Raw genomic sequence first — 109,489 nt, 5'->3', positions numbered from 1 at the left:
ATCTCCTCGGGCCGCTCCAAGCTGGATGGCCGCAGTTTCCTCTATGTCGGCGGTCGTGATTGCCAGGTGGCGCATCTTCGCCAGATCGCCAGCAATTTCGGCGCCGAGCTCATCCACCATGATGGCGGCCTTCGCGAAGCCGTTTCCCGCATCGATACGTTGCTTCCCTCGGTCGACTGCGTCTTCTGCCCCATCGACTGTATCAGCCACGATGCCTGCCTGCGTGTGAAGACCGGCTGCAAGAAGTTCAGCAAGGCCTTCATCCCGCTACGCAATGGCAGCAAGTCCAGCCTGGAGCGTGCGCTGCAGACGATGAACGAACGAGACAATTCCCGATGAATGATGGGCGCCCTGACGGGTTTACAATGATCGGCCTGCATAAGCTCGCCGCTCACGGTGGCGACGGCCTGGTGCCGGAGCTTTACGAGGTTTTCCTGGAAAATGCTGCGCGCCAGCGCAGCTATCCCAATGTGGTACTGTTTCCCGCCTGGGAGGCGCGCATGCCCGGCGAAGCTGCTACAAAACCCATTGGCGCGGACGCTGTTGATGGCAATAATATCGTCGCCTTTCCGCGTTATGCGGAGCGGGCGGACAAGAAAAAGGCGTGAGGAGTTTTCCATGTATATCGCGATGAACCGCTTCAAGGTTGCAGCCGGCGCCGAGGGTGATTTCGAGACTGTCTGGCGCAATCGCGATTCCAGCCTTTCCGAAGTTCCTGGCTTCGTCGAGTTTCGGCTGCTGCGCGGCAAGGCCAATGCGGAGGAGGGCTATACGCTGTTTTCTTCCCACACGCTCTGGCGTAGCGAAGAGGATTTTCTGAACTGGACGAAGTCCGAGAATTTCCGCGCCGCGCATCGCAATGCAGGCGACAACAAGGGCCTGTATAAGGGGCCACCGGTGTTCGAGGGCTTCAACGTCGTTGACGGCATATGAGCGGTAATCCCGATCGTATCGAGGTTCTGCCGGTCCTGCCGTCGCTCGATATCGCAGAGACGCTCGCCTTCTATCGCGATCAGCTCGGCTTTGCCAAAATCGTGCACCAGACGCCGGATTATCTGATCCTCAGGCGCGGCGAGATGGAGCTGCATTTCTGGCTGACGGATGATCGAAGCCTGCCGGAAAAGACATCCGTCTACCTGCGCGGCGGCGGCATTGCCGCCCTTCATGCGGAATACCGTACGAAGGGCGTTTCACGCCTGTCGGATATGGAGGTGCGGCCGTGGAACATGGAGGAATTCTATATCCATGATCCGCACGGCAATCTCCTGCGCTTTGGCCGCATACCGCAGCCGTAGAGTTTAACTCTTGACGCGGAAGAAGGCGCTCGCCGAAACTGCCAGCCAGCCCAGCATCATGGCCCAGCCGCCCGTCGGCGCGGCATAGGGAAAGAGGCTGGAGCCGGTAAAGCGCAGGGTGACGAGATCGCCCGCAAAGAGCAACGTCCCCACAATCATCAGCAAACCGGCCAGCCAGGCGCTTTTGATTTTGCCGGCACCCAGCGCCAGTGCCAGCAGGGCAGGGGCGTGAGCGAGACACATGGCAGAGGCCGAGGCGGCGAGATTGGCCTCACCGCCGCCGTGAGCAGCAAGGGCGGCAAGGGCCACGCCCGCAAGGCCGAACAGGCCGGCAAAGAGATAGAGCACCGGTTCCAGACGCGCGTTCAGGCTCATGACTATTCCTTGTTCTGCATGTGATGGGCGAGGCGCTCGACCGGCGCCCAGATGAGGTCGCGCAATGCCTGGCTGGCGATGGTCTCGTCCATCGCCTGGCGGAAGCAGATCAGCCATTCGTCGCGTTCGACGGGCCCGATCTCGGCGACGAAATGACGGCTGCGCAGACGGGGATGGCCGCGCTTGTCGGTATAGAGCGGCGGACCGCCCAGATAGCCGGTCATATATTCGTAGAATTTCTCTTCGCTGCCTTCGAGGCTTGGTGGATGCACGGCGCGTACGTTTTTCGCCTCCGGCCACGTATCCATCAACTCGTAAAAACGATGCGTCAAAGCCCGAACGACCGGATCGCCGCCGATCGCCTCATACAAAGTCGTCACCTGTGAAGTTGCCTGCTCCGGCACGAAACCATCCCTTTAATACCCACCCCAGAGCGCCGGCGTTCCCTCCGCCACTCTGGATTTTTGTTCCAGCATCGGATTGTCCGAAAACCGTTTCACACCTTTCGGTCCGATGCTCTAGATGCACCCGATCAAAAAGGATCGCAACTGTCATCAAAACAGCGCGGCATTTCGTGCATAATCCCTGTGGGGCAGGGTTCCCAGCCGATTCTTCTTGACAAAACCGTCCGGACGGTATCTTTGTAAATCCATGTCAAACGCTCATCATCGCAAGAAACAACCCGTGCTCGTGCGCCAGCAGTTGCTGGAGGTCGCCGCGCGTCTTGCTGGTGAGAGTGGCATGAGCGCTGTCACGCTCGATGCGGTCTCGGCTGCATCAGGCGTCAGCAAGGGCGGACTGCTGCATCACTTCCCCACGAAGAATGCGCTCCTGGACGCCCTGTTCGAGAGCCTGCTGGAGAAGTTCGACGCCGATATAGACGAGCTGATGCGCGCCGATCCGCTGCCGCAGGGCCGTTTCTCGCGCGCCTATCTGCAGGCGGTGTCCGGGCTGAAGGATCGCCCCGACGATTCCAGAAGCTGGACGCAGGTGACGATCGCGCTTCTCGCCGAACCCCGGCTGCGCCTCCGATGGCGCCAATGGGTGGCGGCAAGAGCCGAGGAATATATCGGCACCGACTCGGCGCTCGACACTCTGATCGTGCGTTTTGCCGCCGACGGTCTGTGGTTCGCAGATACGTTGGAAAGCCATGATATCAGTGGCGCTCTGAGGCGAGAGCTGATCGCCCGCCTCATCGAGCTGACCCACAAGTAGATCAAGAAGGAATACCGCCATGAACCCGGCTGCCGTCTATGGGCTGCTCGTTGCAGCCATCGTGCTTGAAGTTATCGGCACGACAGCACTTCAGCTCTCCCAGCAGTTTACCCGCCTCGGGCCGACGGTGCTTGTCGTCGCCTGCTATGGGGCTGCCTTCTACTGCCTGTCGCTGACGCTGAAGCATATTCCTGTTGGAATCGCCTATGCGATTTGGAGCGCTTTGGGAATCGTGCTGATTTCCTCCGTCGGCCTCATCTTTTTCAAGCAGCGGCTGGATACGCCCGCCATCATCGGCCTCGGCCTGATCATCTCTGGCGTCGTCGTCGTCAACCTGTTTTCCAAGTCCATTTCCCATTGATGTGACAAGGGATTTTTCCCGGTCGTGAAACCGGGAAAAATCCTCTTTGTCAAAATACCGACAAAGGTCTATGTCTTCCTCTGACGCGGAGGAGGGACTGCTTTGGCTGGCCATCTTTCCAAAGCGCTTTGAATCCCACCTTCCTGCTTGCCAAAAATCCAAAGGTTCTAGAGGAGCATAGCCATGGCCATTCGCACCGTCGTATGGGGAGAGAACATCCATGAGACAACCAATGAGATCGTCCGGGGCATTTACCCCGAGGGCATGCACACCACGATCGCCAAGGCGCTGAACACCGATCCGGCTATTTCCGCGACCACGGCAACGCTGCAGGAGCCGGAACATGGCCTCAGCGAAGCCCGGCTTGCCGAGACCGACGTTCTGACCTGGTGGGGCCACAAGGACCATGGTGCCGTCTCCGATGCCGTCGTCGAGCGCGTCGCCAAGCGGGTTTGGGAAGGCATGGGCCTGCTCGTGCTGCATTCCGGCCATTTCTCGAAGATCTTCAAGCGCCTGATGGGCACGCCCTGTGCGCTGAAATGGCGCGAGGCGGGCGAGCGCGAGCGTCTGTGGACGATCAATCAGCGCCATCCGATCGCTGCTGGTCTCGGCGAGCATTTCGAGCTGGAAAACGAAGAAATGTACGGCGAGCAGTTCTCCGTGCCGGAGCCACTGGAAACGGTGTTCATCTCCTGGTTCCAGGGCGGAGAAGTCTTCCGGTCTGGCCTGACCTGGCGCCGCGGCGCCGGCAACATCTTCTATTTCCGCCCCGGCCACGAAACCTACCCGACCTATCACGATACGAACGTGCAGAAGGTGCTGATCAACGGCGTGAAATGGGCCTATAACCCCGAGGGTGCGTTGACTGGTATCACCGACGCCCCAAATGTGCCGGTAGAGAAGGCACTGGAGCCGATCGTCGAACGCGGCCCGAGACTGCACCAGGCCGGCGAAGCCGGTTACCGCTGAGGAGCATTCATGCGACTACTCGTTCTTGGTACGGGCGTGATGGCGAAAAACCAGCTCGCCCATTTCGCGAATATGGACGGCGTGACCGTGGTCGGCGCCGTTGATACGGATTCCGACCGCCTTGCCGCATTCGCCGATAAGTTCAATATCGAGAAGCGGTTTCTGACGCTGGAGGAGGCGATCGCCTGGGGCGAGTTCGATGCGGCGACGAATATCACGCCTGACCGAATCCATTACCCGACCACCATGGCGCTGATCGCGGCCGGCAAGCATGTGCTGTGTGAGAAGCCGCTGGCGGAAAACTATCCCAAGGCGCTGGAGATGACGGAAGCGGCTGAGACCGCCGGCGTCATCAACATGGTCAATCTCACCTATCGCAACGTCGCACCGCTGCAGCGCGCCCGCGAGATGGTGCTGTCAGGCGAGCTCGGAACAATCAAGCATGTGGAGGCCTCCTATCTGCAGAGCTGGCTGGTGTCGCGGGCCTGGGGCGATTGGCGTACGGAATCGACCTGGCTGTGGAGGCTTTCCACCGGCCACGGTTCGAACGGCGTGCTCGGCGATGTCGGCATTCATATCCTCGACTTCGCGGCCTATGGCGCTGCGACCGATATCGATCATGTCTTCGCCCGGCTGAAGACCTTCAACAAAGTGCCGGGCGGCCAGATCGGCGAATATATGCTCGATGCCAATGACAGCTTCACCATGTCGGTTGATTTCGCCAATGGTGCCCTCGGCGTCATCCATGCCAGCCGCTGGGCGACCGGTCATCTGAACGAGCTGAAGCTGCGCATCTATGGCGAGAAGGGCAGCCTCGAGGTCATCCACCGTCCAAGCGGCTCCGAGCTGCATGGCTGCCTCGGCGAGGATGTGGAAACGGCGACCTGGAAGCCGGTCGACGTGCCGCCGGTTCCAACCAACTACCAGCGCTTTGCCGAGGCCGTGGCAACGGGCGTCCAGCACGACCCGAACTTCCGTCATGCGGCCAACCTGCAGAAGGTGCTCGACCTTGCCATGGTCACCGAGCGCGAACGCCGCGAGCTGAAAGTCTGATATTTATCAAACGGAACCGCCGTCACAATGTGCGGCGGTTCCTGCGGCATTTGATCGCAAAACCTGTACTTGAGCGGCGCGCGTGACTATCCATATCTAGGAAATGGTCAACGCGGTGATGTCGTGTCGGCTCCTGCGCGGAAGGCCATGCAATCTCCCAAGGCCCGCAATGGAACGCCCATGACAGACGGTATCGCCAACACCTCCCTTCCCGAACAATCAGTATCCACTCCCGAAACGCAGGGCTTCGCCACTGCCGGGATCGCTCCCATGGATCGCCCCAGCGCCATCACGCGCTTCTTCATGGGCATCGTCGCCTGGGCCGAAGGCCTGAATTTCAAACATGCCAAGCTCGGCAATCCGCCTGTTTATGACAACGCGGTGTTCCCGTGGGCGAAGGAGGTCGAGAAGGCCTGGCCTGAGATCCGCGCCGAGCTCGACCGCGTGCTGGTGCGCCAGAGCGAGCTGCCGAGCTTCCAGGAAATCTCCACTGATGTGCAGACCATTTCCAAGGACAATCGCTGGAAGACCTTCTTCCTCGTCGGTTTCGGCGTGAAGTCGGAGCAGAATATCCAAGCCTGCCCGGAAACCTGGAAGGCGGTGCAGAATATCCCGGGTCTGAAGACGGCGATGTTTTCGATCTTCGAGCCCGGCAAACATCTGCCGGCCCATCGCGGCCCCTATAATGGCGTGCTGCGCCTGCATCTCGGTATGATCGTGCCTGATGCGACCGATAAGCTCGCCATCCGCGTCAAGGACCAGATCTGCCACTGGCAGGAAGGCAAGGCGCTGATCTTCGACGACGCCTATGAGCATGAAGCCTGGAACCACACGGACAAGACGCGTGTCGTCCTGTTCATCGATTTCGTGAAGCCGCTGAAATTCCCGGCGCGGCTGATCAACTGGGCTCTGCTCAATCTTGCGATTTTCACGCCGTTCATCCGCGAAGGGCTCGATAATCACAAGGAGTGGGAAAAGAAGTTCTATGCGCAGGCGGAAGCCCTGCGGAACCGTACATAGAAAAAGGCCCCGCTGAAGCAAGCGGGGCCAGTTCCCTGTTATTCGATCACCTGAACCACACGATGGGTCTGCGGCTCGACAATCACATGGCGGTCGTTGATGACGGTATAGGCGTAACGCGGATTATCCGGCACCGGGATCACCTGAACATCTGCGGGCAGCGGCTTGCCGACCACGATCGGCTGCTGCACGACCACTGCTGACGGCGGTGCCGGCTGCTGCTGGACGTAGGTTACGACCTCGCGCGGCGGCGGATCGACGACAGCACCGGCTACACCGCCTGCCACGCCGCCAATTGCAGCGCCCACGGGACCGCCGACAATGGCGCCGGTGATTGCGCCGCCGGCGGCACCCGTCACGGCTCCATCGGCCATCGCATTCGTGGCCAGAGACGAGAGCGCAAGCGCGCTCGAGACAAGAATGATCTTGTACATTTTGCTTCTCCTTAGCTCTATGTCTTTGTTTTCACGCAATTCCGGACGCAAAAACGCTTCGCACTTTTGCTGGAATTGCTCGGTGTTTTCACGCAACACCGGACGCAAACCGGTTCACATTTCTGCTGGAATTGCTTTGGTCTGCACTGGGGTAACGAGCCCATCAATGTCGATGTTCCGGCCGGAGAAGCGTTTCGGAGTCACGGTTTGGAAGCGCAGGTCACATAGTGTGAGGCAGCGCTATTCCAGCCTGCGGCGGAATAGCCAGGCGGCAGCACCAAGTGTCGCGCAGGCGATCAGCGCCAGCGGAATGGTCTGGTTCAGCACCTCGGCGGCCGGAATATCCTTCAGGAAGACGCCTTTGACGATGATGAGGAAATAGCGCAGCGGATTGACAATCGTCACGGGCTGCAGCCAGTCCGGCATGTTCTCGATCGGGGTTGCGAAACCCGAAAGCAGCATGGCCGGCACCATGAACAGGAAGGCTCCGAGGATCGCCTGCTGCTGTGTCATCGAGAGCGCCGAGATGAAGAGGCCGAGGCCTGCCACCGAACCCAGATAGAAGATCGAGCTGCCATAGAGCAGGAAGAGCGAGCCGCGTAAGGGAACGCCGAAGATGAAGATCGCCGCCAGCACATAAAGCGTCATGTGGAAGAGGCCGATCATCATCGGCGGAATGAGCTTGCCGATCAGGATTTCATGGACGCGCAGCGGCGAGACCATCAACTGGTCGAAAGTGCCGAGTTCCCGTTCGCGGGCAATGGAGAGCGCTGTGACGATGAGGCCGATGAGTAAGGCGATGCTGGCGATCAGGTTCGGCACCATGAACCATTGATAGGTGAGGTTGGCGTTGAACCAGTTGCGCGGCACGGTCGCGACCGTCTTCGCCATGGCGCGCCGGCCTGCCGGCGTCTCAGTCGAAAGCGTCATGCCGATTTGGGTGAGATAGCCGGAGACGATCTGGGAAGCGTTGGAGCGGCGCCCGTCGAGGATGATCTGCAGATCAGCGGGGATACCGGCCTCGATGTTGCGGGAGAAATCCGGGCCGATCTCGATTGCGGCAATGACGGACTGGCCGTCGATCGCCTCGCGGATATCGGTCTGGTTATCGGGAGTCTCGATGCGCCGGAATGTCGGCGAGCCCTGGATGCGCTGGATCAGTTCCTGCCCCCAATGACCGCTGTCGCGGTTCAGCACCATGACATCGACATTGCGCACTTCAAGCGTCGCCGCATAGGAAAAGACGAGGAGCTGCATGAGGGGCGGCACGATCAGCACGAAGCGACCCTTGGGGTCGCGCATCACGGCGAGCAGTTCCTTGACGATGAGGGCCTTCAGCCGGGTCCACCACATCTCAGCCGATCCTCTTTCTGGTGCTGCGGGCAGCCAGCACAAACATGATGCCGCCGATCGTGAGCATGACGGCGATGGAGCGGGCAAACATCGGCCAGATATCGCCTGCCAGGAACACCGTCTGCAGGCTGGGGATCAGATAGCGGGCCGGCACGATGATGGTGATCCACTGGATGATTGCCGGCATCGAGTTGATCTCGAAGAGAAAGCCCGACAGCAGGAAGGCCGGCAGAAAGGCTGTAATCAGCGCGATCTGCGAGGCGAGGAACTGGTTCTTGGTTGCCGTCGAGATCAGCAGGCCCTGGCCGAGCGCAGGGATCAGGAAGGCGGCTGACAGGGCATAGAGCGCTGCGACCGAGCCGCGGAACGGCACGCCGAAGAGGAAGACGGCCAGCAGTACGCAGAGCGTCATCGAGGCGAGGCCAAGCAGGAAATAGGGAAGGATCTTGCCGGCAAGCAGTTCGGCTGATGTCACCGGCGTCGCCATCATCGCCTCCATCGTGCCGCGCTCCCATTCGCGGGCGACGACGAGAGAGGTGAGCAGCGTGCCGACCAGCGTCATGACGATGGCGATGGAGCCGGGGACGAGGAAGTTGCGGCTCGTGAGCTCCGGATTGAACCAGAAGCGCTGCTCGATGGAGATCGGCGGACCGGCGGCCACCGTCTCGGATTGCCGCTGCCGCTCCCAATTGGCGACGGTCCCTTGCGCATAGTTCTGCACGAAATTGGCGGTATTCGGGTCCGAGCCGTCGACGAGAACCTGGATCTGCGGGCGGTTGCCGGCGGCATAGTCTGTCGTGAAATCGGCGGGGATGACGACGATGCCGCGCACATTGCCGAGAACGAGATCCTCTTCGAACATGCGCCGGTCGCGGCCGACAGTGACGGAGAAATAGCGGGAGGCCTGGAAGCTTGCCGCGAGGTCCTGCGTCAAGGGTGTGGCCTGTTCCAGCACGAGGCCGATGCGGGTGCGCGTCGTATCCAGCGATACGCCATAGCCGAAGAGGAAGAGCAGGATTAGCGGCAGCACGAAGGCGATGAGAATGGTGCTGGGATCACGGATCGCCTGATAGCTTTCCTTGCGTACGAGGGCGATGAAACGGCGGCTGCGGGAGGAGGCGCTCATGCGGCTTCCTCCGTTTCGGATTCCTGCACAAGGGCGATGAAGGCGTCCTCCATCGTCGGGTCCGGCTGCTCCTTGGTTGTGACACGCGCCTTCAGCTCATCAGGCGAACCGAGCGCGATCGAGCGGCCGCGATAGATCAGCGAGATGCGGTCGCAATATTCGGCCTCGTCCATGAAATGCGTCGTCACGAGCACCGTGACGCCCTTTTCGACGAGTGCATTGATATGGGTCCAGAATTCGCGCCGGGTAATCGGATCGACGCCTGAAGTGGGTTCGTCGAGGAAGAGGGCGCGCGGCTCATGCATGACGGCGCAGGCAAGCGCCAGGCGCTGTTTCAGGCCGAGCGGCAGGTCCTTGGCCGAATGGCGCGCGTGGCGGCCGAAATCGAAGATATCGGTCATCAACTCGATGCGCTCGCGCCGGCGATTGCCGGAGAGGCCATAGACGCCGGCGAAGAATTCGAGATTCTGCATGACGGTGAGATCGCCATAGAGCGAGAATTTTTGCGCCATGTAGCCGAGCTGGTTGCGGGCTTCGGCGGCATCCTTGCGCAGGTCGAAGCCGGCAACACGGCCTTCGCCCTCCGTCGGCTTCAACAGGCCGCAGAGCATCTTGAAAGTCGTGGACTTGCCCGCGCCATTCGGGCCGAGCAGGCCGAAGATCTCGCCGCGGCTTATATCGAAGGTGATCTTGTCGGCAGCGGTGAAATCCCCGAAGCGCTTGGTCAGGCCATGCGCCTCGATGACGGGACGATCACCCATCTCGCTCGGCGCCGCTTGCGCTTCCGCGAGTTTCGAGCGTCCGCCGGGGCCGCCGCCGAGCATATCGATGAAGGCATCCTCGAAGCGGGCAGGGGTGGGCGTCAGTTTTGCCTCGCCGCCGGCGTTGCCGATGTCAGGGCTCTCGTCCTTGCCGGTGACGAGGCGGATGGCATCGCCCTGGATGACGCCGTCGATGACACCCTTTGTCTGCAGCAGTTCGGCCAGCACCTGCCGCCTGCGGCCGGTGACACCAGACACCTTGAAGACGCGGTCTTCCACGCGACCGGTCAGGTCATGCGGCTTGCCGGAAAAGAGCAGCTTGCCCTGATTGAGCAGCAGAACGTGATCACAGGCCTCTGCCTCATCCAGATAGGCGGTCGACCAGAGCACGCCGATGCCTTCCTGTGTCAGGTTCTCGACCATTTTCCAGAGATCGCGCCGCGAGATGGGATCGACGCCGACGCCCGGTTCATCGAGCAGCAGCAGGCGCGGCTTCTTCAGCAGTGCGCAGGCAAGGCCGAGCTTCTGTTTCATGCCGCCCGAGAGCTTACCGGCAAGCCGCGTCGTGAAGCGCTTGAGATCGGTGAAGGTCAGCAGTTCCTCGAAGGAGGCTGCGCGTTCGGCCTTTGGGAGGCCGCGCAGATCGGCGTAGAGATCGAGATTTTCCTGAACCGATAGGTCCTCATAGAGGCCGAAGCGCTGCGGCATGTAGCCGATCGAGGCCTGGATGGCGGCCGGGTTCTTGTGCGTATCGAAGCCCAGCACCTCCACCGTGCCGCTATCGGGTAGCATCAGGCCGGTCATCAGCCGGATCAGCGTCGTCTTGCCGGCGCCGTCGGGGCCGACGAGGCCGGTGATCGCGCCGCCCTTCACCTCGCCGGAGACGGCATCGAGTGCCGGCGGGCCATCGCTGAAGCGCTTGGTTACATCGGCAAGCCGCACCAGCGCTTCATCCTTTGGGGCGGGAGACGCGCTCATTGTGCGGCCAGCGAGGGAAAGTGCACGGTGACCGGCATGCCCTGGCGCAGGTCCGGGCCGGGCTTGTCGATGACGATGCGCAGGCGATAGACGAGATCGGTGCGAAGCTCCGGCGTCTCGACCGATTTCGGCGTGAATTCCGCGACCGGCGAAATGAAGCCGATCGTGCCTTCATAGGGCTTGTCCGGCTGCGTATCCGAGGTGACCTGAACCTTCATGCCGGGATGCAAGCGGCCAAGATCGCCTTCCGCGACATAGCTGCGCACCCAGACCGGCTGCGTGAGGGAGAGGACATAGACCGTATCAGCCGGCGAAACGATGGCGCCGGGTTCCCGCACGCGCGACAGGATGACACCGTCATTCGGCGCGCGCAGTTCGGTATCGGCAAGCGAGATGCGGGCAGAGACCAATGCAGATTGCGCGGCCTTCAATTGCGCCTCGGCATTGGCAATGTCTTCCACGCGGCTACCCTCCTGCAGGAGTTTCAGCGCTTCATTGGCGGAATCCGCACGTGCTGCCGCCATCGAACGATTGGCGGTCGCCTGATCGAGGTTCGCCTCTGAGATCGTGCCCTGAGGGCGGAGCTGTCGGGCGCGGTCATAGGCGATATTAGCATTGCGCAGCGCAGCAAGGCTTTCATCGTAGGAGGCTTGCGCCTGGGCGATCTCCGTCGGGCGCGGACCGGCCTTCAGCTTGTCGAGCGTCGCCTGCAGGGCGGCGACATTGGCTTGCGCGGAGGCGACAGCCGCTTCGAAAGGTGCGACGTCGAGCTTGCCGAGCACATCGCCGCTCTTGATCATGTCGCCCTCATCGACGGCGAGCGAGGCAAGCCGGCCATCGACGCGGAAACCGAGAGAGACCTGGCGGATATCGACATTGCCATAGAGCGCGAATTCCTTGGTGCGTTCCGGCAGCCAGCCGAGCTTCTGAGGCAGGCCATACCACCAGGCGGCGGCACCCGCAGCGAGGAGAATGACGATGGCAAGGGGGAGGATCCGTCTCATCAGGTATTTCCTTTCGCCTGACGCAGCTGGCCGACAAGCTCCGCAACGAGGTTACGCAGGGTCTGGAGTTGTTCTGACCCGACCGACTGCCACTCCATCTGGGCGAGAACGGCCGCATGGGCGACGCGGAAGACCATGATGTTGCCGACGAAGGCGAGGGTGCGCAGCCGCACATGCTCGCTGGCCGGGTCTTCCTGCAGGATGGTGCCGATCATGCGGCGCGCCATTTCGATCATCGGGCGCATGAGGCCCTGATAGACACGGGCGAAGGCCTCGGTCGGCTCCATCTGCTCGCGGATGATGAAGCGCGCCCAGGGCTCGGACTCCTTGCTGACGAAAAGGCTGACCATGGTCGCGCCCATCTCCGTCAGCAGGCGTCGCGCATCCTCTTCGCTCAGTGTCCGACCCGCAGCCTCGAGCGCCATGAAATGGGCGCCGATCTGCTGGCGCAGGGAGCCGACACGGCGGTCGATGCGCGAGACCAGATATTCTGCCGTCGCGACATAGAGGCCTTCCTTGCCGCCGAAATAATAGGGAATGGCCTGAAGGTTGACGCCGGCGGCTTCGCTGAGCTGGCGCGTCGAGGTGCCGTCGAAGCCATAGCGGCCGAAGACATCGAGCGCCGCGGACAGGAGCTTTTCCCGGGTGATTTCGGCGCGGTTCGGTTGGCTTTGTTCATCAGTCATGTCTCATGTATAGCCCCAACGAAAGTTTCAGTCAATCGAATGAATGTTTATCTTGCCAGGCCCGTCCTGATATGTATGAGGGTTGCGGGCGCGAACCGTCAGTATATTTACGTTTACTGCCGGGCATTTACCGTTTCGTACTTCCGTAAAGGCTAATATTCTGGCTGAATGGGCTGATGAGAAACCGGCCCGTCATGCCAAGCGCTGCAAGACATGCCTGGAGAGCGCTCCTCGCGAGCGCGGCTCTTGCTCTTCCTGTGACCATGGCTTGCGCTGACGATATTGCACCCGGAAAAGGCGATCGCATTCAGAACGAGGTCGTGAAACCATCGCCGCATGACGGACGACTGACGGCGCCGCATATGAGCGCGGTCTGGTGGCTGCGGATCAGCCGAGAGCCACCGCAGGCCGATCAGCCTGATCATTCAAAGCAGGTTTTCGTGCGCAGCGACGACCAGCCCTAATCCCGGCCACCGCAGCCTCAGCTGAAGCGCTGCGCGTCCATTCTCAGGCACGAAGGACGCCTTCTGAGCCTAGACATCGGGCTTTCCGAAAGCTGATTCCGGCTTGCGGGCCGGTGCCGTAGTGCTCGTCTCCGGCCGATGGGGGCTCGGGTCTCTTTTCCGGCGCTGAGCCCGGCCGATCAGGCGGAGCGCCACCGCTGAGGGCAAGATCCTCGCAATGAAGGCGGCGAGCTTCGAGGAGATGCCGGGAATGACGAGGCGGCGGCCGGACTTGAAACCCTGCCATGCCTGCTCGGCCACATAGTCAGCATCGAGCTTGGGTAGGACCTTGAAGAGGGCGGCCCGGTCGGCGCCGGATTTTTCCAGAAAGTCGGTCGAGACAGGGCCGGGGGCGACGCAGGTTATCGTCACACCGAAGCGGCGGACTTCCTCATGCAGGGCGGTCGAGAAGGCGCGCACGAAATTCTTGCTGGCGTAATAGAAGGCCATGTAGGGGCCTGGCGTGAAACCGGCGACGGAGCCGAGATTGATGACGCCGCCGCTGCGGCGCGCCACCATGCCCGGCAGGAAGCGAAGGGTCATGTCGGCGAGCGCGCGGATGTTGACGTCGATGATCCCAAGCTGATCCTCGGCGGGCAGGGAGGTTGCCGCGCCGCGCAGCCCATAACCGGCGCTGTTAACCAGAACGCTGCAGGTCAATCCGTTTTCGGCGAGATAGGATTCCAGCCGGGCGGATGCATCCTTAGAGGCGAGGTCGAGTTCGATCGTGAAGGCTTCTCCGCCGGCCTGCGCAATCTCTGCTGCCGCCGCCGCAAGGCCTTCGGCGGAGCGGGCCACGAGCACGGTGATATTGCCCTCGCGCGCGGCGACCCTGGCAATGGCCCGCCCGATACCGCGGGATGCACCGAGAACGACGACAGCCAAGCGCTGCTCGGCGCTTTCGCTCATGGGGCAATTCCTGCAATCGATATGCCGGCGGGCTTTTCCGCCTGCGGCAACCCCCTGACCTCGTCGGTGACCTCGCCGTTCAGGATCTTTTCGAACCGCTCCAATGCCCGGGCAATGCTGGCGCCATCCATGACGCGGTGGTCGTAGTGGATGCGCACGGTGACAGAGCCGTCCGCATCGATCGGGCCGTAGTTCAGTAGCGTGGTGAGCGGCGTGAGCGGATTGAGGGATTCGGCGCCGAGGCCGGAATAGACAGAGAACTGGAACGTGCCGAAATAATGCCCGCGCCGTTTTGCCAGGTTGAGCCCGAGCCACATCATGGACCAGCGGAGCAGGGCAGGCGCCCGGGCAAGTTTGAGCGAACGCCGGAAGTCCTTGATCTCGCCAATCGGCAGCGAGCGGGCTTCGCGGATCAGCTTTTCCAACTCGGGAATGGGGCGCTGTTCCGGCCCCTTTATCTTGCTCAGGAGAACGATCCGCTCGCCCTCATGCTCGCGCTCATGAGCGATGGAGGCCACGCTTTCGGGATATTCGTAGAGCTGATGAATCGGGAATTTGATATAGGCGCGCCGGAGATCCGGGGTCTCCTTCGAGAGCAGCGCATAGCCTTTCAGGAACAGCACGGTCCATGACGGGCGCGGATCGCAGGCGCTTCGGGCATCCAGCAGCGGGCGGATATTCATCTGCCGCTGCACGGTGACGCGCGGGATGCCGATCGAAAATCGCATGAGATCTCCGACAAGCCGCCTTGCGGGCGAAAGCCTGATTGTCCGTCCCCTCATCGTGCCCTCCTCCTAGAGCCTTTCCGTTTTTCCTCGAAACACGGAAATGCTCTATCTCCTTGTTTTCACGCAATTGCGGACGCAAAACCGCTGCACATTTTGCTGGAATTGCTCTAATAGAGATAAGGGATGATCCGCTTCGTCCTGTCCATATAGGCGCGGTACTCGGGACCAAAAACCTCCATCATCATACGCTCTTCCTTGTCCACCCGCAGGAAGAACAGCACGGCAAAGCCGATAAGGCCTGCGAGACCCGCCACCCAGTTCGACAGGAGGAAAGCCTGGGCAAGGCCCATCAGCATGAAGGAAGTGTACATGGGGTGGCGCACCAGCGCGTAGGGACCTGATGATATCAGCTCGTGCTTCTGGCGGATTTCCAGCGTGATGGACCAGTTTCGTCCGAGCTGCTTGTGGGTTCTGCGAAAGACCCACATGGCGAGCGCGAAGATGGCGGCCCCAAGCACGACCGCCCACAGGTGGGCAGGGTAGTCGGCAGCTTTCGGGATGCCTGTCGCTACGTAAAATCCCGGCACGATCGCAAGCCCCGCGAGAGCCGCCGCAAGGGCTATCTTCTCCGAGACGCTCCGCTGGCTGCTGACGACGGGCACGCGTTTGCCGCGGCGCTCAAATGGATATCGAATGACGTACCATGCGATAATTCCGAGGACCCAGACGATCTCGCCAATGGTGTGAACTGACAAGTTCAAATCGGCACCAGAACCTTTCCACGATCCGTTTTCCGGGATCGCCCTGCTTTTCTATCAACCCGTATTCATCTCCCGCAGATTTGTAATGAATTGCTGCGGGCGAAGCCAGATGCCGGGCGTCTTATACCCCATATGCTTGGCGATATCGGCCACGAAGGCATTGCAATTGTAGACGGTCGCTTCCCAGAGACGGCTGCGTGCCTGGAGCTTGCGAATATAGGCGACCGTGTCGTCATATTCGGCATCCGTCAGCATCACGCGCCAGCTTGCCGAGCGGTACTGCTCTTCGAGGTCGCCATCCGTTGGGCCTGTCGTGGCGGGGACGGGAATGAAGTGACCGATGACATAGGGCGCGGCATCTTCCGAAGCCGGGGCAAGTCCCGCAACATCGGGATTGATCATTCTTCCGTTCTTGTCGGCGCTGCCGAAAACGACATAGGTGTGACCGTAGGTCAGCGCATAACGCGAGCGGAATTCAATGAAACGCCGTCCTGCCTGGTCTTGAGTCGTGGCCGGTTTCTTCAGGTCACGGGCATCGGATGTAAAACGTGGCTGGGGGGCTTTGTCTTCTGACTGACACGATGATACCACAACCGCCAAAATGGCGATCAAGCACAAGCGGCTTTTTCCAAGCGCCATCAACACGCTCCATGTGCAGGCTCCTGCGAATGCAGGCCTGATGATGCCAGCTGATGCGCCGTTCCTGCGTCCTGAATGGCAGGCGGGATCAATCCTGGCCGTTTTAGGATGTTAGAGAGAGGAAGGGCCTATCGAGCCCTTCCTAAGTTCATGCGAATTTTACTTGTAGACGGCCGTTGCCGCAGGCGGTGGAGCTTTCCCCTTGCCTTTACCAATCGACCCGCAGGCACTCAGATTGGCCACCGCAAGCGTTGCTAGGATCACGAATAAAATTCTGCTCATTAAGTCCTCTCCTCATCCTGGTGCAGGCCTGAAAGAGCTGCACCTCAAAGTTTGACGATAATCGGCACCTTGGACAGTGCGGGAGTGATGCAATGTGCAACGAATCTACATTAGCAGATACTTACCGGTGTGGCCAACCCCGTAATTTCACATGGTAAACGGCACTGAAGCGCGCCGCGATCTTTCAGATCCGTTTGCCACGTTTCAGGCTTTTGTTTTCGCATGTCGTTATCGCAAAACCGCGGCACACTTTTGCGCGACATGCTTTAAATGACGACCACACGCGTTCCCACCCGGGTGCGGGAATAGAGGTCGACGATGTTTGCATTGGTCAGGCGAATGCAGCCGTTCGACACTGCATGACCGATCGACCAGGGCGCATTGGTTCCGTGCAGCCGGAAGAGCGTGTCCTGGCCGCCCTGGTAGAGGTAAAGGGCGGCAGCCCCCAGCGGGTTGTCCGGTCCTCCCGGCACGCCATCGGCATACTGGGCGAGCCGCGGCTTGCGCGCGATCATGTCGTCGGTGGGCTTCCACGAGGGCCACTCCGCCTTGCGGCCGATCGTGGCTTCGCCCTTGAAGCTTAAGCCTTCCTCGCCAACGGCGACGCCATAGCGCGTGGCAACGCCGCCGTCCTCGACGAAAAAGAGATAGCGTGCGCCCGTGTCGACGACGATGGTGCCGGGCGGCTCGCCTCCGTCATAGGCCACTTCCTGCCGGCGATAGCGGGGATCGGCATCCGGATCCCTTCCCAAAACCCGGTAGCCCAGCGGCGGGCCATCCGATGTCGTACTGCATCCATGAAGCATCAGTGCCAGGCTGCCCAATACGAGGCCCCGGCGCGTGACTGCTGCCCTTTCGTTCATTTCCACCTACCCTCGTCAGCTTCGATGTTTTCCGGTCAGCAGCGGGCTCATTTCCGGCCCATTCGCTTCTGTGGAATTGCGTATCTGGTAGGCGGACAAGCTTCGCAACTTGTAATAGTATGCATTTCGATCATTCACGAATCTCCTTGCCTCGGCCACTCGTTTTGCAAGAGTATTAGAATACGGGAATGGAAGGAAGCGATGAAACTTTGCCTGGAAGGAAAAGTCGCGATCGTGACGGGTGGGGGCTCCGGTATCGGGGCTGCCGTGTCCCGGCAGCTCGCCAACGAGGGTGCCGAGGTCGTCGTTGCCGATCTCAATGAGGATGCTGCACACAAGACTGCCGCGGAAATTACCTCGGACGGCGGGCGCGCCCGCGCCTTTGTCGTCGATGTGACCGATTTCGAGGCCGTGCAGAGGCTTGTCCATTTTGCCGTCGAGGAATGTGGCGGTCTCAATCTCGCCGTCAATAATGCCGGGGTCGATGGCGTGCGGGCAGCGGTCGCAGACTATCCGCTCGACGATTGGCACAGATTGATGAACGTCAATCTGAACAGCGTTTTCTACTGCATGAAATGCGAGATCGGCGCGATGCTGAAATCGGGCGGGGGGTCAATCGTGAACATGTCGTCGGCCCTTGGGGCCGTCGGCTTGCCGACCGCGGCCGCCTATACCACAGCCAAGCACGGCGTTGTCGGACTGACGAAGGTCGCCGCAATAGAATATGCACGATATGGAATCCGGGTAAACGCTGTCGGTCCCGGCTGGATCGACACGCCACTCCTGTCGGAGCATCTGGAAGCAGCGAGCACAAGGCGGATGGCGGCGCTGCAGCCAATGTGCCGGCGAGGGACACCGGACGAGGTCGCCAATCTCGTCAGCTTCCTGCTGTCGGAACAGGCGAGCTTCATTACAGGCGCTCATTACCTGGTGGATGGGGCCTATACTGCACATTAGAGTAACCAGGAAAGGCTCTAGATGTGAGCTTTCGGGAGGTTGTCCGTTCATAGCCCGGCAAAGGTTTGCGGGAATTACCCAAGCTTGCCAGTTCGGCAGCTTACCCTAGATTGAAGTTGCGCGGGCTTCTCGCGACCGATGTACATGCCGTTGTTCTCAACACAAAGGGCTTCCATCATGTCGGACAAATCGAAGAAGGGCATCGATCGCCGCGATCTCCTGATCGCATCCATTGCCACGGTCGGCGCGTCGGCTGCGCTCGCCGTCAGCACCGGTGCTGCGAATGGCCAGGACGCAGCGAAACCCGCTGCCAATCCAGCCTCGGGAACGGTCTATACCGGCGATGTCATTCAGGGGAAAAAGGTCGTCAGCGCGCTCGACGTCGACGACCTGGAGCCCGGGCAGAAGCACCTCCTGTATTTTCAGGGTGCGCAGATGCCCACGGGGCAGCACTGGTACGTGTCGGTGACGGTCGCCAAGGGGGCAAAGCCGGGCAAGCGCGGCATCCTGACCAGCGGTGTGCATGGCGATGAAATGAGCAATATTCACACGGTCCAGACCGTGATGAACCAGCTCGATCCGGCGCAGATGTCGGGCACGGTCATGGCGGTCACCGACGTGGCACGCCCGGCCCTTGAAAGCATGCAGCGCAGGTGGCCCAATCAGGGCAGGGGCGTAGATCTGATCGATATGAACAGGGAATGGCCGGGGAACGAGAACGGTGCCTCCGCGCCCAGCCGGCATGCCGGGCTGCTGTTCAACCGGCTGCTGCGGCCGAACGCCGACTTCGCGATCGACTTCCACACCGGAACAACCGGGTTCGAAGTCACCGCATTCAATATTGGCGGCATGGATGTGCCCGAGGTCAAGGCCATGGTGGAGCTCTATCCCGTCGGCCAGATCTTCGACAACCATGTCTATCCCGGTGTCCTGCACAACGCGTTCATGGATGAGGGCATCCCCTCCTTTACGCCGGAGATCGGCGCAGCCCGCGTTCTGGACCTCGAGATGATCTCGCTGTTCGTGGAAGGCACGATGAACGTCCTCAAGCATCACGGCATCGTTGCCGGGCCGATGGGCCGGACAGGCAAGGACGTGAATGTCTTCGTCGGCAACAGTGCATTCCCGATCCTGGCAACCCAGGGCGGAATCGTCGAGCATCTGGTCAAGCTCAACGACAAGGTCGAACCCGGACAGAAAGTGGCCATCCAGCGCAACAGCTTCGGCGAAGTGGTCGCGGAATATACGAGCGCCGTGGCCGGAGAGATAACGGGCCAGCGCAGCGACGCAATGTCCGAGCCCGGCAACCCCCTGGTCTTCATCCTCTTCCACAAGGCGGCGCTGGAGGGCGCGGAGGCCTATCCCGAGTAATCGGTCACGCGGCGATCCGGCACCATTCCAGCATTGCGCTACGGCCTGTCTTTGCTGATCCGTTCGCCGCTTGCGCTTTTTTTCTCGCGGTATGCATGGCGTAACCGCGGTCGGCGGGCGATGGCGTTATCGCTAGCGGCGCTTCCGCTTTATGCGGGGCGACATAGGAGAAGTGATATCAGGAGCCTGATTGAGGACGCACGATTCTCGCCGGTTCCTAGCTGAAAAGACCTTGCCAATCCTGCCGACCGTGCAGGACGCGAACAATCAGAATGCCGTGCTCCCGGATTGTGTAGGCAATCATGTGTGCCTGATAGGGATGAAGCCGCATGGGCGGGTTCAGTTCCCGGCGCTCCCGGGCCATTTGCGGATTATCGGCAAGCAATTCGAACGTGCCGAACAACTCGTCCACATATCGCTCGGACTGCGCGACGCCGAACTGTTCGGCGCCGAGAACGTAGATATCGATTATATCCCGATCCGCTTCAAAGGTTGTGCGGTATTTCATGTCCGGCTGGCGGCCAATCGTTCACGCGCAGCCTGGAGGATATCTTCCTTCGTGCGGTCGCTGACGCCACTCTCCAGACCTTCGTTAACAAGCCGTTGCAGCTCTGCCAGCTTGTCCGATCGCTCCTGATCGCGCCGGATCAGATCACGGATATAATCGCTTGCGTTGCTGTAGCGCCCTGTCCTGGTCTGGGCTTCCACCCACTCCTTCATCGGGTCGGGCAGGGAAACATTCATGGTTGCCATATCAATCACCTCGTTTTGAGATAATGGCATAGTTTGGCAAGAATTGCCAATATTTGGAAGATGGCAACCGGCGATGCGCGCAGCCCTCCAGCATCGGCCCCCAAAATCGTCCTTTGTGCATCCGAATGGACGAGCGGCGCTCACCCAATGGTCAGGTCGAGCGCAGAAACCGCACGATCAAAGAGATGCCTGCCAATCAAAATCGGTTATCGGCTGCTTCTAAAGCAAACAAATTCGCCGGGATGATCAACTTATCCGTTTACTTGGGTCGGAATTGCGCAGAATATTAGCAAATGGGAGGATAAGCCTTCGGCCCCACTCTCGATACATTGCGCCCGACGGCTTTCCTCCCTTGGTTTCAAGGGAGGACCAATCATGAGGCGGGTATTGTTCTACGCGGCATCAGCCGCGATACTATCGCTCGGTGTCTCGCATGCATTTGCGCAGTCGGGCGGCGTCGAGAAAGCGGTTGGCGGCTACAACTTCGAGGAAGCCGCAAAAGAGGCCCCCGGCACGAAGGATTTCCATTCGGCTGACGGTCATCTGACCTTCGCGATCGTAACGCACACGGCAGGCAACGGCTTCTTTGACCCTGTCTATGTCGGCGCGACCGTCGCCGGCAATATGATCGGTGCCAAGATATTGCTGCTCGGTTCGGAATCGCCGGTGGACGACCCCGCCCGCGAGCTTGAGATCCTGAACCAGATTATTCAGGACCCGACGATCGACGGCATCATCATGACGACGCCGCAGGTCGGCGCCTATAACGACATCGTCAAGGCTGCCGAGGCGGCCGGCATCCCGATCGCGACGACCAACTCGTTCGACGGCAACATTCTGCACCGGAGCGCGATCAGCCACACCGGCCAGGATGCGTCGGCGGCGGCAATCGGCGGCGAGGCGCTTGCAAATTGCGTGCTTGCCAGTGGCGCGACCAGTGGCTCGATCGTGCTGCCGTCCTCCACGGCGATGGGCAATATCGAGGTGAACAATCGTGTCACCGCCGCCTTCAATGCCATCGTCAAGACGTTGAAGGATGCCGGCAAGCTCGATGCCTTCAAGGTTGACGCCGGTCCGGAGAATGTCGGCATCGACACGAACCCGAACGACCCCGTCAATGCACTTGTTTCGCTCTTCGAGTCCCGCGGCGACGTGGTCGGCGCCTTCACAGCCAACAACGTCTTTACGCCGCCGCTCGTCAAGGCGGTTGCCCAGATGGGGAAGACCGGCAAGTTGTGCGCTTATGGTTTCGATCTCGGCCCGGCACAGCAGGAAGGCATCGCAGCGGGGAACCTGACCGGCTCGCTCGGCCAGCAGCCCTTCCTGCAGGGCTTCTGGCCTGTCATGCAGCTCTATCTCCAGATCGATCGCGGTATCGCAGCTGCCAATCTCGACACGCGTGCCCAGCTCGTGACGAAGGAAACGGTCGCCAACGTCGGCAAGCGCTTCGAGAACTGACTGCCGTTCGAAACGTCTGAAATCAAGGCGGGAGGGTGCGAGCCGTCCCGCCACGTCAAAGCAAGGATCGGTCGGTAGAAACTCATGGAGCCCGCCACGACGACATCGCTCGGCCGTGCGCCGCCCCAGCTCGTCGGCGGCTGGGAGGCGGGGCTCCTCATGTTTCTTGCGCTGCTCTACTTCGGCGGGGCCATCGTCAATCCGGCCTTCTTCGGATCGACAGAGGCCCTTCACGCGCTTCTGCGCGATACGTCCCGTGTGGGGATCATCGCGGTCGGGATGACTTTCGTCATCGTCAACAGGGATCTCGATCTTTCGGTCGGTTCGACCTACGGTCTGATCGCAGTCGTCTTCGCCAGGCTTTTTTCCCCGAGCTTTCTCGATTTCGGCGTGATCCAGTCGGTGATCCTCTGCGTGCTCTTGGGCACAGCGATCGGCCTGATCAACGGCGTGCTCGTCACGGTCCTGAAAGTGCCGGCCTTCATCGCGACGCTGACGATCCTCTTCATCGGTCGCGGCTTCGTGCTGGCGCTGACGCACGGTCAGGCAATCTATTATTCCGACAAGGCGAAAGACCATCCGCTGTTCTTCCACCTCGGAGAGACGAATATCCTCGGCTTCAACAACCAGATCGCGATCTTCTTCCTCATCGCCATGGTGGGGGCCCTTGTGCTTGCCAAGACCCGCTGGGGCTATGAGACTTTCGCCACCGGCGGAAACGAGCAGGCGGCGGTCTATGCCGGCATTCGCACACGCTGGGTGCGCATTCGCGCCTATCTGCTCTCCTCGCTTTGCGCGACCCTTGCAGCTCTCCTGTCGGCCGCGCAGGACAAGGGTGTCACCCCTCTCTATGGTGTCAGCTGGGAACTCACCGTTATTGCATCCGTCGTCATCGGCGGCGCATCGATCCTGGGCGGGCGCGGGCGCGTCATCGGGTCTTGCCTGGGTGCTGCGGTCGTCGTGCTGATCGACAAGGTGCTGCGCGAGGGATGGCCGATCACGCGCATCGTCGTGATCGACGGCGAAAGCATCGCAGTCGGCGCCAAGTTCACCCTGCCGGCCGGCGCCGTGCTGGTTTTCCTGGGTCTGCTTCTCGTCATCGCCGTGCTGATCGAGCCCTTCCTTATCCGGCGCCAGGTTGCGGCCCGGCTATGGGCATGGCTGCGCCGCCGGCCGCCTCCGCCGGCCTACGAAATGGGCGGCGTGGCGATTGAAGGTGTCCAGACTAAGGGGGCGATGGCGGCCGACATGGCGCTGTCTGCCACCGGGCTCGGCAAGTTTCTCGCCCGCCGCGACGCATTGGCCATCATCCTGACCGTCGTGTTGTGGCTGACGGGCCTCGCGCTCAGGCCGGATTACTGGTGGAACCTGCCCAATACCTTTGCCATCCTGCTCAATTACACGGAACTGGCCCTCATCACGGTCGGGCTCACCTATGTCATCGCAGCCGGCGATATCGATCTCTCCGTCGGCGCGGTGCTTGCCCTTGCTGGCAGCACTGCGGCCTATTTCCTGAAGGTGCTCGGCGCCGACCCGCTCACCGCCGTGGCGATGGGCCTGTTTGCAGGGACGTGCGCCGGCGCCGTCAACGCCATGGTCGTCGTCGGCTTCAAACTGCCTGCCTTCATCGCCACGCTCGGAATGTTCTACATTGCCCGGGGACTCGCCGCCTGGTTCGTCGCGGGACAACAGCTGACCGGCTGGCCGGAGGGCTATAACCTGCTCGGGCGCAAGGTGAATGACGTTCTCCTGCATTTCGGCCTTGCATTGCCGCCGGGGATCATTCGCTCGGTCGCCGAGGTCGTCAGCGTCCAGACGATCTGGATGTTTTTCATCGCCGTGATCGCCGGTATCGTGCTTGCCTATACGCCGTTCGGCCTGAAGGTCTGTGCGGCCGGCGGCAACGTGCGCGCCGCAGCCTATGCCGGTATCAACACCAACCGCGTGCGCTTCATCTCGCTCATGCTGTCGGCGCTCTGCGCAACCATGGCCGGGATCATCAATGTCGCCTACTTCCGCAGCTTCAACCCGGTCGCCGGCCAGTTTCGCGAGCTCGATGCGATCGCTTCCGTCATCATCGGCGGCGGATCGATCTTCGGCGGTTACGGCACGATGATCGGTTCGCTTGCGGGTGCCGCCGTCATCACGCTTGTGCGGGCGCTGCTGCAACTCAACGTCCAGGGGTTCAGCATGCCGCAGCACTGGATCAACGTCTTTATCGGCGTCATCCTGATCGTCGCTGTGCTGATCGATATATGGGTGCGACAGGCCAATATTTTCGGACGCCTGCGAGCCCGGCTGAGAAGAGGGGCGTCAACAGGGGACAGCAATCATGGCTGAGGCGACACCATCCGCGCCGATCGTGGAAATGCGGGGCATCGAAAAAGCCTTCGGGGCCGTGCAGGCGCTTCGCAAGGTTGATCTGACGCTTTATCCCGGTGAGATTCTCGGCCTGGTCGGCGACAATTCCGCCGGCAAATCGACGCTCATGAAGATCCTGACCGGTGCTTACCAGCGCGATGCGGGTGATATCCTCGTTGCCGGGCAACCGGTGCGGTTCAAGAGCCCGCACGAGAGCCGCGGCGTCGGCATCGAGATGATCTACCAGGATTTCGCGCTCTGCGGCAACATGGATGTCGGCCAGAACATCTTCCTTGGCCGCTGGCCGCTCAAAGGCCCTTTCGTTAACAGGCGGAAGATGTATGCGGAAGCCGACAGCGTGCTGAAGCGGCTCAAGGTCGACGTGAACTCCGTCTATCAGAAGGTCGAAAGTCTGTCGGGCGGCCGACAGCAATCCGTCGCGATCGCCCGCGCAATCTCGTTCGAGCCGCGCGTCGTGATCCTCGACGAGCCGACCGCCAACCTTTCCGTGATGGCGACGGAACGGCTGCTCGAAACCATGCTGGAACTGAAGAGACAGGGCGTCGCCCAGATAATCATCTCACACCGCCTGGTCGATATTTTTGCCGTGGGTGATCGCGTCATGGTCCTCAAGCGCGGCGAATATGTCGGCGATCGTTACATCAGGAATACCGACGAGCATGAGGTGCTGGAGATTATCGTTTCCGGCACGCGAGAGAGCGCGCGGACAGCCGACGAGGCAAGAAAGATCTGATCGATCGACCGCTCCGCTTCGCGCCGGCACGGATATTGCGGCCCTCAGCTGATCTCAGCGCATTTCGACAGGATATCGTCGACGACGGAGGCGAGCGGCCGGGTGGCGTCGATGGTCGTCGCATTCCCGGGAATGTCTTCCTTCGTCGCATGCAGGCGCAGGACCAGGTCCCGTTCGGCCGGTTTTCCGCCAAATTCGTCTTCGGCCCTGCCGGCGAGCCGCCTCTTCAGCGTGTCCGGATCGACATCGAGAACGAAGACCCCGTCAAACAGATCGATGAAGCGATGGAAATTCCGCGAGCCGCCGCAGAAGAAGGAGATCGGGTGGCTTTTATCGGCCGCGAGCGACCTGACTTTGTCGACATGCCAGAGATGGTGCCTCTGCACAAAGGCCACATCGTTCTGCTCATGCCGAGAACCATCCAGCGGTTCACCTGTATGGGGATCGCCTCGATAGGCAAGCTCGCGGTCACCATGAATGACGTGATAACCGCGCCGCTGCAATTCGGTGGCGACCGAGGTCTTGCCGGTCCCGGACACGCCTTCGATCAGATAATTCCTGACGCCCATTCCGCTCTCGTTCGATGCAGCACTCTTCGGCGATAGCCAAAGTACACCTCCGCCTTATGGCGCAGAAGTGCAACGGATTTCCGACGCTTCAATCGCTTGCACGGATCGTTCAGTGCAGGATCGATGCCTTCGCCTTGCGGTCGACCAATGCTTCCACCGTGCCGATGAGGCGTGCTGCGCGCCTCAGCACTTCGACGCCCGCATCGTGGATCGCGATGTCGTAGCTCATCCGGTCCAGACACCCGGCGATCTCCTTCAGCTTCTCGCCGAGATCGCCGTGGCGCAGCCGGTCGGCCGAGCGTGAGAGCCGGCGCAGGCATTCCGAATATCTCGATGCGAGAACGAGCCTGTCGGTGATCGGGTTGCCTTCCGGAGCGGATGGAGACTGTGACGCCTTCTGTCGCATTCCGGCCTCCCTTATTCCAGCATGGTGCAGACCGGCTTGCGGGTCTGCCTTCTCATGGCAAAATCCCGCCGGCTGCCATCCAGGGCCTTCAAGGCAGAAAGGATGTCCTGGTAGCGGATGGAGCAGGCGACACCCGGAGGATGGCGCAACTCGGGACAGGATTCGACCGCGTGAAGGTCGGATGCCCAGGAGGCGAGGATCGCGCGCTTCTCTTCGGTCGTCATCGTGTCCGAAACAACCACTTCGTCCGGATGGGAAAAGTGCCGATGGGGATGCAGGATATGCGACGCCGAAATGGCGTCGAGGACATTGGCCGGGCCGGCTGTCGTCTTGCCTTCGATTGTCATGTTGGATCTCCTAAAAACTTTCGACGGTTGAGGAAAATCTCCAGGCGGATAAGAGATTGTTTCGCTGTTTTCGGCGTTCAAGTGGGCCGCTGCCGAACGTTCAAAAAATTTTTTCGAAGCCTCTTGAAAGGCAAAAAAAGCCAAACCAAATCGATATTCGCCGGCAGCCCAAAGGGGGCCGGAAGCCGGGGACGCAGTTTCCGACGCGTCTCCTTTCCAACTCGCTTTACGGAGGATTTGGTCATGAGAAACGAATTCGACTTCGCACCCTTCTACCGCTCGAGCATCGGCTTCGACCGTGTGTTCAACCTTCTGAACAATCCGCAGCGTCTGCAGACCATCGACACATGGCCGCCCTACGATATCGTCAAGTCCGGCGAGGACGACTACCGCATCCAGATGGCGGTCGCAGGTTTCGCCGACAGCGACCTCGACATCACCCAGGAACGCAACGTGCTGATCGTGAAGGGTCAGAAGGGCGAGGAGAAGCAGGGCGACTACCTGCATCGCGGCATTGCCGGCCGCTCCTTCGAGCGGCGCTTTGAACTTGCCGATCATGTTCGGGTCGAGAATGCGTCGCTGACGAACGGCCTTCTGACGATCGAGCTGAAGCGCGAGATCCCTGAAGCGATGAAGCCGCGCAAGATCGCGATCGGCAGCGCCGAGGGTTCCCAGGCGCCGATGCAGATGATCGAAGGCGAAAAGAACGTCGCTTGATCGGAGGAGGGGGAGGAGCCGGCGCCATCTGATGGCGCCGGCTTTTGAACGACATGAAGACCATCGATGTCCGAAAACCGCAGCCATTCGACGCCCGCGATCTTTCCGCGTGCCAGCCCGTTTTCGACACGCTTCTGAAAGAGGCGGGCGTCGATAAGGCTTCCGAAGAAGCCGCGCGCATTGCCGCAATCACCGTCGAGCTTTACCGGCAGGGGGTGCGCGATCCCGATTATCTGCGCATCATGGTGGAAGGCGCGCGCGGGCTCTTCGATCGCGCCCTATAGCGGTCGCCGGTTTCCGGGATCGCGCCGGCGAAGATTTTTCCGTTTCCGACAAGGTTCGGCATCATTTTACTTTCGGATTGGCCTTCGCCTCGGCGAGGTCATTAGAGCTTCCCAGAAGTTCGCGATCTCTCCCATCGCCATACCGCGGCTGGAGCGGATCTCAGTGCCCGGTTTCGCTCCTGAGTGGAGGAAATGGCACACCGCGCCGGGCGGCGCGATCAAGCGCCTTCGGTGTGCAGCTTCCCGAAAATCCTGACGAGCGCCTCCAGATCGTCTGCCGACAGGCTTGCCAGTTCCGGCGGCGGCCGATGATAGGCCGCCAGCAATTCGTTCCTCGTAACGGTGCCCTTTTCGGTTGCCCGCACGAGCTTCACACGTCGATCGCTGGGTGAGGGAATGCGATCGGCGAGGCCGGATCGCTCCAGCCGGTCTACCAGCCATGTTGCGGTCGAGGGATCGCAGCCCCATTCGCGCGCCAATGCCCCGATCGGCTTGCCGTCCGCGCCGAGCGAGAAAAGGGCGCGGGAATCGTTCGGCGTCAGCCCATATTTCTGCTGCGCAGCCAGACGCTGCGGCGCCGAACTCATCAGAAAGTTGAACATCAAGCGCCAGGCCTCATCGGCAAGGTTGGACGCATCGCGAGGGGGTGTCATGTCTCGGCTCCGGTGCTGCTATCTTGACATATTTTGAGTCATCAAATATTTTTGTCAATCAAAGTAATAAACCTCCATTTGCAACCTGGTTTTGCCGGGAACGGACCTGTCGTGTCCCAAACATAGGAGAAACGCATGAGCACGCATATCCCGGTTCTGATTATCGGCGGCGGCCTGAACGGACTCACGGCCGCTGCACTCCTTGCCCATCAGGGGGTCGGCTGCATGGTGGTGGAGCGCCATGCCGGCACCTCGATCCAGTACAAGTTCACCGGCATCTCGCCGCGCAGCATGGAGATATTCCGCAGTCTTGGGCTGGAGACGGAAATCCGCGCCAAACGCACCGGCGACCAGCAGGGCGGCGGTATTGCACGGGCAAGAAACCTTGCCGATCCGGATATTCGATGGAGCGATTCTGCATGGCCTGACGCCAGGCCCTACAGTCCCACACAGCCCGCGACCTGCGACCAGCATGTGCTGGAACCGATCCTGCGCAATTGCGCGGAGAGGGCAGGCGCGGACATTCGCTTCAATACCGAGTTCTTATCCCTGGAGCAGGACCCCGCCGCGGTTCGTGCTGTCATCCGCAATCGCGAAACCGGAGAGGAGGAAACTGTTGTCGCCGACTATCTGATCGCCGCTGACGGCGCCAATGGCACGCTGCGCGAAAAGCTCGGTATCGACCGGAAGGGGCCAGGCGTGTTGCAGCACTGGATGAGCATCATCTTCGACACGGACCTGTCTGCCGAGATCGATGGCAGGCCGCTCACCTCCTGCTTCGTCAGCGATCTCAACGCCACCATCACGCCGCGTCCAGGCGGGCGTTGGCTGCTGGCGTTGCAATATTTTCCGGAAAGGGGCGAGCGACCGGAGGACTTCGACCGCGACCGTTGCCGGGAACTCGTCGAAAAAGCGGCCGGCCGATCCGGCGTCAAGGCGGAGTTGGTCGATGCGCGGTCCTGGGAGATGGCGGCGTTCGTTGCAGACCGTTTCTGTGCGGGCCGCTGCTTCCTGATCGGCGACGCTGCGCACCTCATGCCACCGACCGGCGCATTCGGGGGAAATTCCGGCATCCACGATGCGCACAACCTGGCCTGGAAGCTCGCGATGGTCGTTCGCGGCGAGGCGGATGCCAGCCTGCTCGACAGCTACGACGCGGAGCGCCGGCCGGTGATCGCCGCAACGCTGGCGCAGGCGCTCGCCCGTCTGCAGCAATGGTTCAAGGACCCTGCGGGGCGGTTGCCGCCTGCCGTCGCCATCGTGGATGACTACGATGTCGTGTTCGGACAGCGCTACGACGCCGGCGCATTGGTGTTCGAGGCTGTCGCTCGCGACCGGTCATTCGAACCGGTCGCGGAACTCGCCGGCGTTCCCGGCACCCGCGCGCCGCATCTCGTCATCGAGCGTGAAGGCGAAAGGCTCTCGACGCTGGATCTGTTCGGACGCGGTTTCGTGTTGCTGGCAAACGATGCGAACTGGCGCGCCGCGACGGATCGCTTGCGCAAGGACGGCGGCATCCCGCTCGCTTGCCATGTCTTCGGCGCGCACGGCGATCTCGGCGACCCGGAAGGACGCTGGCCTCATGCTTATGGCGTGGGCGATGGCGGCGCCGTGCTGGTTCGCCCCGACGGCTTCGTTGCGTGGCGTGCGCCAAGCGCGGAGATCGACATCGAAGGCCGGCTTGTCCAAGTTCTGGATGGGATCGGTATGCGTGTCGACCACCTCGAGGGCGTGCGTCGATGACCTGCTGAACTCAATTGCTCAACGTCCGTCGTCGCCCAGCATGTGATCCGCCAGCCTGTAACAGTGGCTCGCCTGATAGGCGTTCCGGCCACGGTTCATGTGCGTCAGGTTGAATGCCCGGATAGCCTGCAACGCAAGGGGTGTGGCGAGAAATTTGCCGATTGAGGAGAAGCCGCGGACCTTGACGCCGAAAATGTCCTCGCCCCTGGGAAAGAAATAGCTGACGTCATCAGGCATCATGACACAGGACCCGAGGAAATCCTCGTCCACCTGGCCGTGATCGAGCGAGTGGTCGGTGGTGAAATCGGAAAGATGCACCAGGAAGAGCGCGCGGATGTCCTCATCATCAGCATAGAGCGAGAAGAGCTCCATCCAGCTCGCATTGACGCGAACGAGGGCTTTGCCCGGTGTCGACGGCAGACAGGAAACCGACCAGTAGTGCCGCTCCGTCCGGCGCGGGATCGGAATGCAGTCGCTCCCGTAGCGCCTGACAATGTCCAGAACCGCTTGTGCCTGTGGCCGGCGCAGCAGCTTCTCAAACCTGGGGACGTACTTGAGACGCAATTCCAGGGACTCCGAGCGCTCGTCGGCATCGTGCAGGATCGTCTCACCCTGCATCCAATCGCGCTGCTGCTCAAGATCGAGGAACCGGCGCAGACCGGCGGTGTTTTGGCGGCGCCCCGCGCTCACGTCATGTACCATTGAAGCAATCCCAGGCTCCGCTTCTGGACAGCTCTTCACCTTGTCGCGGCGACAGAGCTTTACGAATGTTTCCCTCTAGCAGCATATATCCATCATTTGCTGCGGGAGAACTACGGCCCCTATGCCGAGACACATGTCGGACCTGCCGCTCAAGCGAAGCCGCAGACAGCCAGAAGCGGGTGTGGAACCACTCTATCTCTTTGTTTTACGCAATTCCGGACGCCAAACCGCTATGCACTTTTGCTGGAATTGCTCTAACCAGACAGGGTTCGAAAACTGTGATCGACAGGCCGGTTTCCCGAACCCATCGGTGGATCAGCTCTCAATGGAAATCAGCAGCTACTAATAGCCACCGATATTGCCGCGAACGGGACCAATCCCCAGTGGAGTTGCGTAGGTCGTGTTGTCACCGCCGGTGCCGGTGGTCGCGCACCCTGAAAGGCTCAGAAGCGCGATCGTTACCGCGGCCAAAAGGTATTTTACAGGCATGACATTGTCCCCCTTATCAGTCACCGCGCAGGCCTTCAGGGCCAGAGCACGAGTATTCCCCAAACCATCGGCATCGGCAACTGCGGCGAGTACCTATTCGACGCAATTGCCTCAAGATATCGGGGCTGGGAATAAGCCCGTTCACTCTCGGCCCGATGGGCCTCTTCGGAAGGCGTGGAACGAATTCATTTCCAAGCTGGGGCCTGCCCGGTGGCGGTATTGAAGCCGTGGACGACGGCGTTTAGCGCCTGACAATCGTTTTTGATCGTGCACCCGGGACGGTCGAGCTATACCGGCGGATCGCGGCGCTTTCAGGAGCGTGCCCTAATTTTCAGCAGCGTACCCTGGGTTGAAGCCGTGCGGGACTTCGCGACCGCTGTGCATGCCATTGTTCGATATCCTCGTTTCCGGCACGCGAGAGCGCGCTGACCGCTGATGAGGCGAGAAGGGGCCTGACTGGCCGGCTATTCCGCCATCCACTTCGCCTTGGAGGCGTCGAACCCTGTCTCGCAGCGCGATTCTATCTGCCAACCGTTTTCCGAATAGGTCTGGCGACGTTCGAAACAGTCCACGTCGCCTTCTCTCCAGCGGGGGTCGAGCCACGGGTCGCGACCCGTCCTTCGGACCCCCGCCGGGGAGAAGGGAACGCCACTTCACCCTACGCGGAAAATCTCATGCCACATATGACCGCACACGAGCCGCCGCGCGACTGGCTCGCCGTGCTCAAGACGAATGACAAAGGCAATCCCCATCCGGGACTCACGCTCAATTGGACCGTGATGCTGGAACACCATCCCGACGCGCGCGGAATGCTCGCCCTTGATGAATTCAGCGGCCAGACGATGTTGCTTGCCCGCCCGCCGTGGGATTTGCGCCAGGGCGACTGGAAGCCTCGTCCCGTCGGCAACAATGACCTTGCCGAAGCGGTGGAATGGCTGGAAGGCTTTGGCCTGACGCCGAAGGTTTTCAACATCAATCCAGTTATCGACAAGGTCGCCAGCCGGCATCCCTATCACCCCGTGAAAGGGTGGCTGTCATCGCTGCCGGCGTGGGATGGAATGCGGCGCGTCGATACTTTCCTGACCTGTTATCTCGGCGCCGAGGACACGCGCCTGAACCGCGCCTTCGCGCGCAAATGGCTCTCAGCGCTGGCCAGACGCGTGTTTCAGCCAGGGTGCCAGTTCGACCACGTGCTGACCCTGCAGGGCAGGCAAGGCCTCGGAAAATCATCCTTCGGCCGGGCTCTCGTTCCGATCGAGGAATGGGTGACCGACGGCGTCACGGTGGGCGATGGCGCGCGCGAAGTGATAGAGAACACGCGTGGGCGATGGCTTGTCGAGCTTGCGGAGCTTGCCGGCAGGTCGAACCGGGAGATCGAGGCGATCAGGAAGTTCATCACGGTTCGCACGGATACCGCGCGCGGGGCGTATAAGCAGAGGGTCGACGACGTGCCGCGCCAGTTCGTGTTCTACGCCACGACGAACGCCGACGAGTTTCTGACGGATACGACGGGCAATCGCCGCTGGTGGCCGGTCAAGCCGACGGCGATCGATATTGCGGCAATCCGGGCTGATCGCGCGCAGGTCTGGGCCGAAGTCATGACGATCTACGAGCGCGAGCCGCTGTGGCTGGATGACCCGGCATTGCGGGCCGATCTTGAAGCCCTGCACCAGGGCCTGATGGATTTTGGCCCCACCTACGAGATCATCCGCGACCTGATCCCCGATGGCGACATGATGGTGCCGTGCGCGGACGTGCGCAAGCTGCTGACGGGCGGAAGCGAGGATGCCAGCCGGTTGCCGGCAGGCTGGCGCGCCAATCTGCAGAGGGCGCTTGTCGGGCTGGGGTTCGAACCTCAGGCGGTGGTTTCCAATCGCGGGCGGGAAGCTGTGCGTGTCTATGTTCGCGGCGATGTGAGCAGCAGGCACTGGTCGAGATGGGTGGATGGACGGATTGAATTCGAGCACGGCCGGCGAGGGCGGGAACGGGTCTTCTGAAGTGTGCGAGCGTAACGCCTCGCAGACGCTGGCCTTCCGGCGGCTCTGTCGTGCCGGCCGACCTACAGATTTGCTTACGGCGCTTACGATTGCACACATAAACTTCGTAAGCGCGTTTCTCCAATGGTTTCAATGATTTATTGCTTCGCTTACGGACTTACGGAGATAATTGCGAAACACAGGTGCGGAGACAGACCGGTATTCCAGGACTGTCGGCTGTCCGCATGAGAGTTGGAGACATGCCGAAATATCGTAAGTTCGTAAGCGTAATTGTTAAGATACTGATTTTGCTTTTGGATCTTGCTTACGAAATTTGCGGATGAATGGCAGCGCTTACGAAATTCAGGCGTCAAGCCGTCGTTGTCGCGAAAGCGAAGGTTCAGTGAAGTACGGCGATAGCGGTAATCCCGGCCTCGTCTGCAGCGCGAATAATCGCCGCTCTCAATTCCCAAGGGACAGCGTTGCCGTGCACGACATCAAGACAGGTCTTGATCGCCGCAAGAAATTCCTCCTCGCAGTGGCGGTGCCGCCTGCGCCTGGGCCGGAAAGCACGCTGGCCTGTCGATGGCGACAGGTGTCACCCGGTACTGCCGGGTGACAGATCGTCCTGATGACGTTGGGTGACGGCCGCGGTCCGGTCGATGTCGTCAAGACCTGATGAACGAGAGCAGGTCGGGGTTGAGGACATCCGCATGTGTGGTCAGCATGCCATGGGGGTAGCCCGGATAGGTCTTCAGCGACCCGTTCTTGAGCAGGTCGACCGCACGCGGTACGGAACTTGCGAAGGGGACGACTTGATCGGCCTCGCCATGCATCACCAGCACCGGCACGGTGATCTTCTTGAGGTCTTCGGTATAATCTTCCAGCCAAGAGTCGACAGTCGCGTAGTGAGCCAGGGCACCACCGGCCATGCCCTGGCGCCACCAGTTCGCAATGATCGCCTCCGAAGGCTCGGCCCCGTCGAGGTTGTAACCGTAGAACGGGTTCTCAGGGACGAACCGGAAGAACTGCGACCGGTTGCCCAGCACACCCGCGCGGATCGCTTCGAACCACTCCGGCGGCTGACCGGACGGGTTGTCTTCGCTCCGGTACATGTTCGGCGTCAGGGAAGCGACCAGTACCGCCTTTGCGACCCGCTCCGGGTGGCGGGCGACATAGCGAGCTACCTCACCGCCACCCGTGGAGTGGCCGATGTGGATCGCGTCGCGCAGGTTGAGGTGCTCGGTCAGGGCCGCGAGGTCAGCAACCCAGTGGTCCATGTCGTTGCCGGTGCCGGGCTGGTCGGACCGGCCGTGGCCGCGCCGGTCGTGGGCGATCACCCGGTAGCCGTGGTGAAGGAAGAAGGTCATCTGGGCGTCCCAGTCGTCCGCCGACAGCGGCCAGCCGTGGCTGAAAACGATCGGCTGGCCTGAGCCCCAGTCCTTGTAGAAGATGTTTATGCCGTCAGTGGTAGTGATTGTAGGCATCGAGTCTCTCCATCTGCGCTGTTAAACATTCCTTTGAAGGTCAAAATAATCAATTAGAGCCATTCATCCACGCGCTACTGCAATAATCAACGCAAGATTGCCACGCATGCCTCATCTTTCTTTTCGACGTGCAGGCGAAATACTCCGGTGAGGCGCGTTCGATTATATCCCGAAATTGCGACGTTAATTAAATCCCCCTTCTATCGAAGACAAATACCTTGTACGTTCGAGCTATGCCTTAAAGGTATAGCGAGGACCCGATGGAACTGAGGCATTTGCGCTATTTTGTTGCTGTTGCGGAGGAGGGAAGCTTACTGACCGCAGCAGAGCGGCGGCTTCACACGTCCCAGCCCTCACTCAGCAGGCAAATTCGCGATCTGGAAACCGAAGTCGGTGTAAAGCTGCTGGAACGGCAGTCGCGCGGCGTGACGCTCACCGCCGCCGGTAAAGTGTTTCTTGATCACGCGCGGCTGGCCTTATTGCAAGTCGAGGCGGCTGCGGAAGGGGCCCGGCGGGCAGAACGGCCGGAAAAGCAGTCGTTCACTATCGGTTTTCTCGCAGGGCAAGAGATTGTGTGGCTACCCCATGCATTGCGTATTATTCGTGAGGAAGCGCCGGAGGTTGAAATCATATTGTCCAGTCAGTCTTCCCCGGACCTTGCTCTGGCACTGATGCGAGGCAAGCTGGACGTCGCTTTCCTTCGCCCCGAGACGCTGAGTGTTGGTGTGTCCTTCAAGTTTTTAGCCAAGGAGCCACTGATCGCCGTGCTGCCGGCGGACCATCGCTTGACGTCGCGCAAAAAGATCCAGCCGCAGGACCTTGCCCGCGAAACTTACGTCAGTGCGGCTAAAATTTCTCCCGTATTGCAATCCGTGATCCAGGATTACGCGTCGAACGTTGGGATCACGCTGAAGGCAGAGTACGAAGGTGACGGTCTACCATCAGCAATGTCGCTCGTCGTGTCTACAGGTGGAATAACGCTTATTCCGCTTTATGCGCAAAATATGCTGACGCCAAATGTCGTTGCTAGAGCACTTGAGGGTGTGCCTCCGACAATTGATCTCACCTTAGGATATAACGATTCAAATTCCTCACCCTTGCTCCGCCGATTTTTGTCTCGTTCTGATGAACTGGTCGCCAACGTCCAAAATCAGAGCATCATCCGCTATGCTGAAGTTCCATAATAGGGACCCCTTTACAAAGAAAAGCAGGCCCCCCCTTGCGGCAGCCGTGAAGAGTAGCGTCGCGGCGTTCACATCCTCGCCCCCGTGTAACCATAATCCATGTGTGGCGAACGCCCCTGTGATGTTGGGTGCTGCAGAATGCTTTCCCTGTTTTGCGACAAATCACTTTAAGCGGGCCGTCTGTGCGACATGCGCCCTGAAAGGCAAGGAGGCCTGTAAGGGGCGCTCGATCCCGATGGACAGGCTCGACAGGCTGGTGACGGAGCGCATCGTCGATCAGCTTCTCACAGCCGAACGGATCGGTCGCCTCCTGGGCGGTCTGATGGATCGGCAGGCAAAGGGGCGGTTTCCCGCTCCGTGGCTTCCGCACGCGCCGCATTCTATCTGGTCAAGAAACGGCCGGCTCAGTGCAATATGGCGATGGCGGTAATCCCGGCCTCGCCTGCGGCGCGAATAATCGCCGCTCGTAGCTCCTCGGGCTCAGCGTTGCCCTTCACGACATCGATACAGATCTTGATCGCCGCAAGAAATTCCTCCCCGTCATCGCAGGGGAATTCCTTCATGAGCGCATTGGCTGCTCCAATAGCCGTGCGGACGGACAGGAGCCTATCCGGATCGTGAAACATCAGGATCACGGGATCGAATTCGATTGGGGTGTCCCATTCCACTACACAATACTCCCGATGGGATGGCGTAGTGTTAACGAAGCAAGAGGCGTGCCAGGGGCGGTCGGGGGATGGCAACGCACTCGGCAAGACCGAAGGCGATAGAAGCCACGGTTCGCCGGCTTACGCCCTTTGCAAGCCTGCCTTATGGGCGCCTGCTGATGAATTGGACGCTTTTGCCGGAAGTGAAAGAGTCGGCGGGCGATTGAATCCGGCGCTCACAACTGCGACTAGCAGACGCTCGCCAACAGCTTTTGCAAAAGCCATTCCATGAAGTCACCCGCTTTCGTCAGACGGGTCGGTCGGGCTACGCACCCACACTGTCCAGCGTTTGCCGAAAGCGTCAGATATGTTGTTCGGAATGATCTGTTTGGGGAGTCTCTCATTAGGCGTCGTATGTGTTGGAGATCCCAACCCGGAATCTGGAAGTGACAGGTCATCTGTGGGTCGATCCAGGTAAGTTACTGCCTTTAAGCTCACTTCAAATCATGTAAAGCAGAAACGCTGAGCCCAAAAAAGCTATTAGCACGCCGAAAGTCGCGCGAACGTACCTATTGCCGATGGTTTTGAATAAATCGGTTACGATCCAGCGCCATACATACCAAACGATGACTAGCGCGATCGGGGCGGCAAGCACGACAATTGCGAACTTGTTGTAGCCAGAGAAGGCAAAGCGTATTGCCGCGCATGCCGTCGCAGCCCACACCAACATGAACGCATCTAGCGCCATATTAAACACCGTTTCGAACGCACGGACAGACCAGTCGACATTGAAGGCGAAATTGATACCCGTGGCGAAGCATACCGCCGCTGCGAGTATGATTAATAGGCTCGGGTCCGAAAGAGCCGTCAGCTTTTCGGTAAGGGGAGCGCCAGTCACGCGCTCGCAAGCCAATGCAACTACCCAAAGCACGACGCACACAAGAAGCGGTGGCCAGAGGCGTCCAAGCGGGGATGCTGCTGGAGACTTCGAAGATTCATTCATGATCAACAATCCTTTTAGTGAATGTCGTTGCTATTAAATCTTGCAAGTAAAAAGGTCGTATCGATATTCGGTCAAACACTACCGGACGCTTCCAGTATCTGCGGCCTCGCTCATGCGCGAAAGCTATAAACGGCCTTCTCGATATGAGCCTTGGGATCAGCAGGTTCGGAGCCGTTGACAGACTGTGGCATGGTAGTAACACGCATCCGGCCGACAATATCGCCTCCGATTCGACGAGCCGCTCGAGACATTGTTTGGCGGTCACGCTGCCGTACTTTCTTCGCTTGCATCGTTTGAATTTCCCCTTATAGTTGCAGTTCAATGAAGATATTCTGGCTCGTTATCGTATCCATTGTGATCATCATCGTGCCGGTGCTGGCGGTGTTCCAACCCGTCGGCATTGACTGGCCCGGTCGCTGGTGTGCAGCAGGTGAAATTCCGGGTCGCTGCTTGAGGGACTGGCTCGCAAGCTATTCTGGGTGGGCCGCAGCGGTTGGCGCCCTGGCCGCCGCCCTTATGACGCTCGATCCGCTCAGGGAGCAAGTTCGCGAGGCGAGACGCCAATCGGATTTCTTGGTCGGCGACGCGCAGCCCGAGTTCGTGCTTTTGCGAAATCGCAAAACAAAACGGGTAACACTTCAGGCTAACAACTGGAACCGAAGAACAGTGATGATCGAGGAAGTCACTTGTTTACATCCACAAGATGCAAAGGTGTTCAAGTTTGCCGAACGTATCAAAAGGCAATCTTGGGAAGAAGTCGCTGCCCCAAAACCTTGGGAGAACTATCGTATGAAAGGGTGGATCGATCGGACAGAACCCGCTCCAAGCCGCACTTTCAACGTGGTTCTTGAGCGGGGCGGTAAGGTTGACCAGTCAATTGCTGCAAATGGTGACAAGATCACTGTTCGCGTCAGATATCGTGTCGTCGGCCAAATTCATGAACGAACCTCCGCTGTAGCTACGGCTCTGGAAATCACCGACGAATCCGATGAGGAACCGTGATCGCGGGTCTACGACGGCCGGGCAAGCGATCGTTGCCTGCATAGCACGGCAGTCCTAGCCGCCCTGACCAAACTGGGGCGACCAGTTGCAAAGGAAGCCGTGGCCGACAGTGTCGACCACGTTCCAGAGCGGCTCGATGCTATGGAGCAAGCACGAAGTTCACCAGCCGTCCAGGGACAACGATTTCCTTCAGCACCGTCTTCCCCGTCAACCTCGAGCGAACGTCAGGATCTTCCGCAGCCAGTCTGACGAGTTCATCAGCGGCGAGCGTCGAGGGAGCCTGAATCCTGCCACGCAGCTTGCCGTTCACCTGAACGACAAATTCGCGGATATCATCGTCGGCGAGGGTGGGGTCGTATGTCGGCCAGGGTTCATGCGACAGACTTTCCGGATGCCCCAGCATTCTCCAGAGTTCCTCGGCAATGTGCGGCGCGAACGGTGCCAGCAGCAGAACGAAGGATTCGACCGCCGACCGTGGCTTGATGTCCAGCCCCGTCAATGCGTTTGACAGCTCCATCAGCTTTGAGATCGCCGTGTTGAAACGCAGGGCCTCGATGTCATCGCCGACAGCCTTGATCGTCTTGTGAAGAACGCGCGCGATCTCCGGGGACGGCTTCGCATCGATAATTTTGCTCGACAACATGCCATCCTCTCCAATTGCGATCCGCCATACGCGATGGAGGAAGCGGCTGACCCCGGCCACGCCGGACATTTGCCACGGCTTGGCAACGTCCAATGGCCCCATGAAGAGTTCATACAGACGCATGGCGTCTGCGCCGTATCGTTCGACCACCTCGTCAGGATTGACGACATTGAACTTCGACTTCGACATCTTCTCGACCTGGCGCTCGACCTCGATTTCTCCGACATGCCAGCGACCGTCGCGCTCGGCCGCGTCCTCGGGTCGATAGTACCTCCCAGTCGCATCCTTGTAGCTGAAAGCCAGGATCATTCCCTGGTTGAACAGCTTGCGGAACGGCTCTTTGGACGTCACGACGCCGATGTCGAACAGGACTTTGTGCCAGAAGCGCGCGTACAGCAGATGCAGCACCGCATGCTCGGCTCCTCCCACGTACAGATCCACGGGCAGCCAGTATTTCTCCTTCTCGGGATCGATCGGCGCGGTCACGTTCCAGGGATCGGCAAAACGCAGGTAATACCAGCACGATCCCGCCCATTGCGGCATCGTGTTGGTTTCCCGCAGAGCTTCCATGCCGGACTTCGGATCGGTCGTCCGAACCCAATCGTCCGCCCGTGCCAGCGGCGGCTCCCCGTCCGGCGTTGGCCTGTACTCGTCCAGTTCAGGAGGCAGCAGTGGCAGGGCGTCCTCTGGCAGGGGCACGACACTGCCGTCGGCGGCATGCAGGATAGGAAAGGGTTCTCCCCAGTATCTTTGCCGCGAGAACAGCCAGTCGCGCAGCTTGTATTCGACGCGCCCCACACCAACGCCCTGCTCGGTCATCCATGAGATCGCTGCCGTTCTCGCCGCTTTCGTCTCCATGCCATCCATGAACCCGGAGTTGACCATCAAGCCTTCCCCAGTCTGCGCAGCGGGCGGCACATCGCCGGAGGGGGAGCCAAATGCCGACACGACTTCGACGATCGGCAGCCCGAACTCCTGCGCGAAATCGCGGTCGCGGTCGTCATGAGCGGGAACGGCCATGATTGCTCCGGTGCCGTAGCTCATCAGTGCGTAGTCAGCGGCCCATACCGGAATCCGCGATCCATTCGCCGGATTGATCGCATAGGCTCCGGTGAATACTCCGCTTTTCGACTGGGATTGCGACTTCTCTATCGCGCTCATTGCCGCCGCGCGGGCGCGGTAGGCGTCGACTTCTCCGCGTTGGCCGACGGTGGCAATGGCATCGATAGCAGGGTGCTCAGGGGACAGGACCAAGAAGGTAGCGCCGAAGATCGTTTCCGGACGCGTGGTGTAAACCGTCAGGGAGCTCTCTCTATCCTCGACGTCGAAAGTCAGTTCAGCGCCTTCCGATCTGCCAATCCAGTTGCGCTGCATCGCCTTGATGCCTTCCGGCCAGTCCAGCTCGTCCAGATCCGCGAGCAGGCGGTCGGCATAGGCGGTGATTTTCAGCATCCACTGACGCATCGTGCGACGTTCCACCGGGTCTCCGGTTTCCACGTAGCGGCCGTCCTTCACTTCCTCGTTGGCGAGGACCGTACCTTGTGCCGGGCACCAGTTGACGGCAACTTCTGCCTGGTAGGCCAAGCCAGCCTTGTACATTTGCAGGAAGATCCATTGCGTCCATCGTACGAACTCGGGATCGGTGGTCGAAATCTCCCGACTCCAATCGTAGGAAAAGCCCAGACGCTGGACCTGCTTCCTGAAATTCGAGATGTTGCTCCGCGTGGTGATCGCTGGATGGACGCCTGTCCGCACTGCGTATCGCTCGGCGGGCAGCCCGTAGGCATCCCAGCCCATGGGATGCAGGACATTGAAGCCCATCATGCGCTTGTACCGAGCCACGACGTCGGTCGCGGTATAGCCTTCCGGATGACCTACATGCAGGCCGTCGCCGGACGGATAGGGAAACATGTCCAGGACATAATATTTCGGACGGCTTTGGTCGTCCTCGGTCCTGAACGTCTGGTTTTCCTCCCAGTATCGTTGCCATCGCGGCTCGATCGTCTTGGGGTCATATGGCATTGCGACTTCCCTTCTGTCTCGAAATCCGACCGAAGAGGAATGGCAACAAAAAACCCGCCTCTTCGGCGGGTTGCTGCATCTTTGAAACGCAAGCGCGTGCTAACCCACCATCGGAATGATGGCGAGTAGGAGCTTTGAATTGGTGCGCGCGGGGTTCATGCCTTTTTTGATGACACGGAACCGCTTTCCTGTCCAGACGCCGGCAGCGCGGTCAGTTTGACAATGTGCCAATGGACTATGCCGAGCGTGTTCCTCACGAGCTCTGTGTCTTCGGTATGGACATTTGAAAAATGGCGCACCCGACAGGATTCGAACCTGTGACCTTTGGAATCGGAATCCAACACTCTATCCAGCTGAGCTACGGGTGCATCCCTGACGATGTGACTCGTCGTCCGATGACGTGGTTCTTAGCCTAGCTTTGGCTCTGCTTCAATCGCGAAGTTCACGGAAATTCTGGGACTTGGCTTTTAAAGCGATTTCCGGCCAAGCTGTTGCCGAAATGAAAACTCCGCCGGTCCTTTCGGGCGGCGGAGTTTCCTTGTCGAGCTATCGGTCGATCGGACCTGCATGGCGCCGGGGCCGACCTTCGCCGTTTCCTGCGGACCCAGCGCTGCTGTCGGCTCGTCCATGATCAGGATGCGGGCGTTGAACAGGATGGCGCGGGCAATGGCGACGGACTGGCGCTGGCCGCCTGACAGTGCCTTGACCGGCTCCTTGAAGCGCTTAAAGTTCAGGTTTAGGCGGCCCATCACTTCGTCCCCGACGGTGCAACGGCCCGCAACGCGGTCCTGACGATCGCATCGCCGAACTCCGGCGAGACCGGGCGATGGCCGACCAGCAGCCGGAAGAAGACCGGTCCGTAGATCATGTCGAGCAGCGCCTCCATATCAAGCGGCGGAACGATCTCTCCCCGAGCCAGCGCCCCCTCCAGGATGACGCGACCCGCGTTGCGGCTCGACAGGATCACCTGATTGCGGAAGGCCTTGGTGAATTCGCTTTCCGGGTCGGCGGCAGCGAGTGCCATGGTGATCTGCCGCCCGCGCGTGCTCGCAAAGGCAGTCACCAGTCCGCTCATCTGCGCGCCGAGAGCCGCCTGCGCCGTGCCCCCTCCGACCTCCGCTTCCGGTAGCCGGTTGACCAGAAGGGCGGCCATCGCCAGTTCCTGCGCGTTGGCCCAGGAACGGTAGATCGTCGGCTTGCCGACACCGGACCGCGCCGCCACGGCTTCGATCGTCATGCGGCCAAAACCTTCGGCCATCAGGATTTCATGGGCGGCCTCCAAGGCACGCCTCTGCGCAGCAGCGCTTGGCGGCCGCCCTCGTTTCTTCGGTGTTGCGTTATTCTCTTGACTCATATCTTTACGATACGTAACGTTAATATAAGAACCAGTCAAGGAGGGTCATCCATGCCGAGTTTTGCCCGAAAAGTGAGCTCCTACTTCATCGTCAAGGATGCGGCGCGGGCCATCGACTTCTACAAGGAGGCTTTCGGCGCCACGGAAGTCTTCCGCATGACCGATCCTTCGGACGGGCGGATCGGCCATGCCGAGCTGCGTTTCGGAGAGACGCTGATGATGTTGGCAGACGAGTATCCGGACTTCGGCGCCCTGTCTCCCGATACCGTCGGAGGCTCTCCGGTGACCTTCCACATGGACACGGTGTCGACCGACGCAGCACTGGCGCAGGCGCTGTCGGCCGGGGCGACGATGTTGCGCCCGGCTACCGACCAGAGTTTTGGCGAGCGGGTGGCGCAGGTGCTTGATCCCTTCGGTTATCGCTGGATGCTGTCGCAAACCATCGAGCAGGTCACGCCTGAGGAGATGCAGCGCCGCTGGAACGAGGACATGTCGGCGTGAGTGCCGCAGCCCTTGAAGCGCTAGAGGAGGCTGAGCGCGCCTTCAACGCGGCGATGGTTTCCAACGATCCCGTCAAGATCGCCGCCTGCATCACGAAGGACTGGGTGCTGGTGACGCCTGAGCGTGGCCCAATCCCTGCACAGGCTATTCTTTCGGCGATCGGATCCGGTGTCCTGAGCCATGACACGATGACCAAGACGACGCATCACGTCCATCTGCTCGGCAATGTCGCCACGGTTACCGGTCGCGGGCAGAACACGGGAATGTTCCGTGGCGAACCGATATCAGCCGACGAATGGATCACCGACGTCTATCACCGGGAGGGCAACAGGTGGCGGTGCGTACTGACCCACCTCTCCCCGGCCAGGAGCGGTGCCTAGCGTCCCTTGCGGCGGATGCCGCCTGTCTCACTGATCCACGAAGAGGTCATGCGCGACGCCCGCAGCCCTTTCTTAGAGCCACGTAATCCATAAAAACTCCGCCGGCCTTGCGGGCGGCGGAGTGTGATTGTCGCAGCGCTGGTCGCCTTGCGGCGGTCAGACCTGCATGGCGCCAGGGCCGGGGATGGCCTTGGGGGGCACCTTGCCGAGGATGATCATGCCGAGGACTTCGTCCTTGGTGACATCTTCGGTGCGGGCGTGGCCGACGACCTGGCCGTTTTTCATCACCGAGACACGGTCCGCGAGGTCGAAGACGTCGTGGATGTCGTGGCTGATCAGGAAGATGCCGATGCCTTCCTTCTTCAGCTGCTTGATGAGCTCGCCCACCTGCGCCGTTTCCTGCGGACCAAGGGCTGCCGTCGGCTCGTCCATGATCAGGATGCGGGCGTTGAACAGGATGGCGCGGGCAATGGCGACGGACTGGCGCTGGCCGCCGGAGAGTGCCTTGACCGGCTCCTTGAAGCGCTTGAAGTTGGGGTTCAGGCGGCCCATCACCTCGCGGGCGGAATGTTCCATCGCGACGTCGTCGAGCGTGCCCCAGCGGGTCTTCAGCTCGCGGCCGAGATAGAGGTTGGCGGCGGCGTCGACATTATCGGCGACGGCCAGCGTCTGGTAGATCGTCTCGATGCCGAACTTCTTGGCATCGCGCGGATTGCGGATGTCGGCCGGTTCGCCATTGATCAGGATCTCGCCCGAGTCACGCTTGTAGGCGCCGGAGAGGATCTTGATCAGCGTCGACTTGCCGGCGCCGTTATGGCCGAGAAGGGCCACGACTTCGCCGGGATAGAGGTCGACCGAGGCATTGTCGACCGCGTGGATACCGCCGAAGGAGATCGAGATATTCTTCAGTTCGACAAGGGGAGTGCGTTGTTCAGCCATGGTTCGTACTCCTCTTACTTCGCACGGGAGCGATAGACAGTGTCGAGCCAGACGGCAATGACGAGCACCGCGCCGACGACGACGTTCTGGATGGGCGTATCGACATTTGCGAGACCCATGCCTGACTGGAGCGACTGCATGACGAGCGCGCCGAGCATGGCGCCGGCAATCGTGCCGGTACCGCCTGCCAGAGACGTGCCGCCGATGACGGCTGCTGCGATCGTATAGAGTTCGTAGGTCGTGCCCTGCGAATTGGCGGCGGCGTTGAGGCGTGCCGTGGAGATCGCGGCGGCCACCGCTGCGAGGAAGCCCATCAGCGCGAAGATGCGCACCGTGACCCAGCGGGTCTTGATGCCGGCGAGTTCTGCCGCTTCCGGGTTGCCGCCGATCGCGAAGACGTAGCGGCCGAAGCGCAGGCGCGTGGCGATGAAGGTCATCACGATGCCGACGAGGATGGCGATCAGCACCGGCACGGCGATGCCGTAGGGGATCATCAGGCCGGTTTCCGGCATGGTGATGTTATTGGCTTCGGCATAGCGCTTGGCGATGGCCGGCGGCCAGTAATAGATCGTGGAGACCCAGATGGCGCCGAGCACCATGGCACAGCCGAGCACGCCGAGGACATATTCGGCCCAGAGCGGACGGCGCGGGAAGTTGAAGCGCCGGCGCTGGTGACGCGAGCCGATGATGGAAATGACGATCAGCACGCAGGCAGCCGCACCGATGATCCAGCTCCAGGTGGCGCCGATTGCGCCTTCGGCGCCGCCGCCCATGATGCGGAAGGTGGTGTCGAGGGGGGCGACCGTCTGGCCGCTCGTGACATACCAGGCAAGGCCGCGCCAGGCGAGGAAGCCGCCGAGGGTGACGATGAAGGAGGGAACGCCCATGAAGGCGATGATGACGCCCTGGAACAGGCCGATCGCCGAGCCGACGATGAGGCCGCAGATCAGCGTGATGACCCAGGTGAAGGAATTGTCGAAGCCCAGATATTGCGGCAGGAACTTCGCCTGGACCACACCCATGATCATGGCGACGAAGCCAAGGATCGAGCCGATCGACAGGTCGATGTTTCTGGTGACGATGACCAGCACCATGCCGGTCGCCAGAACCGCGATTTCGGTCGTCTGGACGGAGAGGTTCCAGAGGTTTCTGGGCGTGAGGAACAGGCCGCCGGTATAGAAGTGGAAGCCGACCCAGATGACCAGCAATGCGCCGATCATGCCGAGAAGGCGGGTGTCTATTTCCGTTGCCCTGAGGAAGCGCGTGAAGGGGCCTTCAACTGCCGTGCGCGGGCCGGAGGAGGTCGATTGGGTGATGTCTGCCATGGGTTTGCCGTTTCCCCCATTTGTTTGGGCGCAGGCCTGCTCCTGATAGGAATAGCTGGCCGATGACCGCCTGTTCTTGTTGTGACCACCGGGACGCTTCCGAAAATAGCCGATCACAACGGCACTATTCTGGCAGGGAATCAAAGCATCCGCGATGTGCGCGAGAACGGAGAAGCACCACTGAGCGGGCTTCATCCGCATCCGGCGCCGCAGCGGATGGCCGCTGCGGCGCCGGTATTTCAGATCGTCAGGCGAGGATTAGTCGCAAGCCTTGACGGAGCCGGCCTTGACGCCCTGGCAAGCTTCAGCCTTGGAGATCCAGCCGGCGTCGATGACGACGTTCAGGTTGTCCTTGGTGATGGCGAGCGGGGTCAGGAAGATGGACTGCATCTTCACCTTCTTCGGGCCGCCTTCGAAGGTCTGCACACCTGCAACCTTGTCGAGGGCCGTGCCGCCGGCGAGATCGAGAGCGACTTCGGCAGCGCGCTTGCCGAGTTCGCGGCTGTCCTTCCAGACGGAAACCGTCTGCGTGCCGAGAGCGATGCGGTTGAGTGCTGCCTTGTCGGCGTCCTGGCCGGAAACCGGAACGGTGCCGGCGAGGCCCTGTGCGTCGAGAGCGGCGACGGCGCCACCGGCCGTACCGTCGTTGGAAGCAACGACAGCGTCAACCTTGTTGTTGTTGGCGGTCAGGAACTGCTCCATGTTGCGCTGAGCGTTCTGCGGCAGCCAGCCGTCGGTATAGGCTTCGCCGACATTCTTGATCTTGCCGGCGTCGATTGCAGCCTTCAGGACTTCCTGCTGACCTGCGAAGAGGAAGTCAGCGTTCGGGTCGGAAGACGAGCCCTTGATGAAGACGTAGTTGCCTTCCGGCTTTGCCTTGAAGACGCCCTGAGCCTGCAGGCGGCCGACTTCCTTGTTGTCGAAGGTGATGTAGAAGGCAGACGGGTTTTCGATCAGGCGGTCGTAACCGACGACCGGGATACCTTCGCTGGCGGCCTTTTCAACCGCCGGACCGATGGCGTCGGAGTCCTGAGCGAGAATGATGAGGGCGTTTGCGCCCTGGGAGATCAGCGACTCAACGTCGGTGAGCTGCTTTGCAGCCGAAGACTGTGCGTCAGCGGAAATGTACTTTGCGCCCTTGGCTTCCAGAGCCTTCTTGATGGCGGCTTCGTCCGTCTTCCAGCGTTCTTCCTGGAAGTTGGACCAGGAAACGCCAACGACGAGGTCGGCAGCCATGGCAGCCGACTGCAGCGAAACGAGAATGGCAGCACCTGCCATCAGCTTATAAATAGACTTCATAATGTCCTCCCGAGTGAATTGCAGCCGGCCCAGCCTCTGCTCCTCCGGCCACCGCGAAAGCCTGTCCAGAAAGGTTCGGATTTTTTTCTCGACAGTCGAGAAATTTAGTGTCAGAGATTTTTTCAACTGTCAACACCGCACTACCGGCTTAATTTCCTTTGACTGGAGGGGCTGGAGATGCTGTGGCAAACCAAGGGCGGAACGAACGGGGAAGAGGCGGCGATAGATGCTGACCAAGTCGAGCACGGAGCTCGTACGGCAGAGAAACAGCGTGCTTGTGCTCGCCACTCTTCGCCGCCACGGGCCACTTGCTCACACTGAAATATCCGATTTCACGCGGCTTTCGTCCGCGACCGTTTCTGCGATCACGGCCGATCTCGAAAAGGCGCAGGTGATCGAAAAATCCGAGCACCAGGCAGCGAGCGGGCGAGGGCGCCCGCGCGTGCTTCTGCGCCAGCGCCGCGACTGCGGCTATCTCATCGTCGTCATCATCTCCTCGGACGCCGTGCAATATTCGCTCGTCGATTACTCGGGCAAGCTGATCGACCGTTTCAGCGAGGAAAGGTCGCATGATCCCGATGGGGCTGGCCGCTTCGTGAACGGGGTGCGGGCGGGGCTTGAGCGTATCCTGTCGCGCTCGCGGATCGAACGGGAGAAGGTGCTGCTCATTTCGATCAGCAGCAAGGGGCTGGTCAACTCATCCGAACCGGTTCTCGTCTGGTCGCCGATCTTCGGCAGCGACCAGATCGATTTCGAACTGGCGCTCAAGCCGGAATGGAAGGCGAAGGTCATTCTCGACAACGAGACGCTGCTGGTCGCTGCCGCCCTCGGCGCGCGTGAGGAGAATGTCAAAGGCGCGGATTTCCGCTCGCTGGCCGCCCTTTCGCTCGGCCACAGCATCGGGCTTGGGATCGTGCGGCGGACGACCCATGGCGGGCATGAAGTCTCCGCGCCCAATTTCGGGCATATGCTGCATATGGCCAATGGCGGGCTTTGCCGGTGCGGCACGCGCGGCTGCATCGAAGCCTATGCCGGTTTCTACGCGATCCTGCGCACCGCCTTCGAAGTGCCGCTCGATACGATCCCGGCAAAGTTCGTGCCAGTGGCCGAGCTCGACAAGATCGCGGCGCGGGCCCGGCAGGGCCATCGTATCTCGGGCTTTGCCTTCCGGCAGGCGGGGCTGGCACTCGGCAACGGGCTGTCGCGCATGCTGAGCCTGACGGAGCGCATGCCGATCGCGATCACCGGACCCGGCACGCGCTATTACGATCTGCTGCGGCAGGGGATCGAGGAGGGGCTCGGCCAATCTCATATGGTGCGCATGGAGGGCATGCCGGAACTCAGGGTCGTCGCGGACGAACAGATTCTCGTCTTCGAAGGACATCTGAACCGGGCGCTGGCCGTCATCGATGAGGATATCGTCGTGGCCGGTCTCCAGGGAACGGATTGAAACGCAGGATACTGCTTAAACGAGAAATGGCCGGGCAAGAGCCCGGCCATCTCATTATGGCGACCGTCGGGAGAGGGCGGTCAGCCGATCTTGATGAGCTTGCCTTCCTTGACCGACTGGACGGCGGCATCTGCGAGAGCGAGAGCAGCCAGGCCATCGGCGCCGGAGGGGGAAATCTTCGAGCCCTTTTCGATCGCGGCGATGAAGCTTGCGATCTCGTTGGCATAGGCTTCGGTGTAGCGGGTCATGAAGAAGTCATGCAGCGGCGGGCGGGTATAGCCTTCGCCATTGGCGACTTCGATCGAGACCGGGCGCTGGTTTTCGGCCGAGACGACGCCCTTGGAGCCATGCGCCTCGATACGCTGATCGTAGCCATAGGTGGCGCGGCGCGAGTTGGAGATGATGGCCTGCCTGCCGGAGGCGGTCTGCAGGATGACGGAGACGCTGTCGTAATCGCCGGCTTCGCCGATCGCCTTATCGACGAGGACTGCGGCGGTTGCAACGACGGAGACCGGCTCTTCGCCGAGCAGGAAGCGGGCCATGTCGAAATCGTGGATCGTCATGTCGCGGAAGATGCCGCCCGAACGCTTGATGTAATCGACCGGCGGGGCGCCGGGATCGCGCGAGGTGATCGTCACCATCTCGACATCGCCGATCTTGCCTTCGTCGATGACCTTGCGGACCGCCATGAAATGCGGGTCGAAGCGGCGGTTGAAGCCGACCATCAGCTTGGCGCCGGTTTCTTCCACGACCTTGATGCAGGCTTTTACGCGCGCAACGTCGAGATCAATCGGCTTTTCGCAGAAGATCGCCTTGCCTGCGCGGGCAAAGCGCTCGATCAGGTCGGCATGGGTGTCGGTCGGCGTGCAGATGACGACGGCGTCGATATCCTTGGCGGCCTCGATCGCTTCAATGGTGCGCACTTCGCAGCCATAGGCGGAAGCGATCGCTTCGGCAGCCTGCGGGAAGGCGTCGGCGACGGCCACGAGCTTTGCATTGGCATCGCCGCTGACGGCCTTTGCGTGGACCTTGCCGATACGGCCGGCGCCGAGAAGACCAAATCTCACTGTCATTACTGCCTCCCTAGATTCGGAACAAATAAACCGAATTGATATAAGTTTAGAATTTTCATTCCATTTTCCAGTCGCCGCGTCAAGTCCGCGGGCCTTTCACATTTGTGAAATCCATCCTAAAGACAAGTGACGTCATCACAACAGTGAGACGTGCGTCATCACAAGAGTGAGACGGCGTTATCACGACAATGGGACAGAGATGCAGCTGATCGATCCTAACCACCCGACCTATCGACACCTCTGGGTTCGTGTCCTCATCGTCGTGGTCTGTTTCGGATGGGCGATCTTCGAATTCATCGGCGGCGACCCCTTCTGGGGCGTGCTTGCGGGCGGCGCCGGCGCCTATTCCTTCTATATGCTGATCTGGACCTTCAATCCGAAGCCGCCGGAAACGGCAACAGTTGTCACACCCGATGATGAGGACGGGGACAAGCCGGCAATAGAAGAAGAGAAGAAGGCCGAATAGTTAAAGCGTGCCGCGATCTTTCGGATGCGCGCCACGCTTCAGGTGCTTGTTTTCACGCATGTCGTCGTTGCAAAACCGCTGCACAGTTTGCGCGGCACGCGTTCTCCGGCCCTCCGATTCGGCGCGGAAGGCCCGCAGCTGGTCAGAGCGACAGCTCTTTGGCTTGTGCGTCGATCTTTTTGCAGGCATCCCCGAACGGATCGCGCATCGGCACCAATGGCGAAGCACCAAGGAGGAGAAGCGCTTTCAAGTGTTTCCAGCCGCCTTCCTCGCCCAGCACCGGCGCATAGGACGTCATCGTGGTGCGTTCCTCACCGTAGAGGCGCTTATATTCCGCAAAATTGGAGAAGTCCTCGTGATTGCTTCCCAGGAGATGGAAGGTCTCCGCCGCGGCACCTTCGGCAAGGATGACTTCATGCGTGTCGAGCAGAACGGCATAGTACTCGATCGACATGTCGTCGGCCGGGGTGACCGGTGCAATGGTCGTGCCGTTCACGAGATCCTTCACACGGATCAGAACGCCGTTCAGATACAGCGCATGGCCTGGCGATAGGTAGAGATCGGAATGTGGTGTGCGGCTATCCAGCGCGTGGCGGGAAACCCGGATCGGCACGACGCCTTCATGCCAGCGTGCGCCGCTCTTCTTGAAGACCTGGCGGCCGACCCATTTGATGGGACGGGTGCTCCCGTCCGGAAGGGCAACGCGATCGCCGATGCGCAGATCCTCGACGGGCTTTTCACCGCAATCCGTAAGGATCGCCGTCCCGCGCAGGAAACACTGCGGGCCGCCGCCACCGCCACCGTTTCCGCCAGAGCCTCCGTGTCCACCGGAGCCGCCGTGTCCGCCAGAGCCTCCATGTCCACCGGAGCCGCCCCGCCCCCAAAGCCGCCCTAATGCATTCGCGGGAGAGGTGGAAATTGCCGTCGCCAATGCCGCAACGCCGGCAAGCCGGGCACCGGCGGCAGCGGCAACACCTAGAAAATGTCTGCGCGCGGTATTGCGTGGCAGCTTAGGATCTTGCGTGGATGACATGCTGGTGTCCTTCGATAACATTAACACCGGCCTATGTTACAAAAGGTTGTATCGCATTCAATTTCGCTAAATAGCGTTGAGGCCTAATGAAAAGGGAGTAGGCACGGTATGTTGGCCTGCCGAAATATGCTGTCGCCTGTACCAAAAAGCTGAGGAATTATCTGCTACTAAAACGCGAAATATTCAATCGAGGTACTGTCAGCACCAGTTGAACCGTCAGAAGAAAGCGGCGTAAACAACCCGCAAACCGAGCCGGAAACGCCGGCCTTCCAAAGCCTGGAACGTCTCAAATCATTCGGTGACGGACGGAAAAGCTTCAGCTGTGCGGCAGGCGTCGCATCGCCTCGTCGATCAGCAGGTTGGCGATCATCATGCGTCTGTTGGCATTGGCGCGGAAAGGCTCAGCGACACCGTCAGGATGATTGGCCTTGGCGAAAGCGCGCCGTTTCTCGTTCAGCGTCTGTTGCGTATCGGCAGATGAAATCGACAGGTCGGCGGCAATCTCTTCCGGCGCGATGCGGGCGAGATGATCGGGCATGACCGGTTCTGGCTCAGGTGGGGGAGGCGCCGCAATCGCGGGCTCGGGGCCGAGATTGTCGAAATAGGCTTGCCCGACCCGCTGCGAAGCAGCCGAAACACCCTCCATCACATCGAAGGCGAGGCCTGTCGGAAAGCCGGGAACGCGATGGGCGGCCGGCTCTTCCGCTTCCCCGGCGTCTTCCTCTTTCAACCGTTCGAGAACGGATTGGAATATCGATTGTCCGAACAGCATGCGCCTTCCTTTTCGAGCGGCGCATTAGACGGCGCCAAGTTGGCGCCGGGCTGGATTTCGATACACGATCCTGAGCCTGTCCCCGTCAGATTGAAGCATTCTGGTGGCCACAGTAAATCTTGGCGTGGTGCCAGCCTGGTGGAATCCTATGCCTGGTGAACTGTCCGCAATGTATCGTGCCCAGAGCCGGTCGCCGCGACAGGGGCAGCATTTGTGGACACGGAAATGGGGGCGCGCATGATAGCGTGGAAGCGGACAATACAATGGACCGATTGGAACGGAGACGGACTTGAGCGTCTTTCCATCCTCCACAATGATGAGGGTGTGCTTGCGGAAGGTGTGGTGACCGGACAGTTCGAAGCCGGCAAATATGATCTGACCTACCGGTTGGTGATCGACCCGCATTGGCGGGTGCGCGAAGTCGGGGTTCAGATCGCCAAGGGTCCAAGACTGCACATTCTGTCTGACAGCCGCGGTCGTTGGGTCAACGGGAATGGCTCGGAGATTTCCGATTTGGCCGGGTGCATCGATGTCGATATTGCAGCGACACCCTTCACCAACACCCTGCCAATCCGGCGGCTTGAACAAAAGACAGGTGTCGCCGAGGACATCAATGCTGCCTATGTTTCCTTGCCAGACCTGATCGTCGAACCCGTCAAACAGCGCTATACCAAACTTGCCGAGAACCGTTTTCTCTATGAGGGCATATCAACCGGATTTTCCGCCGAACTCGAGGTTGACGGCGACGGCATCGTACTGGACTACCCAGGCGTTTTCAGAAGATTGTCGTAGCATGCGTGTCGTTCAGTCCGGGTACCTTGAAGGCCCTAGCCCTCAGCCTGCCGGATGCTCTCTTCCAGAATGAGATCGTAGAGCAGCCGGGCGCTCGGCGGCAGGGCGCGCTCGCGGACGGTGATCAGGCTGTAGGGCTTGACGTTGATCTCGAAATCGATCGGCAGGATGCGCACGTCGGAGGCGTTCGAGCTCTGAGAGGCGAGAAACTGGGCGACATCGACGGCGACGGGGGCAATGGCATCCGTCTCGCAGATGATCGCGCAGGTCAGCAGCAGCGAGGAGGTGTTGACGATGTTTTCCGGAAGCCGAACGGCGCGCGACAGGAAGATATCCTCTATCGTGCGGCGCAGCAGCGTGCCCGGCGGTTGGAACACCCAGTCGTAATCCTTGATCTCCGACAGGCTGCTTGGGCTCTTCTTCTTCAAGAGGGGATGGCGGCTGCGGACGATGAGGCAGGCTTTCTCGACGCCGATCTCGCGGACCTCGAAAAGGCGCGGGTTGAGGTCATCGGGGATGCGGCTGATGATGAAGTCGTGGCGGGCGGCGAGAAGTTCGCGCGCCAGCACATTGCTGGTCTCGACCTGGATATTGACCTCGATGCCTGGAAAGGTCTTGCGCACCGTGTTGATGGCGGGAACGACGAGGCTCATGGCGGGCGCGGTGACGGCGCCGATGAAGACCGAGCCGCCCTTGCCGCTCTTCAATTCGCCGATCTCGCGGCTTGCCTCACGCAGCTCCAGAAGGATCTTGCGCGCACGCCTGGCGAGAGCTTCGCCGAAGGTGGTCAGCACCACGCCGCGGGCAACCCGCTCATAGAGCGGAGTCTTCACAATCGACTCCATTTCGGACAGCATTCGGGAGGCCGCCGGCTGCGATATGTTCAGCACCTCTGCGGCAGCCGAAATCTGCCCGCTATCTTCGATTGCGACAATCATACGCAGGTGATTCAGCTTAAGTCCTGCACGTAGAAGGCCGTCATCGCCAAAATTGTCGCTGTTAATGTCGACATGTTCCAAAGAAAATGGCTCGGAGATAATCGTCATGGTTGCAGCCTCCCCACTGCGCTCCATCAAAAGTAATACTTTTTAACGATATACCAAATTTGTTATGCACATTACCAGTTATTCTATTTGACAGTTATAGGAATCCATACCAGTTTGCCGCCGTGTGCTGGTTGGCACTCAACACGTGTGAGATCGTGGAGGAGACCTACTTCGTTTCTCACCATCTGAAGTAACTATCCAATACGGAACCTGCCACAGTTTCGGGGCGGGCGATTTTTCGTCCGCTAATCTTTAACAAGGGAGAGAGAAATGAAATCCATTATCTCATTGATGGCTGCGGCTGCTTTCGGCGTCGCATCGTTCGTTATGCCGGCTATGGCGGCCGACAAGGGCCTGGTTGGCATCGCAATGCCGACGAAGGCTTCGGCTCGCTGGATCGACGACGGCAACAACATCGTCAAGCAGCTCCAGGCTGCCGGCTACCAGACCGACCTGCAGTATGCTGACGACGATATTCCGAACCAGCTTTCGCAGATCGAAAACATGGTCACGAAGGGCGCCAAGGTTCTCGTCGTCGCTTCGATCGACGGCACGACCCTTTCCGACGTTCTCCAGAAGGCTCATGACGCCGGCATCAAGGTCATCGCTTATGACCGCCTGATCCGCGACTCTGCCAACGTCGACTACTACGCCACGTTCGACAACTTCCAGGTTGGCGTTCTGCAGGCTGGCACGATCGTCGACAAGCTCGGCCTCAAGGACGGCAAGGGCCCGTTCAACATCGAACTCTTCGGCGGTTCGCCGGACGACAACAACGCCTTCTTCTTCTATGACGGCGCAATGTCTGTCCTGCAGCCTTACATCGACAGCGGCAAGCTCGTCGTGAAGTCCGGCCAGACCGGCATGGACAAGGTCGGCACGCTGCGTTGGGATCCGGCAACGGCCCAGGCCCGCATGGACAACCTGCTCTCGGCTAACTACACCGACGCCAAGGTTGACGCTGTCCTGTCTCCGTACGACGGTCTGTCGATCGGTATCCTCTCGTCGCTGAAGGGCGTCGGCTACGGTTCGGCTGGGCAGCCGCTGCCTGTCGTCACCGGCCAGGACTCGGAAATCCCGTCGATCAAGTCGATCATCGCTGGCGAACAGTATTCGTCGATCTTCAAGGATACCCGCGATCTGGCGAAGGTCACCGTTTCGATGGTTGATGCCGTCATGTCCGGCAAGGAGCCTGAAGTCAACGACACGAAGACCTACGACAACGGTGTCAAGGTCGTTCCGTCCTACCTGCTGAAGCCGGTCGCCGTGACCAAGGAGAACTACAAGGCAGTTCTCGTTGATGGCGGTTACTACAAGGAAGACCAGCTGAAGTAACATGAATGGCCGGAACCCGCACGATTGCGGGTTCCGGTCTTCGATTCTATGATCGCCGGGTCATTTCTGATCGCGGCGTTGGGTTTTTAGTCATGGAAAATACAATCCTCGAAATGCGGAACATCACCAAGACGTTCCCGGGCGTCAAGGCGCTCGAGAATGTGAACCTCAAGGTTCGTCAGGGTGAGATCCACGCATTGGTGGGCGAAAACGGGGCCGGCAAGTCGACCCTGATGAAGGTGCTCTCCGGCGTCTATCCGGCAGGAAGCTATGATGGCGACATCGTCTATGAAGGCGATGTGCGCAACTTCAGGGTCCTGAAGGATTCCGAAGAAATCGGTATCGTCATCATCCACCAGGAACTGGCGCTGGTACCCCAGCTTTCAATCGGCGAAAACATCTTCCTCGGTAATGAAAACGCCAAGAACGGCGTCATCAGCTGGGGCGATACATTCAATCGCACGAAGCAATTGCTCGCCAAGGTGGGCCTGGCGGAATCTCCGAACACGCTCGTCACCGACATCGGCGTCGGCAAGCAGCAGCTCGTCGAGATCGCCAAGGCACTGTCGAAGAGCGTCAAGCTGCTCATTCTCGACGAGCCTACCGCATCGCTGAACGAAAGCGATTCCGATGCGCTGCTCACCCTGCTGATGGAATTCCGCAAGCAGGGCATCACCTCGATCATCATTTCCCACAAGCTGAACGAGATCCGCAAGGTCGCCGACCAGATCACGGTCCTGCGCGACGGCATGACCGTCAAGACGCTCGACTGTCACAAGGACGAGATCAGCGAAGACATCATCATCAAGAACATGGTGGGCCGAGACCTCGCGGACCGTTATCCGCCGCGCTCCGTGCCGATCGGCGAGACGATCTTCGAAGTCAGGAACTGGAATGCCTTCCACCAGCAGCATCGCGACCGCCAGGTCCTGCACGACATCAACGTGAATGTCCGCAAGGGCGAGGTCGTCGGCATCGCGGGCCTGATGGGCGCCGGCCGCACCGAATTCGCCATGAGTGTCTTCGGCAAGTCCTATGGGCACAAGATCACCGGCGACGTCTTCGTCGACGGCAAGAAGGTCGATACGACGACGGTGCGCAAGGCGATCGACGCCGGTCTCGCCTATGTGACCGAAGACCGCAAACACCTTGGCCTCGTGCTGGGCGAAACAATCGTTCACAACACGACGCTTGCCAATCTGGAAGCGGTGTCGAATGCCACCGTTATCGACAGTGTAAGGGAATCGCGCGTCGCCTCCGACTATCGGTCGAAGCTGCGCATTCGTTCCTCCAGCATCTTCCAGGAAGCGGTCAACCTGTCGGGCGGCAACCAGCAAAAGGTCGTTCTGTCGAAATGGTTGTTCTCGGATCCCGAAGTGTTGATCCTGGACGAACCGACGCGCGGCATTGATGTTGGCGCCAAATATGAAATCTATACTATCATCAACCAGCTCGCGGCTGACGGTAAAGGCGTTCTGATGATTTCATCGGAAATGCCTGAGCTTCTTGGTACGTGCGACCGCATCTACGTCATGAACGAAGGACGTATCGTTGCGGAACTGCCGAAGGGAGAAGCGAGCCAGGAAACCATCATGCGCGCCATCATGCGCTCAGGAGAGAAGAAACAATGACGCCGATCAATCAACCCATCACCGAGCAAGGGCGTGTCGTCTCCATCGGCGAATTTGTTCGAGGCAACATCCGTGAATACGGCATGTTCATCGCGCTCATCGCGATCATGGTGTTCTTCCAGATCTCGACCGGCGGCGTTCTCTTCAGGCCGCTCAACCTGACGAACATCATCCTGCAGAACTCGTTCATCGTCGTCATGGCGCTGGGCATGCTGCTGGTGATCGTTGCCGGCCATATCGATCTTTCGGTCGGCTCCGTCGTCGGTTTCATCGGCGCCATCGCCGCCGTCATGACGGTGCAGTGGCATATGAACTATGTGCTCGCGACCGTTATTTGTCTGGCCGTGGGTGCGCTGGTCGGCGGCGTTCAGGGTTATTTCGTCGCCTATCACAAGATCCCGTCCTTCATCGTTACGCTCGCCGGCATGCTGGTCTTCCGCGGCCTGACACTGACCGTGATGACGGGAGCCGGAACGGGCACCAGCATCGGTCCGTTCCCTCCGGCCTTTCAGCTGATCAGCATCGGCTTCCTGCCCAACCTTTTCGATATGGGCGGCATCAACTCGACCTCGATCATCCTGACCGTCATCGGCGCCGTGACCCTCGTCTATCTGGCATGGCGCGCGCGCAAGTCGAACGAAAAGCACGGCAACGACGTCGAGCCTCTGGGCTTCTTCATTGCGCAGAACGGCATCGTCGCTCTCGCCATCCTGGCGCTCGGCTATCAGCTGTCGATCTACAAGGGCTTCCCGAACGTGCTCGTCATCATGCTGGTGCTGATCACGGCTTACGCTTTCATCACGCGTCGCACGACGATCGGCCGCCGTATCTACGCGATGGGCGGTAACGAGAAGGCAACGAAGCTCTCCGGTATCAACACCGAGCGGCTGACCTTCCTCACTTTCGCAAATATGGGTCTGCTTGCCGGTCTGGCTGGTCTGATCGTTGCGCTGCGTCTCAACTCGGCAACGGCGAAGGGCGGCTTCGGCCTCGAGCTCGACGTGATCGCGGCCTGCTTCATCGGCGGCGCATCGGCACAGGGCGGCGTGGGCAAGGTGACCGGCGCTGTCATCGGCGCTCTGATCATGGGTATCATGAACAACGGCATGTCGATCCACGGCCTTGGCACTGACTCCCAGCAGATGGTCAAGGGTGCAGTGCTTCTCGCTGCCGTCTTCTTCGACGTCTATAATAAGAACAAGGGCTGAGTTTAGGCTCAGCCCCCGCATCGCAGTCATATGAAAATTGAATTCCGGCTCCGGATGGAGCCGGAGCGGCGAAGCTTTGTCATCGCCAAACGAAAAGGATGAAGACCGTGCTTATTTCGCAGATCAAGGGCGCAAACGGAGAGATCATCGTCGCCGTGCGCGAACCGGGTGCCGCCGCCAAGGCCGTCAGGGGTGCTGTGAGCGTCTACGCTCTGGCGATGGAAGCCGCAGATAGTGGCAAGTCGCTCGTTTCCGTTATCGAGGCTCGCGGATATGGCGAACCCGTCGATCTTGAAAAGGCCTATGCCGAGGGACGCTTCCTGCCGCCGATCACCCATCCGGATGCCGCGCATCTGCACCTGACCGGTACGGGCCTGACGCATCTGGGCTCCGCCGCGACGCGCGATTCCATGCACAAGAAGACCTCCGAGGCGGCAGAGGAAACGCTGACCGACTCCATGAAGATGTTCAAGATGGGTCTTGAAGGCGGCAAGCCGGCTGCCGGCCAGAAGGGCGTGCAGCCCGAATGGTTCTACAAGGGCAATGGCTATGGCGCTGCTGCTCCGGGCGCTCCGCTCGTTTCGCCGTCCTTCGCGCTCGACGGCGGCGAAGAGCCTGAGATGGCCGGCATCTATGTCATCGCCAAGGACGGCACTCCGTTCCGTATCGGCTTTGCACTGTCGAACGAGTTTTCCGACCACGTCACCGAGCGGATCAACTATCTCTTCCTCGCCCATTCCAAGCTGCGTCCGGCAAGCTTCGGTCCTGAAATCCGCATCGGTGTGGCTCCTGAGGATATCCGTGGCACCTCGCGCATCAAGCGCGGCAACCAGGTGATCTTCGAGAAGCCGTTCCTGTCGGGCGAAGCGAACATGTCGCACACTTTCGCCAATCTGGAATATCACCATTTCAAATATGGCCTCTTCCGCGTGCCGGGTGATGTGCATGTACATATGTTCGGTACGGCGACGCTTTCCTTTGCCGATGGCATCAAGGCGGAAGAGGGCGATGTCTTTGAAATCGAGGTGGCCGATTTCGGTCTGCCGCTGCGCAACCCGCTGAAGGTTGCTGCCGAAGAAGAGATCGCCGTCAAGCAGCTCTGATTTCCAAGACCGGCCGCCACGCAAGCGGCCGGTCATTTGTCATAGAGGAGGCTCCAAGGCCCATGACTATCCATCAGAATCTCATCGCCGGTGAATGGACCGGCACCAATGCCGCCGAGAATATCAACCCGTCCGACACGAACGAGGTCGTCGGCCTCTACGCTCAGGCGAGCGCCGAGGACGCCAAGGCTGCGATCGCCGCTGCCAAGGCTGCCTTTCCTGCCTGGTCGCGCTCCGGCATCTGGGAGCGCCACGTCATTCTGAAGAAGGCCGGCGACGAGATCATGGCGCGCAAGGACGAGCTTGGTGCTCTGCTTGCCCGCGAGGAAGGCAAGACGCTTCCCGAAGCGATCGGCGAAACGATCCGCGCATCGCAGATCTTCGAATTCTTCGCAGGCGAAGCACTGCGCCTTGCCGGCGAGGTTGTTCCCTCGGTGCGTCCCAACATTGGCGTCGAGATCACTCGCGAGCCGCTCGGTGTCATCGGCATCATCACGCCCTGGAACTTCCCGATCGCCATTCCGGCCTGGAAGATCGCTCCGGCGCTCTGCTACGGCAACACCGTCGTCTTCAAGCCGGCGGATCTGGTTCCTGGCTGTTCCTGGGCGATTGCGGATATCCTGCACCGCGCGGGCCTGCCGAAGGGCGTCCTGAACCTCGTCATGGGCAAGGGCTCGGTCGTGGGGCAGGCCATGCTCGACAGTCCCGACATTGCCGGCATCACCTTTACCGGTTCGACAGGCACGGGCAGGCGCGTCGCCACCTCCTCCATCGAGCATAACCGCAAGTTCCAGCTGGAAATGGGCGGCAAGAACCCGATGGTCGTGCTCGACGACGCCGACCTGACCGTGGCCGTCGAGGCCGCTGCCAATTCCGGCTTCTTCTCCACCGGCCAGCGCTGCACGGCGTCGTCGCGGCTGATCGTCACCGAGGGCATCCACGACAAGTTCGTTGCAGCACTCACCGAAAAGCTGAAGACCGTCGTCGTCGACAATGCCATGAAGCCCGGCACCCACATCGGCCCTGTCGTCGATGCCCGCCAGCTTCAGACCGATACCGATTATATCAAGATCGGCAAGGAAGAGGGCGCCAAGCTTGCCTTCGGTGGCGAGCTCATCTCGCGCGAAACACCCGGCTTCTACCTGCAGCCGACGCTCTTTACCGAAGCGACCAACCAGATGCGCATCTCGCGCGAAGAGATCTTCGGACCCGTCGTTTCCGTGATCCGCGTGAAGGATTACGAAGAGGCGCTGGCAACTGCCAACGACACGCCGTTCGGCCTGTCTGCCGGTATTGCCACGACCAGCCTCAAGCATGCGACGCATTTCAAGCGCAATTCCGAGGCCGGCATGGTGATGGTGAACCTGCCGACTGCCGGCGTCGATTTCCACGTTCCCTTCGGCGGCCGCAAGGGCTCGTCCTACGGCCCGCGCGAGCAGGGCAAGTACGCCGCCGAATTCTACACAACCGTCAAGACCGCCTACACGCTGGCTTGAGACGAAGTGCGATAACCCTGATCGTACGAGGCGATCAGGGGATATCCTGAAGGACAGAAATTATGAAGAAGAAAGCAGAATGGCCGCGCAAGCTGAGGTCGCAGGAATGGTACGGCGGCACGAGCCGCGACGTGATCTACCACCGCGGCTGGCTTAAGAACCAGGGATATCCGCACGACCTGTTCGACGGCCGCCCGGTCATCGGCATCCTCAACACCTGGTCGGATATGACGCCGTGCAACGGTCACCTGCGCGAGCTTGCCGAAAAGGTGAAGGCTGGTGTCTGGGAAGCCGGCGGCTTCCCGCTCGAGGTGCCGGTCTTCTCGGCATCCGAAAATACTTTCCGCCCGACCGCGATGATGTATCGCAACCTTGCCGCACTCGCCGTCGAAGAAGCGATCCGCGGCCAGCCGATGGATGGCTGCGTGCTGCTCGTCGGCTGCGACAAGACCACGCCGTCGCTGCTGATGGGTGCTGCCTCCGTCGACCTGCCATCGATCGTCGTCACCGGCGGTCCGATGCTGAACGGCTATTTCCGCGGCGAACGCGTCGGTTCGGGCACGCATCTCTGGAAGTTCTCCGAAATGGTGAAGGCCGGCGAGATGACGCAGGCCGAATTCCTCGAGGCCGAAGCGTCGATGAGCCGTTCGTCGGGCACCTGCAACACGATGGGCACGGCTTCCACCATGGCATCCATGGCTGAAGCGCTCGGCATGGCACTCTCCGGCAACGCCGCGATCCCGGGTGTCGATTCCCGCCGCAAGGTGATGGCGCAGCTGACCGGCCGCCGCATCGTGCAGATGGTCAAGGACGACCTGAAGCCTTCCGATATCATGACCAAGCAGGCCTTCGAAAACGCCATCCGCACCAATGCGGCCATCGGCGGTTCGACCAATGCCGTCATCCACCTGCTGGCCATGGCCGGCCGTGTCGGCGTCGACCTGACGCTCGACGACTGGGACCGCTGCGGCCGCGACGTGCCGACCATCGTCAACCTGATGCCGTCGGGCAAGTACCTGATGGAAGAGTTCTTCTATGCCGGCGGCCTGCCTGTCGTGCTGAAGCGCCTCGGCGAAGCCGGCCTGCTGCACAAGGATGCGGTGACGGTTTCGGGCGAGACTGTCTGGGACGAAGTCAAGGACGTCGTCAACTGGAACGAAGACGTCATCCTGCCGGCTGAAAAGGCGCTGACCTCTTCCGGCGGTATCGTCGTGGTGCGCGGCAACCTCGCGCCGAAGGGTGCGGTGCTGAAGCCTTCGGCCGCCTCGCCGCACCTGATGGTGCACAAGGGCAGGGCGGTCGTCTTCGAGGATATCGACGACTACAAGGCCAAGATCAACGATGACAATCTCGACATCGACGAGACCTGCATCATGGTCATGAAGAACTGTGGTCCGAAGGGCTACCCGGGCATGGCCGAAGTCGGCAATATGGGGCTGCCGCCGAAGGTGCTCAAGAAGGGCATTACCGACATGGTGCGCATTTCCGACGCCCGCATGTCCGGCACCGCCTACGGTACCGTCGTCCTGCATACCTCGCCGGAAGCCGCTGTCGGCGGCCCGCTTGCTGTCGTCAGAAACGGCGACATGATCGAGCTTGATGTGCCGAACCGCCGCCTGCATCTCGACATTTCCGAAGAGGAACTGGCAAAGCGTCTCGCCGAGTGGCAGCCGAACCATGATCTGCCGAAGTCCGGCTACGCCTTCCTGCATCAGCAGCATGTCGAAGGTGCCGATACCGGCGCCGACCTCGACTTCCTCAAGGGATGTCGCGGAAGTGCTGTCGGCAGGGACAGCCACTAAGCGGGGACGCATCCGAGATTGGGATCGTTGAAGAGGCGGGGTGAAAGCCCCGCCTTTTCTTTGCACTTGCTCGACAACGAAATGACGCTATATTCTGTACAAATGTACAGGGGATGTGGTCATGTCAAAAATGGTCGGCGCGGCGGAGTTCAAGGCGAAATGCTTGAACCTTATCGATCAGATGCGGAACGACGATGAATCTATCGTCATCACCAAGCGCGGCAAGCCGGTTGCCGTGCTTTCGCCGGCACGTGAGCCAAGCGGGCGCAAGAGCATCATCGGTGCGATGAAGGGCAGCGTATCGCGCTATGACGATCCGCTGTCTCCGGTCGCTGAACCAGAGGATTGGGACGCGGTTCGTTGATCGTCATCGACACGCATATCCTCGTCTGGGCAATGCAGGACGATGCACGCCTCGGCTCACAAGCCCGGCGCATCATCGACGAGATGACGGAGAAAAGCCGAATTCTGATTTCGGCAATTACACCTTGGGAAATCGCGATGCTTGTGCAGAAGGGACGCCTGGCGCTTGGTGATGATGTCGGGCGATGGATCGATAGCGCGCTGTCTCTGCCCGGACTCCAACTCGCGCCGATTGAGCCTTCCATCGCGATAGACAGCGTTCGGCTCCCTGGTGAGTTTCATGCCGACCCTGCCGATCGCATCATCGCAGCCACCGCCCGTTTTCATCGTGTACCGTTACTTACGGCCGATCAGGCGATCCTCAACTACGGCGCACGCGGCCATCTCCAGGTTCTTGCGGCTGGCTAGCACTGGAGCCTCAAGTTGCTGCCTTGGGGAAAGCCGATGTCGATCCACCGAAAATTCTCTGGATCTAGCCGTTGGAGACTGCCATGCGGCGCTCGTCGTCGGCGCCATGTTCGAGGAGCATACGGATCGCCGGCCATTTGCGGTGGAAGGCGGCGACGCAAGCCGGATCGAAATGGGTGCCGCTGCAGGCGATGATTTCCCGGTAGGCCTTGTCGATCGGCCATGCCTGCTTGTAGGGCCGCTCGGAGCAGAGCGCATCGAAGACGTCGGCAACGGCGACGATGCGGGCCTCGATCGGTATCTGTTCGCCGGCAAGGCCCTGCGGGTAGCCCGTGCCGTCCCATTTTTCGTGGTGGCCGCCGATGATGGCGGTGGCGACGCGCGAAAGCTCGGCGGAACTGTTGCGCAGGATCGAAACGCCGATCGGTACATGCTCGCGCATCTTCTCGATCTCATGCGGCTCCAGCTTGCCGGGCTTCTGCAGGATGGCGTCGGGAATGCCGATCTTGCCGATATCGTGCAGGGGCGCGGCGAGATAGATGTTGCGGCGCTGGATGCGGTCCATGCCGAGGCCTTCGGCAATCAGTTCGGCGATGTTGGCGACACGTTCGATGTGATCGCCGGTATTGCCGTCACGCGAGGCCATGGCCTGCGCCAGACACCAGACGATCTCCTGCTCGCGGATATCGGCTCGTTCGGTGGCACGGCGGAAAGCCTGATCGAGCGAGCGGGCACGGTCGACGAGGGCAAGCTGGGCGCTGCGCAGGGCGAGAAGATTGAGGATGCGGGCCTCGAGCTCCAGCGGATCGAAGGGTTTCGCCAGGAAGTCAGTGGCGCCGGCCTCCAGCGCTTCCAGGCGCACCGAGCGTTCCGTCTGGGAGGTCACCATCACGATGGGTACGGTTTCATAGCCGCGCTGGCTGCGCAGGCGGTGGATCACGGTGATGCCGTTGAGCTCGGGCATCATGTAATCGACCAGCACGAGATCGAATTCGACTGTTCTCGCGCGCTCGAGGGCTTCCAGCGGATTGGTGAAGCTTTCGATCTCGCAGCTGGCGAAGCGGCGGACGGCGGTTTCAAGGGCAAGCAGGCTGGATTTGCTGTCATCGATAATAAGAAGAGACATAAAAAGACCTACTGAAATCTCAAAACAGGCCGGCGCGCTGTGCGCCGGTGCCCACAAATGCGGGCCTTATGAGCGCACAGCTTCCGCCAGCCGGTTTAAGATCGGGTTAGCTCGAAGTAGAGAATTGGTTGCAACAGCAATTATTGCGTGTTTCGGCACGCAGAGAAGCCGCGGCAAATTGGCTGCTTTTGTCAGCTCTGGCTTTGGCTCTGCATCTGGTCGCTGTCCTCGACCTTTACGGTGACCGACAGTTTTTCACCTGGAGTGCCGATGCGCATGCCCGACACGGGAGCCGCATCGCGATAGCAGAGGCCGGAGGCCATGCGGACATAGCGGTCATCCGGGCAGATCTCGTTGGCAGGATCGAAGCCGACCCAGCCGAGGCCTGGAATATGCGCCTCGCCCCAGGCATGGGTGGCAGCCTGATCGACCTTTTCTTCCATCATCAGATAGCCGGAGACGTAGCGCGCCGGAATATCCAGGGCGCGCGCCGCGGTGACGAAGATATGGGCATGGTCCTGGCAGACGCCGGTCTTCCTCTCCAGCGCCTGTTCGGCAGTGGTTTCGGTGCTGCTGGTGCCGGGCTTGTATTCCACTGCCTCGTGGATCGCCGCCATCAACGCATGCATGCGGGCAAGATCGTTCTCACCGCTCACGCCCTTGGTCAGTTCCTTTACCAGTTTGCCTGCCTTGGTGAGCGGCGTATCGCGCAGGAAGAGCCAGAGCGGGCAGAAGCCGGTATGGGGGCCGGTCACGCCGTTGCGGTCTTCGGTCTCGATCTCGCCTTCGGCGACAATGCGCGTCACCTGCTGTTCGCCTTCCAGCGAGACGAGGTTCACATGGTTGCCGAACTGGTCGTCATATTCGACTTCCGGCTTGGCGCCTTCGACATGGAGGGACCAGTTGAGCACGGTCTGGCCGATCGCGGTCGGTGGTGTCAGGCGCAGCCGCTGCAGGGAAAACTGCGCCGGTTCGTCGTAGCGGTATTCGGTGAGGTGGCTGATCTTCAGTTTCATGATCTGACCCGCTTAAGCATAGAACCGGTAGCCATCGGAGATTTCGCTGCCGAGCTTGTTGTTTTGAGCGACGAAATCCTCGAGAAACTCATGCAGACCTTGATCCATGACATCCTTTATCTTCAATGTCTGCAGCGTGGCGCGAATGGCATCCGCCGTATCATGTGCGGCCAGCCGCTCGCCGTAATCCTTGGCGATGTAACCGAGGTTGCTGACGATCTTCTCGTAGCTATAGGCGAGCGAACGCGGCATCTGACCGTTCAGGATCAGGAAGTCGGCAATGTTCATGGCGCGGTATTCGCCGTCATAGGCCCAGCTATAGGAACGGTGGGCGGAGACCGAACGCAGGATCGATTCCCACTGAACGTTGTCGACCGAAGAGCCTACCTGCGAGATCGAGGGCAGCAGCACGTAATATTTCACGTCGAGGATGCGGCTCGTATTGTCCGCACGTTCGATGAAGGTGCCGATGCGGGCGAAATTATAGAGCTCGTTGCGCAGCATCGAACCATGGAAGGCGCCGCGGATGAGGCCGGCGCGATGCTTGATGACATCGATGACCTCGGGCAGCTCTGCCGCCTTCAGTTTTTTCGACAGCAGTTCCTTGAGATCGATCCAGCATTCGTTGGTCGCTTCCCAGGTCTCGCGTGTCAGCGCGGTGCGCACCATGCGGGCGTTGTTGCGGCCGAAATCAATGCAGGACATGACGCTCGACGCGTTCTGGCGGTCGCGCAACATGTAGTCGATGACATCAGGACCGGTCAGCTTCGAATGGCTCTCGTCGTAGAGTTCGCGCACGCCGGCGCTTTGCAGCACGCCGTCCCAATTGTCATCACCGGCGTCGCTGCGCGTCAGCGACATGCGCAGGCCGGCATCCACGAGACGTGCAATATTCTCGGCGCGCTCGATATACCGGAACATCCAGTAGAGCCCGTTTGCAGTTCTTCCGAGCATCAGTCCTCCAATACCCAGGTGTCTTTGGTGCCGCCGCCCTGGCTGGAATTGACCACCAGCGAGCCCTGCTTCAGCGCCACGCGGGTGAGCCCGCCCGGAATGATCTGCACCTTGTCGGAGACCAGCACGTAAGGGCGCAGGTCGACATGGCGGGGTGCGATACCCTTGTTGACGAGGATCGGAACGGTGGACAGCGAAAGTGTCGGCTGGGCAATGTAGTTGCTGGGTTTTGCCTTCAGCTTCTCGGCGAAATCGGCGCGTTCCTTCTTGGAAGCGGTTGGGCCGACGAGCATGCCGTAGCCACCGGAGCCGTGCACTTCCTTGACGACCAGTTCTTCCAGGTGCTCCAGCACATATTTCAGGCTTGATGCTTCCGAACAGCGCCAGGTCGGCACGTTCTCGAGGATCGGCTTGCGGCCCGTATAGAACTCGACGATCTCGGGCATGTAGGAATAGATCGCCTTGTCGTCGGAAATACCGGTGCCGGGTGCATTGGCGATGGTGATATTGCCGGAGCGGTAGACATCCATGATGCCGGGAATGCCGAGGGCCGATTCCGGGCGGAAGGTGAGGGGATCGAGGAAGTCGTCGTCGACGCGGCGATAGAGCACGTCGATCGCCTCATAGCCGCGTGTCGTACGCATCTTCACCTTGCCGTCGATGACACGCAGGTCCGAGCCTTCGACCAGTTCAACACCCATCATGTCGGCGAGGAACGAATGTTCATAATAGGCGGAATTATAGATACCGGGCGTCAGAACGGCGACGCGCGGCTTGCCCTTGCAGCCGGGAGGTGCCAGCGAAGCCAGGCTCTGGCGCAGGAGATAGGGATAGTCCTCGACGCGCTGCACCTTGTTCTCATGGAAGAGCTCCGGGAACATCTGCATCATGGTTTCCCGGTTTTCCAGCATGTAGCTGACGCCCGAGGGCGTGCGGGCATTATCCTCCAGCACATAGAACTGGTCCTCGCCGGTGCGCACGATATCCGTGCCGACGATATGAGTGTAGACGCCGCCGGGCGGCCGGAAGCCGATCATCTCGGGCAGGAATGCAACGTTCTTTTCGATCAGCTCGCGCGGGATGCGGCCTGCGCGAATGATTTCCTGCTTGTGGTAGATATCATCGAGGAAAGCGTTGAGCGCGATCACCCGCTGCTCGATACCCTGAGCGAGCTTTCGCCATTCGCGGGCGGAGATGATGCGCGGGATGATGTCGAAGGGGATGAGCTTTTCGGAACTGTCGGCGTGGCCGTAAACCGCGAAGGTGATGCCGGTTTTGCGGAAGATGTTTTCAGCGTCGCGGGACTTTGAAATCAGATGTGCCCGGTCTTGGCTGTTGTACCACTCAAAGTATTTTTCATATGGCGTACGGGGACTTTCGTCTCCGGTGATCATTTCATCAAATGCCAAAGGTGTGGCTCCCCTTTTTTCTTCATTTGAATACAACGCAAAAGGCAATGCAAGAACCATGCACAGTTCGCATGGAAGATTCATAAAATCTTCTGCAGTGCGAAAAACCGGTGAAAAACTGGGCATTTATCAAGATCTGGCGCGAGGCGGATTCCTGTCAATCCTGACATCGCGCACAAAAGATGAGCAGGTGATTATTTCCTGCCCGGGCGACGGATCAAACTCTGCCCGTGCCGGTGACCGAAGGACGGCCAAAAGAAAAGGGCCGGATCGCTCCGGCCCTCACTGATATCACTAGCTTAAGCGCGTTCGCGACGCGGGCCGCCGCCATTGCGGCCCTTGCGGCGCAGACCGCCATTGCCTTCGCGGCGCTGTTCGCCCTGCGGCTGCTGGTCGCCGTGATTGCGCGGCGGGCGGCCATGGACGTGCTGCTTGTTACCGCGATGATGACCGGTTGCCTCAGCCGGCTGAGCCGGGCGCTGCTGCTGATTGCGGGCAGGGCGGAAATCCGAGGTCGAAACCAGATCATTGTCCGGGCCGTGATCCGGAGCCTGCTCATTGCGGCGCTGGCCACGGAAATCCTGATTGCGGTTGTTGTGCTGAGGGCGGGCGCGGCGCTCTTCGCCGGCGCGGACTTCAGTGACGTCGCCATCGTTACGCGGACGGCGGTCACCATGGCCGGCGGGCCGGCCGCTGCCATTGCGGGTTTCGCTGCGTCCGCCTTCACGACGGCCACCTTCGCGACGCTCACCACCTTCACCACGGCCACCTTCACCACGACCACCTGGGCCGCGCTGCTGGTTCTGGCCGCGGCCGCGATTGTTGGCACGGGGAGCGGCACGCATGTCAGCCGGCGGTTCGCCGCTGGCAACGGCAATGTCAATGCCCATCAGCTTTTCGATGTCGCGAAGCAGGCGGGCTTCGTCGGGTGCGCAGAAGGCAATTGCGATACCATCGCGGCCGGCACGGGCCGTGCGGCCGATGCGGTGGACATAGGCTTCCGCCACTTCCGGCAGGTCGTAGTTGAAGACGTGGCTGACGGCAGGGATATCGATGCCGCGAGCGGCGACGTCGGTTGCGATCAGCGTCTTGATGGCGCCGTCGCGGAAGCCCTTCAGCGCACGTTCGCGCTGGCCCTGGCTCTTGTTGCCATGGATGGAGGCGACGGAATAGCCGACCTGCTCCAGATGCTTGGCGAGCTTTTCAGCGCCGTGCTTGGTGCGCAGGAAGACGATGGCGCGGCCATCAGGGTTTTCGGTCAGCGACTTCTTCAAGAGAACCGTCTTGTCGTTCTTGCCGGGAACGAAGTGCACATACTGCTCGACCTTGTCGGCAGCCTTGCCCGGAGGCGTCACTTGGACCGTAACCGGATCGGTCAGGTAGTCGCCGGCGAGATCGGCAATCGCCTTCGGCATGGTTGCCGAGAAGAGCATGGTCTGACGGCGCTTCGGCACCATCTTGGCGATCTTGCGCAGGTCATGCACGAAGCCGAGATCGAGCATCTGGTCGGCTTCATCGAGCACGAGGTAGCGCACAGCCGTCAGTGTAATGGCATTGCGGTTGCAGAGATCAAGCAGGCGGCCGGGAGTGGCAACGAGGATGTCGGAGCCGCGCTCGAGTTGAAGCTGCTGCTTGTTGATGGAGACGCCGCCGACGACGACGTTGATGCGCAGCGGCGACTTGCGGATGAATTTTCTGAGACTGTCGGCGATCTGGTTCACCAGTTCGCGTGTCGGAGCCAGGATCAGCGTGCGGACCGAGCGGTTGTCGGGACGCTTTTCTTCCTTGAGCAGGCGCTCGATGAGCGGCAGGCCGAAGGCGGCCGTCTTGCCGGTGCCGGTCTGGGCAAGGCCGATCAGGTCACGGCCCTGAATGAGGAGTGGGATAGCCTGTTCCTGGATGGGCGTCGGCGTTTCGATGCCGAGCTGGAACAGAGTGGCGACGACCGGCTTGGAGACACCGAGCGATTCAAAATTGGTCAAGTCATAACCTTTTAGGGCGCGCCAAACGAAAACGCCGGATCGCCGAATGCGGTCCGGTGTTAATCTGGCGTCAAGAACCCCGCGTGAAATGGGAACTTGTAAGTTGGAAAAAGCTTCCAGCGCGTCTTGCCGCTCTTGGGTGCGGCATTATCAGAATGCGCTCTGTCCTTCTTCAGCGTCTATCGCAGTGGCACGCTCACGCGGCGGCCGGAAGGTGAAAGCTGAGCGCCATGTGGTCTATTTCCCACTGAAAGTCAAGGGGATCGGCCGACAATGACCTCAGAGGGCATGGAAAGGACGAAATTTCCCGAGGCCGTCTCGGTGCCGTTGACGAGAATGACGATGCGATGCTCGCCGGGATAGTAGCGCCGCGTCGTGATCGGCCGCATGGCGTGGCGGCGCTGCACGATATGGTCTTCGCCCGCTTCCAGCGTGACGGTCTTCCATTTGAAGACCTTGGGAGAGAGCGAGCCGTCGGCCTTCACATGGTGGATCGCGTAGTCGATCATCAGGGATTGCGCGATATCGCCGGCATTGCGCAGGCGGATCTCGAAATCCAGCCCTTCGCCGAAAAGCACTGCCGGGTTCGCGAGCAGCAAATTGCACTCCAGCGAAGCGGCCGCGCCGAAGCCGAAGTTGGCGAGCGCCCGGGCATGGCCCTTTTTCAGAAGGGTGCGGGAAGCATGTTTCAGCAGCCAGCGGCGCTCGGCAGAAGCGCCTTCGATATGCTCGGCGATGAAGGACGCGACGAGATCCGGATGATTCTTGGCGATATCGTTCAGGCTGTTTGCCACTGAACGGCGAACATAGTCTTCGGGATCGTCCATCAGCGCAGTCAGAATCGGCAGGATGGGAGAAGGGTCCTTGATCAACTGCGGCAGGCGCATCGCCCAGGGCAGGCGCGGGCGGGTGCCTTCGCTCGCCAGCCGGCGGACATGGTGGTTGGCGTCATCGACCCAGCGAGCGATCGTCGCCAGCGCTCGCTGTTGATCCTGATGGATGAACTGGCGGATGCCGAACTCCGCCGTGAAATGCGGCGTCAGCGCTTTCAGAAGGTCAAGACCGATATCGAAATCTCTGATGCCGCGCGCCGCGATGAACTGATTGATGGGCAGCAGCATCCAGCCCGTCAGCCCAATCTTGCCGGTGGTCGGCAGGCTTGCAGCGAGAATGGCTGCCGCCTCGGGGAAGTTTTCGGGCAGGGTCGCAAAGAGCGCGTCGCGGATCAGTGCTGCGCGCTCCATGAGCTCCAGCGATTCGATGCCATCAGTTGCAAGTGCGGTGAAGCGGTCGCGGTCGAAGGAGGGCGCGTTGGCGGCGATGATCTCAGCCATCGCGCGTACGAGCGCCGGGTGGAGAAGGTTCTTGAGTGGTTCCGGCATCACATTCCTCCCTCGGGTCATGCGATGCATGGCCCGATGCTGGTGGGAGGTCAAGCGGAGCCGGGAAAGCCCTCAGCGCCTGCAGACTTCAATGCGATAGGGCTGGCCCCAGCGATCGTAACGCCATTCGGGATGGCAGTAGCGCGGACCGTAATAGGCGGGATAGGCCGGATAGTAGGCATAAGGTCGTGGATAATAAGCATAGGGTCCAGGGTAAGCGGGACGCGAGGCGATCGCTCCACCCACAACGCCGCCGACGACACCACCGGCAAGGCCGCCCCAGAAGGCATTGCCGGAATGGGCGTTTGCAGTCCCGGCCGTTGCCAGCGAAGCGCCGGCAAATGTCAGTGCAATCAGGCCCGCCGCCATTGTCTTATGAAGAACGGACATGTCGAATTCCTTTCGTGGTAGGCTCGTCATTGAAGCCATTGCCAGAATCGGCGCCGATCGCGGCGCGCTGATGGTCGCGCAAGCCGCGTCGGGATTAAATTTTCTCCATGCTTGACCATTGCCGGGCCGGGATCCACCCTGTGGCCCGGTGGCGGGTTTCTTGGTGAATCTTCAAATCATTTCAGTTTCGTGCAAGCCTTTATTGTCACTCTGATTCATCAACTTCATGAGCCGGCTTGGAATTTTTGCCAGTGGAATTTTATGGTTAACAGCTTGTTAAAAGCCTTGGCGTTATAGTTGTTCTAGGAGATATTTCGTTCATTGCGGGAGTGAAGATTTTTTGAATTTTACCGGGGAACTCTTGGAGCTGGCCTGCCGCCGGATCGCTGATCTGGATACCCCGGCCTATGTCAAAAACAGCGAACTCCGCTATGTCGCCGTCAACGAGGCCTATGCCCGCTTCTTTGGTCGCGAGATTTCCGATTTCATCGGGCGGCGCAGCCGCGAACTCTTCGACCGGCCGGAAGAAGAGGAGCGCGAGGATCGCGAACGCCGTGCGCTGGTGTTCGGTACGGAAGAGAGCGCCATTTCATTCGATGCCGCAGGCCTCAGCCATGAGCGCGTGCTGATCGAGAGCTTTTCGCCTTCCCAGGACCGGGCCTATGTGCTCGGCATCTTCGATGCACGCGAACCGCGCCGCGCCATTCCTGAGGTGGCGGATACGATGGCGACCGATCTCGGCCGCATCCGCGAGGCGCTCGAAAATCTCGATCATCCGATCGGCATCTTTGCCGATGACGGCCGGCCGCTGATCGTCAATGCCGCCTATCGGAGTGGCAGCAAGTATGCGCCTGGTGGCAGCAAGCCTGCGCCTGTGGGTGAGACCGCCTGGCATGAAAGTGTGCGGGAGCGCGATCTGCTGCGCACCATCATGGAGGATCTCCCGGTCGCCGCCTTCGTGCGAGACGAGGACCACCGGCTGGTCTATGCGAACCAATATTACGAGACCTTCACCGGCCATGCCCGCTCCAAGGTGCTCGGCCTGACCGAGCACGACATGTTCGGGCAGGAGGCGGGTGAGGCGATCTACCGGGAAAACCTGCGGGCGCTGAAAAACGGCGCGCTGATCGAGGTCGAGAGCTACCTGCCGAATACCGACGGCGAAATCTTCCAGGTGATCTCCCGTGTCAACCGGGTCGTAACACCTGATGGCAAGCACTATGTCGTCGGCTCCTTCTCCGACATCACGCCCCTGAAGGCGCGCGAGAAGGAACTGATCGAGGCGCGCAAGCATGAGGAAGTGCTGCATCAGGAAATCGAGAGCATCCTGCGCTCGCTTCCGGTCGGCGTGCTCATCCTCGACAACGACCACACCATTCTCTACGTCAATGATGAGTTCTACAGCATCTGGGAGCTGCCGCTCGACGACCGTTTCGATGGGCGGCCGTTCATCGATGTCATCAAGCGCAATTACGAACTCGGCCGCTATGGTGAGACGCAGACACCGGAAGAGATCTACGGATTTCGCAAGGGGCTTTTCGAGGCTGATAATCCGGAGCCGATCGAGCTTGACTGGGCCGCGGGCAAGTCGGTCATTTTCGACAGCCGGCGCATTTCCAGCAACCGTATCCTGCTGACCTATTCCGATATTTCCTCGGTGCGTGAGCGCGAGAGGGAAATCCACGAGGCTCGTGCGGCGCTGGAAAATCTCGGCGAAATGATGCGCGATGCGACGCATGCCATGCCGCAGGGGCTTGCGATCGTCCAGGACGGCCTGATCAAGCTTTCCAATGACGGGCTAGCCGAGGTGCTGCGCATTCCCGCCGAACTGACGGAAGTTGGCCGGGAATGGATCGATCTCTTCCACTTCTGCGCCAATCGCGGCGATTTCCACGACCAGGCGGTCGAAACGCTGGAGGGGTGGCGTGCCAATATCGCCGCGCGTCAGCCGATCTCCACTGTCTTCCACGTCGGCGGCGAGCGCTGGGTGAACATGGAAGCCACCATCAGCGAACGGCAGCACTGGGTGGCACTATTCACTGACGTTACCGAGCTCAAACGGCGCGAAGAGGAACTGACGCAGCTTCTGTCGCGCGCCGAGGCCGCAGACCGCGCCAAGTCGGAATTCCTTGCCAATATGAGCCATGAGATCCGCACGCCGATGAACGGCGTGCTCGGCATGGCGGAACTGCTTGCCAAGACCAATCTCGATACCCGCCAGAAGACCTTCGTCGACATCATCGTCAAGTCGGGCAATGCGCTGCTCACGATCATCAACGACATCCTTGATTTCTCGAAGATCGATGCCGGGCAGATGAAGCTGCGCAAGGCGGCCTTCGATCTGATCGAGGCTGTCGAGGATGTGGCGACGCTGCTTTCCTCGCCCGCAGCCGAGAAGGATATCGAGCTTCTGGTGCGCGCGGCACCCGATCTGCCTGCAGCCGTCATCGGCGATGCCGGGCGTTTCCGCCAGATCGTTACGAACCTCGTCGGCAATGCGGTGAAATTCACGGAGCGCGGCCATGTCTTCGTCGATATCGGCTCGGAGCAATCCGCCGGCGGCGAGATCATGATCAGCATCCGCATCGAGGATACCGGCATCGGCATTCCGCCCGAGAAGGTGGAAACGGTCTTCGACAAATTCTCGCAGGTCGATGCCTCATCGACCCGGCGGCATGAGGGCACGGGCCTAGGCCTGGCAATCACCGCCGGTCTCGTCGATCTCTTCGGCGGTTACATCGATGTTGAAAGCGAATGGGGCAAGGGCTCGGTCTTTACCGTCAAGCTGCCTTTCGCCGTTGCCGCCGCCCGCATCGAGCCAAAGCCTTTGCCGATCAACGTGCAGGGTGCGCGCATCCTCGTCGTCGACGACAATGAGGTCAATCGCCGGATCCTCACCGAACAGCTCGGCCTCTGGGGCTTTGACGGCGTTGCCGCAGAGGGTGGCGCCACGGGCTTTGCCATTCTGGAGGCTGCCGCTGATCTCGGCATCAAGGTCGATGCCGTCGTGCTCGATTATCATATGCCCGACATGAACGGCGCCGAAGTCGCCCGCCGCCTTCGCGCTCATAGCCGTTTCGTGGAGCTGCCGATCATCTTCCTGACGTCGATGGATATTTCCGGAACGGAGAAGGAGTTTGCGGCGCTGAACGGCCATGCGCATCTGATGAAACCGGCGCGCGCCAACTTGTTGCGCAATACGGTCGTCGAGGTGGTGCGGGCAAGCCGCGTCAAACAGGCCTCCGAGGCCGAGATTGCGCGGCTGCAGAAAGAGATCGAGGTGCCGCCGCCGGCACCCGCACCTGCACCTGCTCCGCAAAGACGAGCTGCCGATTTCGTCGATGTGCTCGTCGCCGAGGATAATGAGGTCAACCAGATCGTCTTCACGCAGATCCTGCAGGGAACCGGGCTTTCCTTCCTCGTCGTCAACAACGGCGAGGAAGCGGTGGAGGCCTGGGAGCGTCATACTCCGCGGCTGATCATGATGGATGTCTCGATGCCCGTCATGAACGGCCATCAGGCGACCAGGCTGATCCGCGAGAGGGAACAGGGGCAGGGGCATCGCGTGCCCGTTATCGGTGTCACCGCGCATGCGCTGGAAAGCGACCGCGAGCTTTGCCTCGATGCCGGCATGGACGATTACATGTCCAAGCCGATCAGCCCGGAACTTCTGGAAGACAAGATTCGCCAGTGGCTTGGTGGTGGCGAATTGCAGCCGGGCCGCTCCGGCTACTGAGGCTTTACCCCGCAGAGCATTTCCCGCTTGCCGGCGAACCCCTTGCGACGCTCGACAATAAAGCCGGCGGCCGCGAGATTGCGGCGCACGAAACCCGCGGCGGCATAGGTCGCGAAACTTCCGCCAGCAGCAGTCTTTTCGCAGACGAGACGCATCAGTTCTTCCGACCACATATCGCTGTTGCGCGATGGGGCGAAGCCGTCGAGATACCAGGCGTCGAATCCGGGAGCGGCTTCAGAAACCCCATCGATCGCACGGCCGCAGACGACGCTGAGCCTCGTCTGCTCATCCAGATCGAGCGAGACGATGCCTTTGGGAATATCCGGCCAGATGGCGGCGAGCGCCTGCCGCTCGGCATCGATTTCCGGCCAATGTGCCAGCGCGCGGTCGATTTCCGCGCGGCGCATCGGATAGAGCTCGAAGGACATGAAATGCAGATGCTGTCCGGGCTGGCGGTAGAGTTTCCATTGCCGCCAGGTCTCGGAAAAATTCAGCCCGGTGCCGAAGCCGAGTTCGCCAATGAGAAACGTTGGGTGGCCGCTCCATCGATCAGGCAGGCCGTTTCCCGAGAGGAAGACGTGGCCGCATTCCAGCCTTCCATCGGTCTGGCAATAAAAATGGTCGCCAAAGGCGGTCGAATAGGGCATATCGCCGTCGCGCCATTCGAGGGGCTGCGGCTTGCCCGCGCCGATCTGATCGGGATTGATGTCTGTCATGGAAAAAGCCGATAATCCCGCCCCGGCCTCGGGTCAATCATCGATCGATCTCCTCATTGTCGGCGGCGGCATTATGGGCCTGTGGGCAGCCGTTCATGCCGAGCGCCGCGGCATAAAAACGGTGCTTGCCGACGCCAGGCATCTCGGCAGTGGCGCAAGCGGCGGACTGCTCGGCGCCCTGATGCCGCATATGCCGAATCGCTGGTCGGAAAAGAAGCAGTTCCAGTTCGATGCGCTGGTTTCGCTGGAGGCGGAAATTGCCGCTATCGAGGAGGCGACCGGGCTCTCGGCCGGCTATCGGCGCTCCGGCCGGCTCATCCCGCTGCCGAAGCCGCATCTGCGCGAGATCGCCCTTGGCCATTCCAAGGATGCGGAGGCTCACTGGAGAGCGGGAGAGCGGCGTTTCCATTGGCATGTGCTGGATAGACCACCCGGTGAAGGCTGGATAGAACCGGTCGCTGGCGAGAGCGGTTTCGTGCATGACACGCTTGCCGCTCGTGTCGCTCCACGCTCGCTGGTAGCAGCACTTGTCGCCTTTCTGCGCCGCGCACGGCATGTGCGGATGCTGGAGAATACGGAAATAGCAGAGATCGATCCGGCGCGGGGAACGGCCTCGATCGACGGCGGGACGATCGCCTTCGGCCGCTGCATCCTCGCAGCGGGATATCGCTCGTTTCCCTTTCTGGAAAAACTGACGCCCGGGTTGCGGAAACCTCTCGGGCAAGCCGTGAAAGGGCAGGCGGCGCTGCTTGCCGCCGATATCGACCCCGCCTTGCCGACAATCTTCCGCGATGGGCTTTATGTGGTCGCGCATGAGGGAGGGCACGTGGCTGTCGGCAGCACCAGCGAGAACAGCTTTGCCGATCCGTTTTCCACCGATGAACAACTCGACGCGCTGATCGAAGCTGCCCGTGATATGGTACCAGTGCTGCGCGATGCGCCTGTCATCGAGCGCTGGGCCGGATTGCGTCCCAAGGCGATCGACCGCGATCCGATGGTCGGCGCGCATCCGGAGAATCACAATCTCATCGCCCTGACGGGTGGTTTCAAGGTCAGTTTCGGGCTCGCGCATCGGCTGGCGGAAGCGGCGATATGCATTGCAAGCGATGCAAATGCAGAATTTTTGTTGCCGGAAAGCTTTGCAATTTCAAACCACATCACAATCTCTTCACGTTAAACGTGAATTAGAAGCCGCTCCGCTTCGTTATTCTGTCATGCAAATCACCTATCTGCTTGCGCATCGACGGCGTGGGACGGGATCCCGCGCTCATTTCATCCGATGGAGGAAATCGCATGCGCTATGCCATTTGCTTCACGCCCCCCGCGAGCGATCCGCTCTCGCATGTGGCGGCCAATTGGCTTGGCCGCAACGTATTTTCAGGCGATATGGTCGAGCCCCCGGCAATCCGCGGCCTCGGGATCCATGAGATCGCCTTTCATACGGCAGTGCCGCGTCGCTATGGGTTTCACGGCGTGCTGAAGGCCCCTTTCCACCTCTCGCCCGAGGTTTCCGAATCGCAACTGCTGCGCGATTTGATGCGCTTTTGCGGGACGCTTTCGCCCTTCCAGATTCCGCGTCTGGAAGTTGCGCGCCTCGGCACGTTCTACAGCCTGTCACCGATCCGTCCTTGCGATCAGGTTCACTACCTCGCATCTGCTATCGTCCAGGAGTTCGACCGGTTTCGTGCGCCGCTCTCCGAGGCGGATATCGAGCGCAGCGATCCGGATGGACTGTCGGCCGCGCAATTCACGAACCTGCATCGCTGGGGCAATCCTTACGTGATGGACGAGTTCCGCTTCCATATGCCGGTCACAGGCCCGGTCAACGCGGTCGACATGCCGCGTATCGAGCAGGCGCTGCGGTCACTGTTCGATCCGGTGCTTGCCGAACCGGTGACGGTCTCGAATGTCGCGCTGATGATCGAGGAGGGCACCGGCGGCCCGTTCCGGGTGCACTCGCTGCATCCGATGGGCAAGGTCAGCGCGCGCAAAATCGCCTGAGGCGCACGCCTCGGGCCGAAGGCCAGTTACGCACTTTTACGGCTCGACATTCCGCTCACGGATGCTACCGTTTCACCTGTCTTTTCAAAAGGTGATTTGATGGTATCCGAGACCTATCCGCGCAATCTCATCGGCTACGGGCGCAATACGCCCGATCCGAAGTGGCCCGGCGAGGCACGCGTCGCAGTGCAGTTCGTCATCAATTACGAGGAGGGCGGCGAGAGCTCCATCCTCGACGGCGATCCGGCTTCGGAAAACCTGCTGTCTGAAATCGTCGGCGCGCAACCCTGGCCGAACCAGCGCAATCTCAACATGGAGTCGATCTACGAATACGGCTCCCGCGCCGGCTTCTGGCGGCTCTGGCGTCTTTTCACCGATCTCAAGGTGCAGGCGACCGTCTATGGCGTGACGCTTGCCATGGCCCGCAATCCGGAAGCGGTGGCCGCCATGAAGGAAGCGGGCTGGGAGATCGCCAGCCACGGCTACCGCTGGCTGGAATACAAGGATTTTCCCGAGGATCTGGAGCGCAAGCATATTCTCGAAGCCGTGCGCCTGCACACCGAGCTGACCGGAGAGCGGCCCTATGGCATGTATCAGGGCAAGCCCTCCGACAATACGCTGAAGCTGGTGCAGGAGGAGGGTGGTTTCCTTTATTCGTCGGACTCTTATGCAGACGATCTGCCCTATTGGGTGAAGGGCATCGACGAAAATCCCTTCCTCATCATTCCCTATACGCTCGAAACCAACGACATGCGCTTTGCCACGCCGCAGGGCTTCAATTCCGGCGACCAGTTCTTCACCTACCTCAAGGACGCCTTCGATACGCTCTACGAGGAAGGCAAGGAAGGCAGTCCGAAGATGATGTCGGTCGGCTTGCACTGCCGTCTCGTCGGCCGGCCGGGACGCGTGGCGTCGCTGAGGCGCTTCATGGAATATGTGCTGAAGCACGACAAGGTCTGGATCCCTCGCCGTATCGAGATCGCGCGGCACTGGCATACGAACCATAAGCCGGAAACAGTCTGATGATTTCGCGCAACGAATTTGTGTCCCGTTTCGGCGGGGTGTTCGAGCATTCGCCCTTCATCGCCGAGCGGGCTTATGACGATGGCTTCGTCGGCGACAAGCTGACGGTGGATCGTGTGCACACGGAGCTCGTCGCCATTTTCCGCGCCGCGAGCAGGGAGGAGCGCCTCGGTGTCTTGCGCGCTCATCCCGATCTTGCCGGGCGGCTGGCGATATCGGGCGAACTGAAGGAAGACAGCAAAAAGGAACAGGCTGGTGCCGGGCTCGACCGCTTGAGCCCTGAAGAGCATGCGCGTTTCACCGAGCTCAATTCAGCCTATACGCAGAAATTCGGCTTTCCCTTCATCATCGCGGTGAAAGGGCTGAACAAGGACGATATCCTTGCCGCTTTCGAAAAGCGGATCGACAATACCAGCGACGAAGAATTCGTGACTGCGGCAGCGCATGTCGAGAAGATCGCGCTGCTGCGCCTGACATCTATGCTCCCGGAGACCTGAATGACCGCTACGACCGATACCAGCCTGCCAGCTTTCGCCACGGGCGCCATCAATCTTGCCTCGGCCCGTCTCGGCGCCAAAGGTCTCTACGCCACGGACGAATTCTTCGCGCCGCTGGAGCGCATGCTGCAGGATGTGCCGGCAAGCTTCGATCCGGATCTCTATGACGATAACGGCAAGTACATGGACGGCTGGGAAAGCCGTCGCAAGCGCGTTCCCGGCCATGACTGGGCAATCGTGAAGCTCGCCATGCCGGGTCGCATCTTCGGCTTCGATGTCGATACCAGCTATTTCACCGGCAACTATCCGCCGCATTGCTCGATCGAGGCGGCCTTCGTCGAGAGCGGCGATCCGACTGACGCGACCGCATGGACGGAAATCCTGCCCAAATCACCGCTCGGCTCCAGCGCCCACCACTTCTTCGAGAATGCCGACAAGGAGAAGATCTGGACGCATCTTCGCCTGCATATTTACCCGGACGGTGGCGTGGCGCGTCTGCGCGTCTATGGCTCGGCCTATTTCGATTGGTCTAAGGTCGGCGCGGGCGAGGAGATCGACCTTGCCTATATCTTCAATGGCGCGAAGTCGCTTGCCTGGTCGGATGCGCATTACGGCCATCCCGACAAGCTGCTCGGCCCCGGCCGCGGCCTCAACATGGGCGACGGCTGGGAAACCAAGCGTCGTCGCGGCCCGGGTCACGACTGGGCGATCATCCGCCTCGGTCATGCCGGCACGATCAAGCGCGTGATCGTCGACACCGCCTTCTACAAGGGCAATTTCCCCGACACTTGCGAACTGTTCGGCGCCTATCTGCCTGATCTCGGCGATACGCTCTCGGAGGCCGATATTGCCGCTTCGGAAAACTGGAAGCCGATCCTTCCGCGCAGCAAGCTGCAGATGGATCACATCCATGAATATGGCAGCGATACGATCGCCGATATCGGCCCCATCACGCATGTGCGCTACGCCATGCATCCGGATGGCGGCACGATGCGCCTCAGGCTCTATGGGGTGAAGGCTTGAGTTCTTTCCTCTTTCAGCCACGTCCCTTATATTCGCGGCATCAGGGTTGACGCCGCGATGAGACCGTCGGAAGTGCTGGAAAAGAACAGGCAGGCGATCCGCGAAGCGACCAAACGCTTCAACGCGGCGAACCCGCGTGTCTTCGGCTCCGTTGCCCGCGGCGAGGATCGGCCGGACAGCGATCTGGATATTCTGGTGGATGCGCTGCCAGGCAGCACATTGCTGACGCTTGGTGCTTTGGAGCAGATGATGATTGGCACGTCGATCCACTTGCTGACCCCCGGCGATTTTCCTGAATCGATCCGGACCCGGGTTCTTTCCGAGGCCAAGCCCATATGAACGAGATCCGTATCCCGTATCTTCTGGAGCGGATGCGCTCGGCGGCGGCCGATGCTCAAGCAATGATCGCAGATGTCAGCAAGCAGCGGTTTCTTGAGGATATCATTTTGCAGCGTGCCGTCGGGATGAGCCTCCTGATGGCATCGGAGACGGCTGCTCAATTGATGAGGATCCATCCTGAATTCGCTGTAGAGCACCCCGAGTTTCCCTGGGGTGCGATGCGCGGCATGCGTAACCGCATTGCCGATGGCTATTTCGACATTGATCTGGAGAAGGTCTGGGCGACAGCCAAAGACGACGTGCCTGATCTGCTCGACAGGCTTGATCTTGTCCGCCACTGGCGTGCGCAAGGCGAGTAGTCCCAATGTCCCGCTTTATTGACGTCTCTCGCCTTACCAAATCTGCCTTCGCCCCGTTCGGTGAGGTGATCGAAGCCGATCCCACAAGCATGCGGCTGATCAATGGCGGCAACACCGAGCGTTTCCATGCGCTTGCCACGCCTGAAGCTGCAGGCGAGGGCGCTCGTATCATCATCAATCTCTTCCGTGGCCAGCCGCGCGGTTTTCCCTACGAGCTCGGCATGATGGAACGGCATCCGTTCGGCAGCCAGAGCTTCTCGCCGATATCAGGCCGTCCCTTCCTCGTCGTCGTTTCGGAAGATGAGGGCGGTCGTCCCGGTCGTCCGCAGGCCTTTCTCGCGCGCGGCGATCAGGGCGTCAATTACAGGCGCAATGTCTGGCACCATCCGCTGATGGCGCTCGGCGAGCCGAGCGATTTTCTCGTTGTCGATCGTGACGGGCCGGGCAACAATCTGGAAGAATTCTTTTTCGACGAACCCTTCATCATCAAAGAGCCAGGCCTATGACCGGACTGACCACTCATGTTCTCGATACAGCACTCGGCAAGCCGGCACAGGGGTTGAGGATCGATCTCTTTCACATCGAGGGTGAGCTTCGCCACCTTATCAAGACGGTCGAGACCAATGCCGATGGTCGCGTCGATGGCGGACCGATCCTCACCGGCGAGAGCTTTCGTGCCGGCACCTACGAACTGCTCTTTCACGCCGGCGATTATCTGAGGGCAAATGGCACGCCTCTGCCGCATCCGGCCTTCCTCGATCTCGTGCCGATCCGCTTTGGCATTGCCGATATCGCGGCGCATTATCATGTGCCGCTGCTGATCTCGCCCTATGGCTATTCCACCTATCGCGGGAGCTGACATGCGCTTTGCCGCTATTGCCGATATCCATGGAAACTACCCCGCACTGGACGCTGTGTTGGCTGACATCGCTGCCCAAGGGATTACAGATATTGTCAATCTCGGCGATTGTTTCAGTGGCCCGCTGGAGGCGGGCAGGGTGGCCGACCGGCTGCTATCGCTCTCCATTCCGACCGTGCGCGGCAATCACGACCGCTATCTGATCGAAGGACCGCCGGAGGAGATGCATATCTCGGACGCTGCAGCCTATGCGCAGCTTGGTGCAGCCCATTTCGATTGGCTACGGTCGCTGCCGGTCGACCTGATCTACAGGGATGAGGTCTATCTCTGCCACGCGACGCCTAAGGATGACAACCTCTACTGGCTGGATATGGCCGTTGCCGACGGCAGCGTGGTGCTGCGGCCGCAGGCAGAGATCGAAGCGCTGGCGGAAGGTATCGAAAGCCCATTGATCCTGTGTGGTCACACGCATATTCCGCGCATGGCAGCACTTTCAGGCGGCCGTCTTATCGTCAATCCCGGCAGCGTCGGCGGCCCTGCCTATGACGATGACAAGCCCCATCCGCACAAGGTCGAAACCGGCCACGCGATGGCGAGTTATGCGGTGCTGGAAAAATCGGCCAGTGGATGGACGGCACAATTCCGCAATGTCCGATACGACAACATGGCGATGTCGGCACTGGCGGAAGCCAATGGACGCGCGGAGTGGGCATCCGCGCTCGCGACAGGCCGAATGCCGCAATCTTACTGACGGCCGGCGATGATCGAGGAGTCGACATCCTTGATATCGCGTTTGCCGCACAGCGCCATGGTGACGTCCATTTCCTTACGGATGATCTCGAGCGCCAGCGTAACGCCGTCCTTGCCCATGGCGCCGAGGCCATAGAGGAAGGGGCGGCCGATATAGGTGCCGCGCGCCCCGAGTGCCACGGCCTTCAGCACATCCTGACCGGAGCGGATACCGCCATCCAGATGCACTTCGAGACGGTCGCCGACGGCATCGACGATCTGCGGCAGCATGCTGATCGTAGAGGGGGCGCCATCGAGTTGGCGGCCGCCATGATTGGAGACGATGATGGCGTCGACACCGGTTTCGGCGGCCTGCCTCGCATCCTCGACATCGAGAATGCCCTTGATGATCAGCGGACCGCCCCATTGTTCCTTGATCCAGGCGACATCTTTCCACGATAGCTGCGGGTCGAATTGTTCATTCGCGAAGGTCGTGATCGAGGGAAGGTCGTCGAGGCCCTTGGCGTGGCCGAGGATGTTGCCGAAGCTGCGACGCTTCGTCTTCATCATCTCCATGCACCAGAAGGGGCGCGTCGCCATCTGCCAGATATGTTTCGGCGTGAATTTCGGCGGGGCCGAGAGACCGTTGCGCAGATCCTTGTGGCGCTGGCTGAGGATTTGCAGGTCGGCGGTCAGCACCAGCGCGGAGCATCTGGCTGCCTTGGCGCGGTTGATGAGGTCAAGCACGAAGCCCCTGTCGCGCATGACATAGAGCTGGAACCAGAAGGGTTTCGTCGTGACGGAGGCGATGTCTTCAATCGAGCAGATGCTCATGGTCGAAAGTGTGAAAGGCACGCCGAATTCTTCCGCCGCGCGGGCCGCCAGCATTTCACCATCCCCGTGCTGCATGCCGGTCATGCCGGTGGGCGCAAGCGCCACCGGCATCGACACCTTCTGGCCGATCATCGTCGTCTCAAGCGTGCGGTTGGTCATGTCGACCAGCACCCGCTGGCGCAGCTTGATGTCCCGAAAATCGGCTTCGTTGGCGGCGTAGGTCGATTCCGTCCAGGCGCCGGAATCCGCATAGTCGAAGAACATCTTCGGGACGCGGCGCTGAGCCATTTTCTTGAGATCGGCGATGGTCAGCGGCTTGGCCATGGATCGAACCTTCACATCTGGTGATGTGGTCGAATACCACGCTTTCTCTTTCTCTGGTATTTGATTTCAGAGGAGTTTTACCATCAAGCCATCGCCTCGCTAAAGCCCGCTTTTCATTGCGACGCCCGCCACATAAGTCTCCGCCACAGCGCGGTCGTCGCCCATGGTTTGCAGCAGGAACAGTTCCTCCGGAAGCGTCTTCACCACTTCCATCTTCAAAGCCATAGCAGGTGTCGCTGCGGCGTTGAGAACGACGAGGTCGGCATCCGTGCCAGGCTCCAGTGTGCCGATTTTGTCAACCAGCGACAGCGCCTCGGCATTGCCGAGCGTCATGTAGTAATAGCTGTCCAGCGGGTTCAGTCGTTCGCCGAGAAGCTGCTGGATTTTGTAGGCTTCGTCCATGGTCCGCAGCATGGAATAGCTCGAGCCCCCGCCGATATCCGTGGCGACACCGATGCGAACGGGCTTCTCACGGCGGGCGAGCGTCTTCAGCGGGAAGAGGCCGGAGCCGAGGAAGAGGTTGGATGTCGGGCAATGGACGGCGACCGCGCCGCTCTCGCTCATGGCGTCGGCTTCACGCTCCGAAAGATGGATGGCGTGACCGAACAGGCTCTTCGGCCCGAGCAGGCCATAGCGGGCGTAGATATCGGTATAGTCGATCGCTTCCGGGTAGAGCTCGCAGGTGAATTTGATCTCGTCGTGGTTTTCCGACAGATGCGTCTGGATGTGCAGATCGGGGAATTCGCGGGCGAGTGTTGCCGTCGCCTCCATCTGGGCGGGCGTCGAGGTGATCGCGAAGCGCGGCGTGATGGCGACGTGGTTGCGGCCCTTGCCGTGCCAGTCGGCAATCACCTGCCGGGTCTCGTCGTAGCCCATCTCAGGCGTGTCGAGCAGGCCTTGCGGTGCGTTGCGGTCCATCATCACCTTGCCGCCGACCATGCACATGTTGCGGCGCATGGCCTCCGCGAAATAGGCATCGGCCGAAGTCTTATGAACAGAGCAATAGGCAACGGCCGTCGTCGTGCCGTGGCGGATCAGCTCGTCGTAGAAATGCGTCGCGATCCTCTGCGCATGGGCGCTTTCGACGAAGCGGCATTCCTCCGGGAATGTGTAGGTGTTCAGCCATTCCAGCAGATTTGCGGCATAGGAGGCAATGACCTGCATCTGCGGGAAATGCAGGTGCATGTCGATGAGGCCAGGCATGATCAGATGCGGACGGTGATCGATTTCGGCGACCTCGGCAGGTGCTTTGGCCTTGACATCAGCATAGGTGCCGACAGCGGCGATGATGCCATCCTCGATCAACAGACCGCCGTCTGTCTCGTAGAGATAGCTCTCGCTATCGGCGAGGCTGAGCGGGGCACGGCGAAAGGAGAGCAGGCGCCCGCGCAGGAGTATCGTGGTCATTCTTGTTTGCCTTCGACTGCGCTTTCGAACCAGGCGACGAGCAGCTTGCGCTCATCGGGGGTAATGTCGGTCACGTTACCCGGCGGCATGGCATGGCTGCGGCCGGCCTGTATATAGATTTCGCGCGCATGAGCGGCAATTTCCGCGTCATTTTCCAGAATCACGCCGTTTGGTGGCCGGGCGATGCCCTCATAGACCGGTTCGGCCGCATGGCACATGGAACAGCGCGTGCCGATCAGCTGCTTCACGGCGGGAAAATGCGGATCGCCGGCAAACTGCTGGAAGGCGGGGGCAACGGATGCGTTTTCGGTCTCGCCGGTTAAAAGCTTGGGAACCGTCGACAGCCACATGATGAGGATGAAGAGCACGACCGTGACGATCCAGGTCCAGGTCGGCCGGCCCTTGCGAGCATGGGTGGTGTTGAACCAGTGGCGGATCGTGACGCCCATCAGGAAGACGAGTGCTGCAATCACCCAGTTGAAGGCGGTGCCGAAAGCCAGCGGATAGTGGTTCGACAGCATGAAGAAGATGACGGGCAGCGTCAGGTAGTTGTTATGGAGCGAGCGCTGCTTGGCCATGTAGCCATATTTGGCATCCGGCGTGCGGCCGGCGATCAGGTCGGCGACGACGATCTTCTGGTTGGGAATGATGATCATGAAGACGTTGGCCGACATGATCGTGGCGGTGAAGGCGCCAAGATGCAGGAAGGCGGCGCGGCCGGTGAAGACCTGCGTGTAGCCCCAGCCCATGAAGACCAGCACGACGTAGAGCACGGCCATCAGGCCCCAGGTGTTCTTGCCGAGCGGCGACTTGCAGAGCAGGTCGTAGATGATCCAGCCGCCGGCGAGAGACGCGAGCGAGATCAGGATCGCCACCGGCCTCGAGATATCGAGCACGTGGCGATCGATGAGGAACAGGTCGGCGCCGCCATAATAGACGATGCAGAGCATCAGGAAGCCGGAGAGCCAGGTGAAATAGCTCTCATATTTGAACCAGGTCAGGTGTTCCGGCATCTCAGCCGGCGCCACCAGATATTTCTGGATGTGGTAGAAGCCGCCGCCATGCACCTGCCATTCCTCGCCGTGAACACCGGCGGGCAGATGCGGGCGCTTCACCAGGCCGAGGTCGAGCGCGATGAAATAGAAGGACGACCCGATCCAGGCGATCGCGGTGACGACATGGAACCAGCGCGCCGCAAAGGCCAGCCACTCCCAGGCTATTGCATATTCATACATTCAGTTCCCCTGTTCTTCTTCCCGACTCGTGAGATTGCGAGAAATTCCGGCGCGAGGAAAGGGGGCACGTGGGGTTTCTTGCCGCAGCGGAGATTGCAGGAAGAGCTTGCCGGGTGCGGCATTTGTGCTAAGGCATCGCCGACGACGCTATTAAGGAGCCGCTGAAACATGCAGATCGAAGTCCCTTGCCCGAAGTGCCGCAACACGCGCATGAAGTTTCCGCGCCCGCAGCCGATCGACAGCGACATCATCACCTGTTTCAGCTGCAATTTCGAACTCGGCACCTATGGCTCGATCAAGAAAAAGATGGTGGCGATGCTGAACCGCGTCGCGGCTGCCGAACAGCAGCAGAAGAAGCACTAGTTTACGGTTTAAGCCGGTGCAGTTGCGCCGGCCGCGGCACGGGCCGTTCACAGGGTCCTTTAGCGACAGCCTGAAAGATCAGCCCGCTTCGATCAAAGCGTCTTTTCCGACCGGGCGTCCGTCGGCGTCGAGCAGCGCCTTGAGCAGGGAAATCGCGCGCTGGCCGAGCGCAACCGGCTGGCCGTCCCGCCGCAGCACGCCGCTGCCGGGGTCAAGCATGAAACGGCCGAAAGCATAGCGCTGCTCTTCCATCACAATACTTATATCCGCGCAATTTGAGGTGGCAATCTGGTTGATTGCTGTGCTGTCGGGCGGATGTGGCATTCGCATGCCTTAAAAAACATCAGATTTCTGCGACATTTTATCCACCGCGGGTGTTCCGATGTGGAGCAGCCGATTCCTTGAAATGTGAAGATCGGGTTACAGTTTTGAAACACAGGCCGCCGGGAAAGGGTGGAAACCGCTAAAGACCGGCGGCGCATTCATCGACGGAGAAGATGCCCATGCGCAGCATTCTGACATGCGTGATGATTGCATATGCGTCGTTCGCGGCAGCCCACGACGCCGGTACGGGGTGGAGTTACGACCCCTATTGTTGCAATGGAAATGCCGAAAACGGCGATTGCCAGATGATCCCGTCCAAGACTGTGGCCATAACGCCGGATGGCTATCGCGTGACGCTGAGGCCCGGCGATCACCGGCTGGTGACGCGGAGCCATGTCTTCCTGCTGCCGATGACCAGGGCGATGCATTCAGGCGATAGCGATTATCATATCTGCCTGTTCCCGAACGAAGATACCCCGCGATGTTTCTATGCGCCCGATATGGGTTACTGAGAGGATTTTAAGCCCTGTCGTCTTTGCGTGACATGTTCAGTCCTGCTCCACATCGAATTTCTGCAGCAGCCATTTCCGAAAATTCCTGATTTTCGGCACGTTTCGCCTGTTTTCCGGATAGGCGAGCCAATAGTCGCGTCCGTCATTGCCGGTCAGTTCGAAGGGTTGGTAAAGCCTGCCGGCGGCGACATCGTCTTGGAAATGGCCGGGATTGAGCATGGCGACACCGCCGCCGGCAATCGCGATGCTGGCATCGAGGATCTGGGTGCCGAATTCGCTTTTCGGATAGCGGGAAAGATCGGCATCCTTGACGCCGGCCGCGGCGAACCATTCTGCCCACCAGGAATCGCCGGCGCTGATCAGGAACAGTTTCAGAAGATCGGCGGGCTCGTGGATGCCGCCGATTTCGGCCGCGAGCTTGGGGCTCAGCATGGGGGAGTAGTCAAGTTTCATCAGCCGATGACTGATCAGGCCGGGCCAATCGCCGCGTCCCCAACGGATCGCCACGTCGGCAGCCTCTTTCTGGAAGTCGACGATCGTGCCTGAGGTGACGAGCCTGACGGCAATGTCCGGAAACTGCAGCTGGAAAGCGCCGATGTAACGCGAGAGCCATTGCTGGGCGAAGGTCGCCGTCGAATGGATCGTCAGCGTTTCCCCGGTCGTCTTGCGCATCGAGGCCATGGCTTCGATCAGAATGTTGAATGCTTCGGAGACCCTGGGGGCCAGATGTTTGCCTGCTTCTGTCAGCTCGATCTGGCGGGGCAAGCGCAGGAAGAGCGGCTCGCCGATATTCTCCTCCAGAAGCTTGATCTGGTAGCTGACGGCCGTCTGCGTCATGCCGAGCTCATCGCCGGCCCGGGTGAAACTGCCGAGCCGGGCCACGGCTTCGAAGACGCGCAGCGCATTCAGCGGGAACTGCTTCGACAGTTTCATGGATAAGTTCTCTTTATGGATGCAGACGGTTGTTCGATTGGAATTGCAGCATTTTTCCCGGCAAACTGCAATCATCTCATCAAACCATCAAGGTGATGTCATGGATTGCCAAGCTATCGAAGAGAGCCGTTCTCCTACAAGAGAGGCATTGTTCACCGTCATCGTTCGCCGGCTGGCCCGGGGGATTGGCAGCCGGAGGCCGCGGCTGGATATCGACGTCACACCCGATCGCATCAAGCGCGATCTCGGTTTCCTGGATGGACGCGACCCGCGCTACGAGGATGACCGGTCGCGGTAGGCGGCAAGTGCGGTCAGGATTTCCGCCGCTGTCATGGCGGCGATTACTTCGGGGCGTTTGTCCTTCACGAAGGAGCCGCCGATCGGCAAGGTAAGGCGCTCCAGCCAAGAGCGTTCGCCGCCGGCTTCGCGGGAAAGCCAGCTTGCAAAGGTCGCTCGTTTGGTCGCCGAGCCGATCATGCCGGTATAGGCGAGGTCGGTGCGGGCAAGTGCTTCACGGGCGATCAGGAAATCAAGGGCATGATCGTGGGTCAGGATGACGAGTGCTGCGCCGGCGGGCATGTCCTTCACCAATGCCTCGGGTATCGGCACGAGGCGGCTCTTCGTCGAGGCCGGAAGGTTGGCAAGCTCGTCCTGCCGGGTCTCGATCACTGTTGTCGAAAGCGGCAGCGGCGCGAGCGCCGCGGCAAGGGCGCGGCCGACATGACCGGCGCCGAAGACATAGACCTCGGGCAGACGTTCCGCCTCGCTTTCCTGCTTTTTCTCCAGTTCATCCCTGACGGCATCGGTCACACGGCGGAAACGCAGTTGCGTGCGGCCGCCGCAGCACTGGCCGATTTCCGGCCCGAGCGGAATATCCATGAGGTCATTGCCGCCGGTGCCGGCGAGCAATTCGCGGGCATTGCCGATGGCGATGAATTCGAATTGGCCGCCGCCGATGGTGCCCCAGAGGCTGCTTGCCGAAACCAGCATGAAGGTGCCGGTCTCGCGCGGTGTCGAGCCTTGGGTGCCTGATATCTCGATCAGGACCGCTTCCGGCTGGAGGGCCAGAAAGGCGCGGAAGTCGCTGCCGGGCACAAAACCGGAAAGGACCTCGCGCCGCGTCATAGCTATACCCTCTTCATCCTCTCGACCGCCATCAGCACGCGTTCAGGCGTTGCGGGCGCATCGAGGTGGGGGCAGACGCGATAGTTGGCGACACTGGCGATGGCCATGGAGAGCGCTTCCAGCACTGAAATCGCCAGCATGAAGGGCGGTTCGCCGACGGCCTTGGAGCGGCCGATGGTGGCTTCCGCATTCTCGGACCATTCGGCGAGCCGCACGTTGAAGATCTTCGGTCGGTCGGAAGCGAGCGGGATCTTGTAGGTGGAAGGCGCATGCGTGCGCAGGCGGCCCTTGTCATCCCACCAGAGCTCCTCGGTCGTCAGCCAGCCCATGCCCTGGACGAAGGCGCCTTCGACCTGGCCGATATCGATTGCCGGGTTCAGCGAGCGGCCGACATCGTGGAGAATGTCGGTGCGGTCGATCAGATATTCGCCGGTCAGCGTATCGATCGTGACCTCGGTGCAGGCAGCGCCATAGGCGAAATAGTAAAAGGGCGTGCCGCGGCCGGCCTGGCGATCCCAGTGGATCTTCGGCGTCTTGTAGAAGCCGGCGGCGGACAGCTGAACGCGAGCGAAGTAGGCCTGCTTTATGAAATCGGGGAAGGGGATTTCAATCTCGCCGACCCGCACGCGGTTCGGCAGGAAGACGATTTCCGAAACCGGAACCTCCCACTTTTCCGCCGCGAAGGCGACCAGCCGTTCTTTGAGCTGGCGGGCGGCATCATAGGCGGCCATGCCGTTCAGGTCCGAACCGGAAGAGGCGGCGGTCGCCGAAGTGTTCGGGACCTTGCCCGTCGTGGTCGCTGTGATCTTCACGCGGTCGATATCGACCTGGAAGCTGTCCGCCAGCACTTGCGCCACCTTGGTGTAGAGGCCCTGGCCCATTTCAGTCCCGCCATGGTTCAGGTGGATCGAGCCGTCCTGATAGATATGGACGAGGGCGCCGGCCTGGTTGAAGGCGGTCATGGTGAAGGAGATGCCGAATTTCACCGGCGTCAGGGCGATGCCCTTGCGGATATAGCGGCTGTCGCGGTTGAATGAGACGATGGTGTTGCGTCGGGCGCGGTAGTCGGCGCTGTCCTCCAGCTCCTCGACCACGCGGGCGATGATATTGTCCTCGACTTCCTGATGATAGGGCGTGGTCGTGCGCCCCGAGCCTGGCTGGCCGTAGAAATTCAGCTTGCGGATATCGAGCGGATCCTTGCCGACGGCATAGGCGATCTCTTCGATGAAACGCTCGGCGCCGAGCATGCCCTGCGGGCCGCCGAAACCGCGGAAGGCGGTGTTGGAGACGGTATGCGTCTTCAACGGCTGCGAGGTCAGATGCACATGCGGATAGAAATAGCTGGAATCGGCGTGGAAGAGCGCACGGTCGGTCACCGGGCCCGACAGGTCCGACGAGAATCCGCAGCGCGCCGAATAGGTGGCGTCGACAGCGTGGATGCGGCCTTCGTCATCGAAGCCGAGTTCATAATCGACGCGGAAATCATGGCGTTTGCCGGTGGCGCTCATGTCCTCGTCGCGATCGGGACGGAACTTGATGGCGCGCTTAAGCTTCTTGGCCGCGACCGCGGCGAGGGCTGCGAACTGGTTGCCCTGCGTCTCCTTGCCGCCAAAGCCGCCGCCCATGCGGCGCACATTCACGGTGACAGCATTCGAGGGAATATGCAGCACATGGCCGACGATATGCTGGATTTCGCTCGGATGCTGGGTCGAAGACCAGACGGTGACCTCGTCGTCCTCGCCTGGGATCGCCATGGCGATATGGCTTTCGAGGTAGAAATGCTCCTGACCGCCGATGCGCATACGGCCTGTCAGCCGGCGAGGGGCGTTTTCCATTTCGGTTTTCGCCTCACCGCGTTTCAGCGTCATCGGGGTGATCACAAGCGGGCTGCCGTTTTCGATGGCGCCGTCGATGTCGCTCCAGTGCGGCAAGTCGCGATATTCGATTTTTGCCATGCGGGCCGCACGACGAGCAGCCTCGCGGGTTTCGGCTATGACGGCGAAGATCGGCTGGCCGTGGAATTGAACCAGGGTTTCGGCAAGCAGCGGCTCGTCATGGCTGCCATTCGAGCTGACGTCGTTGATGCCGGGAATGTCCTTGCCGGTGAAGACCCAGACCACGCCGGGATGGGCCGCGACCTCCGACAGGTCCATCGAGATGATCTCGGCATGGGCGCGATCGGACATGCCGATAGCGCCGTGCAGGAGATCGGCGGGCTCTGGAATATCGTCGATATAATCGGCACTTCCGGTGACATGCTTATGCGCTGAATCATGGCGCAAGGACACATGCATCTGGCCATTGATGAGCTTGCGGTCTTCGAAGGTGGATTTGTCCATCAGGCAACCTCCTCGAACCGCTTCAGTTCGGCAGGTGCGCCGACGGTTTCGAGATAGAAGCGCGTCAGCAGGTTCTTGGCCGTCAACTGGCGGTATTCCGCCGTAGCGCGCCAGTCCGTCAGCGGCTGGAAATCGGCATCAAAGGCAGGGCGTGCGGCCTCTATGGTTGCTTCCGTCCAGGATTTGCCGATCAACTCGGCTTCGACGCTGCGGGCGCGCTTCGGCGTTGCCGCCATGCCGCCGAACGCGATGCGGATTTCGGTCACGCGCTCGGCCTCATCAAGCACCAGATAGAAGGCGCCGAGCACGGCGGTGATATCCTCGTCGCGGCGCTTGCTGATCTTGTAGAAAGCGAATTTGGCGTCCGCGACTGGGTGGGGCGCAAAGACGCTTTCGACGAATTCGCCCGGCCGGCGATCCTGCTTGCCGTAGGCGATGAAGTAATCTTCCAGCGGCAGAGTGCGGACGCCTTCGGCCGAGCGCAGCGTCAGCTGCGCGCCGAGCGCGATCAAGGGCGGTGGGCTGTCGCCGATCGGCGAGCCGTTGGCGATATTGCCGCCGATCGTGCCCATGTTGCGCACCTGATCGCCGCCGATGCGGGTGATGAGGCGGGCAAAGGCGGGGATCTTCCGGGCGATGGTGTCGAGCGCGCGGGTATAGGTGACGCCGGCGCCAATGCTGATGCCATATTCACCTGCAGTAATCGTCTGAAGCTCAGCCAGATGATTGATGAAAACCACGGGGTTCAGGTACTGCATCTGCTTGGTGACCCAGAGGCCGACATCGGTGGAGCCGGCAATGACGGTTGCGGTCGGCTCGGCCGCCAGCACCCGCGCAAGCGCATCGACGGAGCGCGGCACGATGAGGCGGCCTTCTTCTGACACAATCGAGATCGTATCGGATGCCTGCATGGCCCAGAGGCGAGAGATGATTTCGGCACGGGTCTTTTCGAGCGGATCGAAGAGGGTGCTCGGCCGCTGCAGGCTCACCTGTTCGGCGGCCTTGACGATCGGCTCATAGCCCGTGCAGCGACAGAGATTGCCTTGCAGCGCCTTTTCGATCTCGGCACGGTCCGGTTTCTCGTTGGAGAGCCAGAGGCCATAAAGGGACATGATGAAGCCCGGTGTGCAGAAGCCGCATTGCGAACCATGGCAATCGACCATGGCCTGTTGCACCGGATGCAGCGTGCCGTCCTTGGCTGCCAGGTGCTCGATCGTCACCACATGGGTCGCATGCAGCGAGCCGATGAAGCGGATGCAGGCATTGACGGATTCGTAGAAAAGCTCGCCGTCGATCAACCGACCGACCAGCACGGTGCAGGCACCGCAATCGCCTTCGGCGCAGCCTTCCTTGGTGCCCGTCAGCCGCCGCTTCAGCCGGAGAAAATCGAGAAGAGTCTCCGTCGGCCGGACGTTACTCAAGGAAACGTCCTCGCCATTGAGGATGAAGCGGATGCTGTCGTTCATGATATTCCCGGTTGTTTTTCTTAAAATGGTTATGCCGCCGTCCAGCCCCCGTCAATCGAGATATGCGTCCCGGTCACCTGCCGGGCTTCCTCGCTTGCGAGGTAAAGCGTCAGCGCGCCGATCTCCTCGGCCTTGACGAATTCATGCGTCGGCTGCGCCTTGAGGATGACCTCGGTCTTGACCTGCTCCTCGGTCATGCCGCGCGCCTTGGCGGTATCGGGGATCTGCTTTTCGACCAGCGGGGTCAATACATAGCCGGGGCAGATGGCGTTTACCGTCACGCCGAATTCGGCAAGCTCCAGGGCAGCCGTCTTCGTCAGGCCTAATATACCATGCTTTGCCGCTACATAGGCAGATTTGAAGGGCGAGGCGACCAGGCCATGGGCCGAGGCAATATTGATGATGCGGCCATATTTCCTCGCCTTCATCAGCGGGATCGCAGCCCGCATCGTATGGAAGGAGCTGGAGAGATTGATGGCGATGATCTGGTCCCACTTCTCGATCGGGAAATCCTCGATCTTTTCGACATGCTGGATGCCGGCATTGTTGACGAGCACATCGACCGTTCCGAAGGTCTTGCCGGCAGTCTCGATCAGATCGGCAATCTCTGATGGCTTCGTCATGTCGGCCGGATGATAGAGTGCCTTCGCTTTCGACGATGATTCAAGGCGTTCGATTATCGCCTTGATTTCGTCGTCCTTTCCGAAGCCGTTGATGACGACGTTGTCGCCCTTGGCAGCAAAGGCAGTGGCGATCGCAAGCCCGATGCCGCTGGTGGAGCCGGTGACGACGACTGATCTGCTCATGCTTCTTCCTCCCTGACTGTGATATGCTGCATTGCAGCGTCAACGCGAGGTTATGCCCAAAGGCGGCGAGCTGGCAATCGGGAAGTGACTGAGGGACCTGGCTGCCAATTGCGCCCTTCCAAGCCAGGCGGACCTGCCCTATTGATTTGCCACGACAACAGCATGCAGCGGGAGGAATCGCATGGGTGGATATGTTCTGGCGGTCGATCAGGGAACGACCTCGACGCGGGCGATCGTCTTCGACGGCGACATGAAGATCGCCGGCATGGGCCAGAAGGAATTCACACAGATCTATCCGCGTTCCGGCTGGGTGGAGCATGATCCCGAGGAGATCTGGGATTCGGTCGTTTCCACCATCCACATGGCGCTGCGCGAAGCCAAGGTGGCGGCAAAGGATATTGCCGCACTCGGCATCACCAACCAGCGTGAGACTGTCGTCGTCTGGGAGCGCGAAACCGGCAAGCCGATCCAGAACGCCATCGTCTGGCAGGACCGGCGCACGGCAAGCTATTGCGACAATCTCAAGCGGCAGGATCTCGAGCGTACCTTCACGAAAAAGACCGGCCTTATCCTCGATCCCTATTTCTCGGGCACCAAGCTTTCCTGGATGCTCGCCAATGTGAAGGGCGCCAGAGCAAGGGCAGCGCGGGGCGATCTCTGCTTCGGCACGATCGATACGTTCCTCATCTGGCGGCTGACTGGCGGCAAAAGCTTCGTGACCGACGCGACCAATGCATCGCGCACGCTGATGTTCAATATCGCGACCAATGAGTGGGACGAGGATCTGCTCGATATCCTGCGCGTGCCGGCCGCCATGCTGCCAGAGGTGAAGGATTGCGCCGATGATTTCGGCACCGTCGATCCCGAACTCTTTGGTGCGGCCATCCCGATCCTCGGTGTTGCCGGCGACCAGCAGGCGGCGACGATCGGCCAGGCCTGCTTCGAGCCGGGCATGCTGAAATCGACCTATGGCACCGGTTGCTTCGCGCTGCTGAATACAGGCAGCGATATGGTGCGATCGAAGAACCGGCTGCTGACGACCATCGCCTATCGCCTTGATGGTGAGACGACCTATGCGCTGGAGGGCTCGATCTTCATTGCCGGGGCGGCGGTCCAGTGGCTGCGCGACGGCCTTGGCATCATCGACAGGGCATCCGAAACGAATGACCTGGCGGAGAAGGCTGATCCGACACAGGACGTCTATCTCGTGCCGGCCTTCACCGGCCTCGGCGCCCCGCATTGGGATGCCAAGGCACGCGGCGCGATCTATGGCCTGACCCGCAATAGCGGGCCGGCGGAGCTTTCCCGTGCCGCACTGGAAGCCGTTTGCTACCAGACACGCGACCTACTGGAGGCGATGCAGAAGGACTGGAAGAATGGCACCGACGACACGGTACTGCGCGTCGATGGCGGTATGGTCGCCTCGGACTGGACGATGCAGCGGCTTGCCGATCTGCTGGAAGCTCCCGTTGATCGTCCCGTCATCCTGGAAACGACGGCGCTCGGTGCTGCCTGGCTTGCCGGCAGCAGGGCTGGGGTGTGGCCGGACAGGAAGAAGTTCTCGGCGACCTGGAAGCGTGACCGGCGCTTCGAGCCCTCGATGGACGAGAAGACCCGTGCCGCTAAGCTCAAGGGTTGGAAGAATGCGGTGAAGCGGACGCTGAGCGAGCTCTAAGGGAACAGCAATGCTGACGGAGCTGCCAGTACTATTGCCACCCCGGCTGAAGGCGGGTGACAAGATTCGCTTCGTCTCACCGGCCAGCCCGCCTGAGAAAGACTCTGTTCTGGCGCGAGCGAAAGCGTTGGAGAGCCGAGGCTTCCGTGTTGATTTCGGTCCGCACGCCTTTGACAGCTTTGCCTATCTTGCCGGCAGGGACGAGGATCGGTTGGCCGACCTCAACGAAGCATTGCGAGACCCCGATGTGCGGGCGATTTTTACGACGCGCGGCGGCAAGGGTTCCTTCCGGATTTCGGATCAACTCGATTTCGAGGCGGCGCGATCCGAAGCCGCTCGTGGGATTCAGCGACATCACGGCCCTGCATCTGGCGCTTTGGAAGGAATGCCGGCTGATCGGTATCCATGGTGCATTGATGATGGATGCAGGCTGGGCGGTTGACGAGGACAGCGGAGCCGAATGCCTCTTTCAATTGCTGACCAGCGACGCGGATTTGACGCTTCACGCCCGCGAGGACGAGCCGACAATCGCAGCAACCACGGAGGGTGTGGCGAGAGGGCGGCTGATAGGCGGCAATCTCAGCATGATCTCGACCTGTGCCGGCTGGTCGCTCCCGAGCCTGGCGGGGGCGATTCTACTGATCGAGGCCGTGAACATCGGCATCGGACAGGTGGACCGCGAACTGACCATGTTACGGAAAGCGGGCCACCTTGATGGAATTGTCGGTGTGGCGATCGGACAGTTCACCGGATTTGAAGATGCACTCCATCCGGTTCTTGCCGCGCTTCTCCGAGATCATTTTGAGCAATTCGATGTACCTGTCCTTGGCGGACTACCGCTCGGTCATGGCGACCGGCCACTCAGCGTGCCTATCGGTGCCATGGCCGTGCTTGATGCAGACAGCCGGTGGCTGACAGTCTCGATCAACGGATGATGTGCCGGCCGACAAGTAACAGCATTTCCACAGAGGCAATTTCTGCAGCGTGATCCGCAATTCCGCTGGGGTCGGCTAAGGCTGGGGCAGGCGGCTTCGGCGCCGCCTGCCTGCTCTCGTTACTTTTTCAGCCAGGGTGTCGCTGTGCTCCAGAAGATCACGTTGGCGCCGAGATAGTCCTGGGCGAAGGCGGCGAACTCTTCCTTGGTGAAGGGCTTCTTGGTCGCCGGGTTCTTGTAGGTCAGCGTCGGTTCCTGCACGGCGAGGCCGACATAGGAGAGCTTACCCTTGTACTTGTTGAGGAAGGGGTAGGAGTTCTTCATCTGTGCCTTGCGGTTCGGCACGATATCGGGGCCGCCGAGGCCGACATTGTTCTTGGCGGCGTAATCGAAGAGACGGCCCATGTAATTGTGGTCGTTCTCCCATTCGCAGGGCCAAAAGTTCACATATTGCACGACCAGTGACTTTTCGAAGGCCTTGCGGGCGAACGCAAGGTTCTTCATCTCGGCGGAGAAATAGGCGTCGCACGAGAAACCCTTCGGCTCATGCTTGGGATCGAGATCGATAGAAGTTTCCGGCAGGTTGATGCCGTAGACCTCGCCGTCGAACTTTTCGGCAAGCGCCTTCAGCAGCGCCTGGTACCGTTCGCGAACGGCGGGGTTCCACTGCTGGGCGACCCAGCCGGAACCGACGGGCTTGTTCTCGCCGGGATTGTCGAATTGCGGGGTCAGGCCACCGTCATATTCCGGTTCGGTCAGCATGTAGTCCGGTATGTTGCGCGCCTTCGGATCAAAAAAGCGGTCCTGCACCTGGATGAACATCTTCTTGTTGAGGCTTTTGGCAATGGCCAGGTCCTGCTCGATTGCCGAAAAATCATACTGGCCCTTCGCCGTTTCCAGGCTCTTCCAATTATAGACGACCTGTACGCCACTGATATCGGGCCGGGCGAGCCTCGCCTTTGCGGCGGCGAGGTCGCCGGAGCCCATATAGAGGAAGTTTTCCGGGGCGGGGGCGGCATGGGCAGCCTGCGTCGACAACACGAGGGTGGCAAGCGCAACGAGAAGTCTCTGAGATTTGTTCATGGGTTCTCGAATGGAAAGGTGATGGAAAGCGCGCAGAGCTCTCTGGACCAAATTGGGCAACTCAATGGCGGCGATTGCAGAGCCCTTGTGGATAGTTAACCGCGCTGCATTCATCAGATTTACCAATTTTCCCATTCGTAATTTTTTGATGCGGCCTGTCGGCCAAACGGTTACTCATTCGTCATTCGGAAAGAGGAGCTACCGATGCTTTACGCAATCCTTTGCTACGCCAATGAGGAAACCGTCTTCGCCTGGACCGAGGAGGAAGAGGCTGCCGTCATGGGAAATCTCCATGCCGTGATCGAGCCGCTCGCCGCTGCCGGCAAGCTCGGCCCGACCGGCCGGCTGATGCCGACGACGACGGCAACGACTGTGCGCAAGGGCAGGGACGAGGCCTTCGTTGTCGATGGTCCGTTTGCTGAAACGAAGGAGGCGCTTCTCGGCTTCTATACGGTTGATTTCGAAACGCTGGATGAGGCGATCGGCTTCACGAAACAGCTTTCGGCGGTCAATCCTGGTTCCACCTCTTACGAAATTCGGCCGTTCTACACATTCCGGCCGGGAGATACAGCATCATGACAGACATTGCCTGGATCGACCTCGCGCTTACCTCGGCCCGGCCGAAGGCGCTCGGTGCGCTGCTGCGCTACTTCCGCAATCTCGATACGGCGGAGGAAGCGTTTCAGGAGGCGTGCCTGAGGGCGATCCGGACATGGCCGGAAAAGGGGCCGCCGCGCGATCCGACCGCGTGGCTGATCTTCGTCGGCCGCAACAGCGGCATCGATGCGGTGCGCAAGCGGGCGAAGATCCAGGCGCTGCCGGACGAGGACCAGATTTCAGATAAAGAGGACGCTGAAAGCGACATCGCCGACCGGCTGGACGATTCCCATTATCGCGACGATATCCTGCGATTGCTTTTCATCTGCTGCCATCCGGACCTGCCGGCCACCCAGCAGATCGCGCTGGCCCTGCGCATCGTCTCCGGCCTGTCGGTGACGCAGATTGCCCGTGCCTTCCTCGTCTCCGAAAGCGCCATGGAGCAGCGCATCACTCGAGCCAAGGCGCGGGTGGCAAAGGCTGGCGTGCCGTTCGAGACGCCGAGCCCGCAGGAGAGGGCCGAGCGACTGATAATCGTCAGCACGATGATCTATCTGATCTTCAATGAGGGCTACAGCCAGGCTGATCCGGAGCAGGAGGCGGCAGCCTTCAGCGATGAGGCGATCCGGCTGGCGCGGCTGATACTGCATATCTTCCCCGCCGAACCGGAACTGATGGGGCTGCTTTCCCTGATGCTGCTGCAGATTTCCCGCCGGCAGGCACGCTTCAGTGCCGAAGACGAGATCGTGCTGCTCGAGGATCAGGATCGCTCGCTCTGGAACCAGCCCTTCATCAACGAGGCGCTGGCGCTGCTCGACAAGGCGCTGCGTCACCGCAAGCCTGGTCCCTATCAGTTACAGGCGGCAATCGCCGCAGTTCATTCCCGCGCCAAACGCGCCGAGGATACCGACTGGGTGGAAATCGATCTGCTCTATCGTGCGCTCGAACGTGTCCAGCCATCACCTGTCGTGACACTGAACCGCGCTGTCGTCATTTCCAAACTTCATGGCCCGCAGGCGGCGCTCGACCTCATGGAGCCGCTCGGCGAAAAGCTCGACGGTTACTTCTATTATCACGGCCTGCACGGCAATCTCTTGAAGCAGCTCGGCCGCATCGCCCAGGCACGGATCGCCTTCGACCGCGCGATTGCACTTGCCCATTCGGCTGCGGAAGCGGCCCATATCCGCCGGCAGATCGACAAGATGCAGGAAGACGCGGAGCGGTCGGTGGTAAAGTAAGCCGTGTGTCCATGGGATACCGCGTCTTGCGACTCTCAGTGAATGGGCATCGAAATCATCGATACCCGGGTGTCGTACGCCTGACGCGGCTATCAACTTTATCGAACGATCCATTCCAGAATTTCCGTTTGCTCCAAGCCCTGCCGGACCTTATCTCAGGGGCAAGTCAAACAGGATGCCGACCATGGAATTGGGCCTTTATACATTCGCAGACGTCAACCCCAATCCGTCCCGCAGCAAGGGCGTGGAAGGGGCCGAGCGGATCAAGCATCTGATCGAAGAGATCGAGCTTGCCGATCAGGTCGGGCTCGATGTCTTCGGGCTCGGCGAACATCATCGGCCTGATTATGTGGCCTCGGCACCGGTAGTTGCGCTTGCTGCTGCGGCGGCGAAGACGAAGAATATTCGCCTCAGCAGCGCCGTCACGGTTCTTTCCTCCGACGATCCGGTGCGGGTGTTCCAGCAATTTGCGACGCTCGACCTGATCTCTAATGGCCGTGCTGAAATCATGGCGGGGCGCGGCTCCTTCATCGAATCCTTCCCGCTCTTCGGCTACAATCTCGAAGATTACGACCAGCTCTTCGAGGAGAAGCTAGATCTTCTTCTGGCCCTGCGCGATAGCGAGGTCGTCACTTGGAAAGGCGAGCTTCGTGCGCCGATCCAGGGACGCGGCGTCTACCCGCGGCCGCTGCAGGATCCGTTGCCGCTGTGGATCGCGGTGGGCGGTACGCCGCAATCCGTTGCCCGCGCGGGCGCTCTCGGCCTGCCGGTGGCGCTTGCCATCATCGGCGGCGAATATCCGCGCTTTGCGCCATTGTTGGATCTCTACCGGGAAGCTGCTCGCCGGGCAGGGCAGGATGCGGCGAAGCTGAAGACCAGCATCAACGTGCATGGTTTCATTGCCGATACGACTGAGGCCGCAGCAGACCAGTTTTACGGCCCGCAGGCCGAAGTGATGAACCGCATCGGCCGCGAGCGCGGATGGGGTCCGACGAGCCGGGCGCAGTTCGACATGTCACGCGGCCCGACCGGCAATCTCTTCCTCGGCGATCCCGAACTTGTGGCCGAGAAGATCATTGCCGCACACAAGGTTTTCCGCAACGACCGTTTCCTGCTGCAGATGGCGATCGGCCTGATGCCGCATGACCAGATCATGCGCGGCATCGAACTCTACGGTACAAAAGTGGCGCCGATCGTCAGAAAGGCATTGACTGAGGCTTCCGAAGGCGCGAAAGCCACGGCTTGACGCAGAGCCTGTCGCTCTCGGGTAAAATCCGGAACGGTCTATGGTTATCGAGAACGACGAAGAACTTACCAAGCTCAAGGATATCGGCCGCATCTGTGCCAATGCCATACAGGTGATGGCGGCGGCCATGGAGCCGGGCATGACGACGCTGGAACTCGACCAGATCGGCCGCAAGGTGCTGGAAGATGCCGGCGCGCGTTCCGCTCCGGAATTCTGCTACCAGTTTCCGGGCGCGACCTGTATCAGCGTCAACGAGGAAATCGCCCACGGCATTCCCGGGCCGCGGGTCATTCGCGCTGGCGATCTCGTCAATATCGACGTTTCGGCGGAAAAGGACGGCTTCTTTGCCGATACCGGCGCTTCTTTCGCCGTGCCGCCGGTCAAATCAAGGATCGAGAGGCTCTGCCGGGACGGCAAGCGGGCGCTCTGGGTCGGTCTCAACCAGATCAAGGCTGGCGAGCCGCTGGCGAAGATCGGCAATGCCGTAGGCGCCTTCGCGCAGAAGAACCGCTATACGCTTGTCGCCAATCTCGCGAGCCACGGTGTCGGCCGTTCGCTGCATGAGGAGCCGGCCGAGCTTTCCACATGGCCCGATCCGTCCGAACGGCGCATGATGACGGAGGGCCTCGTCTTCACCGTCGAGCCCTTCCTGTCGCTCGGCGCAACATGGGCAGAAGGTGGAGATGACGCCTGGACGCTTTATGCCGATCCCAAGGCCCCGACAGTGCAGTATGAACACACCGTTGTTGCAACCCGCAACGGGCCGATTATTCTGACATTGGCGGCTTGAGGGGCAACGCCCTTCACTGTTGGAGGTCGAGATGGCTGTTGCCTTTACCAAGGAAGAAAGTGCCGAAACCGCAGCGGAAACGCTGCTGCCAGATCGCACGATTTCTCCTCATCCAAATCTCGTGACTGAAGCAGGACTGAAGGCGCTGGAACTGCAAGTGCAGGAAGCGCGGCAAGCCTATGAGGCTGCGAGCACGATCGAGGACGTGAATGAGCGGCGGCGGCAGGCAGCAAATCCCCTGCGTGATCTGCGTTATTTTGTCGAACGCGTCCGCACAGCCCAGCTCGTTCCTGCTCCGGCTTCGACTGAAATCGTTGCCTTCGGAAGCACTGTAACCTTCAGCCGCGATGATGGACGTGTCCAGACATATCGCATCGTCGGAGAGGATGAAGCCGATCCGAAGGCGGGATCGATTTCCTATGTCGCTCCTGTGGCGCGGATTCTCATGGGCAAGGCCGTCGGCGATGTCGTTGCTGTCGGTGATCAGGAGCTTGAGGTTATCGAGATTTCCTAGAGCGCCACGCGTGCTCGACGCGCAGCGCTCGTGTTGGCTGCCTTTGGAATTAGGCGGCTTGCGGCAGGCGGGCGATGACCTTGATCTCGAAATCAAAACCCGCCAGCCAGTTCACACCGACGGCAGTCCAGTTCGGGTAGGGCGCTTCGCCGATTTCCTTCATTCTGATACCCGAGATCATCGGCCACTGCGCCTCGGGATCGGTGTGGAAGGTCGTTACGTCGACGACATCATCGAAGGTGCAGCCGGCAGCCCCTAGTACGGCTTTCAAATTGTCGAAGGCAAGCTGCACCTGCTTTTCGAAATCAGGCTCGGGCGAACCGTCTTCGCGACTGCCGACCTGACCGGAGACGAAGAGAAGATCACCGGAGCGGATCGCTGCCGAATAGCGGTTGATCTCATAGAGAGCCTGCCGGCCCGCGGGGAAGATAGCATCACGTTTGGTCATTGTTTTTACTCCTGTTTAGACAAACGGGCATCAATCGCCGAACTCTCGCTCGTCGTTAGAGGTGGGATTTCCGTGGTGCGGTTCTGCTCGCCCGAGCAGCGATTGATATACGCCTCGTATGTGGTTATAATTCACAGATACGTCGCGTATGTCAATACGCATACGGAGCGTATGTGTATTTTTGAGGGATGGTGATGGCCGCAAAGACCCGGGCGCAGATGATGGAGGAGACGAGGGCGAAGCTTATTCAGGCTGCCAGGAAGGCTTTCGCCGTCAAAGGTTATGCGGCTGCTTCGATGGACGATCTGACCGCCGATGTCGGTCTGACGCGCGGAGCGCTCTATCATAATTTTGGTGACAAGAAGGGATTGCTGCAGGCCGTCATCGACCAGATCGACAGCGAAATGGGAGAGCGGCTGCGAAGCGAGCGGGATCGGGCTGAGACCGCCTGGCTCGGATTGCTGGCGGAATACACCGCCTATATCGAAATGGCGCTGGAGCCGGAAATCCAGCGTATCATGCTGCTCGACGGGCCGGCTGTGCTTGGCGACCCATCGCAATGGCCCAGTCAGAATGCCTGTCTTCGGACAACAACCCAGACAATCCAGGCGCTGATCGACGAAGGCACGGTCAAGCCCGTTGATGCGGAAGCCGCCGCTCGCCTGCTTAACGGGGCGTCGCTCAGTGCCGCGCTCTGGATTGCCGCAGCGGAGGAGCCTCAAGACCTTTTGGTGAAGGTTGTCGAGGCTTTCCGCGGTCTCGCTAGCGGTCTGTTGAAAACCGGGGATTGACGAGGGCGGCGGTTTACGCCGCCAATCGTTTTGGCAGTTTTAGTCTCGCTGCGGGTCGGCCTTGCCGCCCTGCAGAATTTCCATCGCCGCACGCTCCAATATGCCGGAAATCCTGATAGCTTCGCTTGCCGACCACGGGTAGCGCATGCGCAGCGCCGAACGCAGCAGCTGGCGGGCGGCGCGGATGTTGCCTTCCTCGCGGCCGAAATCGTCATCCTCCTCGTCACGACGGTGTCGGCCACCGCCTCCACCCTGATGCTGATCGGGGTCGAACATACGATTGACGAAAGCCATGCCCTCGGCAATGCGCTCCAGCTTGGCAAGTGCCTGGTCGATCATGTCGCGGTCTTCTTCCACCTTCTGGCGGCCGGCCTCGGTGATCTTGTAGAGCTTCTTTGTCCCTTCGTTTTCCACCTCCGCCAGGCCGGTCTCTTCCAGATAGGTGAGGGCCGGATAGATGACGCCCGGGCTCGGCACGTAGAAGCCGCCGGAACGTTCCTCCAGCGTCTTGATCAACTCGTAGCCATGGCGTGGGCGCTCTTCCAGCAACGCCAGAAGGATCACCTGCAGTTCGCCTGCGGAAAACCTGCGGCCCATTCCCATGCGCATCGCCTCACCGACGAAACCACCTCGAAAACCTCTCATGACATACTCCTTTGTATCAGATGTATGGCTCACTATGTCGCAAACATATATCGTAAGATATGTCTTTCAAGAGGACGCGTGGAAAATTCTGTTTGTGAAATTGAAGCATTCATCAGAAATACTCACTTGTCCCGGCTATGCTGCAGCGCGATAAGCGAGCCATGTTGGCTCCGAATAACGACCGGCCGGTCAATCTCCTCACCACAGCGCTTGCAGGCGCCGTCGCCATGGCGGCGGCCATGGGCTTCGGGCGCTTTTCCTTCACGCCGATCCTGCCCGGCATGATGGTCGGGGTGCCGCTTTCGGCCGCCGATGCGGGCTTCATCGCTTCCGCCAATTTCGTCGGTTATCTCGTCGGCGCCGTTCTTGCCGCCTATGGCTGGGCGGCGGGGCGCGAGCGGTTGGTGGCGCTTCTCTCGTTGCTTGCGACCGCAATCCTGCTGGCCGCCATGGCGGCGACGGATTCAGTCTTGCTCTTTGCTGTCATCCGCTTCCTGGCGGGCGTGGCGAGCGCCTTCACGCTGGTCTTCAGTTCGGCAATCGTGCTGAGCCATGGTGCTGCTGCAGGCAATGATCACGTTCAGGCGACGCATTTTGGCGGGCCGGGGGCGGGGATTGCGATTTCATCCGTCATGGTGCTTGCGCTCGGCTACGTTTTTGACGACGCAGCCGGCGGCTGGCGCGCGGACTGGATCGGTGGAGCGCTCTTCTGCCTGGTCAGCCTCGTTATCGTCTGGTCATTGCTGCCAAAGGCACCGGTGCATAATGGGCAGGTGAAGGAGCCAGCGCTGATCTGGAGCCGGCCGATGGTGCTGCTGACTCTGTCCTATGGCTTGTTCGGCTTCGGCTATGTCATTACCGCCACGTTCCTCGTCGCCATCGCCCGCGCGAGCGCGTCCGGGCCGATCGTCGAGTTCCTCTGCTGGTTCATCGCGGGGCTGATGGCGACGGTCGCGCTGTTCATCTGGAAGCCTTTCGTGCGCTTGCTCGGTCTTGGCGGCGTCTATGTCGCGGCGCTCATCATCGAGGCTATCGGCGTGCTCGCAACGGTCGAACTGCCGCATTCGATGGCACCATTGATCGGTGGCGCGCTGTTCGGCGCCACTTTCCTTGCCATCACCGCCTATGGATTGCAGATCGGCCGCCGGCTCTCACCGGAAAGCCCGCGCCGCATCCTGGCGCTGATGACGGCGGCTTTCGGTGTCGGCCAGATTATCGGCCCAGTCGTTGCTGGGTGGATCGCCGAGGCAACCGGAAATTTCGTGCTGCCGACCATTATTGCTGCCATCGTGCTGGTTTTCTGCGCACTACTCGTCATGCCTGTGATGAAGAAAATCCCTTAAGTGGTTACAAGTGCGTAACAATGGGCTGAACCCATTGCCGCTTTCTTCGAACTGCCTTAATTTCCGGGCAATCAGTGGTTCGCCACTCTTCCGTGACTCCAGTTCAGGAAAGCAAATCCTCCCGTGTTCCATTCCTTCTTTCCCCAGCCAAAGGCGTTCTTTACTTCGCTCGTAGTCTGGACGCTGGCCGCAATTTTCGGCTGGTATTTCATCGCCGCCGGTCTTGGTGCTTCGCTCGGTTTTGCGCCGGTTCCTGAAGAGCAGCAGCCGATCGATCTCTCGTTCTTTCTGCTGCCGGAAAATATCTGGTTTTATGGGTATTTCTTCCTGGCCGCGCTGATCTTCTGCGGCGTGTGGCATCTGAAGGCGCTCAGCCATCCGTGGAAGATTTGGTCCATCTGGGGCTCGGCGCTTATCATCTTCGTCACCTATTTCAGCGTTCAGATTTCGGTTGTTATCAACAATTGGCGGCGGCCGTTCGGTGATCTGCTGCAAAATGCGCTGGCGAAGAAGCCGGGTATTACCGTCGAGAACTTCTATGATCTGTTTCTGATCTTTGCACAGATCGCCTTCCTCGCCATGTTCGTATCGATCATGACCGACTTTTTCACCAGCCATTACATCTTCCGCTGGCGAACCGCGATGAACAATTTCTACATGGCGAATTGGGAAAAGCTTCGTCACATCGAAGGCGCATCGCAGCGTGTGCAGGAAGACACGATGCGTTTTTCCACGACGCTGGAAGGGCTCGGCATCAACCTGATCAATTCCGTTATGACGCTGGTCGTCTTCCTGCCGATCATGCTGGCGCTATCGCATTATGTAACGACCCTGCCGTTTCTTGGTGAAGTGCCGAACTCTCTCTTCTGGCTGGCTATCTTCTGGTCGGCCTTCGGTACGGTCCTGCTCGCTGTGGCGGGTATCAAGCTGCCTGGTCTGAACTTCAAGAACCAGCGCGTGGAAGCCGCATACCGCAAGGAACTGGTTTATGGCGAGGACCACGCCGACCGGGCGCAGCCGCCGACCGTCCAAGAACTGTTTTCAAGGGTGCGGAAAAACTATTTCACGCTCTACTTTCACTACATGTATTTTAACGTTGCCCGCTCGTTTTATCTGCAGGCAGACAATCTTTTCGTCTATTTCTTTATGGCGCCCACCCTCGTTGCCGGCGCCATCACGTACGGTATCTTCCAACAGATCGCGACCGCTTTCGGCCAGGTCAGCAATTCTTTCCAATACCTGGTGAACTCCTGGTCGACGATCATCGAACTGCTCTCCATCCACAAGCGTCTCAAGGCCTTCGAGGCGGCAATCGACAACGAGCCGCTGCCTGATATCGACCAGCGCTACCTGGAACGCGAGGCCGGTGTCGTCCACGTCGACGGCTGACCACAAGAATAAGGGCCACCGCTTCGGTGGCCCTTTTCTTTTGGGGATCCTACGAGGATCGTCAGTTCGGGCGCGTGCAGCCCGTATTTTTTCGGTCCATATCCATCAATGCCTCCAGAATATGGTCGGCGACGGCCATGTTGCCTTCCCTGATGGCAATATCGTAGGCCGCCAAACAATGGTCGAGCAGCGGTGTAGCCACCGGCGCTTCCTCGGGAAGTGGAAAGACAATGCCGCCGTAAAGAGACGGAATGCCGTTCTTGTCGCGGAAGCATCGCCCAAATGCCATGACCTGGTGGAAGGAGCCGTTGGCGCGACGTACGCGGTAGCTCTGTTGCTCTGGCTCCTGCGTCAGGATTGTATCATGGATGATCTTGGCCGCGGCCGGCTGATCCTCCGGATGGATACGGGCGACATAGGCTTCGAGTGGAAGGCCACTTGCCGTTTCGGCGAAATCAAGTCCGAACATTTCAGCGACCGCTCCGTCGCCATAGAGGAGGTTCGCAACGATATCCCAAGTGAAGAAGCCAGTTTCACAGGCGGGAAATTCGTCCTTGTCAACCAGGCACTCCGGGTTCTCAATAAATGTCATGACGTTACCTCCCATGCTTGCCACGCATTTGTGAGGTAATGCTTATCGAAGTGCAGGCTCGATGCAATCAATAGGTGCAGGTGGTTTTTGATATCCAACAGTTTGAGCGGTAAGTGCGCCTTACAACCCGGAGGTCTCCTGCAGCTTGCCGCGGGCCTCGATCATGGGGATCGCTTCGGAATAGCTGACGCAGGCAACGTCTGATCTGTGGCAAACGTCGCTGACCAGCCTGTCGAGCGCGCGCCAATAGGCGCCGCCGTTCATTTCCACGAAGTGGAAGCCGAGCTGCAGCGGAATGCGGCTGCCGGTATATTGCTTGTCGAAGGCTTCCTTAAAGGCGGCATAGGCACGCTCTTCGAAAGCAGCGCTGTCAGCTGCATCCTCCTCGCCCTTGGAGTGGCGAACGAAGAGATTGTAATCCATGCCGATGATTGGCTTTTCGCCCGGGCCTTCGGGAATGAGCGGCAGGCCGAAGCGGATGATGCCGTCTTCCTCGACGGGCATGGCCGGCCCCCTGGTAACGAGGCTCGCATCATAGGTAAAACCGGCCCTCTTCTCGGCTGCGATCATGTCCGCGCCGCCGCCGGTGGAAAGGTAAGGGGCGCGAAACCCCTTGATGCCGTGATCGACGAGATCCTGCCAGCCGGCTGGCTCTTCCAGGCCGACACTTTTCCAGGCGTTCCTCAGCGTAGTCTTGAAAGTCGCATATTCGGCTGACCAGTCCGCTTCGCTCCATTGCCGGCCGTCGAAATGGCCGCAGGCGTGGCTGGAGATGTCATGACCTTCGAGATGAGCGTGCCAGATATTGCCGAGGCGTTCACGGATTTCGTCGTCGCTCTGCGCGAAGCCGACATTGGATTTTCCACGTTTCTGATGAGGGGCCTGGTAAGCCTGCTTGGCTTCCTGATTCATCAGGAAGGTGCAGGAGAGGAAATAGGTGAAATGCGCGCCGTTCTTTGCCGCCATCTCGCGGCTCTTCTGCCAGAGCGCATTGTCGTGTGCGCCGTCAAAGGAAATGATGACCAGCTGTTTCGGCTTGTCGGCGGCGTCCGCAACAGCAGGAAAAATCGAGGAGAGAGCGAGGGACGCAGAAAAAATAAAACGAAACATGGGCACCGCGACAATTTGCATTGCGGTTTTACTGTTACAGAAATGCGGCGAAGCTGCGGTCTTGCTGGCATTTTTCGCCGTCTGCCGGTAATTCATTGCTGACCGTCAAAATAGGAAAACCAGATCATCATGGCTCTGCTCGTCCTCAGCCTCATTCTCTTCCTCGGCCTGCATCTGATCCGCGTCGTCGTTCCGGGCTTCCGGCAGGCGATGATTGACAGGGTGGGCAAGCCCGCCTGGATCGCCTTCCACTCGATTGCCAGCATTCTGACGCTGATCTTCGTGATCTATGCCTTTGGCGTTGCTCGCAGCGAGCCGATCGGCATGCTTTACAATCCGCCCACGGGCATGGCGCATCTCACCGTCACCCTGATGCTGATTGCAGTGATCTGTCTCGTCGCCGGTTTCCTGCCAGCCGGTTATATCAAGACGAAGACGAAACATCCGATCGTTCTGTCGGTGAAGATCTGGGCGTTGGCCCATCTCCTGTCGAATGGCGAGGCCTATTCGGTGCTGCTCTTTGCTGCATTCCTTGCCTGGGGCGTGGTGGTGCGCATTTCGCTGAAGCGGCGCCAGCGCCGCGGCGAGATCACGCTGCCGGTCTTCGCTTCGGCCAAATATGACATCTATGCCGTCATCATCGGCGTGATCGTCTGGGCGCTGATGATCTGGCGCGTTCACGAATGGCTGATCGGTGTAGCGCCGCTACCGATGCTTGCTTCGTGACGATTCTGCGATATCCCCCTTACAACTGCTGCAAAATGGAGTAGAAGGCCCGACAATGTGCGTTTTGCATTGTATATGGGTATCCGCGGCCGGAGACGAGAATGGCATTCAACGACGATAGCTTCATTCGTGAAGTCAATGAGGAACTGCGTTCCGACCAGATGAAGGGTGCGGTGCGCCGGTTTGGCCGCTATATCATTGCCATTGCCGTTCTCATCGTGCTCGGAACCATCGGCAAGGTCGCCTACGAATATTGGGACAATACCCGTTCCTCCGGCGCCGGCGACCAGTTCCTGGCGGCGATGAAGCTTGCCGACGAGAACAAGACTGACGAGGCGCTTGCCGCTCTCGACAAGCTGGAGAAGGAAGGCCACGGTGCTTACCCGGTCCTGGCGCGCATGCGCGCCGCGACCGTCCAGTCGCAGAAGGGCGACAATGCCGGTGCGATCGCGTCCTTCCAGACCATCGCCAAGGATAAGTCCGTTCCGGCTGCCGTGCAGGATGCCGCCAAGATGCGCGCCGGCTGGCTGCTGATCGAAA

Annotated in this window: 117 protein-coding genes, 1 tRNA gene and 3 pseudogenes (2 of these 121 only partly in view); 62 read left to right on the top strand and 59 right to left on the bottom strand. The window is 60.3% G+C overall.

All coding sequences use genetic code 11. The features are described 5' to 3' along the window. The 4 genes in view from AB8B33_RS16600 to AB8B33_RS16585 are tightly spaced (at most 10 nt apart) and all read left to right on the top strand, a layout consistent with a single transcriptional unit that may run on beyond the window. Positions 1-339 carry the 3' portion of a DUF2325 domain-containing protein gene (locus tag AB8B33_RS16600; protein WP_007815267.1) on the top strand. Its footprint begins 69 nt before the window's first position, so only the last 339 of its 408 coding nucleotides appear in the window; its start codon lies off the left edge, out of view; the stop codon is at positions 337-339. Continuing rightward, positions 336-608, top strand: coding sequence for a hypothetical protein (locus AB8B33_RS16595; RefSeq protein WP_113321675.1), 273 nt, complete (start codon positions 336-338; stop codon positions 606-608). The genes AB8B33_RS16600 and AB8B33_RS16595 overlap by 4 nt, the downstream gene beginning before the upstream one ends. Positions 609-618: 10 nt before the next feature. Then, positions 619-933, top strand: a complete 315-nt coding sequence (locus tag AB8B33_RS16590; protein WP_113321676.1) for an antibiotic biosynthesis monooxygenase family protein — start codon at positions 619-621, stop codon at positions 931-933. Continuing rightward, entirely contained in the window at positions 930-1,295 is a 366-nt protein-coding gene (locus tag AB8B33_RS16585; protein WP_310385585.1) for a bleomycin resistance protein, read from the top strand. Before AB8B33_RS16590 ends, AB8B33_RS16585 begins: the two co-directional genes overlap by 4 nt. A 3-nt stretch (positions 1,296-1,298) precedes the next feature. Here the strand turns inward: AB8B33_RS16585 and AB8B33_RS16580 are convergent, their stop codons facing one another. Next, positions 1,299-1,670: a DUF423 domain-containing protein gene (locus AB8B33_RS16580; RefSeq protein WP_439016180.1), complete on the bottom strand. Its 372-nt coding sequence runs from the start codon at positions 1,668-1,670 to the stop codon at positions 1,299-1,301. A gap of 2 nt (positions 1,671-1,672) precedes the next feature. Continuing rightward, complete coding sequence (locus tag AB8B33_RS16575) at positions 1,673-2,074, bottom strand: group II truncated hemoglobin (RefSeq protein ID WP_439016179.1); 402 nt, start codon at positions 2,072-2,074, stop codon at positions 1,673-1,675. 247 nt (positions 2,075-2,321) lie between these two features. Between AB8B33_RS16575 and AB8B33_RS16570 the strand changes: the two genes are divergently transcribed. The 5 genes from AB8B33_RS16570 (at position 2,322) to AB8B33_RS16550 (ending at position 6,288) form a co-directional block, all read left to right on the top strand. After that, the gene (locus AB8B33_RS16570) at positions 2,322-2,885 is read left to right on the top strand and encodes a TetR/AcrR family transcriptional regulator (RefSeq protein WP_007815280.1); all 564 of its coding nucleotides are present in this window, start codon (positions 2,322-2,324) and stop codon (positions 2,883-2,885) included. Positions 2,886-2,904: 19 nt separating this feature from the next. Continuing rightward, on the top strand, positions 2,905-3,246 hold the full coding sequence (locus AB8B33_RS16565) for a DMT family transporter (protein WP_007815282.1): 342 nt from the start codon (positions 2,905-2,907) through the stop codon (positions 3,244-3,246). A gap of 183 nt (positions 3,247-3,429) precedes the next feature. Beyond that, positions 3,430-4,215 (top strand): ThuA domain-containing protein, encoded by a 786-nt coding sequence (locus AB8B33_RS16560; RefSeq protein WP_439016178.1) that lies wholly within the window; start codon positions 3,430-3,432, stop codon positions 4,213-4,215. 9 nt (positions 4,216-4,224) lie between these two features. Beyond that, positions 4,225-5,268: a Gfo/Idh/MocA family protein gene (locus AB8B33_RS16555; protein ID WP_439016177.1), complete on the top strand. Its 1,044-nt coding sequence runs from the start codon at positions 4,225-4,227 to the stop codon at positions 5,266-5,268. A gap of 180 nt (positions 5,269-5,448) precedes the next feature. Next, the gene (locus tag AB8B33_RS16550) at positions 5,449-6,288 is read left to right on the top strand and encodes an aspartyl/asparaginyl beta-hydroxylase domain-containing protein (RefSeq protein WP_439016176.1); all 840 of its coding nucleotides are present in this window, start codon (positions 5,449-5,451) and stop codon (positions 6,286-6,288) included. A gap of 38 nt (positions 6,289-6,326) precedes the next feature. On the opposite strand, the gene AB8B33_RS16545 is transcribed toward AB8B33_RS16550, so the two are convergent. The 6 genes from AB8B33_RS16545 to AB8B33_RS16520 form a co-directional block, all read right to left on the bottom strand. Continuing rightward, positions 6,327-6,722 (bottom strand): DUF1236 domain-containing protein, encoded by a 396-nt coding sequence (locus AB8B33_RS16545; RefSeq protein ID WP_113322509.1) that lies wholly within the window; start codon positions 6,720-6,722, stop codon positions 6,327-6,329. A gap of 240 nt (positions 6,723-6,962) precedes the next feature. Further along, complete coding sequence (locus tag AB8B33_RS16540) at positions 6,963-8,075, bottom strand: ABC transporter permease (RefSeq protein ID WP_439016175.1); 1,113 nt, start codon at positions 8,073-8,075, stop codon at positions 6,963-6,965. Between the two features lies 1 nt (position 8,076). Further along, positions 8,077-9,201 carry an ABC transporter permease gene (locus AB8B33_RS16535; protein ID WP_439016174.1) on the bottom strand — a complete coding sequence of 375 codons (1,125 nt, stop codon included), beginning with the start codon at positions 9,199-9,201 and terminating at the stop codon, positions 8,077-8,079. Next, positions 9,198-10,940 (bottom strand): ATP-binding cassette domain-containing protein, encoded by a 1,743-nt coding sequence (locus AB8B33_RS16530; protein ID WP_439016173.1) that lies wholly within the window; start codon positions 10,938-10,940, stop codon positions 9,198-9,200. Before AB8B33_RS16530 ends, AB8B33_RS16535 begins: the two co-directional genes overlap by 4 nt. Continuing rightward, positions 10,937-11,944, bottom strand: a complete 1,008-nt coding sequence (hlyD, locus tag AB8B33_RS16525) for a secretion protein HlyD (RefSeq protein WP_439016172.1) — start codon at positions 11,942-11,944, stop codon at positions 10,937-10,939. The genes AB8B33_RS16530 and hlyD overlap by 4 nt, the downstream gene beginning before the upstream one ends. Beyond that, positions 11,944-12,630 carry a CerR family C-terminal domain-containing protein gene (locus AB8B33_RS16520; protein WP_439016171.1) on the bottom strand — a complete coding sequence of 229 codons (687 nt, stop codon included), beginning with the start codon at positions 12,628-12,630 and terminating at the stop codon, positions 11,944-11,946. Before AB8B33_RS16520 ends, hlyD begins: the two co-directional genes overlap by 1 nt. Before the next feature lie 176 nt (positions 12,631-12,806). Here AB8B33_RS16520 and AB8B33_RS16515 point away from each other — a divergent pair, with 176 nt between their 5' ends. Then, complete coding sequence (locus AB8B33_RS16515) at positions 12,807-13,094, top strand: hypothetical protein (RefSeq protein WP_439016170.1); 288 nt, start codon at positions 12,807-12,809, stop codon at positions 13,092-13,094. Between the two features lie 69 nt (positions 13,095-13,163). On the opposite strand, the gene AB8B33_RS16510 is transcribed toward AB8B33_RS16515, so the two are convergent. From AB8B33_RS16510 to AB8B33_RS16485, 6 genes are all read right to left on the bottom strand, one after another. After that, positions 13,164-14,042, bottom strand: a complete 879-nt coding sequence (locus AB8B33_RS16510; protein WP_439016169.1) for an SDR family NAD(P)-dependent oxidoreductase — start codon at positions 14,040-14,042, stop codon at positions 13,164-13,166. Then, entirely contained in the window at positions 14,039-14,824 is a 786-nt protein-coding gene (locus tag AB8B33_RS16505; protein ID WP_439016168.1) for a hypothetical protein, read from the bottom strand. Before AB8B33_RS16505 ends, AB8B33_RS16510 begins: the two co-directional genes overlap by 4 nt. Positions 14,825-14,937: 113 nt before the next feature. After that, positions 14,938-15,525 (bottom strand): protein-S-isoprenylcysteine O-methyltransferase, encoded by a 588-nt coding sequence (locus tag AB8B33_RS16500; RefSeq protein ID WP_439016167.1) that lies wholly within the window; start codon positions 15,523-15,525, stop codon positions 14,938-14,940. A gap of 60 nt (positions 15,526-15,585) precedes the next feature. Beyond that, positions 15,586-16,170, bottom strand: coding sequence for a hypothetical protein (locus tag AB8B33_RS16495; RefSeq protein WP_113322501.1), 585 nt, complete (start codon positions 16,168-16,170; stop codon positions 15,586-15,588). Between the two features lie 159 nt (positions 16,171-16,329). Continuing rightward, positions 16,330-16,452, bottom strand: coding sequence for a hypothetical protein (locus tag AB8B33_RS16490; RefSeq protein WP_007815309.1), 123 nt, complete (start codon positions 16,450-16,452; stop codon positions 16,330-16,332). Positions 16,453-16,718: 266 nt separating this feature from the next. Beyond that, complete coding sequence (locus tag AB8B33_RS16485; RefSeq protein ID WP_113322500.1) at positions 16,719-17,315, bottom strand: L,D-transpeptidase; 597 nt, start codon at positions 17,313-17,315, stop codon at positions 16,719-16,721. 201 nt (positions 17,316-17,516) lie between these two features. Between AB8B33_RS16485 and AB8B33_RS16480 the strand changes: the two genes are divergently transcribed. After that, complete coding sequence (locus AB8B33_RS16480; RefSeq protein ID WP_439016166.1) at positions 17,517-18,272, top strand: SDR family NAD(P)-dependent oxidoreductase; 756 nt, start codon at positions 17,517-17,519, stop codon at positions 18,270-18,272. Between the two features lie 177 nt (positions 18,273-18,449). Then, a complete protein-coding gene (locus AB8B33_RS16475; RefSeq protein WP_439016165.1) occupies positions 18,450-19,643 on the top strand; it encodes a peptidase M14 in 1,194 nt (397 codons plus the stop codon). 217 nt (positions 19,644-19,860) lie between these two features. On the opposite strand, the gene AB8B33_RS16470 is transcribed toward AB8B33_RS16475, so the two are convergent. Continuing rightward, positions 19,861-20,151, bottom strand: a complete 291-nt coding sequence (locus AB8B33_RS16470; RefSeq protein WP_439016164.1) for a type II toxin-antitoxin system RelE/ParE family toxin — start codon at positions 20,149-20,151, stop codon at positions 19,861-19,863. After that, positions 20,148-20,396, bottom strand: a complete 249-nt coding sequence (locus AB8B33_RS16465) for a type II toxin-antitoxin system ParD family antitoxin (RefSeq protein ID WP_439016163.1) — start codon at positions 20,394-20,396, stop codon at positions 20,148-20,150. The genes AB8B33_RS16470 and AB8B33_RS16465 overlap by 4 nt, the downstream gene beginning before the upstream one ends. A 375-nt stretch (positions 20,397-20,771) precedes the next feature. On the opposite strand from AB8B33_RS16465, the gene AB8B33_RS16460 reads away from it, so the two are divergent. The 3 genes from AB8B33_RS16460 (at position 20,772) to AB8B33_RS16450 (ending at position 24,969) form a co-directional block, all read left to right on the top strand. Next, the gene (locus AB8B33_RS16460; protein ID WP_113322496.1) at positions 20,772-21,854 is read left to right on the top strand and encodes a substrate-binding domain-containing protein; all 1,083 of its coding nucleotides are present in this window, start codon (positions 20,772-20,774) and stop codon (positions 21,852-21,854) included. An 84-nt stretch (positions 21,855-21,938) separates the two neighbouring features. Further along, on the top strand, positions 21,939-24,194 hold the full coding sequence (locus AB8B33_RS16455; RefSeq protein ID WP_439016162.1) for an ABC transporter permease: 2,256 nt from the start codon (positions 21,939-21,941) through the stop codon (positions 24,192-24,194). Continuing rightward, positions 24,187-24,969 carry an ATP-binding cassette domain-containing protein gene (locus AB8B33_RS16450; RefSeq protein ID WP_007815323.1) on the top strand — a complete coding sequence of 261 codons (783 nt, stop codon included), beginning with the start codon at positions 24,187-24,189 and terminating at the stop codon, positions 24,967-24,969. Before AB8B33_RS16455 ends, AB8B33_RS16450 begins: the two co-directional genes overlap by 8 nt. 44 nt (positions 24,970-25,013) lie before the next feature. Here AB8B33_RS16450 and AB8B33_RS16445 read toward each other — a convergent pair whose 3' ends face one another. The 3 genes from AB8B33_RS16445 to AB8B33_RS16435 all read right to left on the bottom strand — a co-directional run bounded on the left by AB8B33_RS16445 (position 25,014) and on the right by AB8B33_RS16435 (position 26,291). Beyond that, complete coding sequence (locus tag AB8B33_RS16445; RefSeq protein ID WP_439016161.1) at positions 25,014-25,538, bottom strand: AAA family ATPase; 525 nt, start codon at positions 25,536-25,538, stop codon at positions 25,014-25,016. A gap of 109 nt (positions 25,539-25,647) precedes the next feature. After that, positions 25,648-25,944: a hypothetical protein gene (locus AB8B33_RS16440; RefSeq protein WP_439016160.1), complete on the bottom strand. Its 297-nt coding sequence runs from the start codon at positions 25,942-25,944 to the stop codon at positions 25,648-25,650. An 11-nt stretch (positions 25,945-25,955) separates the two neighbouring features. Beyond that, positions 25,956-26,291 (bottom strand): hypothetical protein, encoded by a 336-nt coding sequence (locus AB8B33_RS16435; RefSeq protein ID WP_439016159.1) that lies wholly within the window; start codon positions 26,289-26,291, stop codon positions 25,956-25,958. A 243-nt stretch (positions 26,292-26,534) separates the two neighbouring features. Between AB8B33_RS16435 and AB8B33_RS16430 the strand changes: the two genes are divergently transcribed. Both AB8B33_RS16430 and AB8B33_RS16425 read left to right on the top strand, forming a co-directional pair. Further along, a complete protein-coding gene (locus AB8B33_RS16430; protein ID WP_439016158.1) occupies positions 26,535-27,008 on the top strand; it encodes an Hsp20 family protein in 474 nt (157 codons plus the stop codon). Positions 27,009-27,061: 53 nt separating this feature from the next. Continuing rightward, a complete protein-coding gene (locus AB8B33_RS16425) occupies positions 27,062-27,292 on the top strand; it encodes a hypothetical protein (RefSeq protein WP_439017264.1) in 231 nt (76 codons plus the stop codon). Positions 27,293-27,510: 218 nt separating this feature from the next. Here the strand turns inward: AB8B33_RS16425 and AB8B33_RS16420 are convergent, their stop codons facing one another. Then, positions 27,511-27,945 (bottom strand): MarR family winged helix-turn-helix transcriptional regulator, encoded by a 435-nt coding sequence (locus AB8B33_RS16420; protein WP_439016157.1) that lies wholly within the window; start codon positions 27,943-27,945, stop codon positions 27,511-27,513. Positions 27,946-28,080: 135 nt separating this feature from the next. On the opposite strand from AB8B33_RS16420, the gene AB8B33_RS16415 reads away from it, so the two are divergent. Beyond that, the gene (locus tag AB8B33_RS16415) at positions 28,081-29,688 is read left to right on the top strand and encodes an FAD-dependent monooxygenase (RefSeq protein ID WP_439016156.1); all 1,608 of its coding nucleotides are present in this window, start codon (positions 28,081-28,083) and stop codon (positions 29,686-29,688) included. A gap of 18 nt (positions 29,689-29,706) precedes the next feature. On the opposite strand, the gene AB8B33_RS16410 is transcribed toward AB8B33_RS16415, so the two are convergent. Then, the gene (locus tag AB8B33_RS16410; RefSeq protein WP_439016155.1) at positions 29,707-30,390 is read right to left on the bottom strand and encodes a hypothetical protein; all 684 of its coding nucleotides are present in this window, start codon (positions 30,388-30,390) and stop codon (positions 29,707-29,709) included. A gap of 342 nt (positions 30,391-30,732) precedes the next feature. Next, positions 30,733-30,879 (bottom strand): hypothetical protein, encoded by a 147-nt coding sequence (locus AB8B33_RS16405; RefSeq protein WP_439016154.1) that lies wholly within the window; start codon positions 30,877-30,879, stop codon positions 30,733-30,735. Between the two features lie 674 nt (positions 30,880-31,553). On the opposite strand from AB8B33_RS16405, the gene AB8B33_RS16400 reads away from it, so the two are divergent. Then, a complete protein-coding gene (locus tag AB8B33_RS16400; protein WP_439016152.1) occupies positions 31,554-32,876 on the top strand; it encodes a VapE domain-containing protein in 1,323 nt (440 codons plus the stop codon). A 379-nt stretch (positions 32,877-33,255) separates the two neighbouring features. Here AB8B33_RS16400 and AB8B33_RS16395 read toward each other — a convergent pair. After that, positions 33,256-33,387: pseudogene (locus AB8B33_RS16395) on the bottom strand (DUF982 domain-containing protein); the annotation flags it as partial. A gap of 136 nt (positions 33,388-33,523) precedes the next feature. Further along, on the bottom strand, positions 33,524-34,342 hold the full coding sequence (locus AB8B33_RS16390) for an alpha/beta fold hydrolase (RefSeq protein ID WP_439016151.1): 819 nt from the start codon (positions 34,340-34,342) through the stop codon (positions 33,524-33,526). Positions 34,343-34,602: 260 nt separating this feature from the next. Here AB8B33_RS16390 and AB8B33_RS16385 point away from each other — a divergent pair, with 260 nt between their 5' ends. Beyond that, positions 34,603-35,526, top strand: coding sequence for a LysR family transcriptional regulator (locus AB8B33_RS16385; protein WP_007815334.1), 924 nt, complete (start codon positions 34,603-34,605; stop codon positions 35,524-35,526). A gap of 404 nt (positions 35,527-35,930) precedes the next feature. Here the strand turns inward: AB8B33_RS16385 and AB8B33_RS16380 are convergent, their stop codons facing one another. Both AB8B33_RS16380 and AB8B33_RS16375 read right to left on the bottom strand, forming a co-directional pair. Then, a complete protein-coding gene (locus AB8B33_RS16380; protein ID WP_439016150.1) occupies positions 35,931-36,194 on the bottom strand; it encodes a DUF982 domain-containing protein in 264 nt (87 codons plus the stop codon). A gap of 478 nt (positions 36,195-36,672) precedes the next feature. Next, positions 36,673-37,176 (bottom strand): hypothetical protein, encoded by a 504-nt coding sequence (locus AB8B33_RS16375; RefSeq protein WP_439016149.1) that lies wholly within the window; start codon positions 37,174-37,176, stop codon positions 36,673-36,675. A gap of 321 nt (positions 37,177-37,497) precedes the next feature. Here AB8B33_RS16375 and AB8B33_RS16370 point away from each other — a divergent pair, with 321 nt between their 5' ends. Further along, positions 37,498-38,178: a hypothetical protein gene (locus AB8B33_RS16370; RefSeq protein ID WP_439016148.1), complete on the top strand. Its 681-nt coding sequence runs from the start codon at positions 37,498-37,500 to the stop codon at positions 38,176-38,178. Positions 38,179-38,317: 139 nt separating this feature from the next. Here the strand turns inward: AB8B33_RS16370 and leuS are convergent, their stop codons facing one another. The 4 genes and pseudogenes from leuS to AB8B33_RS16350 form a co-directional block, all read right to left on the bottom strand. Next, on the bottom strand, positions 38,318-40,843 hold the full coding sequence (gene leuS / locus AB8B33_RS16365) for a leucine--tRNA ligase (RefSeq protein WP_439016147.1): 2,526 nt from the start codon (positions 40,841-40,843) through the stop codon (positions 38,318-38,320). A gap of 291 nt (positions 40,844-41,134) precedes the next feature. Continuing rightward, a tRNA-Arg gene (locus AB8B33_RS16360) sits at positions 41,135-41,211 on the bottom strand. Positions 41,212-41,400: 189 nt separating this feature from the next. Further along, positions 41,401-41,598: pseudogene (locus AB8B33_RS16355) on the bottom strand (ATP-binding cassette domain-containing protein); the annotation flags it as partial. Beyond that, positions 41,592-42,197, bottom strand: coding sequence for a TetR/AcrR family transcriptional regulator (locus AB8B33_RS16350; protein ID WP_439016146.1), 606 nt, complete (start codon positions 42,195-42,197; stop codon positions 41,592-41,594). The pseudogene AB8B33_RS16355 and the gene AB8B33_RS16350, both read right to left, overlap by 7 nt. A gap of 51 nt (positions 42,198-42,248) precedes the next feature. On the opposite strand from AB8B33_RS16350, the gene AB8B33_RS16345 reads away from it, so the two are divergent. Continuing rightward, complete coding sequence (locus AB8B33_RS16345; protein ID WP_439016145.1) at positions 42,249-42,698, top strand: VOC family protein; 450 nt, start codon at positions 42,249-42,251, stop codon at positions 42,696-42,698. Continuing rightward, positions 42,695-43,078: a nuclear transport factor 2 family protein gene (locus AB8B33_RS16340; RefSeq protein ID WP_439016144.1), complete on the top strand. Its 384-nt coding sequence runs from the start codon at positions 42,695-42,697 to the stop codon at positions 43,076-43,078. The genes AB8B33_RS16345 and AB8B33_RS16340 overlap by 4 nt, the downstream gene beginning before the upstream one ends. Before the next feature lie 156 nt (positions 43,079-43,234). Here the strand turns inward: AB8B33_RS16340 and AB8B33_RS16335 are convergent, their stop codons facing one another. From AB8B33_RS16335 to xylF, 3 genes are all read right to left on the bottom strand, one after another. Continuing rightward, entirely contained in the window at positions 43,235-44,017 is a 783-nt protein-coding gene (locus AB8B33_RS16335; RefSeq protein WP_007815343.1) for an ATP-binding cassette domain-containing protein, read from the bottom strand. A 14-nt stretch (positions 44,018-44,031) separates the two neighbouring features. Beyond that, positions 44,032-45,342, bottom strand: a complete 1,311-nt coding sequence (locus AB8B33_RS16330) for a sugar ABC transporter permease (RefSeq protein WP_439016143.1) — start codon at positions 45,340-45,342, stop codon at positions 44,032-44,034. A 258-nt stretch (positions 45,343-45,600) separates the two neighbouring features. After that, positions 45,601-46,641, bottom strand: a complete 1,041-nt coding sequence (gene xylF, locus AB8B33_RS16325; RefSeq protein ID WP_007815345.1) for a D-xylose ABC transporter substrate-binding protein — start codon at positions 46,639-46,641, stop codon at positions 45,601-45,603. Between the two features lie 226 nt (positions 46,642-46,867). Between xylF and AB8B33_RS16320 the strand changes: the two genes are divergently transcribed. Beyond that, the gene (locus tag AB8B33_RS16320; protein WP_113322473.1) at positions 46,868-48,091 is read left to right on the top strand and encodes an ROK family transcriptional regulator; all 1,224 of its coding nucleotides are present in this window, start codon (positions 46,868-46,870) and stop codon (positions 48,089-48,091) included. Positions 48,092-48,171: 80 nt separating this feature from the next. Here AB8B33_RS16320 and iolG read toward each other — a convergent pair whose 3' ends face one another. Beyond that, entirely contained in the window at positions 48,172-49,164 is a 993-nt protein-coding gene (gene iolG / locus AB8B33_RS16315; protein WP_439016142.1) for an inositol 2-dehydrogenase, read from the bottom strand. Between the two features lie 199 nt (positions 49,165-49,363). Here iolG and AB8B33_RS16310 point away from each other — a divergent pair, with 199 nt between their 5' ends. Then, complete coding sequence (locus AB8B33_RS16310) at positions 49,364-49,630, top strand: hypothetical protein (RefSeq protein WP_439016141.1); 267 nt, start codon at positions 49,364-49,366, stop codon at positions 49,628-49,630. Between the two features lie 142 nt (positions 49,631-49,772). Here the strand turns inward: AB8B33_RS16310 and AB8B33_RS16305 are convergent, their stop codons facing one another. Together AB8B33_RS16305 and AB8B33_RS16300 are read right to left on the bottom strand one after the other, a co-directional pair. After that, on the bottom strand, positions 49,773-50,663 hold the full coding sequence (locus AB8B33_RS16305) for a Hint domain-containing protein (protein ID WP_439016140.1): 891 nt from the start codon (positions 50,661-50,663) through the stop codon (positions 49,773-49,775). A gap of 316 nt (positions 50,664-50,979) precedes the next feature. Continuing rightward, entirely contained in the window at positions 50,980-51,435 is a 456-nt protein-coding gene (locus tag AB8B33_RS16300; RefSeq protein WP_439016139.1) for a hypothetical protein, read from the bottom strand. A 237-nt stretch (positions 51,436-51,672) separates the two neighbouring features. On the opposite strand from AB8B33_RS16300, the gene AB8B33_RS16295 reads away from it, so the two are divergent. Next, complete coding sequence (locus tag AB8B33_RS16295) at positions 51,673-52,227, top strand: putative glycolipid-binding domain-containing protein (RefSeq protein ID WP_439016138.1); 555 nt, start codon at positions 51,673-51,675, stop codon at positions 52,225-52,227. Between the two features lie 35 nt (positions 52,228-52,262). On the opposite strand, the gene AB8B33_RS16290 is transcribed toward AB8B33_RS16295, so the two are convergent. Continuing rightward, positions 52,263-53,273, bottom strand: a complete 1,011-nt coding sequence (locus AB8B33_RS16290; protein ID WP_007824698.1) for a LysR family transcriptional regulator — start codon at positions 53,271-53,273, stop codon at positions 52,263-52,265. A 270-nt stretch (positions 53,274-53,543) separates the two neighbouring features. Between AB8B33_RS16290 and chvE the strand changes: the two genes are divergently transcribed. The 8 genes from chvE (at position 53,544) to AB8B33_RS16250 (ending at position 62,619) form a co-directional block, all read left to right on the top strand. Continuing rightward, positions 53,544-54,608, top strand: a complete 1,065-nt coding sequence (gene chvE / locus AB8B33_RS16285) for a multiple monosaccharide ABC transporter substrate-binding protein (RefSeq protein WP_007824697.1) — start codon at positions 53,544-53,546, stop codon at positions 54,606-54,608. 92 nt (positions 54,609-54,700) lie between these two features. Beyond that, positions 54,701-56,239, top strand: a complete 1,539-nt coding sequence (gene mmsA / locus AB8B33_RS16280) for a multiple monosaccharide ABC transporter ATP-binding protein (protein ID WP_113325161.1) — start codon at positions 54,701-54,703, stop codon at positions 56,237-56,239. After that, positions 56,236-57,447 (top strand): multiple monosaccharide ABC transporter permease, encoded by a 1,212-nt coding sequence (mmsB, locus tag AB8B33_RS16275; protein WP_113325148.1) that lies wholly within the window; start codon positions 56,236-56,238, stop codon positions 57,445-57,447. Before mmsA ends, mmsB begins: the two co-directional genes overlap by 4 nt. Before the next feature lie 107 nt (positions 57,448-57,554). Further along, the gene (gene araD1, locus AB8B33_RS16270; RefSeq protein ID WP_439016137.1) at positions 57,555-58,550 is read left to right on the top strand and encodes an AraD1 family protein; all 996 of its coding nucleotides are present in this window, start codon (positions 57,555-57,557) and stop codon (positions 58,548-58,550) included. Between the two features lie 62 nt (positions 58,551-58,612). Continuing rightward, complete coding sequence (locus AB8B33_RS16265; protein ID WP_439016136.1) at positions 58,613-60,046, top strand: aldehyde dehydrogenase family protein; 1,434 nt, start codon at positions 58,613-58,615, stop codon at positions 60,044-60,046. Between the two features lie 62 nt (positions 60,047-60,108). Beyond that, positions 60,109-61,848: an L-arabinonate dehydratase gene (gene araD / locus AB8B33_RS16260; RefSeq protein WP_113325151.1), complete on the top strand. Its 1,740-nt coding sequence runs from the start codon at positions 60,109-60,111 to the stop codon at positions 61,846-61,848. Between the two features lie 121 nt (positions 61,849-61,969). Then, entirely contained in the window at positions 61,970-62,212 is a 243-nt protein-coding gene (locus AB8B33_RS16255; protein WP_113325152.1) for a type II toxin-antitoxin system prevent-host-death family antitoxin, read from the top strand. Beyond that, positions 62,209-62,619: a type II toxin-antitoxin system VapC family toxin gene (locus AB8B33_RS16250; protein ID WP_113325153.1), complete on the top strand. Its 411-nt coding sequence runs from the start codon at positions 62,209-62,211 to the stop codon at positions 62,617-62,619. The genes AB8B33_RS16255 and AB8B33_RS16250 overlap by 4 nt, the downstream gene beginning before the upstream one ends. Before the next feature lie 64 nt (positions 62,620-62,683). Here AB8B33_RS16250 and AB8B33_RS16245 read toward each other — a convergent pair whose 3' ends face one another. The 4 genes from AB8B33_RS16245 to AB8B33_RS16230 all read right to left on the bottom strand — a co-directional run bounded on the left by AB8B33_RS16245 (position 62,684) and on the right by AB8B33_RS16230 (position 67,124). Beyond that, entirely contained in the window at positions 62,684-63,745 is a 1,062-nt protein-coding gene (locus tag AB8B33_RS16245; RefSeq protein ID WP_439016135.1) for an HD domain-containing phosphohydrolase, read from the bottom strand. 191 nt (positions 63,746-63,936) lie between these two features. Then, entirely contained in the window at positions 63,937-64,761 is an 825-nt protein-coding gene (locus AB8B33_RS16240) for a transglutaminase-like domain-containing protein (protein ID WP_113325155.1), read from the bottom strand. A gap of 12 nt (positions 64,762-64,773) precedes the next feature. Further along, on the bottom strand, positions 64,774-65,715 hold the full coding sequence (locus AB8B33_RS16235; protein ID WP_113325156.1) for an alpha-E domain-containing protein: 942 nt from the start codon (positions 65,713-65,715) through the stop codon (positions 64,774-64,776). Next, positions 65,715-67,124: a circularly permuted type 2 ATP-grasp protein gene (locus AB8B33_RS16230; protein ID WP_439016134.1), complete on the bottom strand. Its 1,410-nt coding sequence runs from the start codon at positions 67,122-67,124 to the stop codon at positions 65,715-65,717. The genes AB8B33_RS16235 and AB8B33_RS16230 overlap by 1 nt, the downstream gene beginning before the upstream one ends. Between AB8B33_RS16230 and AB8B33_RS16225 the strand changes: the two genes are divergently transcribed. Then, on the top strand, positions 67,102-67,413 hold the full coding sequence (locus tag AB8B33_RS16225) for a hypothetical protein (RefSeq protein ID WP_439016133.1): 312 nt from the start codon (positions 67,102-67,104) through the stop codon (positions 67,411-67,413). The two genes, AB8B33_RS16230 and AB8B33_RS16225, sit on opposite strands and share 23 nt — an antisense overlap. A gap of 10 nt (positions 67,414-67,423) precedes the next feature. On the opposite strand, the gene AB8B33_RS16220 is transcribed toward AB8B33_RS16225, so the two are convergent. The 3 genes from AB8B33_RS16220 to AB8B33_RS16210 form a co-directional block, all read right to left on the bottom strand. After that, positions 67,424-69,154, bottom strand: coding sequence for a DEAD/DEAH box helicase (locus tag AB8B33_RS16220; RefSeq protein ID WP_439017263.1), 1,731 nt, complete (start codon positions 69,152-69,154; stop codon positions 67,424-67,426). A 206-nt stretch (positions 69,155-69,360) separates the two neighbouring features. Further along, positions 69,361-70,488 carry a DNA alkylation repair protein gene (locus tag AB8B33_RS16215; RefSeq protein ID WP_439016132.1) on the bottom strand — a complete coding sequence of 376 codons (1,128 nt, stop codon included), beginning with the start codon at positions 70,486-70,488 and terminating at the stop codon, positions 69,361-69,363. 72 nt (positions 70,489-70,560) lie between these two features. Further along, positions 70,561-70,878, bottom strand: a complete 318-nt coding sequence (locus tag AB8B33_RS16210; protein WP_439016131.1) for a hypothetical protein — start codon at positions 70,876-70,878, stop codon at positions 70,561-70,563. Between the two features lie 340 nt (positions 70,879-71,218). Between AB8B33_RS16210 and AB8B33_RS16205 the strand changes: the two genes are divergently transcribed. Next, positions 71,219-74,614, top strand: coding sequence for a response regulator (locus AB8B33_RS16205; protein WP_439016130.1), 3,396 nt, complete (start codon positions 71,219-71,221; stop codon positions 74,612-74,614). Here AB8B33_RS16205 and mnmD read toward each other — a convergent pair. After that, the gene (gene mnmD, locus AB8B33_RS16200; RefSeq protein ID WP_439016129.1) at positions 74,608-75,330 is read right to left on the bottom strand and encodes a tRNA (5-methylaminomethyl-2-thiouridine)(34)-methyltransferase MnmD; all 723 of its coding nucleotides are present in this window, start codon (positions 75,328-75,330) and stop codon (positions 74,608-74,610) included. The genes AB8B33_RS16205 and mnmD overlap by 7 nt on opposite strands. Between mnmD and AB8B33_RS16195 the strand changes: the two genes are divergently transcribed. The 10 genes from AB8B33_RS16195 to AB8B33_RS16150 all read left to right on the top strand — a co-directional run bounded on the left by AB8B33_RS16195 (position 75,329) and on the right by AB8B33_RS16150 (position 82,182). Beyond that, on the top strand, positions 75,329-76,507 hold the full coding sequence (locus AB8B33_RS16195; protein ID WP_439016128.1) for an NAD(P)/FAD-dependent oxidoreductase: 1,179 nt from the start codon (positions 75,329-75,331) through the stop codon (positions 76,505-76,507). The genes mnmD and AB8B33_RS16195 overlap by 2 nt on opposite strands. A gap of 116 nt (positions 76,508-76,623) precedes the next feature. Beyond that, positions 76,624-77,331, top strand: a complete 708-nt coding sequence (locus AB8B33_RS16190) for a DUF1045 domain-containing protein (protein ID WP_310386749.1) — start codon at positions 76,624-76,626, stop codon at positions 77,329-77,331. Positions 77,332-77,430: 99 nt separating this feature from the next. Beyond that, on the top strand, positions 77,431-78,354 hold the full coding sequence (puuE, locus tag AB8B33_RS16185) for an allantoinase PuuE (protein WP_439016127.1): 924 nt from the start codon (positions 77,431-77,433) through the stop codon (positions 78,352-78,354). After that, positions 78,354-78,851 (top strand): 2-oxo-4-hydroxy-4-carboxy-5-ureidoimidazoline decarboxylase, encoded by a 498-nt coding sequence (uraD, locus tag AB8B33_RS16180; protein ID WP_439016126.1) that lies wholly within the window; start codon positions 78,354-78,356, stop codon positions 78,849-78,851. Before puuE ends, uraD begins: the two co-directional genes overlap by 1 nt. Further along, complete coding sequence (gene alc / locus AB8B33_RS16175) at positions 78,852-79,874, top strand: allantoicase (RefSeq protein WP_310386754.1); 1,023 nt, start codon at positions 78,852-78,854, stop codon at positions 79,872-79,874. It abuts the gene before it with no gap. 57 nt (positions 79,875-79,931) lie between these two features. After that, positions 79,932-80,213, top strand: a complete 282-nt coding sequence (locus AB8B33_RS16170) for a nucleotidyltransferase family protein (protein ID WP_439016125.1) — start codon at positions 79,932-79,934, stop codon at positions 80,211-80,213. Next, complete coding sequence (locus AB8B33_RS16165) at positions 80,210-80,572, top strand: HepT-like ribonuclease domain-containing protein (protein ID WP_439016124.1); 363 nt, start codon at positions 80,210-80,212, stop codon at positions 80,570-80,572. The genes AB8B33_RS16170 and AB8B33_RS16165 overlap by 4 nt, the downstream gene beginning before the upstream one ends. Before the next feature lie 5 nt (positions 80,573-80,577). Further along, complete coding sequence (locus AB8B33_RS16160; RefSeq protein ID WP_310386760.1) at positions 80,578-81,078, top strand: ureidoglycolate lyase; 501 nt, start codon at positions 80,578-80,580, stop codon at positions 81,076-81,078. Next, entirely contained in the window at positions 81,075-81,431 is a 357-nt protein-coding gene (gene uraH / locus AB8B33_RS16155; protein ID WP_113323246.1) for a hydroxyisourate hydrolase, read from the top strand. Before AB8B33_RS16160 ends, uraH begins: the two co-directional genes overlap by 4 nt. A gap of 1 nt (position 81,432) precedes the next feature. After that, positions 81,433-82,182, top strand: coding sequence for a metallophosphoesterase family protein (locus AB8B33_RS16150; protein ID WP_439016123.1), 750 nt, complete (start codon positions 81,433-81,435; stop codon positions 82,180-82,182). On the opposite strand, the gene AB8B33_RS16145 is transcribed toward AB8B33_RS16150, so the two are convergent. The 3 genes from AB8B33_RS16145 to AB8B33_RS16135 form a co-directional block, all read right to left on the bottom strand. Further along, entirely contained in the window at positions 82,176-83,318 is a 1,143-nt protein-coding gene (locus tag AB8B33_RS16145; RefSeq protein ID WP_439016122.1) for an alpha-hydroxy acid oxidase, read from the bottom strand. The two genes, AB8B33_RS16150 and AB8B33_RS16145, sit on opposite strands and share 7 nt — an antisense overlap. Positions 83,319-83,417: 99 nt before the next feature. Continuing rightward, positions 83,418-84,725, bottom strand: a complete 1,308-nt coding sequence (gene guaD / locus AB8B33_RS16140; protein ID WP_439016121.1) for a guanine deaminase — start codon at positions 84,723-84,725, stop codon at positions 83,418-83,420. Next, positions 84,722-85,960 carry a urate hydroxylase PuuD gene (locus tag AB8B33_RS16135; RefSeq protein ID WP_439016120.1) on the bottom strand — a complete coding sequence of 413 codons (1,239 nt, stop codon included), beginning with the start codon at positions 85,958-85,960 and terminating at the stop codon, positions 84,722-84,724. The genes guaD and AB8B33_RS16135 overlap by 4 nt, the downstream gene beginning before the upstream one ends. 168 nt (positions 85,961-86,128) lie before the next feature. Between AB8B33_RS16135 and AB8B33_RS16130 the strand changes: the two genes are divergently transcribed. Then, positions 86,129-86,323: a hypothetical protein gene (locus AB8B33_RS16130; RefSeq protein WP_113323241.1), complete on the top strand. Its 195-nt coding sequence runs from the start codon at positions 86,129-86,131 to the stop codon at positions 86,321-86,323. 78 nt (positions 86,324-86,401) lie between these two features. On the opposite strand, the gene AB8B33_RS16125 is transcribed toward AB8B33_RS16130, so the two are convergent. Then, entirely contained in the window at positions 86,402-86,575 is a 174-nt protein-coding gene (locus tag AB8B33_RS16125; RefSeq protein ID WP_439016119.1) for a winged helix-turn-helix domain-containing protein, read from the bottom strand. A gap of 251 nt (positions 86,576-86,826) precedes the next feature. Between AB8B33_RS16125 and AB8B33_RS16120 the strand changes: the two genes are divergently transcribed. Next, positions 86,827-87,159 (top strand): hypothetical protein, encoded by a 333-nt coding sequence (locus AB8B33_RS16120; protein WP_113323240.1) that lies wholly within the window; start codon positions 86,827-86,829, stop codon positions 87,157-87,159. Between the two features lie 36 nt (positions 87,160-87,195). Here the strand turns inward: AB8B33_RS16120 and AB8B33_RS16115 are convergent, their stop codons facing one another. After that, positions 87,196-88,092 carry a LysR substrate-binding domain-containing protein gene (locus AB8B33_RS16115; RefSeq protein ID WP_113323239.1) on the bottom strand — a complete coding sequence of 299 codons (897 nt, stop codon included), beginning with the start codon at positions 88,090-88,092 and terminating at the stop codon, positions 87,196-87,198. 100 nt (positions 88,093-88,192) lie between these two features. On the opposite strand from AB8B33_RS16115, the gene AB8B33_RS16110 reads away from it, so the two are divergent. Further along, positions 88,193-88,390: a hypothetical protein gene (locus AB8B33_RS16110; protein WP_113323251.1), complete on the top strand. Its 198-nt coding sequence runs from the start codon at positions 88,193-88,195 to the stop codon at positions 88,388-88,390. Here AB8B33_RS16110 and xdhC read toward each other — a convergent pair. From xdhC to AB8B33_RS16090, 4 genes are read right to left on the bottom strand one after another with little or no spacing between them, the layout of a single operon-like run. Then, positions 88,366-89,217 carry a xanthine dehydrogenase accessory protein XdhC gene (gene xdhC / locus AB8B33_RS16105; RefSeq protein ID WP_439016118.1) on the bottom strand — a complete coding sequence of 284 codons (852 nt, stop codon included), beginning with the start codon at positions 89,215-89,217 and terminating at the stop codon, positions 88,366-88,368. The two genes, AB8B33_RS16110 and xdhC, sit on opposite strands and share 25 nt — an antisense overlap. A gap of 2 nt (positions 89,218-89,219) precedes the next feature. Then, on the bottom strand, positions 89,220-91,556 hold the full coding sequence (xdhB, locus tag AB8B33_RS16100; RefSeq protein WP_439016117.1) for a xanthine dehydrogenase molybdopterin binding subunit: 2,337 nt from the start codon (positions 91,554-91,556) through the stop codon (positions 89,220-89,222). Further along, complete coding sequence (gene xdhA / locus AB8B33_RS16095) at positions 91,556-93,022, bottom strand: xanthine dehydrogenase small subunit (RefSeq protein ID WP_439016116.1); 1,467 nt, start codon at positions 93,020-93,022, stop codon at positions 91,556-91,558. The genes xdhB and xdhA overlap by 1 nt, the downstream gene beginning before the upstream one ends. Positions 93,023-93,051: 29 nt before the next feature. Next, the gene (locus AB8B33_RS16090; protein ID WP_439016115.1) at positions 93,052-93,828 is read right to left on the bottom strand and encodes a 3-hydroxybutyrate dehydrogenase; all 777 of its coding nucleotides are present in this window, start codon (positions 93,826-93,828) and stop codon (positions 93,052-93,054) included. 181 nt (positions 93,829-94,009) lie between these two features. Between AB8B33_RS16090 and glpK the strand changes: the two genes are divergently transcribed. The 3 genes and pseudogenes from glpK to AB8B33_RS16075 all read left to right on the top strand — a co-directional run bounded on the left by glpK (position 94,010) and on the right by AB8B33_RS16075 (position 96,438). Beyond that, on the top strand, positions 94,010-95,503 hold the full coding sequence (gene glpK / locus AB8B33_RS16085) for a glycerol kinase GlpK (RefSeq protein ID WP_439016114.1): 1,494 nt from the start codon (positions 94,010-94,012) through the stop codon (positions 95,501-95,503). 10 nt (positions 95,504-95,513) lie between these two features. Beyond that, positions 95,514-95,853 (top strand): annotated as a pseudogene (locus tag AB8B33_RS16080) (LD-carboxypeptidase); the annotation flags it as partial. Positions 95,854-95,919: 66 nt separating this feature from the next. Beyond that, on the top strand, positions 95,920-96,438 hold the full coding sequence (locus AB8B33_RS16075; protein WP_439017262.1) for a hypothetical protein: 519 nt from the start codon (positions 95,920-95,922) through the stop codon (positions 96,436-96,438). A gap of 119 nt (positions 96,439-96,557) precedes the next feature. Here AB8B33_RS16075 and AB8B33_RS16070 read toward each other — a convergent pair whose 3' ends face one another. Further along, positions 96,558-97,520, bottom strand: a complete 963-nt coding sequence (locus tag AB8B33_RS16070) for a hypothetical protein (RefSeq protein ID WP_439016113.1) — start codon at positions 97,518-97,520, stop codon at positions 96,558-96,560. 204 nt (positions 97,521-97,724) lie between these two features. Between AB8B33_RS16070 and AB8B33_RS16065 the strand changes: the two genes are divergently transcribed. The 5 genes from AB8B33_RS16065 (at position 97,725) to greA (ending at position 101,905) form a co-directional block, all read left to right on the top strand. Next, on the top strand, positions 97,725-98,099 hold the full coding sequence (locus tag AB8B33_RS16065) for a YciI family protein (protein WP_113325623.1): 375 nt from the start codon (positions 97,725-97,727) through the stop codon (positions 98,097-98,099). Beyond that, positions 98,096-99,355, top strand: a complete 1,260-nt coding sequence (locus AB8B33_RS16060) for an RNA polymerase sigma factor (protein WP_439016112.1) — start codon at positions 98,096-98,098, stop codon at positions 99,353-99,355. Before AB8B33_RS16065 ends, AB8B33_RS16060 begins: the two co-directional genes overlap by 4 nt. Positions 99,356-99,539: 184 nt before the next feature. Further along, entirely contained in the window at positions 99,540-100,601 is a 1,062-nt protein-coding gene (locus AB8B33_RS16055; protein WP_439016111.1) for an LLM class flavin-dependent oxidoreductase, read from the top strand. A gap of 40 nt (positions 100,602-100,641) precedes the next feature. Continuing rightward, on the top strand, positions 100,642-101,391 hold the full coding sequence (map, locus tag AB8B33_RS16050) for a type I methionyl aminopeptidase (RefSeq protein ID WP_439016110.1): 750 nt from the start codon (positions 100,642-100,644) through the stop codon (positions 101,389-101,391). Between the two features lie 31 nt (positions 101,392-101,422). After that, positions 101,423-101,905 (top strand): transcription elongation factor GreA, encoded by a 483-nt coding sequence (greA, locus tag AB8B33_RS16045; RefSeq protein WP_439016109.1) that lies wholly within the window; start codon positions 101,423-101,425, stop codon positions 101,903-101,905. Between the two features lie 49 nt (positions 101,906-101,954). Here the strand turns inward: greA and AB8B33_RS16040 are convergent, their stop codons facing one another. Further along, on the bottom strand, positions 101,955-102,353 hold the full coding sequence (locus tag AB8B33_RS16040) for a RidA family protein (RefSeq protein WP_439016108.1): 399 nt from the start codon (positions 102,351-102,353) through the stop codon (positions 101,955-101,957). Positions 102,354-102,547: 194 nt separating this feature from the next. Here AB8B33_RS16040 and AB8B33_RS16035 point away from each other — a divergent pair, with 194 nt between their 5' ends. Continuing rightward, positions 102,548-103,144: a TetR/AcrR family transcriptional regulator gene (locus AB8B33_RS16035; RefSeq protein ID WP_439016107.1), complete on the top strand. Its 597-nt coding sequence runs from the start codon at positions 102,548-102,550 to the stop codon at positions 103,142-103,144. A gap of 39 nt (positions 103,145-103,183) precedes the next feature. Here the strand turns inward: AB8B33_RS16035 and AB8B33_RS16030 are convergent, their stop codons facing one another. Beyond that, complete coding sequence (locus tag AB8B33_RS16030) at positions 103,184-103,789, bottom strand: PadR family transcriptional regulator (RefSeq protein ID WP_439016106.1); 606 nt, start codon at positions 103,787-103,789, stop codon at positions 103,184-103,186. A gap of 137 nt (positions 103,790-103,926) precedes the next feature. Here AB8B33_RS16030 and AB8B33_RS16025 point away from each other — a divergent pair, with 137 nt between their 5' ends. Together AB8B33_RS16025 and sbmA are read left to right on the top strand one after the other, a co-directional pair. Then, positions 103,927-105,132 carry a YbfB/YjiJ family MFS transporter gene (locus AB8B33_RS16025; protein ID WP_439016105.1) on the top strand — a complete coding sequence of 402 codons (1,206 nt, stop codon included), beginning with the start codon at positions 103,927-103,929 and terminating at the stop codon, positions 105,130-105,132. A 123-nt stretch (positions 105,133-105,255) separates the two neighbouring features. Next, positions 105,256-106,521 carry a peptide antibiotic transporter SbmA gene (gene sbmA / locus AB8B33_RS16020; RefSeq protein ID WP_439016104.1) on the top strand — a complete coding sequence of 422 codons (1,266 nt, stop codon included), beginning with the start codon at positions 105,256-105,258 and terminating at the stop codon, positions 106,519-106,521. Between the two features lie 61 nt (positions 106,522-106,582). Here sbmA and AB8B33_RS16015 read toward each other — a convergent pair whose 3' ends face one another. Beyond that, positions 106,583-107,113, bottom strand: a complete 531-nt coding sequence (locus AB8B33_RS16015; protein ID WP_439016103.1) for a PAS domain-containing protein — start codon at positions 107,111-107,113, stop codon at positions 106,583-106,585. Between the two features lie 120 nt (positions 107,114-107,233). Beyond that, complete coding sequence (locus AB8B33_RS16010) at positions 107,234-108,223, bottom strand: polysaccharide deacetylase (protein WP_439016102.1); 990 nt, start codon at positions 108,221-108,223, stop codon at positions 107,234-107,236. A gap of 129 nt (positions 108,224-108,352) precedes the next feature. Between AB8B33_RS16010 and AB8B33_RS16005 the strand changes: the two genes are divergently transcribed. Further along, a complete protein-coding gene (locus AB8B33_RS16005) occupies positions 108,353-108,949 on the top strand; it encodes an NnrU family protein (protein WP_439016101.1) in 597 nt (198 codons plus the stop codon). Positions 108,950-109,050: 101 nt separating this feature from the next. Next, positions 109,051-109,489: the 5' portion of a tetratricopeptide repeat protein gene (locus AB8B33_RS16000; protein WP_439016100.1), read on the top strand. 245 nt of this gene lie beyond the right edge of the window; only the first 439 of its 684 coding nucleotides appear in the window; its start codon is at positions 109,051-109,053; the stop codon falls past the right edge of the window.

It is taken from the genome of Rhizobium sp. 768_B6_N1_8 (genome assembly GCF_051811225.1).
Taxonomy (GTDB): Bacteria; Pseudomonadota; Alphaproteobacteria; order Rhizobiales; family Rhizobiaceae; genus Rhizobium.
Note: the sequence above shows the minus strand (reverse complement) of the source record. Positions and strands in the feature narration are given on the sequence as shown.

Bases quoted from the DNA above. Each gene is read 5' to 3' on its own strand.
- uraH (WP_113323246.1), top strand. From the start codon at position 81,075: ATGACCGGACTGACCACTCATGTTCTCGATACAGCACTCGGCAAGCCG.
- AB8B33_RS16345 (WP_439016145.1), top strand. From the start codon at position 42,249: ATGCCGAGTTTTGCCCGAAAAGTGAGCTCCTACTTCATCGTCAAGGAT.
- AB8B33_RS16135 (WP_439016120.1), bottom strand. From the start codon at position 85,960: ATGTATGAATATGCAATAGCCTGGGAGTGGCTGGCCTTTGCGGCGCGC.
- AB8B33_RS16505 (WP_439016168.1), bottom strand. From the start codon at position 14,824: ATGAGGGGACGGACAATCAGGCTTTCGCCCGCAAGGCGGCTTGTCGGA.
- AB8B33_RS16150 (WP_439016123.1), top strand. From the start codon at position 81,433: ATGCGCTTTGCCGCTATTGCCGATATCCATGGAAACTACCCCGCACTG.
- chvE (WP_007824697.1), top strand. From the start codon at position 53,544: ATGAAATCCATTATCTCATTGATGGCTGCGGCTGCTTTCGGCGTCGCA.
- AB8B33_RS16445 (WP_439016161.1), bottom strand. From the start codon at position 25,538: ATGGGCGTCAGGAATTATCTGATCGAAGGCGTGTCCGGGACCGGCAAG.
- AB8B33_RS16390 (WP_439016151.1), bottom strand. From the start codon at position 34,342: ATGCCTACAATCACTACCACTGACGGCATAAACATCTTCTACAAGGAC.
- AB8B33_RS16120 (WP_113323240.1), top strand. From the start codon at position 86,827: ATGCGCAGCATTCTGACATGCGTGATGATTGCATATGCGTCGTTCGCG.
- AB8B33_RS16375 (WP_439016149.1), bottom strand. From the start codon at position 37,176: ATGAATGAATCTTCGAAGTCTCCAGCAGCATCCCCGCTTGGACGCCTC.
- AB8B33_RS16475 (WP_439016165.1), top strand. From the start codon at position 18,450: ATGTCGGACAAATCGAAGAAGGGCATCGATCGCCGCGATCTCCTGATC.
- AB8B33_RS16530 (WP_439016173.1), bottom strand. From the start codon at position 10,940: ATGAGCGCGTCTCCCGCCCCAAAGGATGAAGCGCTGGTGCGGCTTGCC.
- AB8B33_RS16110 (WP_113323251.1), top strand. From the start codon at position 88,193: ATGGATTGCCAAGCTATCGAAGAGAGCCGTTCTCCTACAAGAGAGGCA.
- AB8B33_RS16425 (WP_439017264.1), top strand. From the start codon at position 27,062: ATGAAGACCATCGATGTCCGAAAACCGCAGCCATTCGACGCCCGCGAT.
- AB8B33_RS16385 (WP_007815334.1), top strand. From the start codon at position 34,603: ATGGAACTGAGGCATTTGCGCTATTTTGTTGCTGTTGCGGAGGAGGGA.
- puuE (WP_439016127.1), top strand. From the start codon at position 77,431: ATGGTATCCGAGACCTATCCGCGCAATCTCATCGGCTACGGGCGCAAT.
- AB8B33_RS16515 (WP_439016170.1), top strand. From the start codon at position 12,807: ATGAGAAACCGGCCCGTCATGCCAAGCGCTGCAAGACATGCCTGGAGA.
- mmsB (WP_113325148.1), top strand. From the start codon at position 56,236: ATGACGCCGATCAATCAACCCATCACCGAGCAAGGGCGTGTCGTCTCC.
- hlyD (WP_439016172.1), bottom strand. From the start codon at position 11,944: ATGAGACGGATCCTCCCCCTTGCCATCGTCATTCTCCTCGCTGCGGGT.
- AB8B33_RS16415 (WP_439016156.1), top strand. From the start codon at position 28,081: ATGAGCACGCATATCCCGGTTCTGATTATCGGCGGCGGCCTGAACGGA.
- AB8B33_RS16255 (WP_113325152.1), top strand. From the start codon at position 61,970: ATGTCAAAAATGGTCGGCGCGGCGGAGTTCAAGGCGAAATGCTTGAAC.
- AB8B33_RS16435 (WP_439016159.1), bottom strand. From the start codon at position 26,291: ATGACAATCGAAGGCAAGACGACAGCCGGCCCGGCCAATGTCCTCGAC.
- AB8B33_RS16565 (WP_007815282.1), top strand. From the start codon at position 2,905: ATGAACCCGGCTGCCGTCTATGGGCTGCTCGTTGCAGCCATCGTGCTT.
- AB8B33_RS16065 (WP_113325623.1), top strand. From the start codon at position 97,725: ATGCTTTACGCAATCCTTTGCTACGCCAATGAGGAAACCGTCTTCGCC.
- AB8B33_RS16465 (WP_439016163.1), bottom strand. From the start codon at position 20,396: ATGGCAACCATGAATGTTTCCCTGCCCGACCCGATGAAGGAGTGGGTG.
- glpK (WP_439016114.1), top strand. From the start codon at position 94,010: ATGGGTGGATATGTTCTGGCGGTCGATCAGGGAACGACCTCGACGCGG.
- alc (WP_310386754.1), top strand. From the start codon at position 78,852: ATGACCGCTACGACCGATACCAGCCTGCCAGCTTTCGCCACGGGCGCC.
- AB8B33_RS16410 (WP_439016155.1), bottom strand. From the start codon at position 30,390: ATGGTACATGACGTGAGCGCGGGGCGCCGCCAAAACACCGCCGGTCTG.
- AB8B33_RS16305 (WP_439016140.1), bottom strand. From the start codon at position 50,663: ATGTCATCCACGCAAGATCCTAAGCTGCCACGCAATACCGCGCGCAGA.
- AB8B33_RS16160 (WP_310386760.1), top strand. From the start codon at position 80,578: ATGTCCCGCTTTATTGACGTCTCTCGCCTTACCAAATCTGCCTTCGCC.
- AB8B33_RS16290 (WP_007824698.1), bottom strand. From the start codon at position 53,273: ATGACGATTATCTCCGAGCCATTTTCTTTGGAACATGTCGACATTAAC.
- AB8B33_RS16245 (WP_439016135.1), bottom strand. From the start codon at position 63,745: ATGTCTCTTCTTATTATCGATGACAGCAAATCCAGCCTGCTTGCCCTT.
- AB8B33_RS16005 (WP_439016101.1), top strand. From the start codon at position 108,353: ATGGCTCTGCTCGTCCTCAGCCTCATTCTCTTCCTCGGCCTGCATCTG.
- uraD (WP_439016126.1), top strand. From the start codon at position 78,354: ATGATTTCGCGCAACGAATTTGTGTCCCGTTTCGGCGGGGTGTTCGAG.
- AB8B33_RS16060 (WP_439016112.1), top strand. From the start codon at position 98,096: ATGACAGACATTGCCTGGATCGACCTCGCGCTTACCTCGGCCCGGCCG.
- AB8B33_RS16510 (WP_439016169.1), bottom strand. From the start codon at position 14,042: ATGAGCGAAAGCGCCGAGCAGCGCTTGGCTGTCGTCGTTCTCGGTGCA.
- AB8B33_RS16125 (WP_439016119.1), bottom strand. From the start codon at position 86,575: ATGGAAGAGCAGCGCTATGCTTTCGGCCGTTTCATGCTTGACCCCGGC.
- AB8B33_RS16480 (WP_439016166.1), top strand. From the start codon at position 17,517: ATGAAACTTTGCCTGGAAGGAAAAGTCGCGATCGTGACGGGTGGGGGC.
- xylF (WP_007815345.1), bottom strand. From the start codon at position 46,641: ATGAAGTCTATTTATAAGCTGATGGCAGGTGCTGCCATTCTCGTTTCG.
- AB8B33_RS16070 (WP_439016113.1), bottom strand. From the start codon at position 97,520: ATGAACAAATCTCAGAGACTTCTCGTTGCGCTTGCCACCCTCGTGTTG.
- iolG (WP_439016142.1), bottom strand. From the start codon at position 49,164: ATGACAGTGAGATTTGGTCTTCTCGGCGCCGGCCGTATCGGCAAGGTC.
- AB8B33_RS16550 (WP_439016176.1), top strand. From the start codon at position 5,449: ATGACAGACGGTATCGCCAACACCTCCCTTCCCGAACAATCAGTATCC.
- AB8B33_RS16495 (WP_113322501.1), bottom strand. From the start codon at position 16,170: ATGGCGCTTGGAAAAAGCCGCTTGTGCTTGATCGCCATTTTGGCGGTT.
- AB8B33_RS16115 (WP_113323239.1), bottom strand. From the start codon at position 88,092: ATGAAACTGTCGAAGCAGTTCCCGCTGAATGCGCTGCGCGTCTTCGAA.
- map (WP_439016110.1), top strand. From the start codon at position 100,642: ATGGTTATCGAGAACGACGAAGAACTTACCAAGCTCAAGGATATCGGC.
- AB8B33_RS16170 (WP_439016125.1), top strand. From the start codon at position 79,932: ATGAGACCGTCGGAAGTGCTGGAAAAGAACAGGCAGGCGATCCGCGAA.
- AB8B33_RS16580 (WP_439016180.1), bottom strand. From the start codon at position 1,670: ATGAGCCTGAACGCGCGTCTGGAACCGGTGCTCTATCTCTTTGCCGGC.
- AB8B33_RS16490 (WP_007815309.1), bottom strand. From the start codon at position 16,452: ATGAGCAGAATTTTATTCGTGATCCTAGCAACGCTTGCGGTGGCCAAT.
- AB8B33_RS16535 (WP_439016174.1), bottom strand. From the start codon at position 9,201: ATGAGCGCCTCCTCCCGCAGCCGCCGTTTCATCGCCCTCGTACGCAAG.
- mmsA (WP_113325161.1), top strand. From the start codon at position 54,701: ATGGAAAATACAATCCTCGAAATGCGGAACATCACCAAGACGTTCCCG.
- AB8B33_RS16350 (WP_439016146.1), bottom strand. From the start codon at position 42,197: ATGAGTCAAGAGAATAACGCAACACCGAAGAAACGAGGGCGGCCGCCA.
- AB8B33_RS16405 (WP_439016154.1), bottom strand. From the start codon at position 30,879: ATGCCTGTAAAATACCTTTTGGCCGCGGTAACGATCGCGCTTCTGAGC.
- AB8B33_RS16560 (WP_439016178.1), top strand. From the start codon at position 3,430: ATGGCCATTCGCACCGTCGTATGGGGAGAGAACATCCATGAGACAACC.
- AB8B33_RS16595 (WP_113321675.1), top strand. From the start codon at position 336: ATGAATGATGGGCGCCCTGACGGGTTTACAATGATCGGCCTGCATAAG.
- AB8B33_RS16265 (WP_439016136.1), top strand. From the start codon at position 58,613: ATGACTATCCATCAGAATCTCATCGCCGGTGAATGGACCGGCACCAAT.
- AB8B33_RS16585 (WP_310385585.1), top strand. From the start codon at position 930: ATGAGCGGTAATCCCGATCGTATCGAGGTTCTGCCGGTCCTGCCGTCG.
- AB8B33_RS16460 (WP_113322496.1), top strand. From the start codon at position 20,772: ATGAGGCGGGTATTGTTCTACGCGGCATCAGCCGCGATACTATCGCTC.
- AB8B33_RS16240 (WP_113325155.1), bottom strand. From the start codon at position 64,761: ATGAAACTGAAGATCAGCCACCTCACCGAATACCGCTACGACGAACCG.
- AB8B33_RS16300 (WP_439016139.1), bottom strand. From the start codon at position 51,435: ATGCTGTTCGGACAATCGATATTCCAATCCGTTCTCGAACGGTTGAAA.
- AB8B33_RS16450 (WP_007815323.1), top strand. From the start codon at position 24,187: ATGGCTGAGGCGACACCATCCGCGCCGATCGTGGAAATGCGGGGCATC.
- AB8B33_RS16055 (WP_439016111.1), top strand. From the start codon at position 99,540: ATGGAATTGGGCCTTTATACATTCGCAGACGTCAACCCCAATCCGTCC.
- AB8B33_RS16145 (WP_439016122.1), bottom strand. From the start codon at position 83,318: ATGGCCAAGCCGCTGACCATCGCCGATCTCAAGAAAATGGCTCAGCGC.
- AB8B33_RS16485 (WP_113322500.1), bottom strand. From the start codon at position 17,315: ATGAACGAAAGGGCAGCAGTCACGCGCCGGGGCCTCGTATTGGGCAGC.
- AB8B33_RS16455 (WP_439016162.1), top strand. From the start codon at position 21,939: ATGGAGCCCGCCACGACGACATCGCTCGGCCGTGCGCCGCCCCAGCTC.
- guaD (WP_439016121.1), bottom strand. From the start codon at position 84,725: ATGACCACGATACTCCTGCGCGGGCGCCTGCTCTCCTTTCGCCGTGCC.
- AB8B33_RS16545 (WP_113322509.1), bottom strand. From the start codon at position 6,722: ATGTACAAGATCATTCTTGTCTCGAGCGCGCTTGCGCTCTCGTCTCTG.
- AB8B33_RS16165 (WP_439016124.1), top strand. From the start codon at position 80,210: ATGAACGAGATCCGTATCCCGTATCTTCTGGAGCGGATGCGCTCGGCG.
- xdhB (WP_439016117.1), bottom strand. From the start codon at position 91,556: ATGGACAAATCCACCTTCGAAGACCGCAAGCTCATCAATGGCCAGATG.
- AB8B33_RS16295 (WP_439016138.1), top strand. From the start codon at position 51,673: ATGATAGCGTGGAAGCGGACAATACAATGGACCGATTGGAACGGAGAC.
- AB8B33_RS16590 (WP_113321676.1), top strand. From the start codon at position 619: ATGTATATCGCGATGAACCGCTTCAAGGTTGCAGCCGGCGCCGAGGGT.
- AB8B33_RS16235 (WP_113325156.1), bottom strand. From the start codon at position 65,715: ATGCTCGGAAGAACTGCAAACGGGCTCTACTGGATGTTCCGGTATATC.
- AB8B33_RS16195 (WP_439016128.1), top strand. From the start codon at position 75,329: ATGGAAAAAGCCGATAATCCCGCCCCGGCCTCGGGTCAATCATCGATC.
- AB8B33_RS16335 (WP_007815343.1), bottom strand. From the start codon at position 44,017: ATGGCTGAACAACGCACTCCCCTTGTCGAACTGAAGAATATCTCGATC.
- AB8B33_RS16470 (WP_439016164.1), bottom strand. From the start codon at position 20,151: ATGAAATACCGCACAACCTTTGAAGCGGATCGGGATATAATCGATATC.
- xdhA (WP_439016116.1), bottom strand. From the start codon at position 93,022: ATGAACGACAGCATCCGCTTCATCCTCAATGGCGAGGACGTTTCCTTG.
- AB8B33_RS16420 (WP_439016157.1), bottom strand. From the start codon at position 27,945: ATGACACCCCCTCGCGATGCGTCCAACCTTGCCGATGAGGCCTGGCGC.
- araD (WP_113325151.1), top strand. From the start codon at position 60,109: ATGAAGAAGAAAGCAGAATGGCCGCGCAAGCTGAGGTCGCAGGAATGG.
- AB8B33_RS16215 (WP_439016132.1), bottom strand. From the start codon at position 70,488: ATGCCGGAACCACTCAAGAACCTTCTCCACCCGGCGCTCGTACGCGCG.
- AB8B33_RS16310 (WP_439016141.1), top strand. From the start codon at position 49,364: ATGCAGCTGATCGATCCTAACCACCCGACCTATCGACACCTCTGGGTT.
- AB8B33_RS16540 (WP_439016175.1), bottom strand. From the start codon at position 8,075: ATGTGGTGGACCCGGCTGAAGGCCCTCATCGTCAAGGAACTGCTCGCC.
- AB8B33_RS16130 (WP_113323241.1), top strand. From the start codon at position 86,129: ATGCAGATCGAAGTCCCTTGCCCGAAGTGCCGCAACACGCGCATGAAG.
- AB8B33_RS16210 (WP_439016131.1), bottom strand. From the start codon at position 70,878: ATGTCCGTTCTTCATAAGACAATGGCGGCGGGCCTGATTGCACTGACA.
- AB8B33_RS16190 (WP_310386749.1), top strand. From the start codon at position 76,624: ATGCGCTATGCCATTTGCTTCACGCCCCCCGCGAGCGATCCGCTCTCG.
- AB8B33_RS16330 (WP_439016143.1), bottom strand. From the start codon at position 45,342: ATGGCAGACATCACCCAATCGACCTCCTCCGGCCCGCGCACGGCAGTT.
- AB8B33_RS16015 (WP_439016103.1), bottom strand. From the start codon at position 107,113: ATGACATTTATTGAGAACCCGGAGTGCCTGGTTGACAAGGACGAATTT.
- AB8B33_RS16520 (WP_439016171.1), bottom strand. From the start codon at position 12,630: ATGACTGATGAACAAAGCCAACCGAACCGCGCCGAAATCACCCGGGAA.
- AB8B33_RS16400 (WP_439016152.1), top strand. From the start codon at position 31,554: ATGCCACATATGACCGCACACGAGCCGCCGCGCGACTGGCTCGCCGTG.
- mnmD (WP_439016129.1), bottom strand. From the start codon at position 75,330: ATGACAGACATCAATCCCGATCAGATCGGCGCGGGCAAGCCGCAGCCC.
- AB8B33_RS16570 (WP_007815280.1), top strand. From the start codon at position 2,322: ATGTCAAACGCTCATCATCGCAAGAAACAACCCGTGCTCGTGCGCCAG.
- AB8B33_RS16430 (WP_439016158.1), top strand. From the start codon at position 26,535: ATGAGAAACGAATTCGACTTCGCACCCTTCTACCGCTCGAGCATCGGC.
- AB8B33_RS16370 (WP_439016148.1), top strand. From the start codon at position 37,498: ATGAAGATATTCTGGCTCGTTATCGTATCCATTGTGATCATCATCGTG.
- greA (WP_439016109.1), top strand. From the start codon at position 101,423: ATGGCTGTTGCCTTTACCAAGGAAGAAAGTGCCGAAACCGCAGCGGAA.
- AB8B33_RS16040 (WP_439016108.1), bottom strand. From the start codon at position 102,353: ATGACCAAACGTGATGCTATCTTCCCCGCGGGCCGGCAGGCTCTCTAT.
- AB8B33_RS16035 (WP_439016107.1), top strand. From the start codon at position 102,548: ATGGCCGCAAAGACCCGGGCGCAGATGATGGAGGAGACGAGGGCGAAG.
- leuS (WP_439016147.1), bottom strand. From the start codon at position 40,843: ATGCCATATGACCCCAAGACGATCGAGCCGCGATGGCAACGATACTGG.
- AB8B33_RS16555 (WP_439016177.1), top strand. From the start codon at position 4,225: ATGCGACTACTCGTTCTTGGTACGGGCGTGATGGCGAAAAACCAGCTC.
- AB8B33_RS16440 (WP_439016160.1), bottom strand. From the start codon at position 25,944: ATGCGACAGAAGGCGTCACAGTCTCCATCCGCTCCGGAAGGCAACCCG.
- AB8B33_RS16090 (WP_439016115.1), bottom strand. From the start codon at position 93,828: ATGAGCAGATCAGTCGTCGTCACCGGCTCCACCAGCGGCATCGGGCTT.
- AB8B33_RS16075 (WP_439017262.1), top strand. From the start codon at position 95,920: ATGATGGATGCAGGCTGGGCGGTTGACGAGGACAGCGGAGCCGAATGC.
- AB8B33_RS16025 (WP_439016105.1), top strand. From the start codon at position 103,927: ATGCTGCAGCGCGATAAGCGAGCCATGTTGGCTCCGAATAACGACCGG.
- AB8B33_RS16010 (WP_439016102.1), bottom strand. From the start codon at position 108,223: ATGTTTCGTTTTATTTTTTCTGCGTCCCTCGCTCTCTCCTCGATTTTT.
- AB8B33_RS16320 (WP_113322473.1), top strand. From the start codon at position 46,868: ATGCTGACCAAGTCGAGCACGGAGCTCGTACGGCAGAGAAACAGCGTG.
- xdhC (WP_439016118.1), bottom strand. From the start codon at position 89,217: ATGACGCGGCGCGAGGTCCTTTCCGGTTTTGTGCCCGGCAGCGACTTC.
- AB8B33_RS16030 (WP_439016106.1), bottom strand. From the start codon at position 103,789: ATGAGAGGTTTTCGAGGTGGTTTCGTCGGTGAGGCGATGCGCATGGGA.